This is a genomic window from Bacillus sp. TH22, assembly GCF_016651015.1.
In the GTDB taxonomy this organism is placed as follows: Bacteria; Bacillota; Bacilli; order Bacillales; family Bacillaceae_G; genus Bacillus_A; species Bacillus_A mycoides.
This window is the reverse complement of sequence record NZ_JAEKER010000001.1, coordinates 4,738,780-4,854,122: the sequence shown is the minus strand read 5'-3', so window position 1 is coordinate 4,854,122 and position 115,343 is coordinate 4,738,780. Positions and strand designations below refer to the sequence as shown.

Genomic DNA, 115,343 nt, shown 5'->3' with positions numbered 1-115,343 from the left:
CTACATCACCATTTAAAAGAGCAATAAGTGACTGATCATGACCTTTTAATGTAACAGGTTTCACATCCTTTAGCGGATCGATTCCCTCTTTTAACAATACAGCCGCAGGCCATACATAACCCGCTGATGATGTTACATCTTGATAGCCAATTTTTTTACCTTTTAAATCTTTTACACTATTAATATTAGAATCTTTCTTAACAACAAACTCTGATTTATAAACATCTACTAAATCCTTTGTGGGAGCTCCAGTTTCATCATCTACCCCAAAACGTTGCGCCTGTAAAATTACGTTTGCAGCCTTTTTCTCATGCGCTAACACATACGCTGTTGGAGGTAAAAAGCCTACATCTACTTGCTTAGATGCCATCGCTTCTACAATTGTATTGTAATTCGTTGAAATACTAACTTTTACCGGAATGTTTAATTTATCACTTAATAGCTTTTCCAATGGTTTTGCCTTCGCCTCTAACGTATCTGCATTTTGAGAAGGAACAAATTGAACATTTAGTGTCTTCGGTATATAACCTTTTTTCGTATCTTCATTTTTACTTGCACTTGATTCCTTCGTTCCACATCCACTTAATAATCCCGCTGCTAGTACAACTGTTGTGCTCATTGCAAAAACTTTTTTCAACATGTTAATGCCTCCATTTTTCGTTGTTATAAAATAACCTTCCATAAACATGAAGAAATATATCACATATTTTTACAAATAATTGCTTATTTACAGAATCTTTACACATTCTATACATTCACATTAAAATTCTTTTCATATATTTGATATGATTGATTGAAAGATAACTATAGAAAAGGTGAATGGCGTTGAATCAAAATCAAATTGTAACTTTAAATATTTTATTAACAAGCGATGTACATGGTACTGTGTATCCAATTCACTACCAAGATAACTCCAAAGCAGAAATTGGTTTAGCTAAAATTTCTACTCTCATAAAAAAAGAACGTTCTCAAAATGCAAACATTCTTCTGATTGATAACGGGGACTTCATTCAAGGAACACCATTTACTTATCATTACGCTACATACGAAAAAGATATGGAAAACCCAATGTCCTTATTAGCCAACTACTTAGAGTATGACATTGCAATTATCGGAAATCATGAATTTAATTATGGAATGGATATATTAAATAATGCTGTGGCTACTGCAAATTCCCCTTATCTATCAGCAAACATTTTAGATAAAAACAGAAAAGAACCTTATTTCGGGAAACCATATATAATAAAACATATTGAATCAAATATAAAAATTGCTATTTTAGGGGTGACAACGCATTACATCCCCCATTGGGAACAAGCACATCATATTAAAGATTTACAATTTGAAGATGCATTTGAAACAACAAAAAAATGGGTTTCTTACATCCGTAAACATGAAAAACCAGATTTACTAGTCGTAGCCTATCACGGGGGATTTGAACGTGATTTACAAACCGGAGTACCGACTGAAGTTTTAACAGGTGAAAACCAAGGATATGCAATGTGCCATGAAATTGAAGGCATAGATATTTTACTAACAGGCCACCAACACCGAGAAATCGCTCACACCGTGATTAATGGTGTAACAATTTTACAGACCGGATGCAATGGACACTCAGTTGGAAAAGTAACAGTAACATTCGAAAAAGCAGAACAAAAATGGGTGAAAAAAGAGAGTTATTCAGAGTTATTGCCCGTACAAGGAATTGCGGCAGACCAAGATGTTCTTTCCTTGGTTGCCAATTATGAAGAGAAAACACAAAATTGGCTTGATAAACCTATTGGAATAATTTATGGGGATATGCAAATTTCCGATGCTATGCAAACACGTTTGCAAGCCCATCCTTTTATTGAATTCATAAATAAAATACAGATGGATATAGCTAATGTTTCAATTTCTTGTACAAGTTTGTTTCATAATACATCTCCAGGTTTCCCGAAACATGTAACAATGCGTGACATCGTTTCTAATTATATTTATCCAAATACATTAAAAGTAATTAGAATAACCGGAGCGGATATAAAAGATGCTCTCGAACTCTCTGCTTCTTATTTCACATTAAAAGCAGATGGAACCATCATCGTAAACCCTACCTATATAGAACCAAAACCACAACACTATAATTACGATATGTGGGAAGGGATTTCGTATGTATTAAACATTTCAAAACCAATTGGAGAGAGAGTAGAGTCTTTGCAGTATAAAGGCGCTCCTCTTAATATGAATGAAGAATATGACGTTGTTATGAATAATTATCGTGCAAGCGGTGGCGGGAACTTCTTTATGTTTCAAAATAAGCTAGTAGTAAAAGACATACCAACAGATATGTCTGAACTTATCGCTAACTATATATTGAAGCATAAAAGGATAGAAGCAACGAAAAATGAAAACTGGAAAGTTATTAAATAACAATTTTAACAAATAAAAAAAGATGGGCTATGCCCATCTTTTAATTTAATTTTGCATTATCCTGCTTTTTTAAAGCTTTTAATTTCGCCGGTGTAACGTCCGTGCCTTCTTCGTTAACGACTTTAATTCCTTTTAATTCGTTTAACATATTTTGACGAAATCCTTTTAAATATTGTTCACGAAGCGATTGGCGCTCACGTTGTTCTTCTTCAGTTAAGCCTTCAGCTTTTGCTTTTTTCGCTAAGAAGTTAATGCGTTCAATGAGTTCTTGACTTGGCATCTCGAATCCCCCTTCTACTCAAAACTGATTATTATCATACAATAGTTATTCCTCTTTATCAAGCAATTGCTTTGTATATTCTACATACCTTCGATGTACAGTTGCTTTTGAAACATCATGACCAAAACCACGAAGTGTTGCTGCAATTTCTTCAAAAGTTAATTCATTCCGGCGCAAACGTACAATTTCCTCAATTGGCACTTCTTTTTTCTCACGTCCTACGCTTAAATGACGATTTTTCAAATTATTTTCTGGACGAAATCCTTTCTCCACTGCTCTTTGCATGCCACGTTTAATTTTTAAATTGTGGATCTTTCTTTGATACTCTTCAACGATCCCAATTATATTTAGCACCATCGAATCAGAATCTGAAAGCTGTAATTCACCACTATGCGTGTGCGTATAAACTTTTATCCCCTCTTTATGTAAACAATGCATTAATGCAATCTTTGCATTTCCTCTACCAAGACGCGTTTCATCTTGTATAAGTAGTACATCAACTTGTTCATCTCGAATTGTATCTAGCACTTCTAATATGCCATTACGTTCAATTGTATAACCGCTAGCCTGCTCCTCAATTACCTTTGTAACATCCATTTGATAGCGCTCAGCTAAATGCAATAATTCATCTTTTTGACGCAATAATGATGTTTCCTGTTCTTCTTTTGTTGTGCTCACACGTGCATAAATAATTGCATTCATTTTGAACCCTTCTTTCTCACTATATTTTCCTTATAGTGTATCATAAATTTGCCTTTCGTTCGAACTTATGTTTGTAGAATGTTTTTTCGCATGTTATACTTAATAATAAGAAAAATGAAAGAAAACGAGGTGTTAGAAAACATGGAAAAGTTAACGAAACGCCAGCAAGACATTCTCGACTTTATTAAGCTAAAAGTACAAGAAAAAGGATATCCACCTTCCGTACGTGAAATCGGTCAAGCAGTTGGCCTTGCTTCTAGTTCTACAGTGCACGGACATTTATCACGACTAGAAGAAAAGGGATATATTCGACGCGATCCAACAAAACCACGCGCAATTGAAATTTTAGGTGACAACCGAACGGAAACACAATCTGTTATTCAAGTTCCAATCGTCGGAAAAGTTACTGCCGGTTTACCGATTACAGCAGTCGAAAGTGTAGAAGATCACTTCCCACTTCCAGCTAGTATCGTTGCTGGAGCAGATCAAGTGTTTATGTTACGCATTTCTGGAGATAGCATGATTGAAGCCGGTATCTTTGATGGTGATTTAGTTGTTGTTCGCCAACAACAGTCTGCATACAACGGTGAAATTGTAGTTGCTTTAACAGAAGATAACGAAGCAACTGTTAAACGTTTCTATAAAGAAAAAGATCATTTCCGTCTACAACCGGAAAACTCTTCACTAGAACCTATTATTTTAAAACAAGTGTCAGTTATTGGAAAAGTAATTGGCGTATATCGTGATTTACATTAAAAATAATAAAAAGAAGATAATTCCCTTATTTATATAGGTAATTATCTTCTTTTTATATTTTGATAGATTTCCGTTCATTCAAAAGAATGCGTTTCATTAATTATTAACGCGTTTCAATAGTAACATCTCCAGCAGCGGTTTTACCGCTAATCTTTTTACTACCATTACCAATCGTTATATTTTTATTGTCTTCATTAAAAATTGTCACGTCTCCAGCAGCAGTTTGCCCAGTTATAACTGCATCTTGTGGCTTTTCCAATAAAGTAATATCTACATCTCCAGCAGTTGAACTTACCTCTAAATCATATTTAGAATCATGATCAATAATATCTATATCCCCACTAGCTGTTTTTGCTGTTACTTTCCCTATTACTTTTTTAAAATTCACCTCACCAGCTTTTGTAGACCCCTCCACACTCTTTGCTGTTACATGTTTCAAATCCACTTCTCCGGCGAGTGTTTCAACACTTACGCGGTCACTTTTCACATTACTTATTTCTATTTGTCCAGCGGATGAATTTACTTTTATATCTTGATAAGAACGTTCAGGTACTAATATAGTCAATGTAGGCGTTTGAAATCCGAAATTGTAAAATGAAAAATCAAATGAAACACCTTTTTCTATTTCCCCTATGATTTTTAATGTATCACCATCTTCAGCAATACGAATCTCCTGTTTACTTACGTCTCCTTTTTGCTTTACATAAAAAGAGGAATCAGGAGATTTTTGGACAACAATATCTCCAGCATCTAACTTAACTTCTACATTTTTTAGCGTTTCATTTTTAATTACGTCCTCTTTATCTCCTTTTTCTGCAGTTTGTACTGCTTTTTCATATGTTTGTGAAATCCCTATTACTCCAATAATGATACAAGCGATAGCTACTAATAATATCTTTTTCATCATCTACTCCCCTTTTATCATTTTGAAGTTCCAGACTACATAGCGTACACATAATCTTTTAAACCACTTCGTACTACAATAAGCTACAATACATAACAACAAACCTACTCCGACAAACGTTATACTAACGAAAAGATCCAACCATATAAAAGTGCCCATAAATACTTTTACAATAACGAAAAATGGTGTCACTACACTAGCAATCCCACCGACCCAAAAAGAAAATATAAAACCGATAATTGCAATTAATGGGCCTAACACAATAATGAAATTAAACAAACTAAGTCCAACCGCTGCCATGACAGCTCTTGTTATATTAGAAGTCGATGGATCCTTTTTCATCTCATCAAAGCGATACAGAGCAAGCAAGTCTTTCGCAATTACTTTCGGAGAGCCAAGTCCCTTTATTATTTCTGATTCAGTTTTCCCCTCTTCCATCCCAAACTGAAAGTGCTCTTCATAATCAAATAAAATATCTTGTCGCTCTTCTTCTGGTAACTTTCTAAGATGACTTGATAATTCTTTAAGAAACCGTTCTTTACTCATCCCATTCCACCCCTTCAATAATTTCTTGAACACCTTTAGCAAAATCACGCCACTCTGCTACTAATAAAGTAAGTTGCATCTCTCCTTGCTCTGTTAGTTGATAATATTTACGGGGCGGTCCTTCCGTGGATTCTTTTAAATACGTTTGAAAATATCCCTCTTTCGTTAAACGACGTAATAACGGATATACAGAACCTTCCGATATTAAAAATTTATTAGAGATTTGCTGAACAAGTTCATATCCATAACAATCCTTACGTTTTACAAGTGCCAATACACACAGTTCTAACACACCTTTTTTAAACTGAACGTTCAAGGACAATCCCCCTTTCTCATTTTAGTACTGTTCAATACACGGTACCTGTTTTATCCATAATATACCACTCGGTATTATTTATTGCAAGGTACTGAATTATATTTATTCCCTAAATTTACAAAACACAAATATAAAAGCCCGAATAAGATCTGTTGTAACTGACCATTATCCGGGCTATCATTCAACTCTAATTACAATAATACAAGATTTCATTCAATCTTTCTCCTCTATGAACCTACTTCCATTTGTGACCCTAATAAATTTCGAAATACACCTTTTCTCTCTTTGGCCAATTGATTAAATTCACCTTTTTGAACAATTTCACCTTTTCCTAAAACAATAACTTGATCTGCATTCCGAATCGTAGATAACCGATGCGCAATAACAACAATAGTCATCGTTCCTTTCAACTTTTCTATTGCTGATTGGATCTTTACTTCATTTTCAGTATCTAGTGCACTCGTAGCTTCATCTAATACTAAAATGGATGGTTGTCTTAAAATAGCTCGAGCTAGTACAAGTCGTTGACGTTCACCACCTGAAAGTCTCACTCCACGATCTCCAATGAGAGTATCAAGCCCTTTTGGAAGCATTCGTACAAATTCAGCTGCCGCCGCAAAATCTAATGCAGTCCAAATTTGTTCTTCACTCGCATTCGGATCAATCATCAATAAGTTTTCTCTTATGCTTGCATTAAATAAAAAAGGATCTTGTGGCACATAACTAATAGCCCGTCTCAATGACAATAAATTTTCACTTGTAAGAGGAGTTCCATCTATTAATACTTGACCTTTCTCTGGCTGAATCAATCCCATTAAAACATCGATTAATGTACTCTTCCCAGCTCCCGAATGTCCCACAATAGCCGTCATACTATTGATCGGTATTTTCACATTAATATTTTGAAGTGCATACAAATGCTCCTTCTTATTATACCGAAAATAAATATCCTTACATTCAATACCCTGTTCTATACAAATCGGCTTTATATGTTTTTGCTGATGTATATCCTGCATTTCAACTGCTTCATTACACTCTTCTTGTAATTCCCATAAAGATTTAAAAGCAGGAATACTTGCAGCAAGCTGTTCTAAATTAGACTGAATTGTCATAAATCGTGGCCATAGTCTTGAAAAGATGAGTATGATTAATAGTAATTGGGCCGGTTGAGCTTTAAATATACTTACTGATAATAATATAAAAAATGCAATTAAAATAGCCATTGAAACTTTATAAAACAATTGAGAGTTCGATCTTATTCTCATATACTCCATTTGTTCGTTACTCATCTTTCCTGTTATAGATTGTAACCAATCTAAACGTGATGCTTCCAAAGTATTACTCTTTATATCTTTAATTCCATTAAAATGATCTGTTATACCAGAAAGATAGCCTTGTGCTAATATTGAGGTCTTACCGCCTAGTATTCGTGCTTTTTTTATAAAAACACGAGAAGCTACCAAGAATAATAAGCCGAAGACCAAAACAAATATAGTTATTTGGGGTGATAATAAAAACGCAATCCCCACCTGTATAAATGTAAACAAAATAGCAGCAAACAATTGTAAAATTAAATTAACCCCATAACTTACGCGAGCTAATTCTGTAGTTAATATATTTATTAGATTTGTTTTCCTTTTCTCTAAAAAAAAACTCCACTTCGCTTTTAGAATCATACTATATGTTTCAATTCTTAATTCTCGTACAAAAGCTTGTTGCGTTCTCGCATCCCTTAGCGTTATGTTTCTTTGTAGTAGATTTTGACCTAACACTATTAGTATATATATACCTAAAATAGAAATTAGACTTGTTATTTTAGGGAAATCCTGTAAAAACCTATAGACAGGTGCAATAAAAGCAGTCTCCTCACCTACATTGATTATTCCAGTCATACTTATCATAGGAATTAATAAAATAATACCTATCCCTTCAAGTAAACTTATTACAACCATACCAAACAAATTCACATACAGAATTTTCCCTGCAGAAGAATATAATTTCTCCATAAAATATATAATATGATTCATCGATGTTCCCCCTATAACAAAGCAAGCTCCTTTGTTTTCCTCCAAAGACATAGAAACGGACGTAAAGGAAAATATAAAAAATGAAGAGATCTAGGTAAAGGTAATGTTTTTGCATCAATTGGATAAGGATAGAGTTGGCTCATAATAAATAAAATTTTTTGCTGATTAGACATCAGTGAAAATAAATGCCTACTATGATAAGCAAGTACTTCTTCAGGAACAGGATCGGTATGCAAGTTTATCATTTGCTTGAAATAAAACAGCGCTTCTTGAGCTAACTGCTTTGAATGTTTTTTAGTTACTAATTCCATCATTCTTTCATCTAGTTGTACACCTAGCAATTGAGATGCCAAAATTAACGCTTGTCCTCCTAAATGAAGCATTTGATATTTTCTCATTAATTTATGAATCTCACTCCAATTAAGATCTTGATCGACAATTTTTTTTATATCTACTAACCAGCGTAATCTGGACCAACCATGCCTAGCACCATGAGATACAAGAAATAAAAATAAATCTTCCTTCCCTAACATATATACAGGATTACTCGTAAGGGTACTTTTTCTCTTTCGCTTCCAAAGCTCTTCAAACCCAGGTTCCTTACCAGGTCCGGGATTTAACCTCCAATGAATCTCAAGCTTAATCTGCTTTGTTGGATGAAAAAATGTTATATGATGATGCCTCCATTTCCAATCATTTAATATCGTTTGAATATAATCATCTTTTACATATCCTTGCTCTAAAAGTAGTTTTTCTACTTTTTCTAAATTTTGAATAGGAATGAGAACGTCCAAATCACAAGATGTTCGTAAAGAAATATCTCCATATAAATCCTGAGATAGTACAGGCCCTTTTAGAAAAATCATACGAATCTCGTTTTCATTACATAGTTTATTTATTCGTTCCATTTCAGCACTTAAATACAGCATTTGAAATGTATTTTTTTTATATTTTCTATTCAAGGATTGTACAATATGTGAAGGAATTCGTTCCTCATCTACCTGTTTAAGTTTTTGATAAATCACCGGATAAACACGATGGTGCACGGCTTGCTCAAGAAAAACCTCCCAATCAATATCTGTGAACCATTCACTACTATAAGTTTGCAGTGTTTCGTCATCTTGTAACTTCAAAATTGTAAAAAGAAGTTTCAATTCCTTAGACATGAACTCTACATTAAGACCAAAATCTTTCTCCATTTTATTCTCCTTTAATAGTGTCCTCACTTAACCTCTTTGCAAATGATCCAACGACAGTAAATTTCTCCATTCCTTCTGATCCAGTAACATAAAAAGAACCGCTCCGTAACCATGCGTGCGCAATTAATTCACCATGACTATCCTTAGAAGTTCCTAAATAAAGAGTACTCTCAATGTGACGTTTTTCGAGCATTTTCATCCCAGCTATAGCTTTAACAAGGCATTGACTTTCCCAAAAAGTATAACGACTCATAATAGAAATTGCTTCGGACACCTTTTTTAGCGTATCTCCGTGCGGTTGAATATGAGTACTTGACGTTTCACACATGTAATCTCCTAAAGAAGATGCAACTTTGGAAAATGTAATATTTTTTAGTACACGTGCCCATCCTAAAAAAATAAAAGCCTCTAAAAATAAGAGCTTTGTTTTCATGTTCAGTGATAAAAACATCCTTAACCTTTTCACAATATTTATTAATCCCTTCCTAACAGTTCTTTTGAAATTACGAATCTATCTATTAGGCTGATCTTTTATTTGAATTAACCCTTCTTGAAACAAACACTCTAAAAAGGAAAGAACTTGCTCTTCACAATCTTTTCGTTCAATATCATAGTTAGATACTAGCATAGTAACAAGCTGATTAATTATTATTGGCTTTTCAATAAGCTCCCATATTTCTCCGCCTATTTCACCTAAGTTATAGTAATTTCCTTTCTGGACATTTAACATAACTTTTTCTCCATCCATATCGCTTACTATATTACCCTTACTTTGGACAACGTTATGTTCTAATGATATTTTCCTCGAGTGGACAACCATCAACCATACTCCCTTTCTGTATAGTATTTAAAATAACTTCCACAAGCTCATGCGCTGTAAATCTTGAAGCCGGGCGGCTTACTTGAAACATTTCCATTCCACTTGCAATATTAGATGAAGTTTCAAAATGCCATTCCATCAATCCTAATTTAGAAATCAAAGAACTCCTAAAGGTATGTCGGTATAATTTATACAAGCGTGCGAGCCCTTCTATACGGGTCATCTCGATATCTTCTCCCTGCGTTTTTACTAATTCAATAACACCAGCAAGAGGTAATGGATCAGGAAAGAATTGAGAATTCACAGGAACAGCATACTTCGTTTCCCTTTCAAATAAAGGGCTAAATTGCGCTACTTCCATTCCTAACTCATTTATGCTCTCTTGCCATAATTTTTGTTGTGCGTAAGAAGGATGAACTATTGCAGTATTTTTATTCAAAAGAGACACAGCAACTACATCATCACTTAAAAGCTTATATCCTTTATTCAAAAAAGCCGAGGCTAACGTTGATTTTCCAGCTCCTGAATCACCAATTAATGCATATGCTTTCCCATCTATGGCAATTACACTCCCATGCAATGGGAGTATTTTACGTTGCATTAAAAGCGCCCCCATACAAGTTCCCAAAATATATAGTCGAATTTTATCTTCTTCTGCATTTGCCATAGGTGAAAAGGTGATTTTCTCACCTGATTGTATAGCGAATATTGCAGTTTGAGGAACATGAAACATAACTATATCATCCTCCACTACTATTGTTTTTTGCTTTTCTGCGCTATATTCTCCCCACTGTTCTGACAAATCAGTTATTTCAACTTGAACATCCGCCATCTCTTTTTTTTCATTCAGCTGAGACAATTCAGGTAATGGGATTTCACTTACTATTTTTAACCCGAAGGCTTGATATAACACATTCCCCATAGAATCAAACATCCTATCCCCCCACATTGTCAATTTTTTGAAAGCTCTTATATAATAAAGCTATATAAGAGCTTTATTTTTCCAATGACTTAACTGTACTTCACTGGATCATCTGGGTCAGGTTGAACAGCATCTGGATATTTATGCCCAGGCCCTGCCATAGTCATATTAATATTAAGTACTTCTAATACAGGTTGTTTCCATTCCTTTTTCATACGTATCACCTCCTTTCACATTGCTTTTTTTATAAATCGATAGAAGATTAAGCTACGCATTAAAATTCTAAAATCTAAATCAAATGCATATTCTGGTCGAGGTTCTTTACAAATTTTTGAGATAGCTTTCTTAATTACCTCGACATTTAGAAATTCAGAAATTACTGGATCTACACTAAGTTCTTCAACTTCCTCAATAAATTCATTCCAAAAAGGAGCCATACGGTAAACACCATCTGCACCTTGAATACCTCGAACCCGTTGATTCAATCGTACTTTATCAGGAAGGAAATTCTTTGTGGCTCTCCGGATCAGAGCTCGATCCAAACCATTTTGAACATACTGTTCTTCTGGAACTGACAAACAAAATTGAATCAATCGTAAGTCATTTGTGGGATCACGATCCCATAAAGCATAACGTAATGATAATTTCGTTTCATACGTTCCATTTATGCTCCAATAATATGGTTTTTCAAACTGTTCTCTTTTCATGTCATATGCATTAGAGATAGAGGTGCCTGTTATGTCGATGTCTTGTTCTCTGAGTCTGTCAAAAACATTCATTTCCCTTGCAAATTCCGGATTAATTATTGTGGAATTTGCATCTTGTTTCCCTGAAAAAAGTAACTGATGCAAAAATGGAAATGCCTTTCGTCTTACCACTTCAAAAACACGTGATTTTTTCACTCCTATATTTCTACTATATAAATGTAGTTCACGATAAAAACGAATCCAATGTAGCTTTTTCAATAACATTGCCTGGTAATCTAAAATAGGTCCCCACGATACTGTCCAATTACCTCTTTGACCACTAAGAAGTACTCCTATTCCATTCTGAGATGCTTTTTCATAAACTCCACTCAACCAAAAAGTATTCTCAAAAAATTTATATGGCATCTCCATTGTTTCCAGCCAATCATCAATTTCCGATAGTGGGCTTCTCTCCGGCAATTCTAAATAATAATCCTGTATATTCCCTACATGCTCGACAGTCGATTGAATAAATGGTCTTTCGTCAGCTATTCTACCTTTGTGTGTCCAATCTTCAAATCCTTCTACTGGAACATAACTGTACGTATGTAATTTTTTATTTTCAGCACGTAAATCCTTAGCAGCAAAACTAACGACAGAACCTGAGTCTAGCCCTCCGCTCAAATGAGCTCCTACTTGGTGATGTGTTCGTAAACGTGCCTTCACTGCACTTTGATACACCTCTCGAAACGCCTCTTCATACTCTTCATTTGATTTTAAATTAAGCATTTCCCCTACAGTTGGTGTATAGTATCGCGAAAACTTCACTTCGCCTTCCTTTACCAAAATAGTGTGTGATGGAGGCACTTGTTCTATATATTTGTAAACTGTTAACTGTGGATCTACCGATTCGAAATTTACAGGTATAGCTAGAAATTCAGCAATCCACTGCTTATTCAATTTCTTCTCAACATATGGTAGAGAAAATAACGGATTTATAATAGTACAAAAAGCAAACTTTTCCTCACCACGATAAAAATAAAGGGTTCGGCTTCCCGAAAAATCTCTGGCTCCAAAAAGGGTTTGTTTTTTCTCATCCCAAATCATAAAGGCAAAATCGCCTACCAAATATTTCGGAGCCGCTTCCCCCCATTTCTGATAAGAGAGTAAAATCAACTCACTATCTGTCATGTTTTTTCTATCTGCATAATCCACTTGTAATTTTTCAAATAACTCATTACGATTATCAATAATAGCATCTGCTGTAATTGCCAGTTGCTTTTCATAATTATAAAAGGGTAATTGTTCACCAACTGACTCTGGTGTAATCCATTGTGCATGACATCCTAGAAAAGCATTTTCTTTGTGCCATATTTGAATATCATCGGCAGGATATTTGTATAAACGACTCATTACTTCTCTTCCGTGCTCAATTGATACAGGCTCATTAGTAAAGTGAATAATGCCAGCTATAGCGCTCATTTCTTCCTCCTAATATATGAAAAGTTACTACAAATACTATTTACATATTAAATTCGTTAAACATACCTCTTTATCATTCTTTTTAACGAACGAAATTATTTGTTTTATTACTTTCTCAATTACATGCTTAAATTTACTTTCAGACCAAGATATAGATATTAAAAGCCTATAATTATCCCTTTTTTATGTCAATTGAAACTGAATGTCCCCAAACAATTACCTTAAAAATTCATTATAAAGAACAAATAGTGGTACGTATACAAATCTAATTCCACTTTTACTTACTTTTAATTCTTCCATTCTACAGCTTTTAAAATGCCTTGAATTACCCTTTGTTGATCTTCAGCTAACATATTAGATCCTGAAGGCAAACAAATCCCACTTTGAAATAGGTACTGCGACACATCTTCATTTTTGCTATGCGGATAATACTTCTTCTCTTTAAAGAGCGACTGCATATGAAGTGGCTTCCACGTAGGACGCGCTTCAATATTCTCTTCTGCTAAAGTTCTCAACAATTTCCCAATAGAGATCCCGGATTCCTTTTCATCAATTGTCAATGTAGTAAGCCAACGATTAGAGCGAGTATTTTCTAATTCAGGCATAAAATAAAATCCTGGCATGTGAGATAGTGCTTCATAATACCGTTTATATATAAATCTTCTAGCTCTCACCCTATCTTCTAACACTTCTAATTGTCCTCTACCAATACCAGCTAAAATATTACTCATTCGATAATTATATCCTATCTCACTATGCTCATAATGTGGAGCTGGATCCTTTGCTTGTGTCGCTAAAAACCTCGCTCTTTCTAATGCTTCTACATCATTAGAAACTAGCATTCCACCACCTGAAGTTGTAATGATTTTATTTCCGTTAAATGAATAAACCCCAAACCTCCCAAATGTACCGCTTGCTTTTCCTTTATATGTAGATCCAAGAGATTCTGCTGCATCCTCAACTATAGGAACATTATATTGATTACAAAGTGAAAGAATTTCATCTAGTTTAGCACTCTGACCATATAAATGAACAAGAATGATAGCCTTTGGTAATTTCCCCACTTTATTAGCTTCATACAATGCATGTGCCAATGCATTCGGTGACATATTCCATGTTTCCGGTTCTGAGTCAATAAATACTGGTTCAGCTCCCAAATAAACAATCGGATTCGCACTCGCTACAAAAGTAAAACTTGAACAAAACACTGTATCTCCCTTTTGGACATCTAATAATCGCAAAGCTAAATGAATAGCAGCCGTACCTGAACTAACTGCAGCCCCACCTTTCACTCCTACAAAAGATGCAAGTTCTCTTTCAAATCCATCAACATTTGGGCCAAGAGGGGCAATCCAGTTTGTATCAAATGCATTTTGAATATATTTTTGTTCATTCCTACTCATGTGCGGAGAGGAAAGGTAAATTCGCTTTTTATGCTGAACTGTGTGCATGTAAACACATCCTTTATACATATTTAAATACTATGTATCTAAAAACATATGCTTTAATACAGATATATCAGATAATCTCCTTAAATTATCAATTGTATAATGTGCTTTATAAGCTTGCTCAACTATAAGATTATGGTGAATTCCACCTTCTCTATTAATATGGATCGTTAACCATTTCAATTTCTTGGCTGTTATAAAATCCTTACTTAAATTATCTCCTATATAGACACATTGCTGATGAGGCACCTGTAGTTCCTTACTTATTTTTTCATAAGGAATTTGGCTCGGCTTCCAATATTCTTTTCCCAGCTCATCAGTGAGAATTATCGAATGAAATCTCTCTTTTAACTTTAATGCATTAATTTTCTTTTCTTGGGCAACTAAATATCCGTCTGAAATAAGTCCTATTTTAACGGTATTAACTAAATTATTTAGTACCCAATCCGCTTCATCCAACAATTGAATATCTGGTTTATGAAACCTATACTGTTCTATCAAATTACTAATCAATTTTTCATCGTAAGGAATGTTTAACTTTTCTAGTGTTTCATTAAACACGAACCTTCTTTCCCCCGAATCGAATAATTGAATTGCAATATTATAAAATCCGGTTTTCTTATACTTCTCTTTAATCCAATCATCCACTGCTTTAAAACCACTTACAACATAATCTTTCTCTTTATATAAAGTATCATCCATATCAAAAACAATTGCTTTAATCATCATCTTAAATACTCTCCATAAAAACCGCTTCATCATATCTAAGCATTGTTAAATTTTCTCTCCAATTAAAGTCCTTATCTATAAAGACTTCCCCCTGACACATTTTAATTGTCCAAAGTGGAAAATTCGCTCCTGCTTCTATTGATAGTGGTATTCCTCCTCCAAAACGAGGGTTTATTTCAATAAACGTAATTTGTCCATCCTCCTTTTTAAAACATTGTAAAGTAATACACCCAATAGGATTAGGAAGAGCTTTTATTACAGTTTCTGCTGCTTGGATGATATCAAAATCCTTCTTGGTCATACCTTTACTTACCTCACCTGCTCGTGTCTCTATACGCAATCTAGGAACGATTGTTTTTATATTCCCACAGAAATCTACCATGACATCTATAGTGTATTCTTCTCCTGAAACGTACTCTTGTATCATAGCGTTAGGTATATAATCCTTAAAAAATTCCAATTCCTTTTCATTCATTATTTTTGTTACACCTTTACTAGAACTGCCATCATAAGGTTTAATTAATAGTGGAAATTGATATTCTTTTCTTCCAATCTCTTCATCACTATATACTCTAGGTGTTGGTATATTATTAGATGCAAAAAAGTTATATGTGTATTTTTTGTTATTAGCAATCTTATTTAATTCCATACTAGAAACTAATACTTTTACACCAATACCTTCGAAAACCTTCGAATTATTAGCCATAAGGGTTAATTCTGTATCAATTAACGGAATTATTAGATTTATCATTTCAGATTTACATATTTTTAATAATTCATTTATATATCCCTCTTCATTTACACGCGGAACAATAAAATGCTTATCGCTAAAGTAAATGGTGGGAGCAGTTTCTTTTAAGTCTGCAGTAAAGATTTTTCCTTTGATTCCTTCTTGTTTAAGTACTTCCTTAAATTTTTTAATTAAGGTGACCCTCCTACCAGAGCTAGTAAACAAAATATTCATTTTATTCCCCCCATGCTCGATTCCCCCTTAAAAACTGGCATAGTCACATGCTTATTATTTGTTATCCCTTCCGACTTTAAAACCTTACTAAAAGTTAGATATAAAATTTTCAAATCTAAAAGAAAATTTTGATTCTCAACATACCATACATCTAATTTAAATTTCTCATCCCATGAGATACTATTTCTTCCATTAACTTGAGCCCATCCAGTGATTCCAGGTCTTACATTATGCCTTTTAGCTTGCTCTTTCGAATATAAAGGCATATATTCTATTAATAATGGGCGGGGGCCCACCAAACTTAATTGACCTTTTAGTACATTTATTAATTGTGGTAATTCGTCTAAACTATATTTTCTAAGAAATTTTCCAACTTTAGTTAATCTAGCGTGATCTTGTAACAGCTCCCCATTACTATCTCGCTCATTGGTCATCGTACGAAATTTATAAAGATAAAAAGGTTTTCCATGTAACCCTGGACGTTGTTGTCTAAATAAAATGGGTGATCCTATCTGAGTTTTAACTATAATTGCTACTAAAAGAATAACGAAAAAAAGCAAATTAATAATAATAAAGAAATAAAGATATCAAACAGTCTCTTCATTACCAATCATTCCCCCATCTTAAATTATTACAAATGCTTTTCCAAAGTTAAATAATCTACAAAGTATTCATTACGGATTGAAATCAAGTATTCTTAAGTTGTAATTAAAGAATTGTATTCAATTTCTCTTTACTTATCACCTGCAAACATTTTCTATAGTACACAGCTTTAAAACTTAATAAGTAGAAGAAAGCAATACACATAGGTGCAAAATATATTTTTCCAAATGCTTATCCAAGAGACTATTACACACTGTAAAAATCTCAAAAAATATATTCACAAACACAGTTTTATAAACAACGCTTAGTAGTATATTAAAAAATCCATTTATTATTTAAAAATTCTCCTACACACTATTTTTTAGTATGCAGTTAACGTAATAATAAAAAGCTATTATATTTATAAAAAACATAATAGCTTTTCTCTATTCTATAGTAGTAACTAAAAGTCAATAAACCTATTATCTATTAGGAATTAGACTATTTCGAATAATTACATTGGACAAAATCCTTCCATGTACCATTATATAATACTTTATGGACATATTTATTAAGAGCCACTCTACTTCATTTCTCATAATTTTTTGAAACTATTCAAATTTAATTATCACCATGCATTAATTTGGATCTATTACACCATTAACTATATTCCCTTGCAGAAATTCCCTCCCTGTAATTGTAATTTTCGCATTATTCAACACGTTGTTTTGAATTACTACTAGGGGTGTAATACTCGTTGTTCTATTATCTATCCCAACTTGCATCAAATTTGTGGAATTTATAATATTATTTTGAATTATCACTTGCTTACCAGTAAACGCTGCATCCAAAACAATAATAGCTCTCTGAAGAGTATCATTTGTAATTTTTATAGTATTTCCCCTTAACACTATTTCATCAGATACATTTTGAATATTCAAGACCGTACCATTTGGTTTTTCTATATGACAATCCATCATCTTGAATGCTTTGAGGTTATTCACTGTAAATAACGTGTTATTTCTATCTATACTAAAGAACTTGCAATCTTTTAATTCTAAAGTGCTTCCTGTACTTGTTATCCCCAAAAAGGTTACGTCCTTAAAAAAGCAATTTGTATATGTCCCTGCAACTAAGGTTGGGTTTTTAACATTATTAAATATAATATTTTCAAATATCCATCCTGATTTAACTGTTCCTACTGGTACATAATTTAAATACAAAACGTCTTGTCCTTCAAATATACAATTTGAGATAGTTTGCGGCTCATTTTTCATCTCTAATGTCCACTGATACAATGATGACAAGGAATTTAGTTTATCTGCATCGTTTATAAAGCGACAGGAATCAACTTTAACCGCATATGGAAAGGGGGTATCAATAATCATTTTACTATTAGAAAAAATATTATCTAATATATTAATAGGTCGATTTACATATACACCTTGAACATTTACTTGCGCTCCGTATACATAATTATTGGAAAAAATAACATCTCCTAACAAAGAGACCTTGGTTAATCGGATATTATTCCCTGTTACGATTACCCTATCTGCACCACCATTAATAGATAGCCCAACATAAGCATTTGAAATGGTATTCATAATAGAATTATTCGATATATAGATAAATTTCCCATTTACAACAATAATATTATAATTTTTATTATCATGAAAATTATTTCTTTCAATGTATATATATTGATTTAAATCATATCCATCTTCAATATCTAGTCCACTTTGTGGATTGGTACCTGCGATGTGATGAATATCATTATCTCGAATATATACATTCTTTGCCCCACATACACTAATCCCTTGTCTACGGCAATCATGTAAATTACATTTTTCTATATAAGTATATTGTGAAAAAGAAGGCACCCGAACATTTATTAAACAATTTGCAGGAGCAGGAACATTCCCTTGATGCAAAACAATTTTAGCATAACTTGCTCCATTAGGGACTTCTACTTCATCAAAGAATTGTACATTGGTTTTTGAAGATAAAAATATATTATTTAAAGTGTAAAAAATGACATCATAATAATCGCATTTTATTTCAGAACCCAATGCTCCAAATCCATTTCCATATAATCCAAAGTAACCATACTTTAAAATAGCCACTTGGGTCATATCAATTTGCAAATTGGAACGTATCTTTGTTGTACTACTTACTAATGAACCATCTGTTGTATTAATTGCTCCCTGTTCAAATGAACTTGCTAATGCTGTAGGAAAAGGTGAAATCTGCCCAAAAGTACTGTTCAGTGTAATGGCATCTCCTGTACAATCTAAAATATCTAGATTATCTAAAGATACAAACCGTGTATTGTTCCCCCCATCAGCAGGTGGAGTAAAACTCCCCAATTCAATGCCGTACCCTGCCTCATGTGTTCCCCCACTAGAATAATCATGTGTATATCTATCTCCTTGGATAATACCATTTGTTATCCTAGAATATACTTGATTTCTACGAAAACTTATAATTGCATATCCAGTCAAATTATTTGTTTCCATTTTTAATGTTGAACCGTTTAGATTCAAAGTTAAATGACTTGGTGGTTCGATGGGTGTTTGTTTATCAATCAAATATATTCCTCTAGGTAACACAACTTCCGTATAACCTTGTTGAGCCGCCCAAACTAAAGCATTATTAATACCTTTGGAAGTATTGATAGCATCAGTCCCATCATTCTTAACATCCCATCTATCTAATTCTAATACATATATACTTGTAGAATTTGTAGCTTCAAATGATTTTGGAATCCATTTTAATTGCGTACTATCATAAGTTAAAATGTCATTATGAAAAGGAGGCTTGGACACCAAATCTAAATCATTCAAATTCCCAAGATTATCCCTTCTTCTCCACATCAATTCACACCTCTTTTTTGCTTTTCTACATCTTATGTTTCATAAGGTAAATTGATTGGATATAAGAGAAGTAACATCACTTTTTATTGTTTTTAGAGATCCACTATTTAGAAAGTCTTTTCACAATTCCTTTCTCCTTCCTAAATAGATCTATTCTTACTAGCTGTTTTTATTTCAATACCCTTTTATTTATACTATTTAAACTTACAATTTTATTAAAAAGACACTATGCTCTTTATACATAACTCCCCTACTATTATTTTCAGAACAACCTAAAATCTCTTCCGTAAATAAAGCATTCTTTACTGTGATATGGAAAAAATAAAATAATAATTTATGGATAATTATCATTCGAAACTTTCCGAGTTAATATTTTCGACTTTATTTTTTTTATTAATATTCGGGTTAAATTAAGGAAATATCTATACTCTTCCGCCTCTTTAAATACCATCCAAAAGATCAAATTCGGAATAATCAGGCACAAAATACTACGTATTACCATGTCCATAAATATATTTATGTGAAAAATATAACCAATAAAATCCGTTGCTATAACAGAAAATAATACAAGCACTACAAACAAAGTATATCTAATAAAATATACTTTTACAGATTTTTTAAAAATCATTTTAAATATAATATAAGGATCATACCAAAAGTAAGTACATAATCTACTAATAACAGTCCCTAAAAGCACTCCTGCTATTCCTATTTGTTTCGCGAGAATTATAGAAACTACAATATTTATAATTGCCGCTATGATAGGTCTATACTTCCCTTTTTTAAATAAACCTGTGGTTTCTCTAAAAATTGTAGTTGTATTTTGCATTCCTGAAGTGAAAAAATTAAGTAATATGAAAAATAATACATACTTATTAAACACATATTCCTCACCTAACCAGAGTGTTATAAATGGATTTATCAAATTCCAAAGGCAAACTGTAAAAAATCCATATATCCAAAAATTAAAAAAGTTAATTACACGAAAAATAAAATATTTTTTTCTACATTTTCTTTCACATTCAAATTTCCAACACTAGCAGTGATAGAATAAAACAAATAGCCTAATAAGGTATTTAATGTATTTAAGATCAACAAATAATTTGAATACACACCAACCCAAATAATTCCAATGAATTTCGATATAATTATATTATCTGTTGCATTAATTACTACACCACTAATTTTATATAGTAACAAAGAATACAAATTCTCAAAAAACTCTCGTCTGTCTGCCTTAGATAATTTCGCATTATTTTTTTCTTTTAAAAATGGATATAATTTATTTGCCTTATTTGCAATATATACATTCTCAATTACTTTCAATGTTAATTGAACTATCAGTACTACAATGTAATCACTAATAATTATTAATAAAACAATTTGTAATGCGTTAGATATAATTATGAACAAAGTGTGTATTTTAGAAATGATATAGTTACTTTGATCAGCAATAATAATAGATTGCTTATATACAAAATAATATGATGACACCGAACTTATTAAAAATAAAAGATAGATAATGTTAATGTCTTTAATCATAGTATCTGCATTCACTAAATAATCAAGAAATGGTAATAGAGATAACCCTAATAATAAAACTACTACTCCTATTAATCTGTATGCTTTTTGATATAAATTCATTAATGCCTGTATTTTATAGATATCCTTCTCAGCTAATGGCCTATATAAACTATAAATTATAGCTGTATCAAAGCCTAAATTAGCTAGGGAAAACATCAATAGTATACTTGTAAAAAGCCCATCCACACCTAAATATTCTATACCGAGTGTATAAATAAAAACAGTTCGAACAACAAATCCCATGCCAATACTAATTATTTGTCCAGACAAACCGAATAAAATATTTTTTAAGGAATTTTGTATTCTCATCGTAATACCTTCTATATTTTAGTTGTTTTGCGTACCCACTCTACTAAATTTGGCACTAATCTTCCTCTTTAAAATAGGGAAAAACTTTGTTATCCTGTATTTTAATAACGCTTTTCTTCGTTGCGCCTTGAAATCATAATCTAGAAACCAATTTAGTAAATTTTCATCTGTAATACAATCACAATTTTGTTTCATTCGCACTTGGATTAAATTCCAATACATTTCAATGAATGTATTAGTAAAAAACTTCACCTCACTATTTAAAGAAGTTTTAACGTACTGATAAAGATTACTTGGAATATTAAAACCATATTCACGAGGATCTCTCCCTTCAGCAATAATTCCCATAATTGTTCTTAAACATTTTTCACATTTACAACAATTTTCTTCATTTTTAAAACATACCCTGATATTAACAGGTTCTTTACTAGCTGAATAATGGTCCACAACAACTTTAATCTTTTCTTGCCTAGTAAGTTCGTATCCATCATGAAATACTGTTCCAGATGCATATTTTATTTCATTATCCACAGTTGGATCAGATGCACAAGTAACTTGATATAATGGAGAATTAGAGCTTGCAATGTATATACATTTTATCTTAAGTTTAAAAGCTATTGGAATAGCTGCAGATATTATTGCTAGACCATGATGCAATCCATGCCACCATGTATCGTTTAACTTTTCTCTAAAATCATGGTCAATGTTCCCTGCAATTATAAAGGTCCCATAGTTGGATTGTATAAAAATATTTTCTAGTCCATTATCCTTTACAAAATTTATGGCATTTTCTTTATCTGCCTCCCATACTTTACTACCCTCTATTTCATTTTCATGCCATCCATATTCAGTAACTAGCAAGGGGTTTTTATCTTTTATTCTTATAAATGTAGTAAGTGCATCTAATCCCCCACTAAATAAAGATGCCGCTTCAAATTCCGGAATGTAAACATTATCAATAATTTCTCCTACATCCACGGATCCTTTAAATTTCACACCAGGAAACATGTTTTGATATGCATTTTTTATATTATTTAAACAAATATAAAAAGATTTATCTAGTTCATTTATTACTATTGTTGAATTAGTAATCCATACAAGAGGAACTACATTTGCAACAAACGGAATAGCCAAAATACTTAAAGGGATATCAGATACATCATAGTTATATTCAAGAAACATATGATTACTTGTCTTAAAATACTTTTGTAAATCCCCCTTAATACTAAAAGAATAATCAACTCTATTATTTCTTACGACAATTTTATCGAGAATTATACTATTCATTTGAGCCTCCTAATAAATCGCCATTTTTATCAAAGTACATTTATTAATTAGAGAACTGTTTTAACCATTGATTTACTACATCAAAATTCACTTGAACATCCGTGATAAACTCTGAATTTATCATTTTTTCAAGATTATTTAAATCTTCCCTATCAATCAGATTTAAATTATACGTTTCGCCCATCCCCTTAGCTCTTTCATCTATGGAGATAATTATTGCACGTTTTTTATGACGCATAGCAAATATGCCGCCATGTAAACGTGTTCCAATATAATCGACGGCTGTATTTAGGATTTTTTCATACGCCTCTATAGTAGGAGGTATAATTTTTATGTCCTGTATACCCTCTAAAGTTTTTAAATATTCAAAATCATCAGCGTCTTGTATCCAAAAATAGACATTTTCATAACTTTTGTTAAGTGTATCTATCAATAATTGATCTTTTTCACGATTTTTAGAATGATGGGTTAGTGTAAAAACAACCGATTCCGATTTTCCACTTGGAATTCCCCTACAAAAATCATGCGTAAAAGACCACAAAGTTGCACAACCAGTATTTAGAGCTTTAAAGCCCATTTCTTCTAAAATTTTTTTGTTCTTTCATCTCTAACGCTGTGTATATATTCATGTGATAAAACTTTTCTATATAACATTTTTGTATAGGGATTTATTTTATTCCCTTTTCCTGCACCAACTCCAACCAGAATACTCCCCTTTAAAGGACCATAATTAAATATATTAATATTCCACTGCGGAAAGTGCGTAAACATATCCATTGCTAGCAAATTCGAACCACCTACAAACTTATATTTCGCATCACTATAAATCTTTACCCTATTTGATTTTCTCGCTACTTGGTACCAATGAAAAGGTGAAACATGAGTAGGTAATGTTAAAACATATGCATTTTTAGTTATATCAGAAAGATGATGCTTTACACATTTCATTATTATATCGTCACCCTTGTTAAGAGAACCTACCGATGTATCTAATACTAAAACATTCTCCATAAAAATAATTCCCCCAAGTATCTTTTATAAATAGTAAAAGATTTTTTAGTTTTATAACTTAATCTATTCTAATTCAATTAACCTATATATCTTTTCCACTTCTATTTCATTACCATAATTTTTTTGGCTTACATTATTAACAATTTCACTTCTGAATTCAACATCATCAATCATTTTTTTTATTCCTTCGACAATTCCCTTTATACCCATTGGACAAATATATCCATCTACCCCGTTCTCCAGCTGACTTTTGGCAGTTGAAAAATTAGTTATTAATACTGGTTTCTTAAGAATTTGCGCTTCCCGAACTGTTACTGCCTTCCCTTCGTATCTAGAAGGTTGTACATAAATATCACATGCTTTTATGTACGGGTACGGATTAATCTTCTTACCTAGTAAAACAAATTCATCTTGAAGTCCTAATTTATCTATCAACAATTTAAGTTCCGCTTCTTGAGGCCCATATCCAACTATGTACCACTCGATATCATACCCTTGATCTAATAGTTTTCTAAGCGCATATATAGCGTCATCAATTCCCTTAGCATGAGAAAGTCTAGCAACAGTAACTAACTTGATTCGCTCTCTATTTATTGGTATTTCCTGAGTAATATCTCCTTCATTAGATTGTTCGCGAACAAATTCAGAATCTATTATATTTTCTATCACTTGCACCTTTTTATTAATATAAGGCAGACTATTCAGGAATGTATCTCTACAACTTTCGGAAACCGCCACAATATCATCCATTTTCCTCCACATTTTACATTCCATTTCTTTGTTAAGTTGTATGTTCGAATAATCAGTATGAATCCACCCAATTTTTCTTTTCGCTCGAACTTTATCCCCTATAAAATAATGCGGCCATAAAAAACTTATCGCAACATCGTACTCTTCTCGCAACTTTGGAAGAAATGGAAGAGATATTCTCCATCCATATTGAATGACGAAGTATCCAGGTTCTTTACTATTTACATATCGCCCATGCATAACGCCCATAATTCTCCCTATTATCCTAGTAATCCCAATTGAGTAATGCCCTTCTTGTAATATCTGCTTAATTGATTTTCTAAAAGTAGTATATTGTTGCAATTCCTCTAATAAATTCGGCTCTTTAGGTAGTAAAGAGAAAAATCCACCTTCATGTTTAAATAACATTAAATCTATATCATACTTACTGTAATCAATTGTATTTAATAAACCAATCAAACTTCTTTCTACTCCACCAATTTCCATATCAAAAGATGTAATTAATATTCTTTTCTTTTTCATTATAGGATACCTCACAAAATCTATTATTGATTTCTCTTCCTCATTTTATATTTGTATTTTGCTGTTACGCTCAACAAATCTCCTTATACATCAGACATATAAAATGAAAATAAATTAGATTATCCTATTTCTTCCTTGCGCACAATTCCATATAACGATAGCCACTCGTAAATGTTATCGTTAATATCAAAGCCTAATTTCGATATATTGTTAATTATGAATTCCCTGTCAGGTCTTTCTTTTAACAAGGCTTTATAAATTTCTTTACACCATATTTCAATTTCTTCATCTAAGTCAACAAATGACATTATCCCTAACCCCATATCAGTATTATTAGGTAGCGTATCTGCTACAACACATGGTACACCTGCAGATTGCGCTTCTAAAGTTACAATACCAAACCCCTCAAACAAAGAAGGAAAAATAAAAACATCAAAACTCTTCATGAGTCGTGGAATATCCTTCCTAACCCCCAAAAATCTAATATTTTCAAAAATCCCTAATTGCTTTGCTTTTAATTCAATAGAAATCCTTAACGGGCCATCTCCTACTAAAATAGCAACAAAATTTGAATCTCGTTTTAAAATTTGCTTTAAAACTTTTAGGATAAAAATATGATTCTTTGACTCTGAAAAACTTCCTATATGTCCTATTAATTTTGTTGCATTCGGTATATTAAGTTCCCTTCTTACGCTGACACTACTCCCAGCGTCTATATCAGTAAATTGATTAATATCTATACCGTTTTTAATTAGTTCTATCCTCTCACTATGAAGCATCCTTTCGCCAAATAAAAAACGTGCTGCTTCAACGCTGCACGCACAATAATTAGTTCCAGCATATTTAATAATAGATTGCAAAACCTTTAGGATAACTCTTGCTTTTATTCCAGAGTCTTGTGGCCAATTATTACTATGCGAATGACAAATCCTCTTTTTTATACCAGCTATTTTTGCCGCTACAGCAACGAAACCACCTTGATAATCCGTATGTGCATGTACAACTTCATATTGATTATCCGACATAATTTTCACAAGTTCTTTAACATAGGAAAAAGGTCCTATTTGTCCTAAACTAGGTACCTTATATATTCTCCCACCTAACGCCATTATTTCATCTTCATAATCATTTTTCTCATTTCGATGAGATACAAAATCAAACTGAAGCTGCCTCTTATCTATTTTCCTATATATATTCATTAGTAACGTTTCAGCTCCCCCGCGATTCAGAGCGCTGACAATGTGTAAAACCTTCTTTTTATTTTTAGGTCTAAGCTTAGAATCTATCCCCATTTAACAATCCTCTCCCAGCATCTTGCACTTTATTATCAAAGTAGGTTGCTCTTATAGATAATTCCCAGAGTAATTACATGTTCATATACAAAATAAATAAAATAGCACACTAGAACTGCATAATAAATCAACTTTTGATCTTTATCTGTAAATGACTTCACAACCCAAGAGATTAATATTAACTGATACAATCCAAAATATATGGAGAATCTAGCAAATATCCAATTTTGTGTTGAAATAATCATAAAAATAAGACCTAATATAGACATATTTACAATATAATCACTTTCAGGGAATAACGCCCTCATTTTATCTTTCCCAAGGTAAGCCAGTATAATTGGCACTATACTCACAGCAACCCTAAGTATATTGGCACCACCTTCATGAAATTCCTTATATTGACCATATTGAGTATTTCCAATTGCCGAAAATAAAACTTCCGAAAACTGATTAAAACCTATAACTACACATACTGCTAAAAAAAGAAGCAAATATGTCGTTCCTGACCAGGCTTTTTTTCTTACAAAAAAGTAGATTGGCATAAGAACTAATGCACTTGCATGAAATGTTGATGCGCATAATACAATTGCCATATATTTTTTCCATTTTCCTTCAAAAATATATTTTGTGGCAGCAAAAATAATTGCAGCGGCTAAATATTGTCTAATCCCATTCATTGATGTTAAATACATACCCGACGTAATATAAACATATAAACTCAATTCAATTAGTCTTGAATATTTATATAGTGTTGCTACAATCAGTACATTTGTTATCAATGCTGTAGTAAAAACCATTACTTGAGGATCATCCGCATATTTTTTCAAAACCATTTGAAAAATATTAAAGCCCATGTCTTTGTTAGTTTGAACATACTCCCAATTAAACTCCGTTATTTTATATGCATGCATATAAAAATAAGTATCCCCAATATTATTCCGAAGTCCCGCTACCAATACAAGTGATAGAGCCGCCATTAAAACCAATAATCTATTTGGCTTTATCAATGTAAAATTATTAGTTACAGGTATAGCAAAATACCTTGCAAAAAATGCGAGTATGAATACGATAAAAAGATTCATCCAAAGTATAGTCATTATTATGTCCTCTCATTTACTTACTAAGTAAATCCCTATATATTTACTTCCATTCTTGTTTTCATTGTAATGTAACTATAAAGAATAACTCCAAATGGCAATGCGCAAATCGTAAGACCTTTGCATGGCGACTCTTGCATAAATCTTTTATTTTTCGCTATAAAACTACTAGATACATAATGTACAGCTTGCCTATACTTGAATACTCGATTAGTAAATGGTAATTTCATAAGTTCCTTACGATAAAAAGCAAAACCTCTTGGATTTTTACGATATTGATTTAGCATATTCATTGATGAACCGTCAGGCATGTATTCAACATAGCAAAGAGGTTCGTTCATCAGTAACATCTCATACTGCTGATCTAACATATAATATTTATATGCTAATCCAACATATTTTTCATTTTTAAAAATTGGGTATGGATATTTCTTAGTCAATTCTGTGCGATAGACCAATTTTTTATCACCTGTGACACCATGTTTATTGTAAAGATTAAACAACGTGGAATATTTAAGGTTTTCTGGTAACTCCGAGCCAATTATTTGTCCATCTATATACAAATCTAGTCCGATTATCCCACTAACTTCATCACTTCCATAGCTATTCCAAAAAGAAATAATTTTCTCTACGGCATCATCTGGCATATAATCATCAGAATCAATACAAACATTTAACTCCGTTTCAATTAACCCATATGCTGTATTATGAGCACCATGCATCCCTTGATTTGGTTGCCAATGATACCTTATTTTTATATGTCCCTCGAAAATCCAATTATTCACCAACTCTTTCGTGTGATCACTAGATCCATCATCTATAATGAGCCATACAAAGTTCTTGCATGTTTGACGTTTTAAACTCTCATAACAATTTTGAAGACAATATGCTCTATTATAAGTAGGGGTGAAAATTGTTAAATTTTCCAAATTACTCACCTCGAAAGTACGGAATAATAGTCTTGAGTTAATTCTGCCGTATGTTTTATATCGTAGCCTTTCTCCCAAAATACTTGAGCTGGTATTTCCCTCGGAAAATTACTAATTTCTATATTTTTCATTTTTTCTATCCAAGCCATTTTATCTGCTAGAGGAACATGTTCAACTAGATTCATTCCCAAATCCACTTCTTTCGTAATAGCATCCGATATGATACAAGGTAAACCAACCCCTTGCGCCTCTACAAGTGTGACTGGTAATCCCTCATGAATAGACGGAAAAACAAATACATCAAATGCTTGAAGTATCCTTTCTATATCACTTCGTACCCCCAGAAACCTTATGTGATTCTCCATGTTCAAATCTTTTACCTTTTTTTCCATTTCCAAACGAAGCGGCCCTTCTCCAGCTAATAAAAGTATTGAATTTGGCCGAAATTGAGTTAACTGAGCAAATAAATCTATAAGATAGGTATGATTTTTTTGATAAGCGAATCTTCCGACATGACCTATAACAAACGCTTCCTGTTCAATTTGTAATTCCTTTCTTACTTGTTTTCTTATTTCAGGACGGAACAAAAATCTATCACAATCAATTCCATTTTTTAAGATTTTGGCTGTATCAGCTTTATCTGCAAATAACCATCTCGCAGCTGCATTTGAGCATGCTAACAAATGCGTTGCACATGTACCTATAGATTTTCCTGCATACCATTTATAGATTTTTGCAGTAGCACCACCTTCACTACTAGTATTGTGACTATGCGCAATCCTAACTGGTACCCTTGCTTTTTTAGCTGAACGAAGTACTAATCCACTCATTTTATCCATATGTGAATGAACGATTTTATATTGTGGATGAGAGCTAAAGAAGGTATTTAATGCCTTTATATAGCCTCTATGACCAACATCCGTAACATATGGAATTCTATGAACTTTTCCACCTAACTTTACTATTTCTTCATCAAACACTCCTTCTTTACATGTTAAAAAATCAAATTGAACTTTGGAACGATCTATATTGCGATATAAATTCATAATTAAAGTTTCTGCTCCGCCTCTATTCATATTTACGACTACATGTAATACTCTTAATGGAGTACCCAATTTAAATCCTCCATTTCACCCATAAATGTTGTATAGATTTCTTGTTTCTCCTTTAACACTTCATTTACTGAATATTGATTTTTAATACTAGTACATCCATACTGCCCCATCTGAGCTAATACTTTAGGGTTTATAGAAATACCCTTTATCCTGTCAGCCATTGCTTTTATATCATTACGATCTACAATCCAACCATTTTTATTATTAATAATCAATTCCCTATGTCCCCGGTTATCAGTAGCTACAACCGGAAGTCCACAAGCCATGGCTTCCATAATATTAACTGGCAAACCTTCCCTGTAACTAGATGCAACTGCAAGATCAGACATCTGTAGTAAGGAAGCTATATCATTTCTGTAACCGAGAAAATGAACCATGTTAGTCACTCCTAGTTGAGTAGCTATTTTTTTACACTCTTCCATTAACGGTCCTTCGCCAGCAAGCAAAAGCTTCGCATGTGGCATTTCATTTTTCAATTGTGCTAATACATGGATTAAAAAGTTTTGATTTTTATTCTTATTAAATTCAGCAGCATAAAACATTAAAAAATCTTGTGATTTATAGCCACATTGTAGCTTTAATTCTCGTTTCTCAATTTCAGTTACAGGAGTAAACCGTTGTACATCTATTCCTACACCGTGAACTAGCTTAATATCTCTCACTGGAAAGCGATGTTTAACTGCTAAATCATAATCTTCTTGGTTAATTGTTATTAGACAATCCGTATGAGAAGCTAGAATTCTTTCAATTGGATAATAAAGCAACCAATTCATATACGGTGATCCTTTACAAAAGTGAAATCCATGTGCTGTATATACGACTTTCGTTCCTTGCCGCCTGGCTTTCTGAGCAGCTAACCGAGCAATTACTCCTCCCATAGGCGTATGACAATGAATGATATGATATTTATTTTGATCAATAATTGATTTTAGTTTTTTATATGCGTGGAGGTTTTGTATACTAAGAGGTGATCTTTGAATAGGAATATTATATTTTCGAGTTACGTACGGAAGATGTATATTCCCATTCGCTGCAACATGTACTTCCCATCCTTGTTCTGAAAACCATTTCAAATACGGTAAATGAAAAGCCTTAAAATGATAATCTACAGTTGCACAAAACAGAACTTTTTTAGACACCATCCCACGCACCCGTCTTATATAAATTTTTTCTATTAACCTGATACAGGTATTAACAGTTTTAAAGTTTTACGCTGATTTACTAACTTTAACAATCGTTTTCTTAATTCTACTTCGTTTAAATCTGTATAACTTGAAATAAACTCTTCAATTTCTTCTATACGAACATTCATTTCTTGTCCTACGTAAATCCTCGGATAAATTTGCTTTTCATTCATTTCATCTTCTTTTAGTAATTCTTCAAAAAGTTTCTCCCCTGGGCGTATACCAGTAAATTCTATTCCTATTTCATCCACAGAATTTCCTGATAATCGAATAAGATTTTTGGCAAGGTCGACTATTTTCACTGGTTCTCCCATGTCCAATACAAAAATCTCTCCACCTTTAGCTAAAGCACCAGCTTGCACTACGAGTCTTGATGCTTCCGGGATTGTCATAAAATACCGAACCATATCAGGATGAGTAACTGTAACTGGTCCACCATTTTGAATTTGCTTCTTAAATAAAGGTATAACACTCCCTCTACTTCCTAAGACATTCCCAAAGCGTACAGTAACAAACTTTGTATGACTTATTTTATCTTTATGTTGAATTACCATCTCAGCTAATTTCTTTGTTGCTCCCATAACACTCGTCGGATTCACAGCTTTATCAGAGGAAATCATAACAAACGTTCCTACTCCATGTGCTCTCGCTGCCTCTGATACATTCATAGTTCCAATCAAATTATTTTTAACAGCCTCTTCAGGATTATTCTCCATTAGTGGTACATGTTTATGTGCAGCTGCATGATATACAACATTTGGAAGATGTTTATTCATTATTAAATTCATCTTTTTTTCATCTTGTATATCTGCGATTTCAGGAATAAACGTGCCTTTCATATCTCCATATTTTCTGTTTAATTCCATTTCTATAGAATAAATACTGTTCTCCCCATGCCCTAGTAAAATCAACCTTTTCGGCCTAAATTTTGCAATTTGTCTACAAATTTCCGAACCAATTGAACCTCCTGCACCAGTAACTAAAATAACTTTGTTAGTTATATAATCTGAAATAACATCCACATCAAGTTCTACAAGATCGCGCCCTAATAAATCTTCTACTTGAACATCTCTGAATTCGTTCACCGATACTTTACCCGTTACTAAGTCTTCTAACATCGGAAGAATTTGAGTTTTCACTTCTGTTTTTAAACATCTTTTCAAAATAACATTTTGCTCTCTTTTGTTTAATGAAGGAATTGCTAAAATTATTATTTCAATATTCATTTTTTTAACAACGTACTCAATTTGATTCTTACCACCAATTACTGGAATACCCCAAATATCAAGGTTATGTTTTTTTACATTATCATCAATAAATGCGACTGGCATTAATTCGGCAGCACTATTCTTTAACAGCTGCCTTGCAACCATTGTCCCAACGAGATCCCGCACCAACAATTAACGTTCTTTTTTTATCACCCTTTTTTACATAATAAATATCTCTGTACATTCTCCATATAAAACGTGAACCACCAATTAATAAAATATGAATCATCCAAGTTACAACTAACAGCCGAAAATACATTTTTTGCATGATTAGTTGCTGCACAACTGCTGTAGCAATTATAGAAAATGTAACAACTTTGCATATAATGAGTAATTCTCCTATACTTGCATATTCCCAATCTTTATTATACAACTTATATATTAAAGCAAATAAATGATGACTGACTAATAGAGTGATAGAGCTAATAATTGATGATAAAGTGATAACACTAAAGCTAGCATTTACAAAGAAATAACTAAAGAAAATAGCACTTAACACAATCATTGAATCCATTAAAAGCAATAACGATATCCTCCGTCGATACGTCATGTAACTTCCTCCTTTAATCAATTCCATACTTAACTCTTTCAAATTTAAAGTTGCTAACTATATTCTCTTTATTAAAAACACATAGTTAGAAACTTTAATAAAATAGGGGCATCTAACCCTCCCTCACATTACACTCTTGATGACTCGCATCTAAGGTTGTTTTCACAACCCACAGCATAATCGAGTGCCTCCGTTGATAGCGGTAAGGAGACATCACCACATCGTAGCTCTTTAAAAAAATTCTTTATAAAGAACATCTTAATATAAGGATATTTTTTTAAAAAAGTACATTTATGTTATTTATACTTTTCCATTCAAAATCGCACCTAATATCCTACTTTTCGTAAAACTTAACGCCCTTTTCGTTTCAAGCGCATCTTCATTCACAGTATGATTGTAACGTATCACCAATAATACACCTTCACACTTATCAGCCAATACACTTGTATCTGTTACTTCTAGTACAGGAGAAGAATCAAATAATATAATATCATATCGTTCCATTGCATTTTGAACTAACATATCCATTGCACTCGAACTAAGTACTTCGGATGGATTGAATGGTACCGGTCCGCTAGTTAATACATCCAGACTTTCCATCTCTGTTTTTTTCACGGCGCCCTCTAAAGTTGTTTTTCCGTTCAATATATCAATTAATCCAACTGTATTTTCTACTCCAAACATTTCATGAATCGTTGGTGTTCGTAAATTTGCATCTATTACCAATACTTTTTCACCTTTTTGTGCTATTGAGACTGCTAAATTAACTGTAATCGTTGATTTTCCTTCACCATACCTCGGAGAAGTAATAACTATAGTTCTGCTTTTATGAATAGATGAAGATAATTGAAGGTTTGTTCGAAGCGAACGATACTGCTCCGAAATTTTCGATCTTGGAGCGGTATGTACAATTATACTTTCTCCTTTAACTTTATTTGTTTTTCGTCTATTTTTGTAAGCCACTCCGTTCCCTCCCCCAATAATACCGTATTTTTTTTACTGAATTTGTCTTTCACATTTTTTCTATTCATTTTAGATATTCCGCCCAAAACAGGGACATCTAACAATTGTTCAATTCGCCGTTCCGATTTGATTCTCTCATCAAGTGAATCCAATAAAAAAATGAATCCAATACTGAGCACCATACCTATAGAGAATGCAATTAGTATCGTCTTAAAGTGATTTATATTTATAGGCATAGAATGTTTTTGAACTGGGTCTTCTGGTAATATACTCACATTATTAAAATTCAGTATATTCGCTACTTCTTTCTTATAAACAGCGGCTGTAGTATTTGCAATTTTATGAGCAAGCATAGGATCTATATCCACTACATTTATTCTCATAATCTGGGACCCTTGCACACTTTCTGTACTTATTTGTCCACTTAATGCACCTGCAGATCTGTTAATATTCAATTCAGCAGCCACTTTTTCTAATATTACAGGCTCATTTACCATCGCTTTCAATGTATTCATCGTTTCAGCATTAGCTTGAACAATAACCCTTGCTGAAGAGGCATATAATGGTGTTTTTACATATATAGTATACATCGCTCCTGCTACTGTTGTGAGAGTTGTAAATAATAGAATGATCCAAATTCTTTTCCGTATAATAGTAAATAGATTTTTCAAATTTATTTCCTTATCCATAACTTCCCTCCTCATTTAAAACCAATGAGCTTCAACTTGAAATTGACATCGAAAACTTAAGAAAAAAACAATATTTTCATTCTTTTTAATATACAAACATTTCTAGTTAATGCCATTTTAGTTCTTTATACAGAACGAGTCAACACAAATTATTTTCACTAAATTACTTCCTGATGACACTAAAAAAATTGCGACAATATTCGTGTTTTTTCACTGTAGATAAATGACGAAAAAACCCTAATACCGTAGTATTAGGGTTTTTTTCTCTCTTAGTATAGAGACATATATTGATCGCGTTCCCATTGGTGAACTTGCGTGCGGAAAATATCCCACTCAATTTCTTTTGCTTCAATGAAGTGCTCAAGTAAATGATCACCTAATGCGCCACATACGATTTCATTAGATTGTAAAATAACTAACGCTTGCGCTAATGTTGCTGGCAAGTCAACGATACCTGCTTCTTCGCGCTCTTCTTTTGTCATTACATAGATGTTACGATCTACTGCAGCTGGCGGAGTTAATTTGTTTTTAATTCCGTCAAGACCTGCTGCTAATAATGTAGCCATTACTAAATATGGGTTTGCAGCTGGGTCAACACTACGTACTTCTACGCGTGTACTAATACCACGAGATGCAGGGATACGCACTAATGGACTACGATTTTGTGCAGACCATGCTACGTAACATGGAGCTTCATATCCAGGTACTAAACGCTTGTAAGAGTTTACAGTTGGGTTTGCTACCGCTGTAAATGCTGGTGCATGTTTTAAAATACCTGCGATGAAGTGACGAGCATCATCACTTAATTGTAAATCACCGTTTTGGTCGAAGAATACGTTCTCACCATTTTTAAATAGTGATAAGTTACAGTGCATACCTGAACCGTTCACACCGTATAATGGTTTCGGCATAAATGTTGCGTGTAAACCATGTTTACGAGCAATCGTTCTTACAACAAGCTTGAATGTTTGAATGTCATCACATGAGCGAATTGCATTTGCATATTTAAAGTCAATTTCATGTTGACCTGGCGCAACCTCATGGTGAGATGCTTCAATTTCAAAGCCCATTTCTTCAAGTTCAAGAACGATATCACGACGACAGTTTTCCCCTAGATCCATCGGCGCAAGGTCGAAGTATCCACCGTTATCGTTTAACTCTAATGTTGGATTTCCTTTTTCATCAACTTTAAATAGGAAGAATTCTGGCTCTGGTCCAAGATTGAAATCTGAGAATCCTAATGCTTCCATTTCTTTTAACACACGCTTTAAGTTGTTACGTGGGTCGCCATCAAATGGAGTACCATCAGCATTGTAAATATCACAGATTAAACGAGCTACTTTACCTTTTTCAGCTGTCCAAGGGAAAATTACCCAAGTATCTAAATCCGGATATAAATACATATCAGATTCTTCAATACGTACGAAACCTTCAATAGAAGATCCATCAAACATCATTTTGTTATCAAGAGCTTTTGTTAATTGGCTCACTGGAATTTCTACGTTTTTAATTACCCCTAAAAGGTCCGTAAATTGCAGACGGATATACTTTACATTCTCTTCTTTCGCCAAACGGAAAATATCTTCTTTTGTGTACCTAGCCATTATAAATTCCTCCTTAGTCCCTCTAAACACCTTCAGAATCAGTTATCTTTAGTGAAAAAACCTTGAAATGTCACCTTGTCGCAATGAAGTCCGATTAAATCTACCTGTATGTTGCAGTTCATCTCGAAGAATTTTGCGAAGCTCGGATTTTGAAATTTCTTTCGTTTCTTCTTTTACTTTCACTGCTTCTGTTTGATTTTCTTTCATTTGCAATACTTGTTTAATTCCGGCCATATTTAAGCCTTGATCTAACAAATCTTTAATTTCCAACAATTTATCTACATCGTTAAATGAAAATAATCTACGATTCCCTTTTGTACGGGTTGGAAAAATAAGATTATGCTCTTCATAGTAGCGAATTTGACGTGCAGATAATTGTGTTAAATCCATTACAATACCAATTGGAAACAGCGGAGCAGAACGTCTATCTTCTTTCATTGTTTCAGTTCCTCCTTCGCCTTAACTGTTTCTCATTTTATACCATGTTATGTTTAGTGTCAATAGATGTTAGCTTTTCTTACATGATTTTTTTGTGAATTTTTTCATTTTTTTCTAATGGCACAAATCATTACTTTCACACGAAAAAAGCTGCCGAAATCGACAGCTTTCCTTTAAGAAATTGTTAATAATTTTTTTTCAATTAACGCATCAATCGCAGAACAAATCGCAATCTTTACATGCGAATAAGTTAACCCACCTTGCACGTAAGCAACATAAGGCGGACGAATCGGACCATCAGCCGACAGCTCAATACTTGCACCTTGAATAAACGTCCCCGCAGCCATAATTACATCATCTTCATAACCCGGCATATAGTTTGCATATGGAGTGAAATGAGAATTAATTGGAGATGCATATTGAATCGCTTGACAGAACGCAATCATACGATCTTTATCATCAAATTGAACAGACTGAATTAAATCTGTTCTTGGTGCATTCCAAGCTGGTGATGTATTCATCCCTAACTTTTCTAAAAATGCAGCTGTAAAAATCGCACCTTTTAGCGCTTGTCCCGCTACATGCGGCGCTAAGAAGAAACCTTGATACATTTCTTGCAAACTGTATAAAGATGCCCCTGCTTCCGCACCGATTCCTGGAGATGTTAGACGATATGCACACGCTTCAACATACTGCTCTTTACCAACAATGTAACCACCAGTTTTAACAATTCCACCGCCAGGATTCTTAATAAGAGAGCCTGCCATTAAGTCCGCACCAACATGACATGGCTCTTCTTCTTCAATAAATTCGCCATAGCAGTTATCTACAAATACAACAACATCAGGTTTAATCTCTTTCACAAACGCAATCATCTCTTTAATTTGTGAAACAGTAAACGACGGACGAGTAGCATATCCTTTTGAACGCTGAATACCAATCATCTTCGTATTACTATGGATCGCAGCTGCAACAGCTTCAAAGTCCACAAATCCCTCTTCAGTTAACGGAACTGCGTTATAACCAATATTATATTCTTTAAATGAGCCTACACCTTTTCCGCGTACACCAACGATTTCTTCTAACGTATCATATGGTTTTCCTGTTATGTATAGCAGTTCATCTCCTGGACGTAAAATACCGAATAGAGCTGTCGAAATTGCGTGAGTACCTGAAATAATTTGCGGACGAACAAGACCCGCTTCTGCCCCAAATACATCAGCATACACTTTTTCTAACGTGTCACGACCAATATCATCATAACCATAACCTGTCGTCGGAATAAAATGCGAATCGCTAATTTTGTGTTTACGAAAACTTTCTAATACACGAAATTGGTTACTCTCAATCACTTCATCCACATGTTTATGTACTTCTATAATTTGACTTTCTACTTCTTTTACGATTGGAGCAATTTTTTCTCCATTTTTCAAACGATCAAACATTATTTTCTCCTTCTTCCACTAAAAATCTCTTTAATTGCCCCTTAAGCGATGAATGAGCAAATATATACCCTGTACAATCATATACAAATTTATCTTCTAGAAACTCCATTTTAGTTAATATTGTTCCTGTCTTTAAAAGCGTTAATAACCTACCTTCACTCGGAGGGATTTCCACTTGATAATCATCCATTTCTTCCTTCATCTTCGTTTCTAGCGCTTCTTTTATACGCAATAAATCACTTTCTTCAAAAGCACTAGTCATTAAGAAATCACTTTTCGGAAATGGAATGAAGTTTTGATGCAATTTATCTTTTTTATTATATAACGTAATAATAGGAATACGATTAATTTCAAGGTCCGACAATAATTGTTTTACTGTCTGCTCATGCCCTACATAATTAGGATCTGCAGAATCAACAACATGTAAAATAACATCCGCTTCCCCAGCTTCTTCTAACGTAGATCGAAAAGCAGCAATTAGTGACGTAGGTAAATCTTGTATAAAACCAACCGTATCAGTCAAAAGCACTGTATAACCAGAAGGTAACGGCATCTTTCTTGTCGTCGGATCTAGCGTTGCAAACAATAAGTTTTCTTCAAAGGTATCAGCTTCCGTTAATCTATTAAACAACGTAGATTTTCCTGCATTTGTATACCCAATTAACGCAACTTGAAACACTTTATTATCTTTTCTTCTCTCACGATATCTCTTTCGATGCTCCACAACAACCGCAAGTTGTCTCTTTATTTCATCAATACGAGATCGAATATGACGACGATCTGTCTCAAGCTTCGTCTCTCCTGGTCCCCTTGTACCAATTCCACCACCAAGACGTGATAAAGCAAGACCTTGTCCCATAAGGCGAGGCATTGTATATTGCAATTGAGCTAATTCTACTTGAAGCTTACCCTCTCTCGATTTCGCACGTTGCGCAAAAATATCTAGTATTAACTGCGTTCGGTCAATCACTCTCGCATCTAATACTGAAGATAAATTCCGAATTTGACTTGGTGTTAACTCATTATTAAAAACAATAACAGCTGGTTCTAATTCTTCCGTCAACGCTGCAAGCTCTTCTAGTTTACCTTTTCCTATATAAGTCGCCGGATGAAACTTCGGGCGCTTTTGCGTCGTTGATACTAACACTTCCGCTCGCGCAGTTTTCGCTAGCGATGCAAGCTCTTTCATGGAATGCATAAATTTTTCATCATCATCTTGTGGCAATTGACAGCCAACTAATATGATTTTTTCTTTTTCTTCCATCAAATATGTTCACTCATCCTTTTCGAAATTTAAACCTTCTAATATAATAGCAGAGGAAGCACATTTCATCTAGTTAGCGGGGGAGAAAATTCATGGCATGGGAGATTTTTAGCATCATAGGCACAATCGCTTTCGCACTAAGCGGAGCCATTGTTGCAATGGAAGAGGATTATGATATTTTCGGGGTATATATTTTAGGAATGGCAACCGCATTTGGGGGAGGTGCCCTTCGTAATTTATTAATCGGTTATCCAATCGTCGCGTTTTGGCAACAAGACATGTTATTCCAAATCGCACTATTATCAATGACGATCATTTTTCTTTTTCCTAATAAATTAATTAAGCATTGGAAAAAGTGGGAAAACATCACAGATGCCATCGGCTTATCAGCGTTCGCCGTACAAGGAGCTCTATACGCCCAAAAATTAAATTTACCAATTAGCGCTACAATTGTAGCTGCTGTTTTAACTGGCATTGGCGGCGGTATTATTCGTGATCTTTTAGCACGTAGAAAACCTCTCGTCCTTCGAGCTGATGTATATGCGTTTTGGACGATTTTAGCCGGCTTTTTGATTGGCGCTAAAGTCATCGTTAGCGATTGGGCTCTATACACCTTATTCATTTTAATTGTTTGCTTCCGCATGGTTTCTATTCATTACAAATGGCATTTACCGCATAGACGCATCGATACAAAGGAGCGCTCAATGCATAAATAGCAATCTAACCTCTTTACATATCGTAAAGAGGTTTTTCTTTTCTAACGAGTTTTTCTTTACATAATGTTTATACTAATTTTTAAAGCGAGGTGAATGCAAATGACAAACCATGTTAATAAAGGAGCTCAAAAAAGCTCAGTAAACCAATTTGGACATGATCCAAATTCAGCGCACGAAAAGAGCGCTAAAATGGAACGTCTTCATAAAACTCACCAAGAAAAAGCAAAAAAAGAGTAAACGAACTTATGCATAAAAACAGACGCACAGTCTACGTACTGTGCGTCTCCTCTTCAAGCATTAAATCCATACTTGATATCCCAATTAAATCATATTTATCATACGTATCCCCTTGTAACAATCGCATAGCTTGTGTACGAATCGATTTTTCAACAATATTCCGTACGTATCGCCCATTACTAAACGATGTAATTTGCGACGAATACTTTACCGCATGTAAATGATCTCGAAATTTCCACTCCGCTTCTTTAGATAACTGATATTCACGCTCCTCATACATTCTCTTTCCAATTTCCAACAGCTGATTTACCGAGTAATCCGCAAATTCAATAATAAATGGAAAACGAGATTGTAACCCTGGATTTAATGAAAGAAAATGATTCATCTCTCTTGAATATCCAGCTAAAATTAATACAAAACCGTGCTGCTTATCTTCCATATGCTTCACAAGTGTATCAATAGCTTCCTTCCCAAAATCCTTCTCTCCCCCCCGCGCTAAAGAATACGCCTCATCAATAAACAAAATACCTCCCATGGCCTTTTTTATTAAATCTCTCGTCTTTTGCGCTGTATGACCGATATACTCCCCCACAAGATCAGCACGTTCTGCTTCAACTAAATGCCCCTTCGATAAAATATTCATCTCAAACAACAATTTCCCTATCATTCTAGCAACGGTTGTCTTCCCAGTACCGGGATTCCCCCTAAATAACATGTGAAGCACTTGCTTCTCAGATTTCAACCCCATCTCTTGTCTTTTTTTATTTACATAAATCCAAGCATAAATTTCTTTTATTATCTTTTTTATTTCATCCATCCCAACAAGCTTTCCCATCTCTTCTTCAATTCTCTGCAACATCTCATGTTTAGTAGTGGTTTCACTTGAAATTACCGTTTTATTTTCTGATGCCGGTAACGAAATTTTCTTTCGATGGTTTAATACAATATTAATTTGATTGTTATTTTTCTTACGCATCGATTGTTCCATACAATCACCTCATTTTATCCACTCACCAAATATTATTATTCCAGTCCCTCTTGCAAATGCCTATTTTCAGAAAAGTTTGCTATAATATAAGAAATAATCAAGGTGGTGGGACTATGGAAACAACGGAATTCCATGATACAATACAAGCCTTTTCTATTTTTTTATTGAATAAAGGCCGAAAGTCTTCAACCATTAAACGTTATGTTTATGACATTGAAGATTTTGGACATTGGTTAGAAAAAAACAAAAAGCTCCCTTCCAGTAATATATGGGCAACACTTTGTACAAAAGACTATGAAGATTACTTTTCAGACTTAAAAAAGAATCGACACTACTCTGAGAAAACAATGCATCGTGTATTTATTGTATTAAATAGAATGCATCATTTTCTTAACATTCCAAATCCATTGAATGATATGGAAATTACTATTCAACCAAACCGTGCATTGCGTAATGAAGATTTCATTTCATCCGATGAAGAAAAAAGATTAAAGCATATAGTCACTTCATTAGAAGGACTTTCAGAAAAACAACGTCCCGTTCGTCCATTATTAATGGATCGTAATATCGCCATTTTAAGTATATTAATCGACTACGGACTATCCTTACAAGAGCTTACAGCATTAACTATGCATCACGTTCATTTTGAAACTAATACACTTTCTATTCCAGCAACCGCAGGAGTAGAAAGAACAATCACATTAGCAATCGAAGACAAAAAACAACTGTACACATATTATAAAAGTATTCCAGAACCAGTTCGTCCTAAATACCATAGTAATGACCCGTTGTTTGTTGCATTCGATTTTAACCGCGGAACATACAGATGGGTATACGAAAACGATGCACCAAAAGCACTAACAGAAATCGCTATCCAAAAAATGATCCGACTTGAAGTAGCAAGAGCGAATTTACGTAAAGGCATTTCTGGACAACATTTCCGGAACACATTTATTTTACGCCTAATAAAAAAACAAACCCCAGAGCCAGAAATCATAAAATTAGTTGGCTTCAAATCAAAAATTTCACTAAAGCGATATTATCAATATGCTGAAAATAAAAAAAACGCCCTATAATAAGGCGTTTTTTTATTTTTTTCTCGAAAGAATCCATTTCACTATGACCATTTAACTACTCTCTGCATCTACTATGATGAGTTGCGTTCACATTCTTATTAGAAAGGAGAGATTTAATGTCTCGCTTTAACGACAATCAAAATAAATACTCCAATCCATGCTTTCCAACTAGCGCTGGACGAATTCCAACTACCCCAACGATTCCAATTACTAAAGCGCAAATTAGAACATTCCGTGCAATCATTAACGATTTAATAAAAATAATCCCTAAACTTTTCGCCAATCCATCTCCCAAAAACATTGAGAATCTAATAGATACATTGCACCTACTAAGCAAATTCATCTGTTCACTAGACACTACTTCCGCTCTGAAAGCACAAGGATTAGCCATCATTAAAAACTTAATAACTATATTAAAAAATCCAACCTTCGTAGCAAGTGCTGTATTTGTTGAACTTCAAATTTTAATTAATTATTTACTTTACATTACAAAGTTATTCCGAATTGATCCTTGTACACTCCAAGAACTCCTTAAATTAATTGCAGAGTTACAAACTACTCTAGTTAATTCAGCTTCGTTCGGCAGAGGACCTACTGGACCTACTGGACCTACTGGACCTACTGGACCTCAAGGTAACACGGGCGTGACTGGTGCGACCGGACCTAGAGGTAACACGGGCGTGACTGGTGCGACCGGACCTAGAGGTAACACGGGCGTGACTGGTGCGACCGGACCTAGAGGTAACACGGGCGTGACTGGTGCGACCGGACCTAGAGGTAACACGGGTGCTACTGGACCTCAAGGCGTTCAAGGTAACACGGGTGCTACCGGTGCTACTGGTTCCACTGGACCTCAAGGTATTCAAGGTAACACGGGTGCTACTGGACCTCAAGGTGCTCAAGGTAACACGGGTGCTACTGGCCCTCAAGGTGCGCAAGGTAACACAGGTGCTACTGGACCTCAAGGCGTTCAAGGTAACACGGGTGCTACTGGTTCCACTGGCCCTCAAGGTGCTCAAGGTAACACAGGTGCGACTGGACCTCAAGGCGTTCAAGGTAACACAGGTGCTACGGGTGCTACTGGTTCCACTGGACCTCAAGGTATTCAAGGTAACACGGGTGCTACTGGACCTCAAGGTGCGCAAGGTAACACAGGTGCTACTGGACCTCAAGGTATTCAAGGTAACACGGGTGCTACTGGACCTCAAGGTGCTCAAGGTAACACGGGTGCTACTGGACCTCAAGGTGCGCAAGGTAACACAGGTGCTACTGGACCTCAAGGCGTTCAAGGTAACACGGGTGCTACTGGTTCCACTGGCCCTCAAGGTGCTCAAGGTAACACAGGTGCTACGGGTGCTACTGGTTCCACTGGACCTCAAGGTATTCAAGGTAACACGGGTGCTACTGGACCTCAAGGTGCGCAAGGTAACACAGGTGCTACTGGACCTCAAGGCGTTCAAGGTAATACAGGTGCCACCGGTGCTACTGGTTCCACTGGACCTCAAGGTGCGCAAGGTAACACAGGTGCTACTGGATCTCAAGGCGCTCAAGGTAACACAGGTGCCACTGGACCTCAAGGCGTTCAAGGTAATACAGGTGCCACTGGACCTCAAGGTGCGCAAGGTAACACGGGTGCTACTGGATCTCAAGGCGCTCAAGGTAACACAGGTGCTACTGGTTCCACTGGACCTCAAGGCGCTCAAGGTAACACGGGTGCTACTGGACCTCAAGGTATTCAAGGTAATACAGGTGCCACTGGACCTCAAGGTATTCAAGGTAACACAGGTGCTACTGGTTCCACTGGACCTCAAGGTATTCAAGGTAATACAGGTGCCACTGGACCTCAAGGTATTCAAGGTAACACGGGTGCTACCGGACCTCAAGGTGCTCAAGGTAATACGGGTGCTACTGGACCTCAAGGCGCTCAAGGTAACACAGGTGCTACTGGTTCCACTGGACCTCAAGGCGTTCAAGGTAACACAGGTGCTACTGGTTCCACTGGTTCCACTGGACCTCAAGGTGCGCAAGGTAACACAGGTGCTACTGGACCTCAAGGCATTCAAGGTAACACAGGTGCTACTGGACCTCAAGGCGCTCAAGGTAACACGGGTGCTACCGGACCTCAAGGCGCTCAAGGTAACACAGGTGCTACTGGTGCCACTGGACCTCAAGGCGTTCAAGGTAACACAGGTGCTACCGGTGCTACTGGTTCCACTGGACCTCAAGGTGCGCAAGGTAACACAGGTGCTACTGGACCTCAAGGCATTCAAGGTAACACAGGTGCTACTGGACCTCAAGGCGCTCAAGGTAACACGGGCGCTACCGGACCTCAAGGCGCTCAAGGTAACACAGGTGCTACCGGACCTCAAGGCGCTCAAGGTAACACAGGTGCTACCGGACCTCAAGGCGCTCAAGGTAACACGGGTGCTACCGGACCTCAAGGCGCTCAAGGTAACACGGGTGCTACCGGACCTCAAGGTGCGCAAGGTAACACGGGTGCCACTGGTATAGGAGTTACCGGACCTACTGGACCTTCTGGTGGGCCTCCTGGACCTACTGGACCTCAAGGTAACACGGGTGCTACCGGACCTCAAGGTGCGCAAGGTAACACGGGTGCCACTGGACCTCAAGGTGCGCAAGGTAACACGGGTGCCACTGGACCTCAAGGTGTTCAAGGTAACACGGGTGCCACTGGACCTCAAGGTGTTCAAGGTAACACGGGTGCCACTGGACCTCAAGGTGCGCAAGGTAACACGGGTGCTACCGGACCTCAAGGCGCTCAAGGTAACACGGGTGCTACCGGACCTCAAGGCGCTCAAGGTAACACAGGTGCTACCGGATCTCAAGGCGCTCAAGGTAACACGGGTGCTACCGGACCTCAAGGTGCTCAAGGTAACACGGGTGCTACCGGACCTCAAGGTGCTCAAGGTAACACAGGTGCGACTGGTATAGGAGTTACCGGACCTACCGGACCTTCTGGTGGGCCTCCTGGACCTACTGGACCTCAAGGTAACACGGGTGCTACCGGACCTACTGGACCTAGCTTCCCAGTAGCAACAATCGTTGTAACAAACAACATCCAACAAACAGTAATCCAATTTAATAACTTTATTTTTAGTACTGCAATTAACGTAAACAATATTATCTTTAACGGCACAAATACAGTTACTGTTATTAACGCTGGTATTTATGTAATTAGCGTATCTATTTCTACAACTGCGCCAGGATGCGCTCCACTTGGAGTAGGAATTTCAATTAATGGAGCAGTCGCTACTGACAACTTCTCTTCAAATCTAATAGGCGACTCACTTTCATTTACTACAATCGAAACATTAGCTGCCGGAGCAAACATTTCTGTCCAATCTACTCTTAACGAGATTACGATCCCTGCAACAGGAAACACTAACATTCGTCTTACTGTATTTAGAATCGCTTAAATTTCACTATTTATTGTTTATGACAAATAAAAAAAAGAGCGAGAAACTGAACTGCACCCCAATTATTAGACACAGTCTAACAATTGGAGGTGCAGTTTTTCTATGGCTAAATTTACAGCTGATGAAAAAATACAAATCGTTCTACGTTATTTGAACGGAAATGAAAGTTATCGAGAAATGGGTAGAGCGATCGGTATAAGTGGCACAATCATTTTGAATTGGGTAAACCAATATAAGCAGAATGGTGTGGAAGCTTTTCTAAAACGATGTACAAATTACACACAACAATTTAAACTAGACGTACTAAACTTTATGATTGAAAACGGTATGTCCTTATTTGAGACGGCAGCTATCTTTAACATTCCTGCCCCTTCAACGATTTCTGTTTGGAAAAAACAACTCGAAACACAAGGAATTGATGCCCTTCAATCTAAAAAAAAGGGGCGTCCATCCATGAAAAAAGAGTCAAATAAACAAGTAAAACAAGCTTTAGCTGAAGGGTCAGTTGAAGCACTTGAAGCACGTATTAAACAGCTTGAAATGGAAAATGAGTACTTAAAAAAGTTGAATGCCTTAGTTCAAAACAAGGAAAAGTCACTAAACAAGACAAAGCGCAAGTAGTCTATGAATTAAGGCATAAATATTCGGTGAAGGCACTCGTGGAGTTAGCTACTATTCCACGAAGCACGTATTATGATTTAGTAAAGAAAATGAATCGCCCAGATGTAGATGCCGATTTGAAAGCTGAGATTAAAGTGATTTATGAGGAGAATGAAGGTCGTTATGGCTACCGTCGCATTCGTGATGAGTTAGCGAATCGTGGTCAGAAAGTGAATCACAAAAAGGTGCAACGTATTATGAAAGAGCTTGGATTAAAGTGTGTTGTGCGTATGAAGAAATATAAATCCTATAAAGGGAAAGTCGGTAAAATTGCACCCAATATTTTAGAGCGTAATTTTTATGCAGATGCACCGAATCAAAAATGGGTAACAGACATCACAGAGTTTAAATTATTTGGAGAAAAACTGTATGTATCACCTGTATTAGACTTGTATAATGGTGAGATTATTACCTATACAATTGGTTCTAGACCGGCGTATTCACTTGTTTCAGAGATGTTAGAGAAAGCATTAGAACGTTTACCTGAAAACCACCAGCTACTGATGCATTCGGATCAAGGATGGCATTATCAAATGAGACAGTACGTCCGTACACTTGAATCAAGAGCTATCGTACAGAGTATGTCTCGAAAAGGAAACTGTTACGACAACGCAGTAATAGAGAATTTCTTTGGGATTATGAAGTCGGAGTTCCTCTATATAAAAGAATTTGAATGCATAGAGCATTTTAAAATAGAATTAGAAAAATATATAGATTATTATAATAAGAAACGGATTAAGGCAAAATTAAAAATGAGCCCGGTACAATACCGGACTCATTTGGATCAAGTAGCCTAATGAAATAACCGTGTCTAACTTTTAGGGGTCACTTCAAACTCGCTCTTTTTTTGTTATGTACAATAATTCATTACTACTCTAATTCAATTGAAACATTTTTTTGTGGTACAAATGTAGAAATTGCATGTTTATAAATAAGCTGTTGCTTACCTTCTGTTTCCAGCAGGACTGTAAAATTATCAAATCCTTTAATTAATCCACGAAGCTGGAAACCATTTAATAAGTACAGCGTAACGAACGTATTCTCTTTACGGAGTTGATTTAAAAACTGATCTTGAATATTGATTGATTGCTTCATGTCGAATCCTCCTCTTTTTCTCTACTTACTATTATTCGACTTTAGTTGTAGCTTTCCTTCTATGTATCGTAAAATTTCTGACGTTTTTTCACCATCAGTAACATCGAACCACGTGACATCCATCTTATTACGGAACCACGTTAATTGACGTTTTGCATAACGGCGTGAATTCGTCTTTAATTGTGATACCGCTTCTTCTAAAGATACACGATTCTCAAAATAATCATATATCTCTTTATAACCAATCGCTTGAATAGATTGACAATCTCGCACTCCTCTTTCATGTAAACCTTTTACTTCTTCTAATAAACCTTGTTCAATCATTAGGTTAACACGTAAGTTAATGCGATCGTATAGCATTTCTCGATCCATTGTCAAGCCAATTAATGAAACATCGTACAGTAACTCATTTTCTTGTTTTTCGAGCTGGTTACTCATTTTTTCACCCGTCGTGTGAAAAATTTCTAACGCCCGAATAACACGCCTTACATTATTGGCATGAATACGCTCCGCACTTTCTGGATCTACTTCTTGCAACTTTTTATGTACATATTCCACACCGTGTTCTAATGCTAACTTTTCCATCTGTTCTCGGTATGTAGCGTCCCCAGCCTCATCTGTAAACTGGTAATCGAATAGAACAGATTGTATATAGAGACCGGTTCCACCAACAATAATTGGTAATTTCCCGCGCTCTGTAATTTCTCGAATGCACTTACGGACACTTTCTTGAAATTCCGCCACAGAAAATGAATCTTCCGGATCTTTTATATCAATCATATAATGTGGAATTCCGTCCATCTCATCTGTCGTCACCTTTGCAGTCCCGATATCCATCGTACGATAAATTTGCATGGAATCACCACTAATAACCTCACCATTCAACGCTTTTGCAAGATCGATACTTAATTTCGTCTTTCCGACAGCAGTTGGCCCAATGATGACAGCAACTTTTTCACGTTGCACTTCTCCCATATCATTCAACTCTCTTTATGTAATATACTCCATCTATTGATTATACCCAATCTTACCAATTTTAACGGCATGATTGCAAGTTCTTTGAATCCAGTACATGAAATTACACAAAAAAAGAGCATAGCTTGTCCAATTCTGCATATACATGATAAAAAATAGCTCGGAGAGGGTGCAATGACTATGAAACAAGCGACTATCGATTTTCCATTATTAATAAAAGACCTTATTTTAGCTACTGCTACAAAAGAACAAAATTGTTCACAAGAAGAATTATACTTCGCACTAAATTGTTTACTACGTTCCTTTCATTCTACTCTTCAAGAAACAACATTACATCCAGAAAATAAAAATACAGAGTATATGCAAACTCAATTTTGCACCGCGTATAAAATTATTACAGGTAAAACAATTTACCCTTTTCAATAATTCTTATATAAAAAAAGCGGCCGCTTAGACATTTTCAAGCAGCCGTTTTTTATTTTAATAAATTATTTTATAACTTTCACTTTAACGGATTTACGACCCCAACTATCAGCAGTGCTATCTGAACCAACTAAAACATCAATACGGTTTCCTTTAATCGCGCCACCAGTATCTCCAGCAATTGCTTCTCCATATCCTTCCACCCACACTTTTGATCCGAGAGGAATTACTTTCGGATCAACAGCAATAACTTTCATATTTGGATTCGCTGTTAAATCATGCCCCATCGCAGTTAACACACGACCACCATATGTGCCATTTTCACTCGGGTGAGCTGTGTAAGCTGTCGCTTCTACTGTTATTTCACGACCAGCAGGTTCACTTGTTTCAGTAGATTTCGCCACTGGCTTAGTTGCCGGCTTCGCTTGCGCTACTGGTTTACTTGATGCTCCACTTTTAACTGCTTCCTTTCCGTTAACTGCCGTATCATTTTTAGCCGGCGCTTTCACCTTAACTGATGTATCATTTTTAACCGCCGTTTTCACCTTAGTTGGCGCTTCATCTTGAGCTGGAACTTCTTTTCTTTCAATAACAGGTGCTGTACCTGTTAAAAATGGTATGTGAACATACGCCGCTTTCCCGCCATATTCGAATTGTAACCATTCGTTTTGTACTTGATTTGTCGTTTCAATCAAGTCATCTTTTTTAAGCGTGCCAAGAATCTCTGAATCAGTATTCGCTCCAGCACGAATGTTTAATACGTTTGCTGTTACATAATAAGAACTTTTCGTAAACTCAGCACTTACAAAAGCTTCTTTACCATCTAATTTAATTTTGGACCATCCGTTTTCTGTATTTATAACATCTAATTTATTTCCACTTAACATTTTACCTACAAGTTTTGATTCTACAGTTGGGTTTTCTCTAACGTTTAATACATCTGTTGTTACAATCGTTTCCGCTTTAGCAGAACCTGCAAAAATCCCAAGACCAAAAACTGCTGCTGTTGCTATACCTAATAATTTTTTCATGAATAGCCTCCATTTGCTTTGTTTTCGTGTTCTCATTATAGCAACAGTTTTTGGTAGAATTTCGAAAATCACACAATTACAAAGCATTCGTAATAAACGATTAATGATTTGTAACATAAATTTCCATATTAAAGAATTGTATTTCTACCAAAATTAGCAATAGTTTTCATATATTTCTCACAAATCAGTATAAGAATTTTTTCCAGAAAAAATTACAGTATTACTTTTTTGTTACAAAAAAATCACTTTTCATTACATCTTTTACCAAAATCCATCATAATCCAATTATTAAATTACTTTTTGTAACGAAAAAGGAACAACTCCTATTAGCTGTCCCTTTTTATCTTTTATTTAACTTTCTTCTTCCAAACACCTATCATAATAGCTGAAACAATCGTCCCAATTAATATAGAGAAAATGTATAGCAACGGTTTATTCACTAATGCGATAACAAACAATCCACCATGCGGTGCCGGCAATGTAATTTGGAATAACATAGATAAGGCACCCGCGATACTTGAACCAACAACACAGCTTACTATTACTCGAACCGGATCGGCAGCTGCAAATGGAATCGCACCTTCTGTAATAAACGATGCTCCCATAATATAATTTGTTAAACCAGATTTACGTTCTGCTTCTGTAAATTTTGTTTTAAAGAATGTGGTTGCGAATGCAATCGCAAGTGGCGGTACCATACCACCAGCCATAACTGCTGAGTGCACTCCAAAATTCTGTGCTTCTATTGCAGCAATACCAAATGTAAATGCCGCTTTATTAATTGGACCACCCATATCAATTGCCATCATACCGCCCAAAATAAGACCTAATAATATAGCATTCGTACCGTTCAAACCATTTAACCATCCTGTTAACATTTCATTTAATGCTACTACAGGCGGATTTACTACTTTTTGCATAACAACTCCTGTAATCAACAATCCAAAGACTGGATATAACAAAACAGGTTTAATTCCTTCTAACTGTACTGGTAATCCTGAAAATAATCTTTTCAATCCTAAAACAACATATCCAGCTAAGAAACCAGCAATTAATCCACCTAAAAATCCCGCATTCGCTTGTGCTGCTAAAAACCCACCGACAACGCCAGGCATAAAACCAGGTCGATCAGCAATAGAACTTGCAATAAATCCAGCTAAAATAGGTACAAGGAATAAAAAGGCTCCTTTTTCTCCACCGCCAATATTCATTAATATTTCAGCAATAGGACCTTCCGCCTTAATTCCACCGAACATAAATGCTAATGCAATTAAAATTCCGCCACCAACAACGAACGGAAGCATATTACTTACACCGCTCATTAAATGCTTATAAATTCCTAGCCCTTTTTCTTTCTCTACATTTTCTGCCTTCCCATTCTCTTTGACACCTTTAAAGATTGGTGCATCTTGTTTTACAGCTCTATTAAGAAGGACTTCAGTTTTTCTAATACCATCAGCTACTGGCACTTGAATGACATACTTCCCAGCGAAACGGTTCATTTCTACCTGTTTATCTGCCGCAACGATAATCGCTGTTGCGCGTTCAATATCCTCTTTCGTTAAACCGTTCTTTACACCTGTTGATCCATTCGTTTCAACTTTAATCGCTATTCCTAACTCTGCTGCTTTTGCTTTCAAACTATCCGCAGCCATATATGTGTGAGCGATACCAGTCGGACAAGCTGTAACAGCTAATACGTATGGCTCATTCCCTTCCGGCTTTGCTACTTCAACTTCTTCGTCTTCTTTTTCATTCTCTTTTTCATCAAATAAACGGAGAAGCTCATCCTCATCCTTTGCTTCTAATAATTGCTTGCGGAACCCTTCATCCATCAATAACGTAGAGAGACGAGATAACGTTTCTAAATGAGTATTATTCGCCCCTTCACTCGCAGCAATCATAAAAAACAGATGTGTAGGCTGTCCATCAAGCGACTCATAGTTGATACCGCTTACACTTCTACCGAAACAAATCGATGGTTGTTTAACGGCATTCGTCTTCGCATGAGGTATAGCAATACCTTCACCAATTCCAGTTGTACTTTGTGACTCCCGCTTTAAAATAGCTTCTTTAAATTCAGTTTTACTATTTAAACGATTTGCCCCGTTTAATTTTTCAACTAATTCATCTATGACAGCTTCTTTATTTGAAGCTGTCAAATTCATAATGACTGTATCCCTTTTTAATAGTTCTGTAATTTTCATATGTTGCTTCCCCCTATCGCTTAGCTACAATTACTTGCGACAATAATTCTTCTACCTTTTCCTTTGTACATAAATCCGCCGAGAATGCTGTTGCACTTCCTGTTGCAACGCCATATTGAAATGCCTTTTCAATATCTTTTGTCTGTTCATATTTACCTACAAATCCTGCAACAAGAGAATCTCCGGCCCCAACCGAATTAATTACAACACCTTTTGGAACAGTTGCTTCATATATACCTTGTGCCGTAAATAATAAAGCCCCATCTCCAGCCATTGATACGATAACATGCTCTACACCTTGTTCAACTAATTTTCTTCCAAACGGTAAAACATCTTCTACTGTTGAAATCTCTACTCCAAATAACTCACCAAGTTCATGATGATTAGGCTTTATTAAAAATGGTTTATTTTTAATTACATGCTGCAGCGCACTTCCACTTGCATCGACTACTACGCGAATACCTTTCTCAGCTCCGAGCGCTGCGATTGATTCATAAAAAGTAGTTGAGATAGACGCCGGTACACTTCCAGCTAGTACAACACAATCTCCCTGCCTCATACTTTCGATTTGTTTCATTAATTGTTCAAATTGTTCATTTGTCACATTAGGACCTTGCCCATTTAATTCTGTCTCTTCTTGCCCTTTTATTTTCACATTAATTCGTGAATCACCGTCTACTTGGACGAAGTTTGTTGTTACACCTTCCGCCTGTAATACATCTTTAATAAATCGACCGGTAAATCCACCAGTAAATCCAAGCGCTACATTTTCAACACCTAAACGATGAAGAACACGAGAAACGTTAATGCCTTTCCCTCCAGGAAATTTCATATCTTTCTCTGCTCGATTTACCGCGCCTAAATCGAAAGAATTAACTTGTACTACATAATCAATAGATGGGTTTAAAGTAACTGTATAGATCATTGTTTATCAGCCTCAATTACATTGGTTTGTCTTTTATATTTTTCTAAATCAATTTCTAAATGGTTTGTAATAATATTCGCTTCTTCAACATTGGCAATTTTCGCAAATGCAACTTCTGAGAACTTACTTTCATCAATTAAGAAATATCCTTCGTTCGCAAATGTTAATGCCATTTGTTTTAAAAGTGCCTCTTCTGGATCTGGAGTTGTAAAACCAAGCTGTTCATGTACACCATTTGCTCCTAAGAAACATTTATCAAAACGGTACTTTTGCATACTTTCCTGTGCCATAGCACCAATTAAAGCTTTCGTCCTACTCTTCATCATCCCGCCCAGTAAATACGCACGAATATTATTTTCAACTAAAGCTTCAATATGCATAAGTCCATTCGTAACGACTGTAACATCTTTATTTATTAAAAATGGGATCATTTCAAATGTTGTACTTCCTGCATCTAAATAAACGCAATCCCCTTGTTCAACAATACTAGCCGCATACTTGGCAATTTGTTGTTTTATTTGAATGTTTTTGGATGATTTTTCAATCATCGTTGGCTCCTGTCCTTTTCCTGTTAAAACAGAGGCACCACCATGAACTCTTTTTAATAACCTTTGTTTTTCTAATTGTGCTAAATCACGACGAATTGTCGATTCAGAGCTTTCTGTTCTTTCAACTAATTGCTGCAATTTAACAACTTTTTGTTCTTTTACAAGTTGCAATATCATTTGATGACGTTCAGGAGTTAACATTTTCTTCACCTCTTCTTTGATTACAGTATAATGAAAACGATCACAAAAATCAACCATAAACATTCACAAATAACCAAAACCAATCACAAACAGTTATAGACAACAAAAAAAGAAACCCATTTGATTGTTATATCAAATGGGTTTCTTTTTTCGATTCACTTATAAAGAAGCTTTATATATACTTAAAACATCGTCTTTATTTAATTTTTTAAAGTTACCGAATTCACCATAAGCCATCGCTTTATCCGCCATTAAGTCAATTTCACTTTCTCTAATAGCGTAATCAGCTAATGTTACTGGAGCTTCAATTGAAGTCCAAAATTGACGTAACGCCTCAATTCCCTCTAATGCAACCTCTTTATCTGTCTTCCCATCTGTTTCTACATCGAATACACGAATAGCGAACTGTTTAAAGCGACTCACATTTTCATCTATAACATGCTTCATCCAATTTGGGAATAGAATCGCGAGTCCGCCCCCATGCGGTATGTCATGAACAGCAGAAACTGCATGCTCAATATTATGAGTTGCCCAATCTCCTTTTACTCCCATCGCTAAAATGCCGTTTAACGCCATAGTACCGCAATATAAAATTGTTTCCCTATGCTCATAATTTTCTAGATCACTTAAAAGCTTAGGAGCTGTTTCAATTACTGTTCTTAAAACAGATTCACAATAACGATCTTGTAATTCTGTATTCATGCCGTGATGGAAATATTGCTCTAATACGTGCGACATAATATCGACCATACCATAAATCGTTTGATCTCTCGGCACAGACGAAGTATGTAGTGGATCTAAAATTGAAAACTGAGGGAATGTAACTGGACTGCCCCAGCCGTACTTTTCATTCGTTTCCCAGTTTGTAATTACAGATCCTGCATTCATTTCAGAACCTGTTGCCGCAAGAGTGAGTACAGTACCGAACGGTAACGCCTCGCTAGCAAATGATTTTTTCGTTACAATATCCCATACATCTCCATCATATGTACTACCAGCAGCAATCGCCTTCGTACAGTCGATTACACTTCCTCCGCCAACCGCTAAAATAAATTCGACTCCATTGTCTTTACAAATTTGAATCCCTTTCTTTACTGTTGATAAACGAGGATTCGGTTCAACTCCTGTCAACTCAAATACTTCCGCATTTATATCCTTTAAAATAGAAATCACATTATCATAAATACCATTTCTTTTAATGCTGCCTCCCCCGTACACGAGAAGAACTTTTTTACCGAACTGTGGAATTTCCGTTTTTAACTGCTCTAACTGTCCTTTACCAAAAATAAGTTTTGTCGGATTACGAAATACAAAATTTTGCATATATCTTTACCATCCCTTCTATATAAAAAGCAACTATACTTTTGTATACCACAATTTTTTCATTTCACAAAAATATTTGCCTAATAAAAAAATCCCGACCTACAGGCTGAGATTTTTTTATTGATAATAAGGTGAGATCATTAAGTAAACAATAACACCAGATAAACTTACATATAACCAAATCGGCATCGTCCAACGTACAATTTTACGGTGACGTGTTAATTGATTCGTAAAACCAAACACAAGTGCAAACAATGCAAGCGGTACAATAATTGCTGCAAGGATAATATGTGTAATTAAAATGATGAAATACACATATTTAATGAATCCTTCTCCGCCAAAATGTGTTGTCGGCGCCAAGTAATGATACGATAAATATGAAACACAAAATAGTAAAGTCGTTGTAAATGCTGCAAGAATAAATCCACGATGCATTTTTACATTCTTTTTAATAATAGAGAATAATGCTGCTAATAAAAATACAAACGTAAAACTATTAAAGATTGCATTTAACATTGGTAAAATTGTTACATCAAAATGTACTTCTCCTTCATAGCCAACAGGTCCAAAGAACAAAAATAAAATAATCGCATTTACAAGTACAGAAAGCGTTATCACAATAGGAGCATAGCTTTTCTGATTAGTTGATTGATCCACCAAAATGATCACTCCTCTTCCTTCAAATATGTATACGTAACCTCACTATTTTAACATATTATTCACAGTGTAAATGTGACAATAGTTTGACACAGTAAGACAAAGCAAAGAAAAAAATCCTTCTTAATAAAACTTCTTAAGAAGGATTTTATCGCTTTATTATTTAAATAGCAATGTAATTAGTTTTTGTTAAAAAACGTATTGCTATATGCTTGATAAATTTCAGACACTTGATATCCCATTAAAGAAATTGCTGTTAATGAAAAGAAACCAATCATAAGAAATCGAAACCACATATAAATCTCCTCCTTGTATTTAGCTTAAAAAGCAGTCGCTATATTACAAGTTGAGTGGCACTCTTCATCGTCACTTTCCTTTTTCTTTACAATTGCTGTTATAAATCGAATCATAAAGAAAATTACAAAAGGAAATTGTTCATAATTTACCTTGGCATAGTTTGGCAACGGCTCGCGCTGCACATCGAACGGAGATGAGAAGGAATAGAACATACCTTGCTCTTCCATATATACAATTACAATTTTCATACAAAACATTATTCCTAGAAATGAAACAATATCTTGCCATTCTGTCGTATATAAAAAGTTATACAGCTCTAATACGTACTCTTCCATCTTCATCCCCCCTTCCTTTTTTACCATTTTGCTCGCCTTCATATAAAAAGTCAAGAAAAAGTTTATATTCACTATGACAATAGTAATTACTTGTTTCTATGATTATATATGATTCTTTTATAGCAATGATTGGGTGTAACTCTCTTCTAAAACAAGAAATTAGAATCGAACAGATTCCTCATTCTTACTTTTAGGATTCAACAATGTACTATTTTTATTTCTATTAAAAATAAAATAAGAAATTATTATAAGAACAGTAACAAGCATCGTTAAAAGCGCTTGTGAACGTAAAGATTCAATTGCGAGCATGGCAACTAAAACTGCTATAATCGCAGCAATTGTAACATATGTTACATATGGAAAAAGCCACATTTTCACTTTCAAATTTTGTTGTTCCGCTTTCCCCATTTTTTTACGTATCTTGAAATGTGAAACTGCTATAACGAGATAAACGAGTAACGCAATCCCGCCAGATGCATTCACTAAAAATAAAAATACTTTATCTGGAGATATGTAACTAAAAACAACTCCAATGTAAGCAAAGAAAGTTCCAAATAAAACCGCCCGAACTGGAACACCACTACTATTCAATTTCAAAAATGCCTTTGGCGCATCTCCTCTTTCTGCCATTGAAAAAAGCATTCTTGAGTTCGTATATAAACCCGAATTTAAACAAGAAAGTACAGCTGTTAAAACGATAAAATTCATAATTTGCGCTGCCGCTGGTATCCCTATATGTTCCAGTACCGCCACAAATGGGCTTTTTAGTATGTTCGCCGAATTCCACGGAAGGAGTGTAACAACTACAGCGATCGATCCAATGAAAAATACGAGAATACGCCAAATTACACTATTTGTTGCTGTTTTGACTGCCTTTACAGGTTCGGCAGACTCTCCAGCGGCCACTGCAACAATCTCAGATCCCATAAATGAAAATATAACGACGGTGATTCCAAGTAACACCGAACTTATACCATTTGGCATAAATCCTCCTTGACCTACCAAATTCGAAGTGCCAGGTGCTTCCGTTCCTGGTACAAATCCTAAAATAACAGCTAGTCCAAGACAAAGGAACAAAACAATACTTATTACTTTAATAAATGAAAACCAATATTCAAATTCTCCAAATGATTTCACCGAGAAAACATTCGTCAACGTTAATAAAATCGTTAATATTAAGCTTAATAACCAGAGTGGGATTTCTGGAATCCAGTATTGAATAATACCAGCACCTGCTGTAGCTTCTATTGCAATAACAATTACCCAGAAAAACCAATATAGCCACCCAATTGTATAACCCGCCCATGGACCAATTGCCTCTCTTGCATATGTTGCAAATGAACCACTTGTCGGATTAATAGCTGCCATTTCTCCTAGCATTCTCATAACGAAAATAACTAGAAGTCCTGCTAATGCATATGAAACGATAGAACCTGGACCTGCTGAATGCACAACCGCACCACTTCCAACAAACAAACCAGCTCCTATTACGCCACCAATGGAAATCATTGTAATGTGGCGTATTTTGAGGTCTTTCTTAAGATTTTTATCCAACTCTTGTACATCCCCTTCCAAACTTAATTTTGAAATTTACGTAAGAGTATTATTTGAAAAATCTTATCCTATACTTTAAAACATATCAAAATATTCTGAATTTAACAATCGTAATTCGACCTCCTTCAAAAATTATTTCATTAGGTTTAATAATTTCCCATACACAATTGTTGAGAAAATTATAGTCACCTTACAAAAGAATGAATTTTCAGATATCATCAAATAAACAAGATTATACATCTAGACAACTTTTTGTATAGGAGTGTTGATATGTTAAACAAGTTTAAATTCATTTGTTGTACTTTAGTAATTTTCTTACTGCTACCGCTAGCTCCCTTTCAAGCACAAGCAGCAAACAATTTAGGGTCAAAATTACTCGTTGGATATTGGCATAACTTTGATAACGGTACTGGCATTATTAAATTAAAAGATGTTTCACCAAAATGGGATGTAATAAATGTATCTTTCGGTGAAACTGGTGGTGATCGTTCCACTGTTGAATTTTCCCCTGTGTATGGTACAGATGCAGAATTCAAATCTGATATTTCCTATTTAAAAAGTAAAGGAAAAAAAGTAGTTCTTTCAATAGGTGGACAAAATGGGGTCGTTTTACTTCCAGACAATGCTGCTAAACAACGTTTTATTAATTCCATACAATCTCTAATCGATAAATACGGTTTTGATGGAATAGATATTGACCTTGAATCAGGTATTTACTTAAACGGTAATGACACTAATTTTAAAAACCCAACAACTCCTCAAATCGTGAATCTTATCTCAGCAATTCGAACGATTTCAGACCATTACGGTCCAGATTTCCTATTAAGCATGGCTCCTGAAACAGCTTATGTTCAAGGCGGCTATAGCGCATATGGAAGCATCTGGGGTGCATATTTACCGATTATTTACGGAGTGAAAGACAAACTAACATACATTCACGTTCAACACTACAACGCTGGTAGCGGGATTGGAATGGACGGTAATAACTACAATCAAGGTACTGCAGACTACGAAGTCGCTATGGCAGATATGCTCTTACATGGTTTTCCTGTAGGTGGTAATGCAAATAACATTTTCCCGCCTCTTCGTTCGGATCAAGTCATGATTGGACTTCCTGCAGCACCAGCGGCCGCTCCAAGTGGCGGATATATTTCTCCAACTGAAATGAAAAAAGCTTTAGATTATATCATTAAAGGAATTCCTTTCGGAGGAAAGTATAAACTTTCAAATCAGAGTGGCTATCCTGCATTCCGTGGCCTAATGTCTTGGTCTATTAATTGGGATGCAAAAAACAACTTTGAATTCTCTAATAACTATAGAACATATTTTGATAGTCTTTCCTTGCAAAAATAATAAAAAACAACACTAGGTTTTATATGACCTATTGTTGTTTTTTATTTATGTAAATTACTTTTTCACTTCTACATGATGAAGAAATTCTTTTCCATCTCTTGAATAACTATTCACAAGACTTAAAAGCAACTTCCCACCAACCAACATCGCACGTTCATCAAAATCGAATTGAGGATGATGGTGTGGATATGTTGCCCCTATTTCTTCATTACCGGCACCTGTGAAGAAAAATGCTCCTGGAACATGTTCTAAGTAGTATGCAAAATCTTCTCCGCCCATAATAGGTGGTACTTCCATGACCCTTTCTTTGCCAAGATCGTGTTCCGCAACCGTCATAAAATGACGTGTTTCAGCTACATGATTTATTAATATTGGATATCCTCGTTTATATTGAATATTAACTTCAGCATGAAGGGACTGACAAATCCCCTCAACAACTCGTCTAAATTCCTTCTCCATATATTCTCTCACTTCAGGATCTAACGTTCGAATGGTTCCTGTAAACGTAGCAGTATCCGCAATAATATTATCGGCTTGCCCGGCATGGAATGTACCAACTGTTAAAACTGCTGATTGAAGTGGATCGACTTTTCTACTCACTAAAAGTTGCAACTGATTAATAACTTGTGTTGCAACGATAATAGCATCTACAGTATGATGTGGCATACCGCCGTGACCGCCTCGCCCTTGAATCTTCACTTCAAAAGTATCAGCTGCCGCCATCATTGCTCCAGCTTTCGTTCCAACAATTCCTAAAGGCATCTGAGAAGATAAATGTGTACCAAAAATAACATCTACTCCTTCTAAACAACCATCCTCAATCATGGCAATTGCTCCGCCAGGCTCTTTCTCTTCTGCATGTTGATGAATAAGGACTATTTTTCCTGAAAGTTGGTCTCTGTTATCACTTAATATTTTTGCAACTCCTAAAAGTGTTGCTGTATGTCCATCATGGCCACAAGCGTGCATTACACCAGGAACCTTTGATTTATATGAAACTTTCTTTTCATCTTGAATAGGTAGTGCATCAAAATCAGCACGTAGCGCCATCGTCTTCCCAGGTATTCCACCTTCAATTACGCCGATTACCCCTCTTCCCCCGACATCTGTTTTCACATCAATATGAAAACTTTTTAAAATTTCAGCTATTTTTTTCGGTGTTTCTATTTCTTGAAACGATAGCTCTGGGTATTGATGAAAATCTCTTCGCCACGAAACCATTTGATTATATAAACTTTCCAATTCTTTATGCCATGTTTCTATCATAGAAATTCCCCTTTCTTTTTAACAGTTTAAATAAAAAATACATAATATTATGTATTTAATCAATAAAAAAAGAGAACTTTCTTTAAAAGTACTCTTAATTCTTCAAAATATTAAACGTTCTACTTCAGTCACTACTTTTCTTCAATACAAACAGTGAAAGTTCCGGTACACTCAAAAATCTAACAGGCATTCGGGTTGTCCCAATACCACGATTTACGTATAAATGTAACAGCTTACTCTTCCCTTCTAATTCATACATACCTTCAACATGACTCTCAGCTAGTTTTGTAGTAATTAAAGGACCTACAAAAGGAATTTGAACTTGTCCTCCGTGACTATGTCCTGACATTTGAAAATCGACTGGATAACGAGATACTTTATCTACAACATCCGGCTCATGTATTAATAGCATATTGAAATCTTGTTGTCTTAAGTTTTTTAAAGTCGAGTCTATTTGTGGCTTCCCTAATAAAAAATCATCCAAACCTGATATTGTAATATACTTGCCGTTTTCCGCTTTAATTTTCTGCACTTCATTTACTAACACAGAAAAACCAGCTTCCTCCATATACTTTTTGTAAAATAAACTACCGCCCCCACCTCTATCATGATTCCCAAACACAGCATATTTTCCTAGGGGAGCTTTAATTTTCTGCAAAATAACCTTTGCTTCTTCTCTTTCCGCACTATAGGATCCAAACTTATCTATTAAATCTCCTGTAAAAACTACTATATCTGGATGTAATTCATTCATCTTCTCCACCAAATTTTCTAGTTGTTTCAATGTAAAATCTGGTCCTAAATGTAAATCTGAGAACTGCAATATTTTTTTATTATTAAACTCTTTAGGAATTGTAGGAGCTTCTATTTCATTCCACGTAACTGTTACTAGTCTTCTTTCTATTTCAGTCGCATAGAAATACAAACTTACTGGTATCATTAATATACTTATGAAACTAATAATAAATATCTTTACGATTGATTTTTTTCGTTCTTTTTTTACATGATGCGTATTCATGTTTTCACCTCTAAAATCACTTTAAATCCTTATTGTTACATTAATGTGACAACATGAACAATGTTCGTTATATCCAATTTCAGCCCCACTCACTTTGACAAATTTATACAGAAATCATATCATATTTTTATCATACATAGATTCTTTAAAATGTTTCTTCTATTCATTCCATCATTCTATTAAGGAGAGGTTATTCATGTCTGTATTTACACCAGAAGAAATTACGGAACTTGCTGCTAATTCTGGAAGAAAAAAAGCTCATTTATCATTGCTCCCTATGCTAATTCTCGGTTTTTTTGGTGGTGCTTTCATAGCATTAGGATATTTACTTGATATCCATGTTATCGGAACAATGCCAAAATCTTTGGGATCATTTACTAGCTTTTTAGGTGCTGCCGTATTCCCTATCGGTCTTATACTCGTTATCCTTGCAGGCGGTGAATTAGTAACTGGCAACATGATGACCGTTTCAATGGCATGGCTTCACAAAAAAATCGACTTATTTCACTTCATACGAAATTTAGTTATTGTTACGTTTAGCAACTTCATAGGTGCTATATTCGTCGCTTATTTTTTTGGTCATATCGTCGGCTTAACGGAGGGAGCTTTTTTAGCAAAAACAGTTACTATTGCACAAGCTAAACTACAAGATACACCACTGCAAGCCTTCATTTCTGCAATCGGGTGTAATTGGCTCGTTTGTTTAGCTGTTTGGCTCAGTATGGGAAGTAAAGAATTTATCGGAAAGATTGTCGGTATTTGGTTCCCTGTTATGACTTTTGTTGCGATTGGATTTCAACACGTTGTAGCCAATATGTTTGTCATCCCAGCTGCAATTTTTTCTGGTCATTTAACTTGGGTTGAATATTTTCCAAACTTCATTTTTGTTTTCTTCGGAAACTTAGTAGGGGGTATGTTATTTGTAGCATTACCTTATTTCATATCTTATAATAAGAAACTACCTTCCAATAAAGAGCAAACTGCATTAAAGAAAAAATCTGTATCCGCTTAAATTGAATGTCTATAAATTGGTCCTAAAAAATATTACAAATTTCATTTTTTTTGCGAATATATGTACGTACACTTGTTCTCGAATGTTTTATACGTTATAATAACAACTTAAATAGCATTATTTACATATGAGGTGAAAAACATGAATAAGACAGAATTAATTAAAAACGTAGCACAAAACGCTGAGATTTCTCAAAAAGAAGCTACTGTAGTTTTACAAACTGTAGTAGAATCAATCACTAACTCTTTAGCTGCTGGCGAAAAAGTACAACTTATCGGATTCGGTACATTCGAAGTTCGTGAAAGAGCTGCTCGTACAGGTCGTAACCCACAAACGGGTGAAGAAATGCAAATCGCAGCTTCTAAAGTACCTGCTTTTAAAGCTGGTAAAGAACTAAAAGAAGCTGTAAAATAATGAAAAATAGCCTTCTCATTTATGAGAAGGCTATTTTTTTCATGACATAATTAATAAAAATCTGACCATTATGTTGCTTATTTTGTTCCTTTATGCAAATAAAACCTTTGCTTTCAAAGAAAGGTTTTGCTGTAATACTCGCCTCTGTATATATATCCCTATGCTGCAAGTTCACTGCTTCTTTTTCTAACTTCTGTAGTATGTATGATGCTATCCTTTTTCCTTGATAATCTTTATGCGTAAATAAGCGATCTACGTAATGATCATCATTATAATCCCCAAATCCCACTATCACACCTTTATAATCAGCAACGTAACAAATATTCTTTTCTAAAGACTGTAGCCATCTCTCTCTATCTAGTCGCTCTGGGGCCCACGCCTGTAGCTGTAACTCGTTATAATCTTTTGCATTCACCGTATGAACCGTTTCATAGAATAATTGTAATACTTGCTCTAAATCCTCTTTCTGGAATGTTCTAATTTTAATATCTTTAAACATATGTAAAACTCCTTATCAAACTAACTCTTTTATTTCGGTTATTCGGATAATTATTTCGTGTTTATTTTCGAAACAGTTTCTTCCACTATATATGATTCTACTTCTGCTCTTTCTATATTATATCGACTTTTCCTTCTAAACGAACAATAAACAATACTTATACAAAGTATTGTTTATTGTAAAAAAGCATATTAAATTCGCTTTATAGCTGAAAATGTTTAAGATTTCAATTTAACTCTTTGTAATCTTAATGCATTTAATACGACTGATACAGAGCTAAATGCCATTGCTGCACCTGCAACCCAAGGTGCTAAGAAACCGAGCGCCGCAATTGGAATTCCTAGGCCGTTATAAGCTAACGCCCAGAATAGATTTTGCTTAATATTTCTAATCGTCATTTTACTCATAAAAATTGCATCAGCAATACTATTTAAATCACCACGGATTAACGTAATATCTGCCGCTTCCATCGCTACATCCGTTCCGGTTCCAATTGCCATACCGATATCCGCCGTAGCCAGTGCAGGAGCATCATTTATTCCATCTCCAACCATTGCTACTTTCTTACCTTGCGCTTGCAGTTTTTTCACTTCTTCTGCTTTTCCTTCTGGTAATACTTCTGCAATTACGTGATCAATACCAACTTGCTTAGCGATTGCCTGAGCAGTTTGTGTATTATCTCCTGTAATCATAACAACGTCTAGACCCATTTTCTTAAGTCTTGCGATAGCTGCTTTTGAAGTATCTTTTACAGTATCTGCAACAGCAACAATTCCAGCATATTCCTTATCTATCGCAATAAGCATTGCTGTTTTTCCTTCTCGTTCTAGCTCTTCCATCGATTTAGAAACTTCTTCAATATCAATATCGAATTTCTTCATTAATCGACGTGTACCAATTAATAATTGTTTCCCTTCTACGACTGATTCGATACCGAATCCTGGAATCGCTTCAAACGTTTCTGAACTTGGGATATCAATTTTCTTTTCTTTAATTCCTTCTACAATCGCTTCTGCAAGTGGATGTTCAGAATTTTTTTCTGCCGCACCTACTAAACGTAGTATTTCTTCTTCATGGAATCCATCTGCTACAATTACATCTGTTAAAACAGGCTTCCCGTTTGTCACAGTACCTGTTTTATCTAGAATAACTGTATCTAATCGGTGCGTTGCTTCTAAATGCTCCCCGCCTTTAAATAAAATACCATACTCAGCTGACCTTCCTGATCCCGCCATAATAGATGTAGGTGTCGCAAGACCTAATGCACACGGACAAGCGATAACAAGTACTGCTATCATTTTCTCAAGTGCTCCGCCAAAATCACCCGGTGTAACAAATAGCATCCACACTGCAAATGTGATAATAGCAATTACAACTACAACTGGTACGAAAATACCAGAAATTTGATCAGCTACCCTTTGAATAGGCGCTTTCGATCCTTGAGCTTCTTCTACTACTTTAATAATTTGAGCTAATGCAGTATCTCTTCCTACCTTAGTTGCTTTAACTTTTAAAAATCCATTTTTATTCATTGTAGAGCCAATTACTACATCCCCAATTGTTTTATCAACAGGAATACTCTCGCCTGTTAACATCGATTCATCTATCGCTGATTTTCCTTCTACAATTTCTCCATCTACTGGGATTTTTTCACCAGGTTTAACATAGACAACATCACCAGCTACCACTTCTTCGATTAAAATTTTCATCTCTGTTCCATCTCGCACAACTGTGGCAGTTTTCGCTTGTAGTCCCATCAACTTTTTAATAGCTTCTGATGAACGCCCTTTTGCTCTCGCCTCAAATAATTTACCTAAAATAATTAAAGTAATAAGTACCGCACTCGTTTCAAAATATAAATCTATCATATGTTCTGAAGAACCAATCGACCTAATACTTAAATACACACTATAGAAATAAGCTGCGGACGTTCCAAGTGCCACAAGAACATCCATGTTTGCACTTTTATTACGTAACGCTTTATAAGCCCCAACATAAAACTGGCCTCCAATTATAAACTGTACTGGAGTTGCAAGAGCTAGCTGCACCCAAGGGTTCATAAGCATATCAGGTAAATAAATAAATGATGTAAATGAGAAATGACTTACCATTGCCCACAGTAACGGGAATGATAAAATAAACGAAATGATAAATTTCTTCTTTTGTCGTTCAATTTCTTGTAAGCGATGATCAGTTGATCCATCTTGCTCATCTGATTTCACTTCCAATTTATATCCTAATTTCGTGATTGCACTCTTCATTTCATTTACATTAATTTCATCAGGATTAAAATCTACTGTAGCTGATTCCAAAGCGAAATTTACTGTCGCTCCGTTCACACCTTCTAACTTATTTAAACGCTTTTCTACTCTATTCGCACATGCTGCGCATGTCATCCCTGAAACAGTAAACTCAGCTTTATCACTTACAATTCCATATCCTAGCGACTCAACTTTTCCCTTAAATTGTTGTGGATTTGTTTTATGGGGATCATACATTATTTTTGTTTTTTCAAGTGCAAAATTTACATTTGCATCATGAACACCTTCTACTTTTTTCAGGCCTTTTTCAATTCTATTTGCACAGGCTGCACATGTCATGCCTGATATTTGGAGATTGGCCTCTTTTTGTTCATTCATGTCTCTCACCTCTATATACCCTTATAAGGTATAATTTTTAGCAAAATAAATCGTACTCCATATAAAGTACGATTTATTTCTATATTAAAAATTATTATTGAATTTCATAGCCTTGATCTTCAATTACAGCAACGATATCTTTTAACGTTACAACTGATGAGTCGATAGTAACTTCAACAGTTCCTTCTGCTAATTGAACTTTTACTTGTTCAACGCCGTTTAGTTCTTTCACATTACTTTCAATAGAATTTACACAATGCCCACAAGACATACCCTCAACTTTTAATGTTAACTGTTCCATTTAAAATCCTCCTCTTGTTTATTCATTGTTTATTAATCACAACTACATCTTACCATACCCCCTAAGGTAATCAATGGTTTTGTATCATGATTTTTATTTTTTTCTAAAATCTTTATTTTTTTGCTCCAATTATGAATTTATATATCTTCTCCTATATAAACAAAAGCCAAGCTAGTCAAATACTAGCTTGGCTTTTATGCTTTTGAAAAACGTTCAAATACTGTCATTAATTCTTCAATTGCTTCGTCACCATTACCATTTTTAATAGCTCCTGAAACACAATGACTCGTATGATTTTTTAAGACACCCATTCCTACTTTTTTCATCGCTGCATTAATCGCAGAAATTTGAACTAAAATATCCACGCAATAACGATCATTTTCAATCATATTTTGAATACCACGGACTTGGCCTTCAATTCTCTTTAATCTATTTATAATTTGTTCTTTTTCTTTTTCTGATCTATGTGTTACTGATTCATGGTCCTTATGATCCATATTATCACCTTCTTAAAGTTTCTCTTCATCCAATAAAACAATTGCTTTTATGAGTATACCAATTATATCATCAAATATCTATGTAGGATACCCCATATGAGTATATTTTCGCTTTATGATTATTCTTAACACATCATTAGCTTCTCAGTCTCAATTAATATGATACCCTTTCTTTTTTTCAAAAAAACAATAATAAGCGGGGATTGTCCATCCCCGCTTATTATTCATCCACAAATGTAAAAGTCTCAATTTTCACACGTGTAAATTGAGACTTTTTCTTCCTATATATAATTATTGCTGATCACATACTTTTGTATCATTCACTACTGAAGTTCCTTCAACGGTTACCGTATGAAAACAGTCATTTACACGAACTGTCACAACATTATCTTGCCGATCAATGATATGGTATTCATTAAAATTTTTATTCAGAGCACTGCGAATTTGTTCTCCTTCATAAATTGGAATGCCATGTGATAAAACCCAAATAAACCCAGCGATAGCAAGAATAGTTTTCATACGTTCTACCTCCTTGAGAATATAGTGAACTTTTAATCCATGCTTTTTCAGCTCTACTAATCATGAATGGAATGAATCAAGCCTTTTTGGAAATAAGTTCATTTCGTCTATTTTATGTTTATGCTAATTGTGACCGAATTGTGACAACTTTTTGTCTATTTAGACGAAAAGTTGAAACAAAACTTTCAAAAAGGACAATTCTACTTATAAAAAAAGGGTATGGAATGTTTCATCCATAACCTTTTTTCAGCCCTATTCTACAACTCATCCACCGTACTTTATGTGATTTTTGTAGAGTTATTTTATTTTTATTCATCGACATCAAAACAAAATCTTGAAAAAACTTCCCACACAAGTTCATTTCTACTACTTACCCCAGTCTTTTCAAAAATGGATTTTAAATGATCTTGTACCGTGTATATAGATATACAAAGTTCATGGGCTAATTCCTTTGTCGACATACCTGTAAGAATTTTACGTATTACTTGCTTCTCACGTGTTGTAAAACTATACACTTCCGTAATAAGCGGAAAGATTTCTTCCGGTCTTGCTCTTTCGAATAGAACAACATAACCACCCTGAAAACTACTTGTACGTTCTAACTTACTGGCCCGAATGATTAAAAAATGTCCATAGGCTAAAGGTATACAAACTTTTTCTTCTCTATTCATACAACCTACATTATATTCGTTAGCCTTTACTTTCGAACAAACCGCACGTATTGGCCTTGGTATTTCTTTTATATTTAACTGTTCATACTTTCTAAGATTTGAGAGCCAATCGCTGCCATCTTGATTCCAATATAATAAATTAAAATCCTCACTTAATATAATCGTGCCTGTCCCTATTACCTTCTCTTCTGAAAAAGGTTTAGGAAATGCCTTTTTTAAAGCCTCTCCAGCAATCGGGACTACCGTTGCCAAATACTTACAATCATCTATATGAAAAGCGGGACTTGTACTCCCTCGAAATAAACTAAGATGCCCAAAACAGTTCCCCTTACTCATACAAACGCCCCTTAATTCATCTCCAAAACTTGCTGGTTTTAAAATATTTCGGTATCTAGAGCTTTTCTTTTGTTCACCATTTGTCACCATACTAAGAGAAGCAACATGAGGATAGTGTTCTGATAAATATTTAAATTTATTAAAATCATCTTCTAGAAATTCATTCATAAACAATTGTGGATGAATCTTTTCAACACTTTCATCCGTAAATGCCCCAGTAGATAAAAAAGAAATTGGGTCTATAGCTGTAAAACAAGCGGCGTCAAAATCAATGACTTTACGTATTAAGTGGAGAAATGACTCTTGAAATGTCCTTATAGAACTTATACGATTCGCTTCCATTGTAATTTCTTTCGTTATTTTTTCATACATCCTCTTCCCCCCAGATTTACGGGATTGTTTCCCTTCATAATTTCATTCCATAATAAACCTATAACACACATACTTAGGAGGTTAAAAATGAATTGGAATGATACTACCGTAAATTCATATGAACAAAGAATTCCATGTAAAATCCCAGGCTACTACAACCTATATGAAATGATGAATCATTTCTTGTTTACTACACTCCCTAAAGAAAATATGAATCCAAATTTACTGGTTATAGGTGCTGGTGGTGGACAAGAAATTCTCTCAATAGGCAAACAAAATAGCAACTTATCTTTTACAGGTGTCGATCCATCTGAAAGCATGCTACAGCTAGCTAAAAAAAGAATTGAAAGCGAAGGCATACAAAATCAAATTCACTTTGTACATGGAACTGTCCATTCATTATTAACCAATCCATTATTTGACGCTGCTACTTGTATGCTTGTTCTTCATTTCATCCCAACTATTAAGGAGAAAAAAGAGCTTCTTAATGAAATTAGTAGTCGCTTAAAACCTGGTGCTCCATTCTTTCTCTCTACAATAAATGGTGTACCCCATACAAGTATGTTTTCTGCACAATTGAATGCTTGGCGCAACCACATGATGCAAAATCAAATTCCATTAGAAGATTGGAACCGATTTGAAAATTCTTTTGAAACAGAAATATTTCCTATTTCCGAAACGAATCTACTAGCTGTCATGGAGGAATGTGGATTTACTCAAATCAATCGCTTTTTCACAAGCTTTTTAATTGATGGATACGTAGCAATAAAACAATAATGAAAAAAGGTAAGCAATTGCTTACCTTTTTTCATATACGTCTTCTACACTTGACTAATAAATCTCAATCCTTTACTTAAAGAAGTCGGCACAACAGATGCATGATTCTCCCCTTCAGCTTCATAAAACATAAATCTAAACTGATCGTGTTTTACTTGGAGAAGGCGCTCTGACAATTCGTTTGCCCCTACAACCATATGCTCTCGTTCCAATGACCCAACTGTAAGGAATACTCCCGTTTCAACTTTAGCATTGTTTAATTCATTTATAAGATTCTTTTCTTTTTCAAGCACCGATTGGTTATTCCACCAAATAGATGGACTACTTATAAAATAATTTTGAAAGGCATTTACGTTTGTGAATAGTATATGTAAAGCAAATAGACCACCTAAAGAATGTCCAAATAACGTTTGCTTTCCTTTATCAATCTCAAATTTTTTTTCAATTTGTGGTTTCAATTCTTCTTCAATAAAAGTAAAGAAATTATGTGCTCCCCCTGTTTTAGGCCACGGTTTACCGTCCGGTTTTAACGGGGCATCTTTTGAAATTACGACAGGTGTAAGATCATAACATCTTTCTTCTCCTGAAAATGCGCCTTCAATTGGATAACCAATACCTACTATAATTGCTGGTGACACACCTGTTTTTTCTGCTCTTACCGATTGTATTTTAATAGCTTCATGGAACGTTTGGAAAAAGGCGTTCCCATCTAATACATATATAATAGGATAACCAGAATCCGGTGCTGGCTGCTTCGGTTTTGAAATATGAATTTGATACTCACGATTCTCTAATGTCGAATACATTTTCCACTGTTCGGTATTAAATGTAATAACCTGCTGTTTTTCGATAGTAGTATTCATCTTATATCCCCCCTTCTTAACTCGTTACATATATTTCTACTTTCTCTTCTTGAGATACAACGCTATCGTAACCGAAACAAACAGGAGACCCATTATACGGATCAATCATGACACGTGCATCAATATGAAATACTTCTTTTAACACTTCATTTGTAATTATTTCTTCTGGGCTACCAGTTGTAACGATTTCCCCTTCCTTCATTGCAATAATTTCATCTGAAAACCTTGCTGCATGGTTAATGTCATGTAATACCATAACGACCGTACAATTATGTTCTTTATTTAACTTCTCCACAATTTGTAATACATCTAATTGATGAGACATATCAAGATATGTAGTTGGCTCATCTAATAGCAACACTTCTGTCTCTTGTGCTAAAGCCATCGCTAGCCATACCTTCTGTCGTTGACCACCTGATAAATTTGCAATTTGTCTCGTTCGAAATTCAGAAGTTTTCGTTATTTCTAATGCCCAATCAATCATTTCTTTATCTTTTGAAGTTAACTTATTTACGTTATTTCGATGTGGATAGCGTCCATAAGAAATTAACTCTTCTACTTTAAGCTCTCCTGGTGCAATTGGAGTTTGCGGAAGTAAAGCTAACTGCTTCGCAATTTCTTTCGTTGGAATTGTATTTAAATCCTGTCCTTGCAAATATACTTTACCGCTCTTTTGCTTTAAAATTCTTCCCATTGTTTTTAACAATGTCGATTTCCCGCACCCGTTTGGTCCTATAATTGTCGTTACTTTTCCTTCTTGTATTTCCACATTTAAATCGCGAAACACTGTAAGCTTTTCATAACTCGTTTCTAAATTTTTTGCACTTAAAATACTCACTTTTATTCCTCCTCTTACGCTTTCGCCTTATAAAGTAAATATAAGAAATACGGTACACCGACAATAGAAATAACGATCCCAACAGGTAACTCTACAGGGGTGAAAACTGTTTTTGCAATAAAGTCTGAAGCTATTACAAGGAACATTCCGATTACTCCACACGTAGGAATTATATATTTATGCTGAATACCGACGAGCCTTTTCGCTATATGCGGTGCCATTAATCCGATGAAACCAATACTTCCTGAAACAGCAACACATGCACTCACAAGTCCGATACTACTTAATAGTAAAATGGATTTCTCTCGTTCTACTGCAACACCTAAACTTGTAATACTCGTTTCTTCCAATTGAAATAAATCTAATAAATAAGCTTTCTTTTGTATAAGTGGAATTAAAATGATAAGCCACGGTAACATAGCAACAATATACTTCCAGTTTGCACTATATATGCTTCCAGACACCCAAACTGCAGCCATCTCGAAATCAGTTGACTTCATTTTGAGCGATAAATACATAGAAAACGCTCCAAATCCAGATCCAATTGCAATCCCTGTTAATAAAAGACGTTGCGAGTCTAACTTACCGTTTTTCCAAGAAAACAGATAAATTATTATAGCGGCTCCTAGCCCACCGACTAAACCAAACATCGGCATCATCATAATAGAAACCCAGTCTGTGCTCTTTAATTGCCCTTGAAAGAAGAACATGAAAATTACGATGGCTGTACCTGCTCCGGCATTCACTCCTAAAATACCTGGGTCCGCCAATCCATTTCTCGTAATCCCTTGAATTACAGCACCCGCAACACCGAGGCCTAATCCTACTAATCCAGCAATTACAATGCGCGGAAGGCGAAACTCAAAAATAACTAAATCATGGTCTGGTACTGGATCTATTCTAAAGAGTGTTTTAAATACATCTGTAATCGTAATATCAAACGTACCATTCGTTAAACTAATATAAATAGCACATAATATTAAAAATATACTAATCCCCATTGTCATTCCAAAACGTTGACTTGAACTTTTAAGCATGTCTCTCTCCTCCTCTTGTACGGATTAAATAAAGGAAGAAAGGAATTCCAATTAAGGAAGTAACGACTCCAATTGGTGTTTCAAATGGATAGTTTACAAATCTACTTAAAATGTCACATAATGCTAAGAAAACTCCACCAATAACGCCTGCGCAAGGCAAAATCCACTTATAATCTACCCCAATTATAAAGCGCGTAATGTGTGGAATAATTAAACCTACAAAACCAACTTTCCCCACTAAAGCAACTGCTGTTCCTGTTAAAAAAATAACTGATAAAATTGCCATCGCTTTAACTAGTTTTGTACGCTGACCTAGATTAATAGAAACTTCTTCTCCTAAAGAAAGAATGGTAATAGATTTTGATATTAATAGTGCTAAAATTATACCAATTATCCCAAATGGTATCGTGATTTTAATGATATTAGGGTCCACTTGATCTAACTTTGCATTAAACCAAAAACTAACATTTTGAGAAATTTGGAAATATGAAGCCATCGCAGCCGATACACTACTTAAAAATGTTCCAATAACTGTCCCTATAATTGCTAATCTAACAGGGGATAAGCCATTTTGAAGGAGTGAGCCAAAACCAAACACTATACCGGCTCCTAGTGCAGAGCCAATCATTGAACATAAAACCATACCAATCGATGACATTCCCGGAAGAAAAATCATACAAAGTGTAATAACAAAGGCTGCACCATCCGTCACACCCATAATAGAAGGGGATGCAAGATAGTTTCTTGTCATCCCCTGCATAAGTGCTCCTGATATGGCTAGAAATGCTCCGACTAAAAGAGCTGCAACTACCCTTGGTAAACGTGAAGTAATAATAATATTATGATTTACATCGCTTGAATCAAAATGAAATAAAGCATTCCACACTGTTTCAGCATCAATGTTTTTCGCCCCATATAAAACAGAAAGTATAACTGTAAATAAAATCAATATGGGTGCTATACATAAAATGGTTACTGGTACCGCATTCGTTTTCTGCATATCATTCAACGCACCTTACTTATTGTATTATTTAGATAAATTTTTCACTGCTTCTTTTAAGAATGCTGTTTTACTCCAAGCTGTGCCACCTTGGGCCATTGGATCTACAACGTTTACAAATACTTTCTTTTCTTTCGCAGCATTCATACTTTGCCAAATTGGATTGCTTTCAATTTCTTCTAGCACTTTCGGGTTTTTATTTTCACTTGCCTCATATTGTAAGAAAACATAATCTGGGTTAAGTTCAGCAAGTTTTTCAAATGAAATTTTCTCTTGTGCTTTTACAGTTTTAAGTTGTTCTGGAGCAGTTAGTCCAAGATCTTTATAAATTACAGGGTTGAAGTATACTCCTTCTGGATATAGGAATAATTCATTTGCTCTTAGTCTAATTACAAGTACTTTTTTGTCTTTTAACTTATCTCCTAATTTTGCTTTTGCTTTTTCAGCGTCCGCATTGTAATCTTTAATAATTTTTTCTGCTTTATCTTTTTTACCAGTTAATTCTCCCATTAACTTTAAGTTATCTTCCCAATCTGTTGAAACGTGTGATACCGGGAACGTCGGAGCTACTTTCGTAAACTTTTCAGCTGTTTCTGCTGGGAATTTCGTACTAGATGTAATAACATCCGGTTTTAATTGAAGTAATGTTTCAAAATTAGGTTGCATTTTTTCACCCACAGATTTTGCACCCTCTAATTCTTTTTCAAGATACTTTGGTAATTTACCACCTACAGTAATTGCACCGACTGGTTTAATTCCAAGTACTGCTGCATCTTCCATTGACTCTAAACTAGCTGTCGCAATTTTATCTACTTTTGCTGGTACTGTGTATTCTTTACCTAAATATGTAATTTTTCGTTTTTCATCTTTTTTTGTTTCCGTAGCTTTTGTCTGTTGCTTTTGTTCCCCTGAAGTTTTATCCGTACTATTACATGCTGCTAAACCTACACTTAAAACTGTAACCATCCCTAATGTAAATAACTTCTTGTTCATCTTTATATATCTCCTCTCAAAACTTGTAAATAGATTATTTTTATATGAAAACTTAACTACATGAAACTTGTCCCAAACATATATTTCATTAGATTAATAATTTTATCCGGAACTCATTCTCATTCACTTCCCCTAAACTATAATTCTTTTACACTTCATCCATCGATAACCTTTTTCAATGATAATGATTATCGTTACTAAGTATATATTTAATATGCAATTATTTCAAGAATGATTTGAAAAATTTTAACAAACTGAATTAAAAAGAAGTATCCGCCTATTATTAGCGAGATACTTCTTTTTTTAGAAATTTATATGTAATTCAACTGGACAATGGTCTGATCCCATTATTTCACTGTTAATTTTCGCCTCTGTTATTTTGTCTTTCATTCTTTCCGAGACAACAAAATAATCTAAACGCCATCCAATATTTTTTGCTCTCGCTCCCATACGATACGACCACCACGAATATGCTCCTTCCTGATCAGGATAAAGGTAGCGATACGTATCAACAAATCCTTCTTCTAAAGTACGTGTAAACTTCTCCCTCTCCTCATCAGAGAATCCAGGGTTTTTACGGTTACTTTTTGGATTTTTTAAATCTATTTCTTTATGTGCGACGTTTAAATCTCCGCAAAAAACAACTGATTTCTTTTCATTTAATCGTTTAATATAGGCCCTGAAATCATCTTCCCATTTCATTCTGTAATCTAAGCGTTCTAATCCACGTTTGGAGTTTGGTGTATATAACGTTATCATATAAAAATCTTCAAATTCTAACGTAATAACTCGTCCTTCTTGATCATGCTCTTCAATCCCTAAACCATATGTAACAGAAATCGGTTCTTTTTTCGTGAAAATAGCCGTTCCTGAGTAGCCTTTTTTCACAGCATAATTCCAATATGTATAATATCCCTCGGGATTTAAATGAATTTTTCCACTTTGTAATTTAATTTCCTGTAAACAAAATATATCTGCATTAGATTCTTCTAGATATTCTAGAAATCCACCTTTTGCAATAACTGCTCGCAAACCATTTACATTCCATGAAATCAACTTCATCTATGTTCCTCCTCTTGATGTGCATTTTCAATTTTCATGCTAACACAAAATAGATACCCTATCATAGTTTCATCTTTGTAATCTTGCTCTTACATTCGTAAATACGTACATACGTACTTTATTCAGGTTATACTAATGCCAGAGGTGATGTTCTGTGCATAATGAAGAGTTCACAGTAACAAATGAGTATTGGCAAGCAATTATTCATAATGACTCCACATATGATGACAAATTCTTTTACGCTGTAAAATCAACCGGTATTTTTTGCCGACCATCATGTAAATCGAGAATACCGAATAAAAACAATGTACGTATTTTTCTTAAGGCAGAGCAAGCATTACATGAAAATTTTCGTCCGTGTAAACGTTGTAAACCAAACGGGCTAACTTTACCTAATGAAGAATGGGTAGAGCAAATTAAAGAATATATCCAAAAACATTATTGTGACGTGCTAACCCTCGACTTACTCGCAGAAATATGCCATGGTAGCCCTTATCATCTACAACGCACTTTCAAAAAAATTGTAGGGATTAGTCCAATAGAATATATACAGCAATTCAGAATTAAAAAAGCGGCAGAATACCTTTCACATACAAATCAATCCATTATGGAAATTAGTACTGATGTCGGGATAGAAAATCCGGAGTATTTCGCGACTTTATTTAAAAAGAAAACCGGATTTACTCCTACTGAATATCGAAAAAAGAACGAAATGAAAGAGGGATACAATAATGAATTCCTATAAAAATAAATCTATATATTGGGCGCTAATTACACATAAAAATTGGTGCTTGCATATTGCTGCAACTGAAAATGGACTATGTTTCATTGGATCTCAAGACGAAAACTTTGAAGAACTAAATTTGTGGGCTAGAAAAAAACTGCCACAGCATATATTGACTCACAATCCAGATTACCTGCTAACATATACGAAAGAAGTTATCGAGTATTTAGAAAACAAGCGAGAAACTTTTACATTCCCTATTGATGCTTACGGAACTGAATTTCAATTATCTGTTTGGAATACGGTACGTGAAATTCCTTATGGAAAAACATATTCTTATTCAGAAATTGCAGAAAGAATTCAAAAACCTACAGCTGTACGTGCCGTTGCTTCTGCTATTGCTGCCAACCCACTTCTTATTACAATTCCTTGCCATCGCGTTATAGGAAAAGATGGAAAACTAACTGGTTTTAGAGGCGGATTAGAAATGAAGAAAGAATTGCTTACATTAGAAAAGTTACCGGTGGAATTCATATGACAGCAGAATATAATAGCGCATTGACTTTAGTCGTTCCAAAAGAATTTAGTTTTCAAGAAAACTTACGCTATCTATCGCGTTCTAAAAATGAATGTATGTTTCATATTGAAAATAATAAAATCTATAAAGTCATTCCTGTTCAAAACATAAATCCATTAGTTGAAATTGGTTTGAATGCCGATAGTAATATTCAAATACGTTTTTTAGGAGAATCATATGTCTCTGAAAAATGGGCACACGATGCCGTATCTAACTATGTAAAAGAGTGGTTTGATTTAACTACTGATTTAGCTCCCTTCTATAAATTAGCTAAACACGACCCACTCCTTCAAAAACCCATTAAAGAATTTTACGGTCTTCGTACTTTGCGAATTCCGGATTTATTTGAAGCACTATGCTGGGGGATTCTAGGTCAACAAATCAACCTCACATATGCCTATACTCTAAAAAGAAGATTAGTCGAAAATTTTGGCGATTATGTAGATTGGAACGGTAGAAAACATTGGATATTCCCATCACCTGAAGTAATAGCAAATTTAGATGTAGAAGATCTCGCAACATTAAAAATGACTACAAGAAAGTGCGAATACTTAATTGACGTCGCGCAGCTCATTACAGAAGGTAAATTATCAAAAGAATCTCTATTACAAATACAAGATGTGAAGCAAGCTGAAAAACAATTAACTAGCATTCGTGGTATAGGGCCATGGACAGCTCACTATGTTTTGATGCGTTGTTTACGATTCCCTTCAGCTTTTCCAATTGATGATGTTGGTTTGCATAATGCAATTAAATTTATAACAGGTTCCGAAAAGAAACCGACTAAAAATGAAATAAAAGAATTTGCATCAAATTGGACAAATTGGGAGTCTTACGCGACTTTTTATTTGTGGCGGGTGCTATATTAAAATTTCCTAATAAAAAATAGATAGGGAAACCTATCTATTTTTTCACATGTAAAAACTTCACACATACTGGCTCTGGAACATTTACGTCCGTCTGTACAAGCGTTAGCTCCCCTGTCATTTCATCCCTAGCAAATAAAGTCAAAGCATTAGATCTTTCATTCGCTGCAATTAAAAATTTTTCATCCGGATCTAAAGAAAAATCACGTGGCCAATCCCCTTCTGTCGATACTGTTTCAATAAAAGCGAGCTCTCCATTGTGCTCATTCACTCGGAAAACCGCGATACTATTATGTCCCCTATTTGCTGCGTAAACAAACTTGCCATCAGAAGAAATGTGAATTGCACTTCCGTAACTATCTTTTCTAAAATCTTCAGGTAATGTAGAAATGTATTGTTTTTCTTTAAAACTGCCACTCTTTGCATCATATTGAAGTACAATAATCTCTGAACTTAATTCTGTCATAACATATGCATACTGCGCACTTGGATGAAATATAAGATGCCTTGGACCACTACCATGTTTTACAGATAACCGTGTAACTTCTATTAGTTCTCCATCACTTTCTTTATATGTAATCACCTTGTCTATTCCTAAATCAACTGCTACTACATATTTTTCATCAGGAGTAAAATCTATATAATGAGCATGTGCCTTTTCTTGCCTTTCCTTATTTGGTCCTGACCCTTTATGTTCTACAATTACCGTAGCAGCATTTAAACTTCCATTATCCTTTTTCACTAAATAGGACTCTACTGTTCCTTTATGATAATTAGCTGCTACTACTATACTATTCTCCCGATTCACACTTACATAGCACGGCGATGCCCCTTCTAAAACTTGCATGCTAATCGAATTTAAATTACCGGATTTATTATGAATAGAAAAACTAGCCATTCCACCTAACCCATTATCTTTCGCAACAGAATAAAGGTACTCGTTGTTATGACTAATCGTTACATATGTCGGACTTCCTATATGAGCTGCTAATTCAATCCCTTTAAGTTCTCCGATGTTCGTATCAAGTATAAATTTATAAATCCCCTTACTCTCTGCTTTTGTATATGTCCCTATATAACCATGAAACTGATTTTCACTCATAACATTTCCCCCTTTTACAAACGTCTTGTAACAAGTTTCACTTTGCATTTTTTACTATAGAAAAGAACCAAGTAGCACTTCATTACTACTTGGTTCTCTTTTTAAGCTTGTTCTTCAAATCGTCTTGCAATTTCTACAATTACTTGAACAGCTTTTTCCATAGTATTTACCGAAACATACTCAAATTTACCGTGATAGTTTTCACCACCAGTGAAAATATTTGGCGTTGGTAATCCCATATATGATAATTGCGATCCATCTGTTCCACCGCGAATTGGATGAATATTCGGTTCAATATTTAAACTTTTCATTGCCTCATACGCAATATCAACAATTTCTCTCACCGGTTCAATTTTTTCAAGCATATTATAATACTGATCATTCATCTCTAAAACGATTGCATCTTCGCCGTACTTCTCTTGCATGTTTTTCACAATATCTTTAATGTTATTTTTACGCGCTTCAAAATGATTACGATCAAAATCTCGAATAATATAGTAAGCTTTACTTTGCTCGACGTCACCATTTAAAGAAAGTAAATGATAAAAACCTTCATATCCCTCTGTATATTCTGGCGCCTCTTCTACTGGCAACTGTCTATCGAATTCCATAGCAAGTTTACTTGCGTTACGCATTTTGTTTTTCGCTGTTCCAGGATGTGTATTTGTCCCTCTAAAAGTTAATTTAGCGCTTGCAGCGTTAAAACTCTCATATTCTAAACCACCTAATGGACCTCCGTCCATCGTATAAGCAAACGATGCACCAAACGCTTCTACATCAAAATGAGCTGGCCCACGACCAATCTCTTCATCTGGTGTGAATGCTACTCTTATTTTTCCATGCTTAATTTGCGGATTATGTATTAAATAATTCATTGCGACCATGATTTCTGTAAGACCAGCTTTATCATCTGCTCCAAGAAGTGTTGTACCATCAGTTGTAATAATTGTATGTCCTTTATATGATGGTAATTCCGGGAACTGTTCAGGTGTTAACACAACATTTAATTCTTCATTTAACGTAATCGCATTACCATCAAAATTTTCATGAATTTGTGGTTTTACGTTTTCCCCTGTAAAATCTGTTGCTGTGTCTAAATGAGCTAAAAAGCCGATTACAGGAACATCCTTATCTGTATTAGCAAGCAGTGTTGCCATTACATAACCATTATCATCCATCGTCACTTCTGATAACCCAATCTCTTTTAACTCTTTCACTAATAACTTACCAAACTCAATTTGCCCTGGTGTTGTAGGCACTGTATGACTTTCTTCATTTGATTGTGTATCAATCTTCACATATCTCGTAAATCTTTCAATAAGTTCTTGTTTCAAATTCGTTCACTCCTTTTATAGTTCTCTCTCTATTATAATCCTTAAAACGAAATATTTTAACTTTTTTGACTGTGAAAATATATATCCATTTACATTTTTAATAAATCATAAAAAGACATAATATTTGTACATTGAAATTCAAACATGTAATATACATCATTATATATTGGGAGGTTTAAAGATGAGGCTAACTCTCTTTCGCTATTTTCTTTTTTTCCTAGGATTAATTTTTTTTGGACTTGGAAATGCTCTCGCAGTCAAAGTTAAATTCCTCGGTTTACACCCTTGGGAAGTTTTAAATATGGCTCTCTACCAACGATTTGGATGGACAATTGGTACTTGGAGTGTCATATGTGGATTATGTCTCGTTCTTATCTCTTTACTAGTAGATCGAAAATATATAAACGTGGGCACATTTTTAAATGCACTACTTATCGGTCCTATTATGGACTTTTTCTTACAATCAAAAATCCTTCCAAACGCTAGTGATTATTTATGGATAAACTTACTCATTTTATTTTCTGGTATTGCAATTACAGGAATTGGGGGCGGCATGTACGTTGCGGCTGGCATTGGTGCTGGACCCCGCGATGGATTCATGCTTACCATTTCTGACAAAACTGGGTTATCTATTAGCCGTGCTCGAATCATTGTAGAATGCTTTGTACTAGTCATTGGATACATGCTAGGAGGTCCTGTTTTTATCGTAACTTTTCTATACACTTTTATTCAAAGTCCAATATTCCAGCATTCATTTAAGGTATTTCAAGCACTCTTACATATTTTACATAACAAAAACAAAGAGCAAATTAATGAAAATATATAAAACATAACTTAATACCAATTACTCTTTTCATTAACTTTCTTACAAATAATTCACCCTATTTACGATTCCCACCGCAAATAGGGTGTTTCTTTTTCATCCAATAATATATATTTAATTAAACATCAAAAGCATATACTACTCATTCACAATAAAAGTATATACATCATTATAAATACAACCATTTACTCTAATAACATACTTACCTGGTTTATTGAACTGAACTGTATAATTACTTAATTGTACCGCTTCTTTATCTCCTGAAAGAATATCAATACTTCTACCACTCAATAAATAAGATTCACTTTGATTCATCGCTATATTAATAGCATTGAACTTCTCCTCTTTCGCTTGTGGTGTTTCTGCAGTACTTACACTTGGTTCTAAAAATAGTAGTCCACTTAATCCAATTGAACCCGCTAGAGCTACTCCTGCAAATTTTTTCATTTTTTTCATCACAATGACCCCCTTATAAATTTAGTGTAAAGGCGATTTCCCCCCCCTTACACCACAAAGCCTATATGTAACGAAATGAAAAGTAAACACGTACAACAAGACAAAATTCTACATCTTTTTCTCCTATTGAATATAAATCCGAGCGTTTGGAGTTTTGTCACATTTAAAGTTGTTTCCCTAAACCAATTTCTCAATAAACTATTCAAAAACTGAATAATTACTTATTGATTTAACATTCTAAAAATAGTTGATAAAGATGCTTTCTCTTCAAAAAAAGAGTGTGTTTCAAAAGTAACTTTTAAAACACACTCCATATACTCCATTTCATGCTTCTCTCCATAATCTCTCTACATTTATTAATTGCTCGTCTTTAAATTCTAGCTTATATACGTCTGGTTTTGATGTATTCATTAAAAATTCAAGCCCATATTGGTTATCAAAATAGTTCATCATCAATGTCATTACAAGCCCATGTGTACCAACTACAATTTTATGTCCTTGAAAATCCATTAATATTTCTTTTAATATTTTCACTACTCTTCTCTGACAATCCACATACGATTCTCCTCCAGTTAGTGTGAAATCTGGATTAGAGAACATCTTCTTTACGAGTGGATACAATTCCTTATCTGATATAATCTTATCCTCACTTAAAAACCTACACTCTTTGAGATTTTCATATACTACTATTTCTTTTTCATGGTAATTAGCTGACTCTTCTATCGTTAACATAGCCCTCTTATACGGACTTGAAATGAAAGTATCAATTCCCTCTGTTTCTAATATCTCAGTTATTCTTTGAGCATCTAAAATTCCCTTCTCAGTTAATCCACGTGTTCTTTCATTTCCTTCTAATTTTGGCGATTCACCATGCCTAACCATATAGATATATGTATTCATAATTCCTCCTTGAAAATATTTATAAGTTAATTACTTACTTTAATCTTTTCCGTATCAAAACTTGAACACAATCAAAATATTAATTTATTCTTCTTTTATGAACTTTGCTGAGCAGTTCGTCTAACCCACTCCGAAACTAAACTCTCAAATAATTCAGGTTGTTCAATTTGCAAATTATGTCCCGCCATATCTAATACCGCTAATGTTGCTCTTGGATAATCTTCAATGATTCCTACAATATCTTGATAACCTACCGATATATCTTGTCTTCCAGCTAAAAAAAGAACGGGTTTCTCATATTTTTTATGCTGGAAGTCCAAAGTAAGAGAGTAATTATTTTGTAATCTTTCAATAAACCCATCATTAGCAATATCTAGCCCAGGCTTAATTTCTTCTTTGAAACGCTTATATGTATACTCATTCGCAACCACTGCTAATTCACAAAATTCTTCCCTTTCGGTTGAAGTAAGCGCGTTTAAAAATTCTTCATCTCTTACAATTACCTGTTTATCTGGAAGAAGCCTTTTTTCTCGTTGCGCTACAACAACAGGACATACTAACAATAATCCATTAACTCTATCAAACATCTTTGAAAGTATCCCGCTAGCTAAATATCCCCCGTAAGACTCTCCTACTAGTAAAAAATCTTTAGTTGGGATGATTTTCTCAATAAATGCAGTTAACAGTTCTAATATACAATCTGAACTATTTATCCAATCTGGGGCATTCGATTTTCCCATTCCAGGTAAATCAATATAAATTCGTTGATATCCTTTATACTTCTGAAACACTGTTTCCATACATTTCTTCATTAATCTATGGTCAGGAGAACACCCATGTATGATAAGTACTGGCTTTCCTTCTCCAATGATTTCATAGTATACTTCTGCATCCCTAATCCTGCATATCATAAAAAAAACTCCCTATTTTTATATTCACCTTTAAAAACAACCCTCTCAAACTCAAAAGAATACACGTTCTCATTTTATATCTTTTCAGAAGTTAATTTCAAATCTTAATTTTCAGATTACAAATATAAAAAAGCTTCCCTATGAGTGTATCTCCTCCAAGGAAACTTTTTTATATTTTCTTTTACTCTATCAAAATTCGAAACTTCTCTAGCCTCATTCTTCTATTTGCATCAATACAATTCTCCAACCATCTGGGTCCTCTATAGTAATCCCCTTTTCTTTCCAATATGGATTTTCTGGATCTACTTCATCGTATCCCATTGCGTGCAGCCTTTTACTCACTTTTTCTATTTCATTACATTCTTTAATATAAAATACAAGTAAATTATCTTTTGTTGGAGCTGGACATGGGCTCCCATCTATATATCTTGTAAATTCTAAATGATATTCTTCATCTGGTAGTCCAAACATGACGCCATCGTAACCTTCATGACCGTAAAATTCACCTATACGCTTTAAACCTAATCCTTTTTCATAGAATGCTATAACCTCTTCAAACTTATCTGTTGGACGTGCTATTCGAAACTTCACCCAATTTTTCATGCTTTTCCTCCCATACTAAAAACGTAATGAATGACTATATTTTATTGTATATACTTAAAACATTTTTGAAATCCCTCATTAGTATGAAAATAGATACATACAAAGGTGTTACTTACTAGCCTATAGCAATCAAAAACTCACCTAGAAAGAAAACCCCATCATTTTATATGCAAATTTGCATCTCCACTTGCAAAGCACTAAAAAACCTTTAAAATATACTGGATGACTAAATATACAATTCCCATCTAAAATCTTGATATACTAAAAATCATTAAATGCAGTGTTTTTTCATTTTCAAGAATTATTGCACTCTTGTTTTTTTCCTTATAAGCATGCTTTTTATAAGGAAATCTGATACAATCCTTAAGTAATATTATTATGTATAGATATTACGAATATAGTACATACTTAAAGAAGGTGATTTTTTTGAAATTAAATAAAAATTTACAGCTATGTATATTAATCACAACATTAATATGCTATTCAATCTATTTTATGTTTTTCTTTCTGTTCCCTACTAATTTTTCAAATTTCAATGTACGCTTCGCTTCACTCATCGTTGAAGTCATTACATTTATATCGCTAATTTACTCTATATACTCTAAAAAAGTTAGTTCAAATCCTTTTTGGATATGTATTACAATTGCAATTGGTAGTTTTTTATTAGGAAAAGTAGTATATACGTATCAAGATACCTTTTTCGAACTTCCAATACACCATTTTACTATTTCTGATGTATTTTACATGTTTTTTCTATTCTTCTGCCTTATCGCTTTTTGCTATAAGATCTTAAAAGAATGCAATAAATGGGAAAAAGCTTTCTTTATTTGTGATATATGTATAGTACTTACTTCCATATTCACATTAGAATGGTATTTATTTAATCAGCCAAATTTAAATATATTCTCACTTTCACTCGGAGATATTTTCCTTTCATTTCTATATCCAATTGCAGATCTATTATTTCTTCTACTAGGTGTTAGTCTCTTTTTCCGCCCAACAATTTTTAAGTCCAAGCGGAAAATTTATATCTTTATTTTTGTATTAATTAGTTCTGCAACTTTTAACTATATTTATTTTTACTTAAATACCCATTTATCAACTGACACTATAACATTTTTACGTCTTTTATATAGAATACCTCTATTGCTTATCGCAATAGCTGGGTCTATTTCAGAAGATGATAATAGCCATAAAAATTATTTCATTGTAAACCCTATACTAGGAAAGAAAGTTTTAGTCGTATTTCCCTATCTTGCTGTTGCAATACTAATCGGGTTTACATTAAAAGAACAAACATCATCTTCAACTCTCATTACAGGGAATTGTATCGCTTTTGTTTTCGTACTTATTCGCCATTCTATTGTGCGTATGCAAAACGACACCCTAACAAAACGTTTACAAGTATTTAATGCTCAACTAGAAGAAAAAGTTACTTTAAGAACTTCTGATTTAGTCCATAAATCAGAGGCCCTATCTCAGAAACAACAAAAATTCAAATCATTATATGAATATCATCCTGATCCCATTTTTACGATTGATTTAAATGGAATATTCTTAAATGTAAATAAAGCAGGAAGCATACTACTTGGAGCACCAACGAACGAGTTACTTGGTGAGACATGTTTTTCTATTATTTTAGATGCAGATAAACATAAACTGATATCTGCATTAGAAAAAGTTAAACAACAAGAATCCGCATCCTTACAACTTAGTTCTCAATATAAAGATGGCTTTACTTATTTTTTATACGTTACCATCGTTCCTATTATGATAGATGGACAAATTTCAGGAAGCTATATTATGGTAAAGGATATTACCGCACTAAAAAAACAACAAGAAGAAATAAAATATTTAGCATTCCACGATACTGTAACGAAAATTGGGAACCGATCCTTTTTCCATAGGAAGTTAAGAAAATTTATAAAAAATGCTCAAACAACACAAAGTGAGTTTGCATTATTATATTTAGATTTAGATCGCTTTAAAGTAATTAACGATACACTTGGACATTCGTCAGGTGATTACATATTAGAAGAAGTAGCAAAGCGATTCCAATCATGTCTTCCATCACATACTCATCTGTCAAGAATCGGTGGTGATGAGTTTACAATTTTAATCGAAAACTATACTGACGAAGATTCCTTATTCGAGTTATGTAATCAATTATTTGAAAGCATGGAAAAGCCGTTTGTCATACATGAGCATAAATTAACTTTATCACTTAGTATCGGGATCGCTATATATCCATCTGGTGGAATCGATACCGCTACACTCTTAAAAAACGCTAATGTTGCAATGTATGATGCAAAGGCAAAAGAGCTTAACTCTGTCTCTATTTATGACGATGTAATCGCTAAAAAAATCGAAAGACGATTACGATTAGAAAAAGATTTACCAAACGCAATACAAAATGAAGAATTGTTCCTTTTGTATCAACCTCAAGTTGATAGTGAATCTAATAAAATTATCGGTGCAGAAGCTTTAATCAGGTGGAATCATCCTGAATTAGGTGTTATTTCTCCATACGAGTTTATTCCGATTGCAGAAGAAACACTACAAATTATTCCAATAGGAAAATGGACATTACAGCAGGCTTGTGAGCAAATGAAACGTTGGCACGCACTCGGATATTCGCATTTAAAAATAGGGGTAAATTTATCTGCTAAAGAATTTGAACAAGAAGGCTTTGTAAAATCTATTTCTTCTACTTTAGCAACTACAGGCTTACCAGCAAGTTCCCTTGATCTAGAATTAACAGAACGAATTGCAATGATGGATGAGAGAGAAACATTGATAAAACTGCGTACACTAAAAAGTTTAGGGATTCACATTTCAATCGACGACTTTGGTACAGGCTATTCTTCCCTAGCCTACTTACCTTTATATCCCATCGATACGTTAAAAATCCCGAGAGAATTTCTTACAATGTCTGAAACGTGTGAAGATGGAATGGAAATCATTAAAACGATCATCACATTAGCACATACATTAGGAATGTCTGTCATTGCTGAAGGCGTAGAAACGAAAGAACACGTAAATTTCCTTCAAAAAAATAAATGTCAGTTTATTCAAGGTTACTATTACAGTAAACCTATTTATACCAATGCATTTACTAAGCTGTTAGAAAACGGTATTCGTCCATAGTAAATCAAAATGCCTATAACTCTATACGGATTGTAATCGTTATAGGTAATAATAAATTTGAACAACTATAGTAAAAAGGAAAGAAAATAATTTCTTTCCTTTTTTTATTATTTAACTACTTCATTTATTAAATCTATTAATTGATGAATTCCCTCCTCATTTGTTTTCTTAAATCCATTCATGTTTTGAATATATCTCTCCTTATTTACATACAACTTATTTACCGCATCTGTAAATGTACTGGTGCTTATTCTATCTTGAAGTAATACTTCCGCATACCCTTGCCTAGAAAAATAGTCAGCATTTAAAACTTGATCCCCTCTACTGGAACCATTAGTTAACGGAATAAGCAACATCGGTTTCTTCAAAAATAACAATTCAGAAATAGCAGTAGAACCAGCCCTGGAAACTACAACACTTGCCATATTCAGTATATGTGGCAACTCTTCTCCTATATATTCAAATTGCATATAACCTTCCATTCCGATAGAAGGATCCATCTTCCCTTTACCACACATATGAACAATATTAAAACTTAATAATAATGTATCTAAACTTTTCCTTACCATATCATTTATCCACTTAGCACCTTGACTCCCACCCATTATTAACAATACTGGCTTATCTTGCTGAAATTCACAATACCTTCTTCCTCGTAATACGTTACCTCTCTCAATTTCTTCCCTTACAATTGGTCCTACATAAACCTTCTTCTCGTTACTTACATTATCCCCTGTATGAGGAAATGTTGTGCATAGTTTTGTAGCAAAAGGTAATGCTATTTTATTTGCAAGTCCTAACGTGCTATCTGGTTCACGTATTACGATAGGGACACTATTTAACCATGCCCCTACAACTACAGGAACTGAAACAAATCCTCCTGCAGAAAAGATAACGTCAGGCTTTATTTTCTTAATTAATTTATAACTTTGTAAGCTGCCTTTTATAATTTTAAAAGGATCTTTAAAGTTCTCCCAATCCCAATATCTCCGGAGCTTCCCCGTTGAAATACTATTGTACTTAACATTTTGAACTAATAATTTTTCAATTCCATTTTGAGATCCAATATACTCAACTCCCCATCCTTTTTCTATAAATTTAGGAATCAATACCATATTAATCATTACGTGTCCGGCTGTACCGCCCCCAGTAAAGAGAATCGTTTTATTCATAGCTTATATCCCACCTTTATCATTAAAAGTCTAGCTTTATAGTAATCTTTCAAATGTACATTAACTTACTATGATTTATATAAATCTTTAACTCCAGACCTATGTCTTGCAAAAGATCTTTGATGAGTTCATAAAAATCATTTCCATACTCACTACATTCATACTGAGTAAAGACTTGGATTACAGGACTAGTTCCTGTATATATTGTTTTGGGGTTTCGATTAACCTTTTCCACATATGCTCGACATGTATTTATCGCCTCATAGATGCGCAAAACATGTTCTTCTTCATCTTTCCAATCCAGCGTATCAACAATCGAAAGCGATAGCATATTTTGATTATTTATAGTCTCATAACAATTCATATATTTCTTACATCCTTTTATATTTTTCATTAAATGCAGATGTCACTACACTTCGCATACTCAAGTACATCTTTTAATGATTGCTGAAATGGGATTTCTGGAACCCAACCTAACTTTTTTATATCCTCTAATACTAAACTTTCATTTGAGCCGCTCTCACTATCCTCTGTTTCTTTTATAGTAAAATTCAACTGTATTAATCCTTTATATTGTTCCAATACATCTAATAAAGAGCGTTTTACCCCTGATCCAATATTATATTGTTTTCCATTTATACCATCACGTAATAACACATGATACGCTTTAACTGCATCACGTACATCTAGAAAGTCTCTACTATCTTTCAAACTGTTTACTTCAATAATCGCTTTACTTCTACCCGATTCTATATCTATCATTTTTTTTGCGAGAATTGAACAAACACCATTCGATACTCCTGGACCAATTAAATTTGAGGGCTTTGCAATGATAATATTTGAATCCATTAATCCGCCCCAAGCCTCCGCAATAATGACTTGCATAGTTTTACTTAAACTATATGGATTTGAAACTTTTATGTTTTTCATACTATCTGCTTGCAATGCAGATCCTATAACTAATGTTTTACAATGCGAGGCTTCCTGCTTAATGGCTTCTAATAAATATAAAGTCCCTATTACGTTAATCTCTATATATTCAAGAGAAGCTGTCCAAGACTCATTAACTGAGTTTCTTCCTGCTAAATGCAATACATAGTCTGGTTTTATTTGTTTAATTACCTTCATTACTTCACTCTTATTTGTTAAATTACAAGTAATACCATTTTCGATTTTTTCTCTATGTGATCGATTTTGAAACATAGGAATCACATGAAATCCTTGTTCTAAAAAATATTGGCAAGCATGGCGTCCTGTGAATCCATTTGCACCAGTTATTAAAAGGCTCGCATTTCTTTTCATAGTAAAAACCCTCCTTTTTCTAACATTTGTTTCACCTCATGTTTTGTAAGTAAGTCTTGTCGAGAACTAAAACTCTTCACATCCACAAGCGGATAACTAGCATAATATTCTTGAAGTCCTTCTATAGGAATAGTCGGTAGTACCACAAAATAATTTTGATCAAAACTAATACTTGTTTTACTCTCTACCTCAGATAAAAGCATTTCACTTAATTTTTCACCAGGTCTTATCCCTACCTCTTTTATCTTCACGTTTTCTTTTTTTGAATCTTCAATTAATATTCTTGCTAAATCCGTTATTTTACATGCTGGCATTTTCATAACAAAGATTTCTCCTCCTCTTCCTTCAGATGCTGCTTTAAATAACAATCCAACAGCATCTTCAATGGTTAAGAAAAATCTAGTCATATTTGCATCGGTAATCCCTACTTTTGAAGATTGCATAATTTGCTTTTTAAAAAGCGGTACCACACTTCCACTCGTTCCTAAAACATTTCCGCCACGAACACAAATGAATTTTGTTTTCTTCGTTTGCACATTCGCATGAACCATTAATTTTTCACCAATTGCTTTTGTCATCCCATACGTATTTGATGGATCGGCCGCTTTATCAGTTGAAACATATATAACTTTCTCAACTTGATTCTGGATAGATGCTTCAATTACATTTTGCGTACCATGTATATTTGTTTTTATAGCTTCATAAGGATAATATTCACATACTGGAACATGCTTTAAAGCTGCAAGATGAAATACATAATGTACACCTTGGCAAGCATATACTAGCTGCTCTTTATCACGAATATCTCCAATAATAAATTTCAATCTCTCTTCATTTATAAACTGTTGCTGCATTTCAAACTGAACCGTTTCATTCCTTGAAAAAACTCTAATTTCTTTCGTTGATTTTTCTAATAGTTGTTTTATAAGTTCATGTCCCCACGAACCTGTACCACCAGTAATTAAAATTATTTTATTAAGCATTCCTTTTCCTCCTACCATACATTTCAATTCAAATTGTATTTATTAAGGTTATTGAATTATTTTCAATTGATTCAAATCATAATCGTCGTTTGTTACATTTAATTGACAAAATAAAAAAACAGAAACTATTTTTTAATAGTTTCTGTTTTTCATTTCACTTCTTAGCAATTAGATTTTCTTTATACTGTTTGAATGATAACTATATTACTGGTTTAAAAAACACCGCTCATTTATTTCTTATGCTCGTAATAAAATAAAGTGAAACTTTAATTAGTGGGGATTTTGTCCATCCCCCACTGACTATTAGTTGAATCAATCGGGCTTTTACGAGCAGCCCCACCCTCACCTAACTTCTTTGCTTTAGCCGACTTTTGAGATGGGAGTCTTACTGCTCGTTAATAGCGGGATAAATGGAATGATTCATAACCAATACCACATTTAAACTCATAGAAAAGGGAGGTAATGGAATGTACCAAAGCAATTCAAACAATACGTCTAAAGAATTCTCAAAAGCACTCCCTCTCTCCCTATTCGACGTAAAAAACGAGTTACAACAAAAAAACGATCTCATCTCTTCTGTTACCATATATAAATTAACGAAAGAAGAGCAACTTATCATCGATAAAATTAAAGCTCAGACAAAAGAACTAAATAAAAATAACGTCACAAGAACACGTGCATACTACCAATTTTACATTCAATATCCAGAAATACATTGGGCACTACTTGGGCATATCGTATCACGTAACGGTGGCTGGAATATGACAGATTTAAAGGGAGATTTATATACGAGGCTTTTATCCGAGAAAGATCAAATTACATTTTTCTCTTTTTTAGAAAGAGGAAATTGGCTCATTTTCCAAGATGTATATCCTCAATTTTTACTATATGAGCAAAGTGTAAAAAAATCAAAAAAGCTATTTCACCTTCTCACTCATTTAAATGTTTCTACATTTATGGAAACAATGTGGAACGATTTTTGGAAAACAGGTAACAAAAAAACATTAGCGATCGCAACTATTATTAATGAACAAAACTACTTAGAAAAAAGAGTTATTCAAAATGCACACTTTAAAAAGACTGTATTAAATAGTATTGGATTTAAACTCTTTGATTTTTTTCAGTTTAATCATATCCTTTTCCCATTTTACGAAAATGATAAAAAGCAAAAAGTATTACTATTTGGTGATACAATGAAACATTTCACTTCTTTGCATGAACGAATTTCACTTGGAAAACGGTTGTATTCATTGTTATTTCGGGATACACATATTTTATCTCAAATAATAAACTGGGTCCATCACCATCCACATACAGGCTCAAGAAAAGATTACTGGCCTCATTTATTTTCTAGTGTAAATGAATCTTTTTCGCGTGAGTTTTATAAACGCCGAATAAAGAAATGCCAGTTACGTAGTGACGCGTATCGTATATACAGCCCTGCACTCATCTATGCATGGCGGGATATGAAACATGAAGAAGTTGAAAATGAAGATTGGTTTAACGATTGGCAAGTTGTAAATTATTTAGTTGATAAGGAGGAAAATATAAATGGACAAATTACAGAAGACTACTGCAAAACACTCGAAAAAATTGAACTCGCAATTCTCGCAAAGAAAAATGTCCTCCTTCGAGAAGAAGAATGATTTTTTAGCATTATTAGTTACAGTCTTACTTTCTTCTATTATTGGAACTTGCTTAGATGCTTTCTTTGTGCATACACAAATATATTCCTTTCCAGTTAGACCTTTCTCATCTATATTTTCAGTTAACATAGGCTTTACGTTGTTTGTGCTACCAATTTTAACAATCATTTTCATACAAATTTCAAAAACATTATCTGCAGTTTCTAGAACTCTATTTATTATTTTAATAGGGCTTTGTGCTAGTATTTTTGAACAAGTTGCTGAGAGGTTAGGTTTATTTGTACATAACGTGAATTGGCATCATGCTTATTCTTTATTTGGATATATCATTTTCTTTTCTCTTATTTGGAAATTATATACTTGGATGCAAAAATAAAGAGACCGTTATAATAACGGTCTCTCCTTAAGCATAATCTTCAGTTACTGCTACTGAACGACTTTGAAGGCTTTTTGATCGCAAACGATATGCAACTACTTTCTTCTTATATTGCTTTACTACATCAACGTGTTCCTCGTAGCTATATATAGAAAATCTAATCTCTCTTTTTCCTTTCTTCGTCTCCATGACTATCGGTGTACCATTCCCTTGCGGCGGAAAATAATGTTTATCTAAAAATAAAGCCTCGTTAAATTCATGAATAACTTGAAGTTTCATTTCTCCTTCTATACTTTCCCCATCTACCGTTACAGTAGTATTTTCCTCATCAAGTTTTTGGTGTAACTCAAATCTACTAATAATTGATTCTACAACAGAAGTTGGCATACTAGAAACTAGTACTTTAAGAGCACCAAAAATAAATAATGTAACTATAAACCATGTTGTCATTTTAATCATCTCCATTACGCTCTAAAATGAGTAGTGTTATACTCCTTATTACGATTCATTAATTTTCAAAATAAAAATTTCACTCCATAAGGTACTAATATACTAATAAGTATCCCTGTTACAATCATCGTTACCGAACCGATAGTTGCCTCTTTCTCTCCTTCTTTCACTAGACGGCTCACACCAATAATATGTGATGCGCAGCCCATCCCCACTCCTTTTCCAATCGTACTTGTTATACGGAAAAACTTAAGTACTGTCGGTCCGATAATAGCACCTGTTATTCCTGCAACAACTACAAAACTAGAAGTCATAGATGGAATGCCACCAATTTGATCCGCTAATGAAATGGCAATAGGCATTGTCGCTAATTGTGGTAAAGTTGTTAATATAAGTTCCTTATCTATATTTAAAATTCCACCAATCACTATATTCATACTCGTTAAAGCCACTATACCTATCACTACGCCGATTAGTATCGCTAAAAAGTTTTTCATAAGTATCTTTCGCTCTTTAAATAGAGGTATGGCTAACGCTACAATTGCAGGACTCAAAAAACCTGAAAGAATGTCTCCCCCATTTTCCTTATACTCATGATGAGAAATACCAAATATCAAAAATAAGCAAATCATAATTGCTGTAACTGTTAATACCGGTAACGTAAATGGAAACGTAAATTTTTTATATAACTTTGTCGCCAATAAATAAATTACTACAGTAATAATAATTAAGACCATTTGAATCGTGCACCTTGTCGATTTTATTTTTTTGATGTTACTAATAATTGACTTACATACCCTGAAACAATCAATGTTACTACCGTACTTGCAATTACTAAAAGGAATATAACACTCCCCTTACTTAAAAGAAAAGATCCATATTCCATTAATCCTGTTGTCGAAGGAATTAGAAATAACGGTAAAAATACTATTAACTTTTCTGCCCCTACCTCAAACCACTTTAATGGAAAAATACGAGTAGAAAGGAGTAGAAACAATATTAACATCCCTATTAAACTTCCTGGCATCGACAGATGGAATACTCCTTGAATCCACGTACCAGCTAAGCTAAACACATATAGCACGCCTACTTGAAGTAAAAGCGTCACGTACTTCATTTCTTTCCCTCATTTCCATATTACGCTTCGCTATTATGAAATCTCATTTAATGTTTCCGCAAACCTTGTAACTCCAAGCTGAATTTGTTCTACATTCGCTCTGCCAAAAGTAAATCGGATATATTCACTTTTCGAACCTAGGACGCTTCCTGGGACAAATGCTACACCATTTTGTATAGATTCACCTAGTAAATGATATTCATCAAACGTTCCTTGCACTTTGCACCATAAATGTATTCCGCCCTCAGGAACAAAAAATTCAATCTGATCCCCTAATATTTCTTCAAGCTTTCTAATTAACTCATCTCTTCTTTGTTTCAGTTGTCCACGAAGCAACGTAATATGCGTATGAAAATCCTCAGATTCTAAAAATTGGTTCGCTACCCACTGTGTAAATACACTATGACCGAAATCAACTTGCTGCTTCGCATCTGCCAATCTCTCAATTACGCGCGTGGGGCCAATTACCCAACCAATACGTAATCCTGATGCAACAATTTTTGATAATGAGCTCACATAAAGAACATTCCCATTTTGATCCATCGATTTCAATGTTGGATTCACTTCTCCATTAAAAGAAGTCAAACTATACGGATCATCTTCTACAATCGGTATACCAAATTCAGAAGATAGTTCTAAAACCTTTTTACGTCTTGCCAATGAAAGTACCGTTCCAGTTGGATTTTGATAATCCGGATTTAAAAACACCATACGAATGCGATGCTTTTTGTGCAAATCGATTAAGTCATCTGGATTCATACCATGCTGATCAACTGGTAAACGGAATATTTTTAAACCTGCTGATTTAAACATCGGAAGTGAATAACAATAGGAGGGATCCTCAATTGCAATCGCATCTCCAGGCTTTAACAAACATTGAACGATAAGATTAAGTGCTTGCTGAGCTCCAGATGTAATAAGAATAGAGCTTGAATCTGCTTCTATTTGTTTATATTGCTCGACATGTGCCGCAATGGTTTTTCGCAACATTTCATTTCCAAGCGGATGGTCATAACCGAGATTTCCCATAAATGTTTTCTCCGACAAAATTGTTCGAAATCTATCACTCGGAATTAATTCTGGTGACAATTCACCACTCGCTAAATTGATTAAATCATCTTTTTGTGTTTCCGTTCGAATTTGTTGAACAAGTGGCACATTAGGCAAGAACGATCCATCCTCAACGTACCTACCCCAGTTCGGTATTCGTTTATGTGACACACCCCATATGTCTGTATTCACCCGGGTGCCGCTTCCTTTTTGCCGGTCTACTACCCCAAGTGATTTTAATTCCTCATAAGCAGCTACTACTGTACTCCGGTTCACTTGTAACTTCTGTGCTAACATACGCTCAGAAGGTAATTTTCTATCAGAAGGGAATTCACCGGTAGAAATGCCTCTTTCAATGTAATCAGCAATTTGTTTATAAACTGGTATCTTATCTTCACGATTCGGTTGCCATTCCATTTAGTTCCCTCCTCTCCAAGCTGGTGTCCTGAACTCATTAATAACAGTATTCACTGCAAAAATGGTATTAATCAAGCGCATGATTTAAAAATGCCTCTACCGTCACATTAAAGCTAGTAGGCTGTTCTAAATAAGGCAAGTGTCCACTATTTTCCAACTCAATGAAAGTCACGTTTCTCAGGTGTTTTTCAAATTCTCTCACATACTTTTCCGGAACAAAATAATCATTCTCTCCTCGTATTATTAATGCAGGACATGCAATGTTAGAGAGGTATGGTCTTTGATCGTAATCAACTAATTCAGCGAATAGCCTTTGAATATGCATTGGATTAATAGTTTGTAGGGATTGATGAAACCCTCGGACAATTGCATCATCATCTTCTACTCCCATTGCTCTCAATAACGTATTCGCCCAAGTTTTCCCGTTATCATTTACGCTAAGTAAGTCATATATTTTAAGTCGTTCTTGACGATCTTCTGGTTCCAAATAAGGAAATGCATTTACAACAATTAAGCTAGAAACAAAACGTGGATATTGAATAGCAAAATCGATACCCACTCTAGCTCCTTTTGAAAGACCACAAATTGTTACTGATTTTAGCTTTAAATGATTACATAACTCATATAAAATATTTGAATATTCTTTAAAACTAATTTCCATCCCTTCGGATTTCCCATGCCCAGGTAAATCGAGTGAGATTACGGTCCATGTCTTCTTGAAGTATTTTCTTTGATATAACCAATTATTCGAATTTCCTCCAAGACCGTGTAAAAACAATATGACAGGACCCGATCCTTCTATATTGTAAAAAATCTTTCGATTCTTATATTCAAAATACATATTCATCACCTTCAGATGTAGCATCACATATTTTTATCATTGAATGAATATATCCAAAACGGTTCTCTTTCTAACCACTCAACTGTGCCTGAAATACCGTCTTCATACTCCCTTTCCAGCTCATCCACTTTAGTTGTAAATTGTGATGCATGTGCTCGTAATGCTTCCAATTTTTTCGAAACATATTTTTTCACTTCATTTTTAAAATCTGGAGGTCCTATTTCGTCTTCATGATTTTTCGAAAAAGCTACAGCATAAAAGGCTGGTCGTTTACTTTCCGAAATATTAGCTAAGGCCTCTACTACTGCTTCCCCTGTTGCATCGTGATCCGGATGAACTGCATACCCAGGATAGAAAGAAATAACTACAGAAGGATCCAATTCTTCAATACAGTTTTGAATCAAGCTTCTTAATTTTCCAGGCTCTTCAAATTCAAGAGTTTTATCACGATATCCCATCATACGTAAATTTTCAATCCCTAAAATATTTGTAGCTCGCTTTAACTCTTTCTCTCTAATTGCATATAAAGATTCACGAGTTGCAAAAGGTGGATTCCCCATCGCTCTCCCCATTTCACCAAGTGTTAAGCAAACATAAGTAAGAGGGACTTTCTGCTCAGTATAAGCCAAAATTGTGCCAGCCACGCAATACGACTCATCATCTGGATGCGGGAAAACAACTAAAACGTGGCGCTCATTTTTCATCAATATATTAACTCCTTTATCATATACACACTCTATAAAATAACGACCGCATACCAAGTAACTCCTACAAGAAGCACTAAAAGAAGAATGACATAGATAGCGGATAAGTTTTTCACATTCCTCTTTGTAGACTTACCGTAATTCTCTTCTACATTTCGTGCGACTAGTACGGTCCCAAATAGTGATACAACTACAATAATAACAACTAGTGAAATCGCAAAACTCATTGTCTTCCACCTCTCTAAGGCCAGTCTATTTTAAAGCATGAATAAAATACTACCTTTCTTCTCTTATCATAATAGAAGTTTGTAAAAAACGGACCAACCACTTTTGTGTTTTTTTGCTCATCCACTTTAAAAATAAAAAGCAACTGCTCACTTAGGACCAGTTGCTTTTTTACAAGGCTACTTATATTCATTTTCAATTAAAATTAATTCGATTTAAAAGTTTGGTCTTTTCATAATGAAACATTGATTGAGATAGCTCGAAAATTGTTCCATTTACAAGATAAACTGTATTTTCAATAAGCAGCGCTGGATCACCTTCATTTAGTTCTAAAAGCTTTGCATTTTCTTTATTTATTTTTTCACAACTAATAACTTTATCGGCAAAGCCAATATTTAATCGTAAATCCTCAATGAAATAACTGTATACAGAACTTAATGCTATTTCTTCATTCAAATAAGGAATGATATCTTTTTTGAAATAACTTACTTCAATAGAGAATGGTTTACCGTCTACAATTCTTAAACGCTTCAAAAAATATAGTCTAGTTCCAATCTCACATTGCATCCGTTCTACTATCTCTTCATTTGCCTCTATTACTTCAATCTCTAGCACTTTCGTTTCAATATTTTGTGAAACGAGATTTTTCGTTAATCCACGTAAACTTCCTAAATTAATGTAATCTGTTACAGAAGTTTCACGTAAAAACATACCACTACCTTGCACTTGAAAAATATAACCTCTATTCACAAGTTGACTAATTACTTTACGTATCGTATTACGGCTTACTTCAAATCGATTCATCAACGCTTCTTCTGTAGGTAATTTTTTCGTTTCATTAAAAAGCCCATCTCGAATGTTTTGCTCTAACACATCTGCAATTTGTTTATACTTTGCACTCATACACTTTCTCCTAAAATACTCTTTTATCTGTTATAACTCTTCTCCTCTCGTTTCGATCACATGTTTATACCAATGAAACGAAAGTTTCTTCTTACGTTTTAAGTTATCATTATGATCGACAAAAATAAAGCCATATTGCTTTTTATATCCATTTAACCAACTTAACAAATCAATAACTGACCATGCATAATAACCTTTTAAATTAATTCCCTCTTGAATTGCACACTTCATTACTTTTAAATGCTCTTCAATAAATTTAATTCTCGGAACATCTACAATTTCTCCGTCAATGATTGAATCTTCATCACCAAGTCCATTTTCCGTTACATACATTTTTATGTCACCGTAGCGTGCTTTCAACATATGCAATCCATCTAAGAAACCTTCGGGAGATATTTCCCATCCCCATTTTGTATATGTTTTATCATCCATTTTAACTGTTCGATAAAAACCATCAAAAGAAGGACTACCTGGAGCAAGTGTTGAGCTTTCTCGAGAATGTTCCTCATTCTTTATATCCATATCGTATCTTTCCACTCGTATCGGTTGATAATAATTCAAGCCAATAAAATCATTTTTTTCGGCATTTTGTTTAATAATTTCTAATTCTTCAACCGTCCAATTAGGAGTCCATCCTTTTTCCTTTAATTGTTGTAAAACATAAGATGGATACTCACCTTTTAAAACTGGATCATAGTACCAATACGTTTCATATTCATTCGCATGATTTGCTGCTAGTATATTTTCTTTTTGATCATCCACACTATAAGCAGGTAAGAAAACATGCGTGATACCAATCTCTCCATATTGTTTCAACTGCTTGTACACTGCAACTGTTTTTGCATGTGCATAAAATACATAATGAGTCGCTTGAAAATACTTTGGAACATCATTTTGTATTCCAGGTGGATGTGCACCTTTTAAGTACCCTAATCCACAAAACATCACTGTTTCATTAAAAGTAATCCAATGTTTCACTCTATCACCAAATGCCTTAAAGCAAATCTCTGCGTACTTTACGAAAGCTTCTGCTGTTCGTTTATTCGTCCATCCACCGTCTTTTTCTAAAGTTAATGGTAGATCCCAATGATATAAAGTTACAAACGGTACAATCCCGTATTTTAAACATTCATCAATTAGGTTGTTATAAAATGCTATTCCTTTTTCATTTACCCCTCCATCTCCAGTCGGCAAAATTCTCGCCCAAGAAATAGAAAAACGATACGATTCTAATCCCATCTCAGCCATTAAGCGAACATCTTCCTTATATCGATGATAATGATCAACAGCTACATCACCATTTGTCCCATTGTATGTTTTGCCAGGAATTTTTGAAAACTCATCCCAATTCGTAACACCTTTTCCATCTTCATTCCATGCACCTTCTACTTGATAAGAAGCTGAAGCAGCCCCGAATAAAAAATCATGTGGAAACTTCATAGTCTATACCTCCGTTTCATTAGCATAAATCAAATTCATTATTACATATAAAATTTATAGGTACAAATTTATTATATAATAAGTTTCTGTTTTTCACTATAATTAAACATATCATTCACACTATTTATAAAAAAAGAACCTATAAAGGTCCTTTTTCAAATTGTGCAACGCAGCACTATGTTGAGTATCTTAAAGTTTATACTAATGATAGGTTTTAACAGACTTATTCTCCAATAATGAATTGTGAAATGAGCATTTCTAAATTTTCGGCTTTCTTTTTCATTTCATTAGATTTCTTCGTTATTTCTTGAATCAATGTGGCTTGTGCTTGAATTGATTGTACCGTTCGATTCGTTTCTTGTGCGACTTGTGTTGCAGTTTCAGAAACTATTGATAAAGAAGCATTCACTTCTTCTGTCCCAGCAGACATTTCTTCTGTAGCAGCAGACACTTCTTGAATTTGGGACGTTATTCTATTAATATCTTGCATAATAGATGAAAATGCGAGTTCTGCCTTATGTGCTGCTTCCTTACCACCGCTAGCCTGTTGTTGACCTTTTTTCATTACATGAACTGTATCCTGTGTATCTTGATGTATAAAACGTATTAAATTATTTATATCATTTACAGATGTTTTAGATTTCTCAGCCAGACCTCTTACTTCAGCTGCAACTACTGCAAATCCTTTTCCATTTTCTCCAGCGCGTGCTGCCTCAATTGCAGCATTTAAGGCGAGTAAATTCGTTTGTTCCGCAATATTAGTAATAACATCTAGCGCTTCTTCAATTTGTTGTGTCCGCGTAACAAGTCTATCAATGACCTTAGAAGTTTCTTCGACAACTTCATTCACACTATTCATTTGATGAATAGATTGTTTTATAACTTCACTACCAGAATTTGCTTGGTCTATTGTTGCAACAGCAACTTCAGCAACCATCGCTGAAGATTCAGCTACTGTTTGAACTCCAGTTGCAATTTCTTCCATCGAAGTTGAACTTTCTTGAATACTAGTCACTTGTCCCTCTATTTCTTTATTTATTTCAGAAGTAGTTCGAACAACCTCGTTTGATATATGTGCTGCCGTTTTCGTCTCTTGCAGCATATTTTCAGTTGAAGTAATCACTTCTTTCGCTGTAACCTTCACCTGACCGACTAATTGTTGCAAGTTATCTAACATACTATTAAAGGATTGTACAATAAGGCCTAATTCGTTCTCGGATTTATAAGAAGTTCGTATTGTTAAATCTCCAGCAGATACTCGTTCCATATCTTTTTGTAATAATACGATTGGTTTTTTTATAGCATTTTTTGTTAAATAACCAATAAAAATGATTATTATGATTCCTACAAATGAAATAATTACAAATGTTATTATTGTATTTTTTACACTATTAACATTCTCTTTTTGTAGTTGTTCAGCAGCGGTATTATTATATAAAATAAGTTCACGAATAGACTGAATTGTTTTTTCCATATTAGGGTCAATTTCTTTTAAATAATAGCTATACGCTTCTTCATTATTAGTCAGTCCCAATTCCTGTGCTTTCTCCATTTGTATTCTTAAATCTTTGAACTGACTTTGAAACGCATTATATAAGTCCTTTTCTTTATGAGAACTAATTCTAGTTTCAAATTGTTTTAATAACTCATCAGTTTCTTTCCTAGTCTTATCCATTTCGATTATTAGTTCTTTCATTCTTTTTTCATCTTTCGATATCATAATCTCCATAAAATTCATATTCACATGGTAAAAATTTGATTCTACAATTCCTATCCATTCAACTGGTAATAGCCTTTCGTCATACATACTAGAAGATGCTTTTTCACCTTTTTGAAGCCCTAAAAAACCCAGTGAAGATAACATGATACACGCCAAACTTGATATAATGACTAACACATTTAATTTCGTTCCAATTTTACTATTTTTAATAAAAGACAATAAATTCACCTCATCTATATATTATGTTTATACGTTTTATATTACAACAACAATCGGCATTTATCGACATTTTTTTGTATCAATCTTATAATTATATTAACTATATAAATCTATTCAAAGAACTTTGATTCTTATAATATCAAATATTAAAAAGTCTTATGGGAATTCCACAAGACTTTTAATAGAGTTACATTGTTTCTATGCAATTATGGTGAAAATTAAAGTGACTTATTAGTTCTTATAACTTCTTGATAGAGAATCGGTGACCACTTATCACTAACATAATCTTGAATAACCCAACCAACTCTTTTTGGATCCTCTTGTTTAATATATGCCGCAATTTCGGGATTTATATAAGAGGCATAATAATATGGACTATTCCATGCTGTACCACCAGAAGACAAGCTTGTAAAATTAATATATAGATGATTACAATCTTCACTGTTGTTAATCGTTTCATTTATCGTATCTTTAATAGATTTTACTTTCTCATCATAACTCACTTTATATTTATCTTGTACTGTTACATTTACATTTTGATTTGCAGTTGTCGTAAACGTCTCATTATCTGGCCAATAAAAATTATTATATCCTCCAGATTCATTACTACCACTGTATCTTTTTAGTAGCACAATTTTTCCTCGAGCATCTCCTAGTTTTATATTCCCTTCTGTTTTTAAAAAGATAGGATCAAGAAAATAATTTTTTTCAAACGTACTACTAAATGAATCTTCTGCCCCTTTCATATCCTCATACTCTTTTTTTAAAGACATAATAATCGTTTCACTTGGATTATCTTTTAAAAATTGTTTCGCTTCATTTATAAATTCATGCAATGTTACATAAAGATATAATGGCCCATGATGAAGAACTATCTTATTATCATCTGTTAAACGCCCTCTAATATCAAAAATTCGTGCTCCATGATCCATTTGGTAACGAAAATCATATTCTTGCGTCATTCCCCATACTTGCTTTATCGGATTTTGCAACTTGAACGTTCCACTATCATGTGTTCCTGGAATTGAAATTCGTGCTAACGGTACGTTATCGGGTATAGGTTGCATCCATTTTGACCAGTTTTCAAGCCCATTATCAGCGCTAGCAGCAACTGCTTGCTTATCATTGAAAGCAAATACAAATGTGCTAAGTATAGTACTACATATGAATAATTTCAAAATAAACTTCTTATTGCTCATTTTTATCCCTCTCTTTTTCTGTTTTATATCAAACTTATTGAATATAATATAAGCTACTTAATAAATAATGTTTCATAAATATGGAATATTGCATAGAAGTAAAATTTAAAAACATCCACATATTCTCATCTCAATGCATTAAAAAAATTTAATATCCCTTTTCACTAGATAAATTATAGTAAGCAACAACTCGAACTTCAATGGGCTTTCATATGCAATATTTCATATTTGGGTCCTACATGATATAAATAAAAAACTTATAATGATTATTTGTTCTATACGTGCTAATATACTTATATTAAAATATGAATACATATCTTATATACTCTGAACTACATTACTCAACAGTTAAAACTTAATTTTTTATTGGGAGGATTTACAATGAAATTATTAAAAATAAAACATATAATTCCTTTATCTGCAGTAGCACTTACATTCGTATGTAATCAAAGTACAGCTGAAGCTTCCACCATACATACAGTAAAAAAGAATGATACACTTTGGGGCATCAGTAAGCAATATGGCGTTTCCATACAAGCCATTAAACAAGCGAATAATAAAGGAAACGATCAAGCTTTTATTGGAGAACAGTTACATATTCCAGGATCTATGAAATCAAATGAGGTTACAGTTCATCAAAACGAAAAAACTACGAACACTTCTGGACAAATTATTTACCAAGTACAACCGGGAGATTCATTAGAAACGATAGCAAAGCGCTACAACGTAACCGTTCAATCTATAAAACAAATTAACAACATAGTCGGTAACAAGCTTTATACAGGACAACATTTGAAAATTAATTCCAGTATTTCCAAAAAGGAAAAAAACTTAATGGCACGCTTAGTTACCGCTGAAGCAGGTGGCGAATCATATAAAGGAAAAGTAGCTGTAGCAAAAGTTATCCTGAATCGAGTAAATGCAAAAGGATTTCCAAATACAATAACAGGTGTTATTTATGAACCTATTAAATACGGATATGCATTTACCCCTGTTACAGATGGAAGAATTAATCAGCCTGCAAGCGCTGAAGCAAAAATGGCTGTAGAAGAGGCTATCTCCACAAATGGAATACATTCTGATTGGCTTTATTTCTACAACCCAAAAACATCAACAGACAAATGGATTACGACACGTCAAACAGTAGCTGTAATCGGTAACCATGCCTTCGCTAAATAAAACTATAATTCCCTTCTGATTTATGCACTTAACAACTTTTTCAAATGATTAACAGACCTTTTTACTGAAAAGGTCTGTTCTTTTTATATGTAGGCTTTTATGAATCATATGACAAAGTGATTATTTAAAACTATATCTCCTTTCAAATAAAAACATTTGTATTTCATCCACCACTCAGAGAAATTGAAAAAGTATAAAGTCCAAAAACTTTCTCTTTATTCATGAAAGCTATTTCTTAACTTCATAAAAGTGTTATACACTAGGAAAATAGTAAACAAACTATTCGTTAGCAGGTGAAAAAAAATGTATGATATTACAATTATCGGTGCTGGGGTGAGTAGCATTTTTATGGCTTATACATTAGCCAAAAGCAACAAAAAGGTTTTAATTCTTGATAAAGGTAAACCGTTAGAACATCGAAATTGTCCTTTAGACCAAGGGAAAACATGTAACTGTAATTCATGTGATAAGTATTTCGGTTTTGGTGGTTTAGGAAAATCAGAAGGGAAATTTAATTATACAAACGGATTTGGAGGCGAACTCGAGCAAAAAGTAGGTAAAGAAGGATTTATGCAACTCATGGCGGAAGTAGATGAAATTCTATGTCAGTTTGGTGGAAGTTCAGTTTCAAAATATTCTACAGAAAATCCAACTCTCACTAAGAAGGCTGAGACATGTGGTTTACAAATGCTAACAACAGAAGTAAGGCATCTGGGTACTACACTTTCAAGTAATATTTTTCAGCAGCTCTATGAATTTTTACTTACCAAAATAGATATCCAATTTCATATAGATGTACAAAATATCGTTAAGCAGAAAGACCATTTTAAAATATATACAAATCAAAAAACTGTCCATTCTAAGAAATTAGTATTTGCAACCGGTCGTTCCGGGGCGGATTGGTTAAAAGAAATGTGCACTTCTCAAAATATTTCTCAGGAGCAAACTCGTGTAGATTTAGGTATTAGGGTAGAGATGAAAGAACATCAATTACGTTCTATATTAAAAGATACATTTGAGACGAAACTTTCTTATGAGCATGAACTTTTCACAGCTACTACTTACTGTATGAATCCAAAAGGACGCATTATTCGAAAGTACGAAGACGGCTTGATTATGCCTGACGGTCAAAATTTCCGAGAGCAAGAAACTGGCACTTCTAACTTAAATTTCACTTTATTTATCCCGCGCTATTTTCCAACTCTCAAAGAAGCAAATGTATACGCAAGTTCAATTATTAAAAACATTAACCAAGGACGAGATCGGATTGTTATACAACGTTTAGAGGACTTAATAAAGAAACAACCTACAGCGGAGAACACCATGAAACATAATCGTATACAGCCTACACTACACGGAGATTATGGAGACTTGAATAAAGAAATTCCTCCACTATATATTGAAGGACTCAAAAAATTTTTATTACGTTTAGAACAATTTATCCAAGAACCTATCGATCAAGATACTTTATTATATGGAATTGATGGCAAGTTCTACGCTCCTACAATAAAAATCAATAACCATTTTGAAACAAGTATGAATGGGCTATTTTTAATTGGAGATTGTTCAGGCGTCACTCATTCATTATCTCAAGCAGCTGCAAGTGGCCTGTATGTTGGAAAATACTTGTCTGACATTTAATTGCTATAATTTAGATACCAATCAAACATTTTGAGTTTCACCAGTACTTTACTTATGTAGTAATAGCAGGAATGAAATCCTTCCCGTGCTACTGATTAACCCACAAAGAATCGGGATTTTACATGATACATATTTAATATAACCATGTATGTAAAACTATTGACATTCAATTCTAACAAATTGAATGTCAATAGTTTTACAAGTCTCTATTCATTTTCACTTTTATTTGTTTGATATTTTGTAACATCGCCGTAGTGTTTAATATGTTAGGATGTCTATAAGTATTTTTTACTACAACTATGACTTTTTCTGCTCCGTTTCTAAAAAAATTAGATTTATGTTACTTCGCTTTAAAATTCTCCATTATATGTATATGAATACTTCAAATTATTACCTTTAGAAAAAGATAATCTAAATAGTTCACCACACTCTGATAGTTATAAAAATATAATATATAACATTAGTTAAATAAATTCTATAAAGAAGGTGTAAAAATGAAGAATAATATAAATTTACAACTGCAAAATATAAGCTTTATTATAATAATTGCTTTAGCAGTATGGTTAAAAACATATCTTATTACGCGATTCAGTTTTGATTTAAAAATTGAGTCTTCTACACAAGAACTTATTTTGTTTATTAGCCCTCTCGCTGCATCGTTAGCATTTGTTGGATTAGCATTATTTGCAACCGGTGAAAAGAGAAATTATATAGCGCTATGTATTAATCTCTTATTAACAATCGTACTTGTTGGGAATGTAATGTTCTATGATTTTTATAATGATTTCGTTACGTTACCAGTACTTGGACAAACATCAAACTTCGGCCAATTAGGCGGCAGTATTATAGAAATATTGAACTACAAAATTATACTCGCATTCGTAGACATTATTTTCTTCTTTATTTTATTAAAAAAGAAAGCAATAGTCTTTAAAACAGAACGTGTAACTCATTCTGCACGCTTATTATATTTTCTTTTAACAATTGGTGTATTTTTTGCAAATCTACAGCTTGCAGAAAAAGAACGACCTGAATTATTAACGAGATCCTTCGACCGCGTAATGCTTGTGAAAAATTTAGGACTATACACTCATCAAGTATATGATTTAACACTACAAGTAAAAGCTGGATCCCAAAAGGCACTTGCAGATAGTAGTAAATTACAAGAAACTGAAAACTACGTAAAATCAAACCAAAGTGAACCAAATCCTAATATGTTTGGTGCAGCGAAAGGAAAAAACGTAATTGTCGTTACTCTTGAATCCTTGCAAACCTTTTTAATAGGTGCATCCGTCAATGGTCAAGAAGTTACACCGTTCTTGAATGAATTCATAAATGAAAGCTATTACTTTGATAACTTTTTCCACCAAACTGGTCAAGGAAAAACATCAGATTCTGAATTTCTAATAGATACATCGTTGTATCCATTAAATCGAGGAGCTGTATTTTTCACGCACGGTAACAACGATTATACTGCGACTCCAGAAATTTTACGTCAGCAAGGCTATTTCACTTCTGTATTCCATGCGAATAACGCAACATTTTGGAATCGTAATATTATGTACTCTGCTCTTGGTTATGATCGTTACTATAATGAACTTGATTACAAAATCACGCCAGAAACAAATTTAAATTGGGGATTAAAAGATATCGAATACTTTGATCAATCAGTAGATATATTAAAAACTGTTGATCAACCATTTTACGCTCGTTTCCTTACTTTAACAAACCATTATCCATTTACGTATGATGAAGATACAAAATTCATTGAACCATACAACTCTGGTAATGGCGTATTTGATCGTTACATCGTAACAGCACGTTACTTAGACGAATCAATTAAAAAATTTATTGAGCGTTTAAAAGCCGAGGGAATGTATGATGATTCTATTATTGTGTTATACGGTGATCATTACGGCATTTCTGAAAAACATAATCGCGCAATGGCACAGTTTTTAGAAAAAGATCAAATAACAGAATTTGATACTTTAAATTTACAACGCACACCTATATATATTCATATCCCTGGCCAAACAGAAGGTCAAACTATCTCAAAGCCTACGGGACAAATCGATATGAAACCTACTATTCTAAATTTATTAGGGATTGATACTACTAACGATATCCGTTTTGGCCATGATATGTTTTCAGATGAATATACCGGTTTTGTTGTTTTACGTGATGGTAGCTTTATTACAGACATGTATGCATATACAAATCATACTTTTTATAATCGAGAAACAGGTGAGGTTGTAGATTTACCAAAAAAAGAAGCTCAAGAAATGATTAACCGTGCACAAAATGAATTACGAATGTCTGACAAAATTATTGAAGGCGATTTATTACGTTTCTCAGAAAGTAATAAAATTAAAACTGGAGAAGTAAAAACTAAAATTAAAGAAACTGAAAAGTAATCTATATAAAGAAAGGGAGCAACTCATTACGGTTGCTCCCTTTTCCCTCTTATAACACATGATGCAATTTTATATAAAAAACCTGATATATTTTACTTTTATTCTACGCTTGTTTCTAAAGGTAAATCTGTATAGGAATTATCCTCACCTATATTCAAGATTACTTCACATTGACGTAATCTCAATTCAAAGAGCGTTATAGGATCATGATAAACTTCAGGGTTTGATTTCATTTTATGCAGTTTATCTTGTTTTTCTTTTATTTCTAAATGAGTGTTTTTTACAGCTTGTTCCAACGAGCCAAATGGATTTCTAAAGAACATATTAATATCCCGCTCTTGTGTGTTTTCAAATAGCTCAAACTGCAAGAAAAATTTCTTCATAATAGAAGCCGTTACATCGGTATAATCTTCATTTTCTAAATACTGTTTGTATTTGTTATATAGCATAGCTTTATTTTTAGGAAGAACTCCAAATAATTTACCGGCACTTTTCAGTAAAAATTGTGCTGGCGTAAATCGGCGTAAAATATTTACTTCTTCCATTTGTATTCTAGTTGTCATTCTATCAGTATCTCTGCGCCAGTCATCAATTACTTTAAAGTCACATTCTAACTGTATTCGGTTTTCTCCAAATAAAGAATTAAGTCCTTCACTGGTTTCTGCTAAGTACAATTGACTTTGAAGGAGCTCGTTATTAGAAGTCGCAATCCAATTTTGCATAGAGCGAGCAAGATTAGGTAATACAGTTTGTTCTAGATATTGTTGCACCCTTTCATTCATCGCTGTATTTAGTTCAATATCAATGTGCCCAAAATCACTTTCTTCACTAATTAAATCGGAACAACTCTGCAATAGTTTCGGAATATGTTCTGTAAGATCATTAGTAATTTCGTTTTTCATTGTACGATATGCTTCTGTAATTAAATGAATTTTTTCCTTCTCAAAAGCAGTAAGGTTATTAATACAAGCATTTAGTTTAACTAACATATCTTCATTCCAATTAATAGAATCCACTAGATTATTTTCCCTCTCGACACGTTTATCCAAAAGATATGTAATTGTTTTTCGAATGAAAAACAATAGCTTTTCAGTACGTTCTACATCGATATTTTTATGGTTAAAGTTAAAATGAATAAACTCAGTTAAATCGTTTAGTTGTTTACTATTTGTATATAACGAAGAATAAGGGAAAACTCTTGCATTAGGGAAATATGTATTTATTCTCACTTGCGTATCTTGTATAACTCTTTTTGCTTCTGCTTCATTGTAAATGTTATCGATTTTATTTAATAAGAAATGAACTTGTAGATTTGGTGTATGTTCTTGGATACTTAATAGAATGTCACGTTCTTTGTCAGTAAAAGGTGAATCCGTATTCAATACGAATAATAATTCATCTACAGAGTTTAAATATTCAAATACCTCATCTCTCGCGTCATTGTTCCTATTAAAGCTAGGTGTAACAACGAATGTAAGTTTATTTTTACTTAAAAACCTGCATGGTAATTTAAATTCAACACACGCTCTATCTCTATATGTTTGACGATGCACTGCCATCATGTTATGGAAATCAGAGAAATTCTCAGTTGTTGTAATTTCCGAATCTGTTATAGCGTTAATTTCTGTATAAGCGTCATTTTTAAAAACAACTACATTTGAGATTGAGTTTTCTAATATATTTTCTCCTAAAATAGAGTTAATAAATGAAGCTTTTCCGTTCCCTGAAGTTCCAGTTACTAATAGGCGATTTGTTCTTAAATCTGCAAGCTCACCAACTAACCAGCTAAATCGGTTACCCATTTCTAAATCATGTTCTTGTGCCCAGTGTGTAATAGATTCAAAAAGATGTAAACTATACTCTAAGCCATTCACATGATTAATAGAATATGACAGTAGGTCTTCTGCATCTTTTATATCCGCTGAATCTATTTTAGAAGGAAAAATCTCATCCCATGCCAATACTGCTGCAGATGGAAATACAGCATGAGAGGGATTAACTACCTTTAACCAATTTGTTAACAGGTTTGGAATGATATCGTGTAATTGTCTAAGCATATATTGACCTTGAATTAATTCAAAGTATGTTTCTTCGTAAAGAGAAGAAATTTCGTCCCATATATCGGACGAATGTATTTCGATATGTATGAAAAATTCATTTATTGTGTTGAGCCATAATAAGTAATTTTGTTCATCTTTATAGCTGTGCCAAAGTGATGAAACAATTTGCGTAAATTGTACTTGATCTACATTATTTAATGTAACTAATACTTTATAAAAATAGTCTGGTGAAATATTTTTAGTAAATCCTTTATCGATATATTCTTTTAGAACCTCAAACCACGGATAAGATTCTGTTCGAATTAACTCGTTCACAGCAAGCTCTACTGCACTATCAAAATCTTGCTGTTCTTCATAAAAGGAACGGGCAATTGTTGTGACGTTTGGATAATCGGGATTTAAAGAAACCGCTTCTTTTATAACAGCGAAAGCTGAATCAAAATTATTTTGCTCGATGTAAAGAGACAGTAATTGCAGTACAATTTCAGTCATAAGTATTTTATTATCAGTAGTAATGGAAGTATACACGTTTTCAGCAACTGATAATTGGTTAAGTTCGAAGTAAGCATCCGCAATATTTTTTTGTGCCCATGGCGCTAATTCATTACTAACTTTCTCCCATTTAAAAATAGCTGCTTCAAAATCTTGATGGTGATAATAAAATTCACCTTGTGCAAAACGAATATAAGATCCATCAGAAATCTCATTTTTTTCTTCGTTTACATAAGCTTCTCCAAGTACTTGAAGAGGTGGATGTGTTTCATTCTCCATTAGGAATGTTTCATAATACATCTTTTTTATTAATTGTTTTTCTAATCTCATCTTTTCCCCCACTATATCTCAAAATACATTTTTTGAGATATGTCAATACTTTTTTGTATGTATGCTTTTTATCTTAACAAAGAATTCCTTTTGAAAAATTTCATTTTCCTTTCATTTTTCAAGTAAGATTGAATTTTTATGAGAAAAGTTTCAGTTTTTTTGCAATTCCCTTTCAGTTGTGAAACAACATTAAATGTTCCTAATAGCTTAATACGACTATAATACCCTACATCAAATTATTAGGAACACCGAATATAAAGTACATTATAAAAACAATCTATACTGAATATATATCCATAGTTTACTTCGCTGATAAATAAAATAACCCACCAAATAATGGTTGTTAGATGAACCAAGATACTACATCACAATAACTTAAAAACAGTACTATTAGTTAGCAGCTATCAATACAATATCTTTCTCAAATTGTTTTTCTTTAAAATATTTCAGTATTTATGTAATTAAATTCCATTAACCTATATAAATAACTAGTCCAAAAAAATATATATGCATATCATGTTATAGTAAAGAATTTAGGAAATCCTAAAAAGGAGGCATTTTCATGTTTGAAGATAAATCTAAAATAAATTACCCATATGAATTTACAGAAACTACAACAGTTCCTCTAGAGAACCCCATTGATAAAAAATTCAAGAACGGCACAGATACACATAATTTCCCAATTAAGAAACACTACAAAGAACAGGTGCTATATACTGAAAAAATTAATAATAAAAATAAAAATAAATAATTGTATAGATCCTTATAACAATTAACCAAATAAAAATCAATATTTGGCCATGCATAGTTACGTTTTTAACAATGTGTAAATCTTCATTATACAATTCACGCACCTTTTAAAAAGTGCTGATATACAGCGCTTTTTTATACATAGATAAATTAAAGCTGTCTTATCCTAGAAATAAACTACCTTACAACCTTAAGTATGATTGCTCAAATTTGAATAAACTGTAAAATCACTCCACCCTATTCTCGTTTAACAATTAATTTTACATATTAAAAGGGAGCAACATTAATATGTTGCTCCCCTCTTACATCTAATTTTATTATCCCTACATAACCCTCTTAAACATCTTCTCCAACTCATACGTAGAATGATGCACAAGAATCGGTCTTCCGTGCGGGCATGTATATGGATTTGTTGTTGTACGCAGCTCTTCGAGTAAAGCAAATATTTGATCGTTCGTTAAATACTGATTTGCTTTAATCGACGCTTTACAGCTCATCATGATGGCAGCTTCTTCTCGTAGTTTTTTAATATCAACTTTTTTTAGTTTAACAACTTGCTCCATCATTTCGTCGATAATTTCTGTTTCCTGTCCTTTCGGGAACCACGTTGGATGCGAGCGGACGATAAAGGATTGATGGCCGAATTGCTCTAAAAATAGACCAACTTTTTTCAGTTCTTCTAGCTGCTCTTCAACACGTAAAAATTCAGTAAGAGATAAATCAATACGGTACGGTACAAGTAGTTCTTGTACTTCTTGCGTTACTCTTCCTACTTTATCACGGAAATATTCATAGTTGATACGTTCCTGCGCTGCATGCTGATCAATCATATATAATCCATTATCATTTTGAGCGAAAATATATGTTCCATGCATTTGTCCAATTGGATAAAGCGGTGGTAAGTCATTACCGTTCATTTCAATCTCTTTTATTTCTCCGACTTCTTCTTCCAATTCCTCTAATTCAAAGTCGTCATCGTTACTGTTCCACGATTTCTCTTCTCGGATCGGTTCTTCGATTATCGGTTTAGAGGGTGGCTGCCAGCTTTGCTCTTCTCTTACTAGTGACTGTGGTGGTTGCCATTCTTGCTTCGGCGGTTGCCACAGTTGTGCTGGTTGTTTTACAGTCGTTGTTTCTTCTTGTTTCTCATCCATTCCTGTTGGTAAAACGATGTTAGGCATAGATGATTCTCTCGGTTTTGTATGCTCAAACTTGAACTGTTCTTGCACACTTTCATCTTTTTCTTTTTTCTTCGTTGTTACACCAGCATCTGGAATGAGTTGTATTTTTTTGAATGCAGCTTGCAATGTTTCTTCGATAAGCTTTAGCAATTCTTGTTCTTTACTAAAACGTACTTCTAATTTTGCTGGATGTACGTTGACATCAACAAGCATTGGATCCATTTCAATTGATAAGAAGCCGATTGGGTATCGTCCGATTGGCAATAACGTATGATATCCTTGCTGAATGGCTTTCATTAATACGAAATTTCGAACGTAACGGCCATTTACAATCGTTGACATATAGTTACGCGACGCTCTCGTTACTTCTGGTAATGTTACATATCCTTTAATTGTAAAGTCTAGAGATTCAGCTTCAATCGGAATAAGCTTCTTCGCAACTTGAATGCTGTAAATCGATGCAAGTACTTGTCTTACATCACCGTTTCCTGATGTATGAAGCAATTTCTTTTCATTATGAAACAGTTTTAACGATACTTCTGGATGAGACATTGCAATACGATACACGATATCTGTAATGTTCCCAAGCTCTGTATGAATAGTTTTCATATATTTAAGACGCGCTGGTGTATTAAAGAATAAGTTTTGTACTGTAATATCTGTTCCTTTTCGGCTTGCCGTTTTCTCTTGTTTTATAATGTCTCCACCTTTAATACTAAGGTGTGTACCAGGCGCATCACCTGTGCTCGTAATTAATTCTAATTCACTCACTGAGGCAATACTCGGCAGGGCCTCTCCGCGGAAACCGAGCGTTCTTATACGAAATAAATCATTTTCATCTTTAATTTTACTCGTTGCGTGTCGTTCAAATGCAACGATACAATCTTCTTCAGCAATACCATCTCCATTATCGATGATGCGAATCTTCGATAATCCAGCTTCTTCTAAGTGGATTTCAATAGATGTACTATTCGCATCGATGGAATTTTCCACGAGTTCTTTTACAACTGAGGCAGGGCGCTCTACTACTTCCCCTGCCGCAATTAAGTTAGAGAGTTGATCATCGAGTTTGCGAATTTTCCCCATCTACTTACTCATCCTTTCTTTAACTTTTTCTGTAAACGATACAGCTCATTCATCGCTTCTAAAGGCGTCATATCGAGTAAATCAATCTTTTTAATTTGTGCAAGTACTGCCGTTTCTTTTGGATTTAGCACAGGCTTGTCTTGATTTTTCGAAGACTGTTCTCCTCCAAAGAAAGATAGTTGTGAATCTTCTTCAGTCTCTTCTTTCTTTTCTTGTATTTCTGCCGGTTCTTCTTTTACAACAACTGGTTTTGGAGCGACTTCTGGTACTTTCACTTCTACTCGTTTCGGAATAACAATTTCTTCCTGTCCTTCTAGTTGTGCTAACACTTCTTTCGCGCGAGCGATTAAGCTCTCTGGAAGCTCGGCAAGTTGAGCAACGTGAATTCCGTAACTTTTATCAGCCGCTCCATCTTGAATTTTATGAAGGAAAACTACTTTTCCATTCTCTTCAATTGCTGAAACATGTACATTCTTTAGTTGGTCTAAACTTTCTTCTAACACTGTTAATTCATGATAATGTGTAGAGAATAATGTTTTCGCACCAATTTGGTCATGAATATGTTCAATGATTGCTTGCGCAAGTGCCATACCATCATACGTAGATGTACCGCGTCCAATTTCATCGAATAAAATTAAACTTCTCTCTGATGCATTTGCAATTGCATTTTTCGCTTCTAACATTTCAACCATAAATGTACTTTGACCTGAGATTAAATCATCCGCTGCACCAATTCTCGTAAAGATTTGATCGAAGACAGGTAATACTGCTTCTGTCGCTGGTACAAAACAACCAATTTGTGACATAACAGTAACAAGTGCTAATTGTCTCATATACGTACTTTTACCAGACATGTTCGGTCCTGTAATTAAAAAGACATCCATCTTCTCCGGCATAATACAATCATTCGGTACATACAATTTCCCGTTCAATACTTTTTCAACGACAGGATGACGACCATCTTTAATAAAGATTTCGCGCTTATTTGTTAAAACAGGTTTTACAAACTGCTCTTCTTCACTAACTGTGGCAAAGCTTTGCAGTACGTCTAGTTCACTAATTACTTTCGCTAAATGCTGTAATTTCGGAATGAATACTTTTACTTCTTCGCGAAGTGCTGTAAATAAATCGTATTCTAATTGTACAATTTTCTCTTCTGCTTCTAAGATTAATGTTTCTTTTTCTTTTAGCTCATCTGTTATGAAACGCTCTGCATTTGCAAGTGTTTGTTTACGCTCATAGCGCCCTTCTGGAAGTGCTGCAAGATTAGCCTTCGTCACTTCAATATAGTAGCCGAAAATACGGTTGTACCCAATTTTTAATGATTTAACCCCTGTAATATCACGCTCTCGTTTTTCAAGCTCAGCAATCCACGTTTTTCCGTTTTTACTAACGTAACGATATTGATCAAGCTTATCATTATAGCCATCTTTAATAATATCTCCATCTTTAATAGAAAGCGGTGGGTTTTCTTGAATACTTCTTCCTAGTAATTCAGTTAAGCTCTCACATGGATCTGCACCTTGAATTAACCTTGCTGCATAAGCATTATCTAACAGACTAATCGCTTCTAAAATAGCTGGTACTTGCAGTAAAGAACGTCTTAATTGTAATAAGTCCCGTGCATTTACATTACCAAATGCAACTTTCCCTGCTAAACGCTCTAAATCATATACTTCTTTTAACTTTTCTTTTAAATCTTCACGTAAGAAGTAATCATTTACAAACGTTTCAACCATTTCTAAACGCTCTTCAACTTTTTCTTTCTGGATAAGTGGACGTTCCATCCACTGTTTTAACATACGCCCACCCATAGCCGTTTTTGTTTTGTCTAATAGCCATAATAATGAGCCTGTCTTTTCCTTCGTGCGAAGAGTCTCTGTTAACTCTAAATTGCGTTTTGAA

General features: G+C 34.2%; 102 protein-coding genes and 4 pseudogenes (2 of these 106 only partly in view). 23 read left to right on the top strand and 83 right to left on the bottom strand.

The features are described 5' to 3' along the window. Positions 1 to 640 carry the 5' portion of a phosphate/phosphite/phosphonate ABC transporter substrate-binding protein gene (locus tag JFU18_RS24770; RefSeq protein WP_201034219.1) on the bottom strand. 299 nt of this gene lie to the left of the window's left edge, so only the first 640 of its 939 coding nucleotides appear in the window; its start codon is at positions 638 to 640; its stop codon lies off the left edge, out of view. Between the two features lie 185 nt (positions 641 to 825). Here JFU18_RS24770 and JFU18_RS24765 point away from each other — a divergent pair, with 185 nt between their 5' ends. Then, on the top strand, positions 826 to 2,409 hold the full coding sequence (locus JFU18_RS24765; protein ID WP_201034220.1) for a bifunctional metallophosphatase/5'-nucleotidase: 1,584 nt from the start codon (positions 826 to 828) through the stop codon (positions 2,407 to 2,409). A 40-nt stretch (positions 2,410 to 2,449) separates the two neighbouring features. Here the strand turns inward: JFU18_RS24765 and JFU18_RS24760 are convergent, their stop codons facing one another. Together JFU18_RS24760 and JFU18_RS24755 are read right to left on the bottom strand one after the other, a co-directional pair. Continuing rightward, complete coding sequence (locus JFU18_RS24760) at positions 2,450 to 2,689, bottom strand: DUF896 domain-containing protein (protein ID WP_002014431.1); 240 nt, start codon at positions 2,687 to 2,689, stop codon at positions 2,450 to 2,452. A 45-nt stretch (positions 2,690 to 2,734) separates the two neighbouring features. Further along, entirely contained in the window at positions 2,735 to 3,391 is a 657-nt protein-coding gene (locus tag JFU18_RS24755; protein ID WP_201031613.1) for a YneB family resolvase-like protein, read from the bottom strand. Positions 3,392 to 3,532: 141 nt separating this feature from the next. Here JFU18_RS24755 and lexA point away from each other — a divergent pair, with 141 nt between their 5' ends. Next, positions 3,533 to 4,147, top strand: coding sequence for a transcriptional repressor LexA (gene lexA / locus JFU18_RS24750; protein ID WP_002137782.1), 615 nt, complete (start codon positions 3,533 to 3,535; stop codon positions 4,145 to 4,147). Positions 4,148 to 4,250: 103 nt separating this feature from the next. On the opposite strand, the gene JFU18_RS24745 is transcribed toward lexA, so the two are convergent. From JFU18_RS24745 to hflX, 31 genes and pseudogenes are all read right to left on the bottom strand, one after another. Continuing rightward, positions 4,251 to 5,054, bottom strand: a complete 804-nt coding sequence (locus JFU18_RS24745; RefSeq protein ID WP_201034221.1) for a DUF4097 family beta strand repeat-containing protein — start codon at positions 5,052 to 5,054, stop codon at positions 4,251 to 4,253. Beyond that, positions 5,055 to 5,597, bottom strand: a complete 543-nt coding sequence (locus JFU18_RS24740) for a DUF1700 domain-containing protein (protein ID WP_201031614.1) — start codon at positions 5,595 to 5,597, stop codon at positions 5,055 to 5,057. After that, the gene (locus tag JFU18_RS24735) at positions 5,590 to 5,913 is read right to left on the bottom strand and encodes a PadR family transcriptional regulator (protein WP_201031615.1); all 324 of its coding nucleotides are present in this window, start codon (positions 5,911 to 5,913) and stop codon (positions 5,590 to 5,592) included. The genes JFU18_RS24740 and JFU18_RS24735 overlap by 8 nt, the downstream gene beginning before the upstream one ends. A gap of 227 nt (positions 5,914 to 6,140) precedes the next feature. Beyond that, complete coding sequence (locus JFU18_RS24730; protein WP_201034222.1) at positions 6,141 to 7,940, bottom strand: ABC transporter ATP-binding protein; 1,800 nt, start codon at positions 7,938 to 7,940, stop codon at positions 6,141 to 6,143. Positions 7,941 to 7,951: 11 nt separating this feature from the next. Beyond that, complete coding sequence (locus JFU18_RS24725) at positions 7,952 to 9,139, bottom strand: nucleotidyltransferase domain-containing protein (RefSeq protein ID WP_201031617.1); 1,188 nt, start codon at positions 9,137 to 9,139, stop codon at positions 7,952 to 7,954. 1 nt (position 9,140) lies between these two features. Further along, positions 9,141 to 9,614, bottom strand: coding sequence for a lasso peptide biosynthesis B2 protein (locus JFU18_RS24720; protein WP_201032263.1), 474 nt, complete (start codon positions 9,612 to 9,614; stop codon positions 9,141 to 9,143). Positions 9,615 to 9,650: 36 nt separating this feature from the next. After that, a complete protein-coding gene (locus JFU18_RS24715; RefSeq protein ID WP_002128586.1) occupies positions 9,651 to 9,959 on the bottom strand; it encodes a lasso peptide biosynthesis PqqD family chaperone in 309 nt (102 codons plus the stop codon). Next, entirely contained in the window at positions 9,922 to 10,893 is a 972-nt protein-coding gene (locus tag JFU18_RS24710) for an aldolase (protein WP_201031618.1), read from the bottom strand. Before JFU18_RS24710 ends, JFU18_RS24715 begins: the two co-directional genes overlap by 38 nt. 77 nt (positions 10,894 to 10,970) lie before the next feature. Then, positions 10,971 to 11,096 (bottom strand): paeninodin family lasso peptide, encoded by a 126-nt coding sequence (locus JFU18_RS24705; RefSeq protein ID WP_000712621.1) that lies wholly within the window; start codon positions 11,094 to 11,096, stop codon positions 10,971 to 10,973. Positions 11,097 to 11,111: 15 nt separating this feature from the next. Further along, the gene (locus tag JFU18_RS24700) at positions 11,112 to 13,049 is read right to left on the bottom strand and encodes a lasso peptide isopeptide bond-forming cyclase (RefSeq protein WP_201031619.1); all 1,938 of its coding nucleotides are present in this window, start codon (positions 13,047 to 13,049) and stop codon (positions 11,112 to 11,114) included. A 287-nt stretch (positions 13,050 to 13,336) separates the two neighbouring features. Next, the gene (locus JFU18_RS24695; protein WP_201034223.1) at positions 13,337 to 14,500 is read right to left on the bottom strand and encodes an aminotransferase class I/II-fold pyridoxal phosphate-dependent enzyme; all 1,164 of its coding nucleotides are present in this window, start codon (positions 14,498 to 14,500) and stop codon (positions 13,337 to 13,339) included. Between the two features lie 30 nt (positions 14,501 to 14,530). Beyond that, positions 14,531 to 15,226, bottom strand: coding sequence for an HAD family hydrolase (locus JFU18_RS24690; RefSeq protein ID WP_002165242.1), 696 nt, complete (start codon positions 15,224 to 15,226; stop codon positions 14,531 to 14,533). A 1-nt stretch (position 15,227) separates the two neighbouring features. Then, positions 15,228 to 16,190: an ATP-grasp domain-containing protein gene (locus tag JFU18_RS24685; RefSeq protein ID WP_002014454.1), complete on the bottom strand. Its 963-nt coding sequence runs from the start codon at positions 16,188 to 16,190 to the stop codon at positions 15,228 to 15,230. A gap of 6 nt (positions 16,191 to 16,196) precedes the next feature. After that, positions 16,197 to 16,794 (bottom strand): annotated as a pseudogene (locus JFU18_RS24680) (sugar transferase); the annotation flags it as partial. Positions 16,795 to 17,410: 616 nt separating this feature from the next. Beyond that, a complete protein-coding gene (locus JFU18_RS24675; RefSeq protein ID WP_201034614.1) occupies positions 17,411 to 19,645 on the bottom strand; it encodes a right-handed parallel beta-helix repeat-containing protein in 2,235 nt (744 codons plus the stop codon). A gap of 334 nt (positions 19,646 to 19,979) precedes the next feature. Beyond that, a pseudogene (locus JFU18_RS24670) lies at positions 19,980 to 21,538 on the bottom strand (lipopolysaccharide biosynthesis protein). A gap of 18 nt (positions 21,539 to 21,556) precedes the next feature. After that, positions 21,557 to 22,825: a peptidase gene (locus JFU18_RS24665; protein WP_137058050.1), complete on the bottom strand. Its 1,269-nt coding sequence runs from the start codon at positions 22,823 to 22,825 to the stop codon at positions 21,557 to 21,559. Between the two features lie 43 nt (positions 22,826 to 22,868). Next, positions 22,869 to 23,836, bottom strand: a pseudogene (locus JFU18_RS24660) (polysaccharide pyruvyl transferase family protein). 63 nt (positions 23,837 to 23,899) lie between these two features. After that, a complete protein-coding gene (locus tag JFU18_RS24655; RefSeq protein WP_002014461.1) occupies positions 23,900 to 25,108 on the bottom strand; it encodes a glycosyltransferase in 1,209 nt (402 codons plus the stop codon). A 119-nt stretch (positions 25,109 to 25,227) separates the two neighbouring features. After that, complete coding sequence (locus JFU18_RS24650; protein WP_002128602.1) at positions 25,228 to 26,400, bottom strand: glycosyltransferase family 1 protein; 1,173 nt, start codon at positions 26,398 to 26,400, stop codon at positions 25,228 to 25,230. A 35-nt stretch (positions 26,401 to 26,435) separates the two neighbouring features. Further along, positions 26,436 to 27,497 (bottom strand): EpsG family protein, encoded by a 1,062-nt coding sequence (locus JFU18_RS24645; protein WP_201034224.1) that lies wholly within the window; start codon positions 27,495 to 27,497, stop codon positions 26,436 to 26,438. 35 nt (positions 27,498 to 27,532) lie between these two features. Beyond that, positions 27,533 to 28,426 (bottom strand): glycosyltransferase family 2 protein, encoded by an 894-nt coding sequence (locus JFU18_RS24640; protein ID WP_201031628.1) that lies wholly within the window; start codon positions 28,424 to 28,426, stop codon positions 27,533 to 27,535. Positions 28,427 to 28,431: 5 nt separating this feature from the next. Continuing rightward, on the bottom strand, positions 28,432 to 29,541 hold the full coding sequence (locus tag JFU18_RS24635) for a glycosyltransferase family 1 protein (RefSeq protein ID WP_201034225.1): 1,110 nt from the start codon (positions 29,539 to 29,541) through the stop codon (positions 28,432 to 28,434). Beyond that, the gene (locus JFU18_RS24630) at positions 29,526 to 30,683 is read right to left on the bottom strand and encodes a glycosyltransferase family 4 protein (RefSeq protein WP_201034226.1); all 1,158 of its coding nucleotides are present in this window, start codon (positions 30,681 to 30,683) and stop codon (positions 29,526 to 29,528) included. The genes JFU18_RS24635 and JFU18_RS24630 overlap by 16 nt, the downstream gene beginning before the upstream one ends. Positions 30,684 to 30,715: 32 nt before the next feature. Next, positions 30,716 to 32,543, bottom strand: a pseudogene (locus JFU18_RS24625) (polysaccharide biosynthesis protein). 300 nt (positions 32,544 to 32,843) lie between these two features. Then, on the bottom strand, positions 32,844 to 33,506 hold the full coding sequence (locus tag JFU18_RS24620) for a CpsD/CapB family tyrosine-protein kinase (RefSeq protein ID WP_137058042.1): 663 nt from the start codon (positions 33,504 to 33,506) through the stop codon (positions 32,844 to 32,846). Beyond that, positions 33,455 to 34,195, bottom strand: a complete 741-nt coding sequence (locus JFU18_RS24615) for a YveK family protein (RefSeq protein ID WP_201034227.1) — start codon at positions 34,193 to 34,195, stop codon at positions 33,455 to 33,457. Before JFU18_RS24615 ends, JFU18_RS24620 begins: the two co-directional genes overlap by 52 nt. Positions 34,196 to 34,464: 269 nt before the next feature. Beyond that, positions 34,465 to 35,799, bottom strand: a complete 1,335-nt coding sequence (glnA, locus tag JFU18_RS24610; protein WP_201031632.1) for a type I glutamate--ammonia ligase — start codon at positions 35,797 to 35,799, stop codon at positions 34,465 to 34,467. A 48-nt stretch (positions 35,800 to 35,847) separates the two neighbouring features. Then, positions 35,848 to 36,237: a transcriptional repressor GlnR gene (gene glnR, locus JFU18_RS24605; protein ID WP_002014475.1), complete on the bottom strand. Its 390-nt coding sequence runs from the start codon at positions 36,235 to 36,237 to the stop codon at positions 35,848 to 35,850. A gap of 173 nt (positions 36,238 to 36,410) precedes the next feature. After that, positions 36,411 to 37,682: a methionine gamma-lyase family protein gene (locus JFU18_RS24600; protein WP_002190425.1), complete on the bottom strand. Its 1,272-nt coding sequence runs from the start codon at positions 37,680 to 37,682 to the stop codon at positions 36,411 to 36,413. Then, positions 37,675 to 38,946 (bottom strand): GTPase HflX, encoded by a 1,272-nt coding sequence (hflX, locus tag JFU18_RS24595; RefSeq protein WP_201034615.1) that lies wholly within the window; start codon positions 38,944 to 38,946, stop codon positions 37,675 to 37,677. The genes JFU18_RS24600 and hflX overlap by 8 nt, the downstream gene beginning before the upstream one ends. Before the next feature lie 92 nt (positions 38,947 to 39,038). On the opposite strand from hflX, the gene JFU18_RS24590 reads away from it, so the two are divergent. Both JFU18_RS24590 and JFU18_RS24585 read left to right on the top strand, forming a co-directional pair. Further along, positions 39,039 to 39,662, top strand: coding sequence for a trimeric intracellular cation channel family protein (locus JFU18_RS24590; RefSeq protein WP_002014478.1), 624 nt, complete (start codon positions 39,039 to 39,041; stop codon positions 39,660 to 39,662). A 99-nt stretch (positions 39,663 to 39,761) separates the two neighbouring features. Continuing rightward, positions 39,762 to 39,899: a hypothetical protein gene (locus JFU18_RS24585; protein ID WP_002087943.1), complete on the top strand. Its 138-nt coding sequence runs from the start codon at positions 39,762 to 39,764 to the stop codon at positions 39,897 to 39,899. Positions 39,900 to 39,930: 31 nt separating this feature from the next. Here JFU18_RS24585 and spoVK read toward each other — a convergent pair whose 3' ends face one another. Next, on the bottom strand, positions 39,931 to 40,887 hold the full coding sequence (gene spoVK / locus JFU18_RS24580; RefSeq protein WP_201034229.1) for a stage V sporulation protein K: 957 nt from the start codon (positions 40,885 to 40,887) through the stop codon (positions 39,931 to 39,933). A gap of 113 nt (positions 40,888 to 41,000) precedes the next feature. Here spoVK and JFU18_RS24575 point away from each other — a divergent pair, with 113 nt between their 5' ends. From JFU18_RS24575 to JFU18_RS24565, 3 genes are all read left to right on the top strand, one after another. After that, positions 41,001 to 41,963: a tyrosine-type recombinase/integrase gene (locus tag JFU18_RS24575; RefSeq protein ID WP_002128613.1), complete on the top strand. Its 963-nt coding sequence runs from the start codon at positions 41,001 to 41,003 to the stop codon at positions 41,961 to 41,963. A gap of 116 nt (positions 41,964 to 42,079) precedes the next feature. Beyond that, the gene (locus JFU18_RS24570) at positions 42,080 to 45,400 is read left to right on the top strand and encodes a Gly-Xaa-Xaa repeat protein (protein WP_201050360.1); all 3,321 of its coding nucleotides are present in this window, start codon (positions 42,080 to 42,082) and stop codon (positions 45,398 to 45,400) included. 102 nt (positions 45,401 to 45,502) lie between these two features. Next, positions 45,503 to 46,857, top strand: a protein-coding gene (locus tag JFU18_RS24565; RefSeq protein WP_157404958.1) for an IS3 family transposase whose coding sequence is annotated in 2 segments (ribosomal slippage) — positions 45,503 to 45,956 and positions 45,956 to 46,857 — 1,356 coding nt in all. Because the reading frame shifts where the segments join, the coding sequence is not laid out codon by codon here. Between the two features lie 73 nt (positions 46,858 to 46,930). On the opposite strand, the gene hfq is transcribed toward JFU18_RS24565, so the two are convergent. Together hfq and miaA are read right to left on the bottom strand one after the other, a co-directional pair. Next, complete coding sequence (gene hfq, locus JFU18_RS24560) at positions 46,931 to 47,155, bottom strand: RNA chaperone Hfq (RefSeq protein ID WP_000813896.1); 225 nt, start codon at positions 47,153 to 47,155, stop codon at positions 46,931 to 46,933. Between the two features lie 21 nt (positions 47,156 to 47,176). Further along, entirely contained in the window at positions 47,177 to 48,130 is a 954-nt protein-coding gene (miaA, locus tag JFU18_RS24555) for a tRNA (adenosine(37)-N6)-dimethylallyltransferase MiaA (protein WP_201031634.1), read from the bottom strand. A 180-nt stretch (positions 48,131 to 48,310) separates the two neighbouring features. Here miaA and JFU18_RS24550 point away from each other — a divergent pair, with 180 nt between their 5' ends. Further along, entirely contained in the window at positions 48,311 to 48,556 is a 246-nt protein-coding gene (locus JFU18_RS24550; RefSeq protein WP_002014695.1) for a hypothetical protein, read from the top strand. 62 nt (positions 48,557 to 48,618) lie between these two features. On the opposite strand, the gene entD is transcribed toward JFU18_RS24550, so the two are convergent. From entD to gabP, 8 genes are all read right to left on the bottom strand, one after another. Next, complete coding sequence (entD, locus tag JFU18_RS24545; RefSeq protein ID WP_201031635.1) at positions 48,619 to 49,584, bottom strand: cell wall-binding protein EntD; 966 nt, start codon at positions 49,582 to 49,584, stop codon at positions 48,619 to 48,621. Between the two features lie 347 nt (positions 49,585 to 49,931). Next, positions 49,932 to 51,791 carry a PTS fructose transporter subunit IIABC gene (locus JFU18_RS24540; RefSeq protein ID WP_201031636.1) on the bottom strand — a complete coding sequence of 620 codons (1,860 nt, stop codon included), beginning with the start codon at positions 51,789 to 51,791 and terminating at the stop codon, positions 49,932 to 49,934. 13 nt (positions 51,792 to 51,804) lie between these two features. Next, the gene (pfkB, locus tag JFU18_RS24535; RefSeq protein ID WP_033709381.1) at positions 51,805 to 52,716 is read right to left on the bottom strand and encodes a 1-phosphofructokinase; all 912 of its coding nucleotides are present in this window, start codon (positions 52,714 to 52,716) and stop codon (positions 51,805 to 51,807) included. Further along, on the bottom strand, positions 52,713 to 53,465 hold the full coding sequence (locus tag JFU18_RS24530) for a DeoR/GlpR family DNA-binding transcription regulator (protein WP_002128628.1): 753 nt from the start codon (positions 53,463 to 53,465) through the stop codon (positions 52,713 to 52,715). Before JFU18_RS24530 ends, pfkB begins: the two co-directional genes overlap by 4 nt. A 159-nt stretch (positions 53,466 to 53,624) precedes the next feature. Further along, entirely contained in the window at positions 53,625 to 54,788 is a 1,164-nt protein-coding gene (locus JFU18_RS24525) for an iron-containing alcohol dehydrogenase (RefSeq protein ID WP_201034231.1), read from the bottom strand. A gap of 117 nt (positions 54,789 to 54,905) precedes the next feature. Further along, positions 54,906 to 55,448 carry a DUF420 domain-containing protein gene (locus JFU18_RS24520; protein WP_201050358.1) on the bottom strand — a complete coding sequence of 181 codons (543 nt, stop codon included), beginning with the start codon at positions 55,446 to 55,448 and terminating at the stop codon, positions 54,906 to 54,908. 317 nt (positions 55,449 to 55,765) lie between these two features. Next, positions 55,766 to 56,104: a hypothetical protein gene (locus tag JFU18_RS24515; protein ID WP_172796640.1), complete on the bottom strand. Its 339-nt coding sequence runs from the start codon at positions 56,102 to 56,104 to the stop codon at positions 55,766 to 55,768. A 132-nt stretch (positions 56,105 to 56,236) separates the two neighbouring features. Then, positions 56,237 to 57,631 (bottom strand): GABA permease, encoded by a 1,395-nt coding sequence (gabP, locus tag JFU18_RS24510; RefSeq protein ID WP_000360102.1) that lies wholly within the window; start codon positions 57,629 to 57,631, stop codon positions 56,237 to 56,239. Between the two features lie 270 nt (positions 57,632 to 57,901). On the opposite strand from gabP, the gene JFU18_RS24505 reads away from it, so the two are divergent. After that, the gene (locus tag JFU18_RS24505; RefSeq protein ID WP_002087965.1) at positions 57,902 to 58,984 is read left to right on the top strand and encodes a chitinase; all 1,083 of its coding nucleotides are present in this window, start codon (positions 57,902 to 57,904) and stop codon (positions 58,982 to 58,984) included. 54 nt (positions 58,985 to 59,038) lie between these two features. Here the strand turns inward: JFU18_RS24505 and JFU18_RS24500 are convergent, their stop codons facing one another. Both JFU18_RS24500 and JFU18_RS24495 read right to left on the bottom strand, forming a co-directional pair. Beyond that, positions 59,039 to 60,250: a M20 metallopeptidase family protein gene (locus JFU18_RS24500; protein ID WP_149190845.1), complete on the bottom strand. Its 1,212-nt coding sequence runs from the start codon at positions 60,248 to 60,250 to the stop codon at positions 59,039 to 59,041. A 124-nt stretch (positions 60,251 to 60,374) separates the two neighbouring features. Then, positions 60,375 to 61,268: a metallophosphoesterase gene (locus JFU18_RS24495; RefSeq protein WP_201031638.1), complete on the bottom strand. Its 894-nt coding sequence runs from the start codon at positions 61,266 to 61,268 to the stop codon at positions 60,375 to 60,377. A 196-nt stretch (positions 61,269 to 61,464) separates the two neighbouring features. On the opposite strand from JFU18_RS24495, the gene JFU18_RS24490 reads away from it, so the two are divergent. Both JFU18_RS24490 and JFU18_RS24485 read left to right on the top strand, forming a co-directional pair. Then, positions 61,465 to 62,280, top strand: coding sequence for a formate/nitrite transporter family protein (locus JFU18_RS24490; protein WP_061688522.1), 816 nt, complete (start codon positions 61,465 to 61,467; stop codon positions 62,278 to 62,280). Between the two features lie 141 nt (positions 62,281 to 62,421). After that, on the top strand, positions 62,422 to 62,694 hold the full coding sequence (locus JFU18_RS24485) for an HU family DNA-binding protein (RefSeq protein WP_002033657.1): 273 nt from the start codon (positions 62,422 to 62,424) through the stop codon (positions 62,692 to 62,694). A gap of 19 nt (positions 62,695 to 62,713) precedes the next feature. Here the strand turns inward: JFU18_RS24485 and JFU18_RS24480 are convergent, their stop codons facing one another. The 6 genes from JFU18_RS24480 to JFU18_RS24455 form a co-directional block, all read right to left on the bottom strand. Next, entirely contained in the window at positions 62,714 to 63,193 is a 480-nt protein-coding gene (locus tag JFU18_RS24480; RefSeq protein ID WP_002033656.1) for a GNAT family N-acetyltransferase, read from the bottom strand. A 218-nt stretch (positions 63,194 to 63,411) separates the two neighbouring features. Continuing rightward, a complete protein-coding gene (locus JFU18_RS24475; protein ID WP_201031639.1) occupies positions 63,412 to 65,832 on the bottom strand; it encodes a heavy metal translocating P-type ATPase in 2,421 nt (806 codons plus the stop codon). A gap of 94 nt (positions 65,833 to 65,926) precedes the next feature. Next, the gene (gene copZ, locus JFU18_RS24470) at positions 65,927 to 66,133 is read right to left on the bottom strand and encodes a copper chaperone CopZ (RefSeq protein WP_002033654.1); all 207 of its coding nucleotides are present in this window, start codon (positions 66,131 to 66,133) and stop codon (positions 65,927 to 65,929) included. Positions 66,134 to 66,327: 194 nt separating this feature from the next. Further along, positions 66,328 to 66,630: a metal-sensing transcriptional repressor gene (locus tag JFU18_RS24465; RefSeq protein WP_002014668.1), complete on the bottom strand. Its 303-nt coding sequence runs from the start codon at positions 66,628 to 66,630 to the stop codon at positions 66,328 to 66,330. Positions 66,631 to 66,921: 291 nt separating this feature from the next. Beyond that, entirely contained in the window at positions 66,922 to 67,149 is a 228-nt protein-coding gene (locus tag JFU18_RS24460) for a hypothetical protein (RefSeq protein ID WP_002014667.1), read from the bottom strand. A gap of 308 nt (positions 67,150 to 67,457) precedes the next feature. Next, the gene (locus tag JFU18_RS24455; RefSeq protein WP_201031640.1) at positions 67,458 to 68,528 is read right to left on the bottom strand and encodes a helix-turn-helix transcriptional regulator; all 1,071 of its coding nucleotides are present in this window, start codon (positions 68,526 to 68,528) and stop codon (positions 67,458 to 67,460) included. Between the two features lie 87 nt (positions 68,529 to 68,615). Between JFU18_RS24455 and JFU18_RS24450 the strand changes: the two genes are divergently transcribed. Continuing rightward, a complete protein-coding gene (locus JFU18_RS24450; protein ID WP_201034232.1) occupies positions 68,616 to 69,305 on the top strand; it encodes a class I SAM-dependent methyltransferase in 690 nt (229 codons plus the stop codon). Between the two features lie 44 nt (positions 69,306 to 69,349). On the opposite strand, the gene JFU18_RS24445 is transcribed toward JFU18_RS24450, so the two are convergent. The 6 genes from JFU18_RS24445 to JFU18_RS24420 all read right to left on the bottom strand — a co-directional run bounded on the left by JFU18_RS24445 (position 69,350) and on the right by JFU18_RS24420 (position 75,098). Continuing rightward, positions 69,350 to 70,168: an alpha/beta hydrolase gene (locus JFU18_RS24445; protein ID WP_201034233.1), complete on the bottom strand. Its 819-nt coding sequence runs from the start codon at positions 70,166 to 70,168 to the stop codon at positions 69,350 to 69,352. 16 nt (positions 70,169 to 70,184) lie between these two features. Next, positions 70,185 to 71,006, bottom strand: a complete 822-nt coding sequence (locus tag JFU18_RS24440; RefSeq protein ID WP_002014663.1) for an ABC transporter ATP-binding protein — start codon at positions 71,004 to 71,006, stop codon at positions 70,185 to 70,187. A gap of 14 nt (positions 71,007 to 71,020) precedes the next feature. Further along, positions 71,021 to 72,043, bottom strand: coding sequence for a FecCD family ABC transporter permease (locus JFU18_RS24435; protein ID WP_002128652.1), 1,023 nt, complete (start codon positions 72,041 to 72,043; stop codon positions 71,021 to 71,023). After that, positions 72,036 to 73,043 (bottom strand): FecCD family ABC transporter permease, encoded by a 1,008-nt coding sequence (locus JFU18_RS24430; protein WP_002014660.1) that lies wholly within the window; start codon positions 73,041 to 73,043, stop codon positions 72,036 to 72,038. Before JFU18_RS24430 ends, JFU18_RS24435 begins: the two co-directional genes overlap by 8 nt. Positions 73,044 to 73,070: 27 nt before the next feature. Beyond that, entirely contained in the window at positions 73,071 to 74,036 is a 966-nt protein-coding gene (locus tag JFU18_RS24425) for an iron-hydroxamate ABC transporter substrate-binding protein (protein ID WP_002014659.1), read from the bottom strand. A gap of 303 nt (positions 74,037 to 74,339) precedes the next feature. Beyond that, positions 74,340 to 75,098 carry an exodeoxyribonuclease III gene (locus JFU18_RS24420; RefSeq protein ID WP_201034234.1) on the bottom strand — a complete coding sequence of 253 codons (759 nt, stop codon included), beginning with the start codon at positions 75,096 to 75,098 and terminating at the stop codon, positions 74,340 to 74,342. 154 nt (positions 75,099 to 75,252) lie between these two features. Between JFU18_RS24420 and JFU18_RS24415 the strand changes: the two genes are divergently transcribed. Genes JFU18_RS24415 through JFU18_RS24405 form a run of 3 tightly spaced genes read left to right on the top strand, consistent with a single transcriptional unit; the run spans position 75,253 to position 77,268 of the window. Beyond that, on the top strand, positions 75,253 to 75,843 hold the full coding sequence (locus JFU18_RS24415) for a bifunctional transcriptional activator/DNA repair enzyme AdaA (protein WP_061688529.1): 591 nt from the start codon (positions 75,253 to 75,255) through the stop codon (positions 75,841 to 75,843). Continuing rightward, positions 75,830 to 76,360 (top strand): methylated-DNA--[protein]-cysteine S-methyltransferase, encoded by a 531-nt coding sequence (locus tag JFU18_RS24410; RefSeq protein WP_002185104.1) that lies wholly within the window; start codon positions 75,830 to 75,832, stop codon positions 76,358 to 76,360. Before JFU18_RS24415 ends, JFU18_RS24410 begins: the two co-directional genes overlap by 14 nt. Beyond that, on the top strand, positions 76,357 to 77,268 hold the full coding sequence (locus JFU18_RS24405; RefSeq protein WP_061688531.1) for a DNA-3-methyladenine glycosylase family protein: 912 nt from the start codon (positions 76,357 to 76,359) through the stop codon (positions 77,266 to 77,268). The genes JFU18_RS24410 and JFU18_RS24405 overlap by 4 nt, the downstream gene beginning before the upstream one ends. A gap of 34 nt (positions 77,269 to 77,302) precedes the next feature. Here the strand turns inward: JFU18_RS24405 and JFU18_RS24400 are convergent, their stop codons facing one another. Next, entirely contained in the window at positions 77,303 to 78,367 is a 1,065-nt protein-coding gene (locus tag JFU18_RS24400) for a lactonase family protein (protein ID WP_201034235.1), read from the bottom strand. Between the two features lie 101 nt (positions 78,368 to 78,468). Continuing rightward, positions 78,469 to 79,701, bottom strand: a complete 1,233-nt coding sequence (pepT, locus tag JFU18_RS24395) for a peptidase T (protein ID WP_201034236.1) — start codon at positions 79,699 to 79,701, stop codon at positions 78,469 to 78,471. A gap of 181 nt (positions 79,702 to 79,882) precedes the next feature. Here pepT and JFU18_RS24390 point away from each other — a divergent pair, with 181 nt between their 5' ends. Continuing rightward, positions 79,883 to 80,527, top strand: coding sequence for a YczE/YyaS/YitT family protein (locus tag JFU18_RS24390; protein WP_002137875.1), 645 nt, complete (start codon positions 79,883 to 79,885; stop codon positions 80,525 to 80,527). 135 nt (positions 80,528 to 80,662) lie between these two features. Here JFU18_RS24390 and JFU18_RS24385 read toward each other — a convergent pair whose 3' ends face one another. From JFU18_RS24385 to JFU18_RS24370, 4 genes are all read right to left on the bottom strand, one after another. Then, positions 80,663 to 80,980: a hypothetical protein gene (locus JFU18_RS24385; RefSeq protein WP_201031647.1), complete on the bottom strand. Its 318-nt coding sequence runs from the start codon at positions 80,978 to 80,980 to the stop codon at positions 80,663 to 80,665. Between the two features lie 324 nt (positions 80,981 to 81,304). Further along, a complete protein-coding gene (locus JFU18_RS24380) occupies positions 81,305 to 81,880 on the bottom strand; it encodes a histidine phosphatase family protein (protein ID WP_201034237.1) in 576 nt (191 codons plus the stop codon). 95 nt (positions 81,881 to 81,975) lie between these two features. Beyond that, positions 81,976 to 82,791: an alpha/beta fold hydrolase gene (locus JFU18_RS24375; protein ID WP_201034238.1), complete on the bottom strand. Its 816-nt coding sequence runs from the start codon at positions 82,789 to 82,791 to the stop codon at positions 81,976 to 81,978. Between the two features lie 213 nt (positions 82,792 to 83,004). Next, entirely contained in the window at positions 83,005 to 83,394 is a 390-nt protein-coding gene (locus tag JFU18_RS24370; RefSeq protein ID WP_137059614.1) for a VOC family protein, read from the bottom strand. 426 nt (positions 83,395 to 83,820) lie between these two features. Here JFU18_RS24370 and JFU18_RS24365 point away from each other — a divergent pair, with 426 nt between their 5' ends. Then, positions 83,821 to 86,541 (top strand): putative bifunctional diguanylate cyclase/phosphodiesterase, encoded by a 2,721-nt coding sequence (locus JFU18_RS24365; protein ID WP_201050356.1) that lies wholly within the window; start codon positions 83,821 to 83,823, stop codon positions 86,539 to 86,541. Between the two features lie 107 nt (positions 86,542 to 86,648). On the opposite strand, the gene JFU18_RS24360 is transcribed toward JFU18_RS24365, so the two are convergent. Genes JFU18_RS24360 through JFU18_RS24345 form a run of 4 tightly spaced genes read right to left on the bottom strand, consistent with a single transcriptional unit; the run spans position 86,649 to position 89,998 of the window. Further along, on the bottom strand, positions 86,649 to 87,713 hold the full coding sequence (locus JFU18_RS24360; protein ID WP_201031651.1) for an undecaprenyldiphospho-muramoylpentapeptide beta-N-acetylglucosaminyltransferase: 1,065 nt from the start codon (positions 87,711 to 87,713) through the stop codon (positions 86,649 to 86,651). Between the two features lie 49 nt (positions 87,714 to 87,762). After that, positions 87,763 to 88,107 carry a DUF6572 domain-containing protein gene (locus tag JFU18_RS24355; protein ID WP_201031652.1) on the bottom strand — a complete coding sequence of 115 codons (345 nt, stop codon included), beginning with the start codon at positions 88,105 to 88,107 and terminating at the stop codon, positions 87,763 to 87,765. Then, complete coding sequence (locus JFU18_RS24350; protein ID WP_201034240.1) at positions 88,107 to 89,015, bottom strand: SDR family oxidoreductase; 909 nt, start codon at positions 89,013 to 89,015, stop codon at positions 88,107 to 88,109. The genes JFU18_RS24355 and JFU18_RS24350 overlap by 1 nt, the downstream gene beginning before the upstream one ends. Further along, on the bottom strand, positions 89,012 to 89,998 hold the full coding sequence (locus tag JFU18_RS24345; RefSeq protein ID WP_201034241.1) for a UDP-N-acetylglucosamine 4,6-dehydratase family protein: 987 nt from the start codon (positions 89,996 to 89,998) through the stop codon (positions 89,012 to 89,014). The genes JFU18_RS24350 and JFU18_RS24345 overlap by 4 nt, the downstream gene beginning before the upstream one ends. Before the next feature lie 467 nt (positions 89,999 to 90,465). Here JFU18_RS24345 and JFU18_RS24340 point away from each other — a divergent pair, with 467 nt between their 5' ends. Both JFU18_RS24340 and JFU18_RS24335 read left to right on the top strand, forming a co-directional pair. Beyond that, entirely contained in the window at positions 90,466 to 91,644 is a 1,179-nt protein-coding gene (locus tag JFU18_RS24340; protein ID WP_085312196.1) for a DUF2515 domain-containing protein, read from the top strand. Further along, entirely contained in the window at positions 91,619 to 92,020 is a 402-nt protein-coding gene (locus JFU18_RS24335) for a CBO0543 family protein (RefSeq protein ID WP_201034616.1), read from the top strand. Before JFU18_RS24340 ends, JFU18_RS24335 begins: the two co-directional genes overlap by 26 nt. Before the next feature lie 27 nt (positions 92,021 to 92,047). On the opposite strand, the gene JFU18_RS24330 is transcribed toward JFU18_RS24335, so the two are convergent. The 11 genes from JFU18_RS24330 to JFU18_RS24280 form a co-directional block, all read right to left on the bottom strand. Beyond that, positions 92,048 to 92,470 (bottom strand): YfmQ family protein, encoded by a 423-nt coding sequence (locus JFU18_RS24330; protein WP_002088014.1) that lies wholly within the window; start codon positions 92,468 to 92,470, stop codon positions 92,048 to 92,050. A 65-nt stretch (positions 92,471 to 92,535) separates the two neighbouring features. After that, positions 92,536 to 93,207, bottom strand: a complete 672-nt coding sequence (locus tag JFU18_RS24325) for an LrgB family protein (protein WP_016100781.1) — start codon at positions 93,205 to 93,207, stop codon at positions 92,536 to 92,538. A 23-nt stretch (positions 93,208 to 93,230) separates the two neighbouring features. Beyond that, the gene (locus JFU18_RS24320; protein WP_002190466.1) at positions 93,231 to 93,587 is read right to left on the bottom strand and encodes a CidA/LrgA family holin-like protein; all 357 of its coding nucleotides are present in this window, start codon (positions 93,585 to 93,587) and stop codon (positions 93,231 to 93,233) included. A gap of 33 nt (positions 93,588 to 93,620) precedes the next feature. After that, on the bottom strand, positions 93,621 to 95,054 hold the full coding sequence (pdxR, locus tag JFU18_RS24315) for a MocR-like pyridoxine biosynthesis transcription factor PdxR (protein ID WP_201031655.1): 1,434 nt from the start codon (positions 95,052 to 95,054) through the stop codon (positions 93,621 to 93,623). Between the two features lie 67 nt (positions 95,055 to 95,121). Next, complete coding sequence (locus tag JFU18_RS24310) at positions 95,122 to 95,919, bottom strand: alpha/beta fold hydrolase (protein WP_201034617.1); 798 nt, start codon at positions 95,917 to 95,919, stop codon at positions 95,122 to 95,124. Continuing rightward, entirely contained in the window at positions 95,919 to 96,599 is a 681-nt protein-coding gene (gene bshB2 / locus JFU18_RS24305; protein WP_201032267.1) for a bacillithiol biosynthesis deacetylase BshB2, read from the bottom strand. Before bshB2 ends, JFU18_RS24310 begins: the two co-directional genes overlap by 1 nt. Before the next feature lie 32 nt (positions 96,600 to 96,631). Beyond that, positions 96,632 to 96,826, bottom strand: coding sequence for a hypothetical protein (locus tag JFU18_RS24300; protein WP_002033711.1), 195 nt, complete (start codon positions 96,824 to 96,826; stop codon positions 96,632 to 96,634). Between the two features lie 193 nt (positions 96,827 to 97,019). Next, a complete protein-coding gene (locus JFU18_RS24295) occupies positions 97,020 to 97,727 on the bottom strand; it encodes a GntR family transcriptional regulator (RefSeq protein WP_002033710.1) in 708 nt (235 codons plus the stop codon). Positions 97,728 to 97,757: 30 nt separating this feature from the next. Next, positions 97,758 to 99,167, bottom strand: a complete 1,410-nt coding sequence (locus tag JFU18_RS24290) for a glycoside hydrolase family 1 protein (protein ID WP_201034242.1) — start codon at positions 99,165 to 99,167, stop codon at positions 97,758 to 97,760. Between the two features lie 223 nt (positions 99,168 to 99,390). Then, a complete protein-coding gene (locus tag JFU18_RS24285) occupies positions 99,391 to 101,106 on the bottom strand; it encodes a methyl-accepting chemotaxis protein (RefSeq protein WP_201031658.1) in 1,716 nt (571 codons plus the stop codon). Between the two features lie 218 nt (positions 101,107 to 101,324). After that, entirely contained in the window at positions 101,325 to 102,305 is a 981-nt protein-coding gene (locus tag JFU18_RS24280; protein WP_201034243.1) for a phosphatidylinositol-specific phospholipase C, read from the bottom strand. 381 nt (positions 102,306 to 102,686) lie between these two features. On the opposite strand from JFU18_RS24280, the gene JFU18_RS24275 reads away from it, so the two are divergent. The 3 genes from JFU18_RS24275 to JFU18_RS24265 all read left to right on the top strand — a co-directional run bounded on the left by JFU18_RS24275 (position 102,687) and on the right by JFU18_RS24265 (position 107,539). Beyond that, the gene (locus tag JFU18_RS24275) at positions 102,687 to 103,484 is read left to right on the top strand and encodes a LysM peptidoglycan-binding domain-containing protein (RefSeq protein WP_201034244.1); all 798 of its coding nucleotides are present in this window, start codon (positions 102,687 to 102,689) and stop codon (positions 103,482 to 103,484) included. A 303-nt stretch (positions 103,485 to 103,787) separates the two neighbouring features. Continuing rightward, positions 103,788 to 105,125, top strand: a complete 1,338-nt coding sequence (locus JFU18_RS24270; RefSeq protein WP_201031661.1) for an NAD(P)-binding protein — start codon at positions 103,788 to 103,790, stop codon at positions 105,123 to 105,125. A 494-nt stretch (positions 105,126 to 105,619) separates the two neighbouring features. Next, a complete protein-coding gene (locus tag JFU18_RS24265) occupies positions 105,620 to 107,539 on the top strand; it encodes an LTA synthase family protein (protein WP_201034245.1) in 1,920 nt (639 codons plus the stop codon). Between the two features lie 98 nt (positions 107,540 to 107,637). Here the strand turns inward: JFU18_RS24265 and JFU18_RS24260 are convergent, their stop codons facing one another. After that, positions 107,638 to 110,421 carry a dynamin family protein gene (locus JFU18_RS24260; RefSeq protein WP_201034246.1) on the bottom strand — a complete coding sequence of 928 codons (2,784 nt, stop codon included), beginning with the start codon at positions 110,419 to 110,421 and terminating at the stop codon, positions 107,638 to 107,640. Between the two features lie 562 nt (positions 110,422 to 110,983). Here JFU18_RS24260 and JFU18_RS24255 point away from each other — a divergent pair. Then, positions 110,984 to 111,172 carry a hypothetical protein gene (locus tag JFU18_RS24255; RefSeq protein ID WP_085312208.1) on the top strand — a complete coding sequence of 63 codons (189 nt, stop codon included), beginning with the start codon at positions 110,984 to 110,986 and terminating at the stop codon, positions 111,170 to 111,172. A gap of 322 nt (positions 111,173 to 111,494) precedes the next feature. Here JFU18_RS24255 and mutL read toward each other — a convergent pair whose 3' ends face one another. Together mutL and mutS are read right to left on the bottom strand one after the other, a co-directional pair. Next, positions 111,495 to 113,438: a DNA mismatch repair endonuclease MutL gene (mutL, locus tag JFU18_RS24250; protein WP_201034247.1), complete on the bottom strand. Its 1,944-nt coding sequence runs from the start codon at positions 113,436 to 113,438 to the stop codon at positions 111,495 to 111,497. Between the two features lie 8 nt (positions 113,439 to 113,446). Then, positions 113,447 to 115,343 carry the 3' portion of a DNA mismatch repair protein MutS gene (gene mutS, locus JFU18_RS24245; protein WP_201034248.1) on the bottom strand. It continues 776 nt past the right edge of the window, so only the last 1,897 of its 2,673 coding nucleotides appear in the window; its start codon lies off the right edge, out of view; its stop codon occupies positions 113,447 to 113,449.

Coding starts and splice junctions, on each gene's coding strand:
- JFU18_RS24760 (WP_002014431.1), bottom strand. CDS start 2,689: ATGCCAAGTCAAGAACTCATTGAACGCATTAACTTCTTAGCGAAAAAA.
- JFU18_RS24755 (WP_201031613.1), bottom strand. CDS start 3,391: ATGAATGCAATTATTTATGCACGTGTGAGCACAACAAAAGAAGAACAG.
- lexA (WP_002137782.1), top strand. CDS start 3,533: ATGGAAAAGTTAACGAAACGCCAGCAAGACATTCTCGACTTTATTAAG.
- JFU18_RS24745 (WP_201034221.1), bottom strand. CDS start 5,054: ATGATGAAAAAGATATTATTAGTAGCTATCGCTTGTATCATTATTGGA.
- JFU18_RS24740 (WP_201031614.1), bottom strand. CDS start 5,597: ATGAGTAAAGAACGGTTTCTTAAAGAATTATCAAGTCATCTTAGAAAG.
- JFU18_RS24730 (WP_201034222.1), bottom strand. CDS start 7,940: ATGAATCATATTATATATTTTATGGAGAAATTATATTCTTCTGCAGGG.
- JFU18_RS24725 (WP_201031617.1), bottom strand. CDS start 9,139: ATGGAGAAAGATTTTGGTCTTAATGTAGAGTTCATGTCTAAGGAATTG.
- JFU18_RS24715 (WP_002128586.1), bottom strand. CDS start 9,959: ATGGTTGTCCACTCGAGGAAAATATCATTAGAACATAACGTTGTCCAA.
- JFU18_RS24710 (WP_201031618.1), bottom strand. CDS start 10,893: ATGTTTGATTCTATGGGGAATGTGTTATATCAAGCCTTCGGGTTAAAA.
- JFU18_RS24705 (WP_000712621.1), bottom strand. CDS start 11,096: ATGAAAAAGGAATGGAAACAACCTGTATTAGAAGTACTTAATATTAAT.
- JFU18_RS24700 (WP_201031619.1), bottom strand. CDS start 13,049: ATGAGCGCTATAGCTGGCATTATTCACTTTACTAATGAGCCTGTATCA.
- JFU18_RS24695 (WP_201034223.1), bottom strand. CDS start 14,500: ATGCACACAGTTCAGCATAAAAAGCGAATTTACCTTTCCTCTCCGCAC.
- JFU18_RS24690 (WP_002165242.1), bottom strand. CDS start 15,226: ATGATGATTAAAGCAATTGTTTTTGATATGGATGATACTTTATATAAA.
- JFU18_RS24685 (WP_002014454.1), bottom strand. CDS start 16,190: ATGAATATTTTGTTTACTAGCTCTGGTAGGAGGGTCACCTTAATTAAA.
- JFU18_RS24675 (WP_201034614.1), bottom strand. CDS start 19,645: ATGTGGAGAAGAAGGGATAATCTTGGGAATTTGAATGATTTAGATTTG.
- JFU18_RS24665 (WP_137058050.1), bottom strand. CDS start 22,825: ATGAATAGTATAATTCTCGATAAAATTGTCGTAAGAAATAATAGAGTT.
- JFU18_RS24655 (WP_002014461.1), bottom strand. CDS start 25,108: ATGAAAAAGAAAAGAATATTAATTACATCTTTTGATATGGAAATTGGT.
- JFU18_RS24650 (WP_002128602.1), bottom strand. CDS start 26,400: ATGGGGATAGATTCTAAGCTTAGACCTAAAAATAAAAAGAAGGTTTTA.
- JFU18_RS24645 (WP_201034224.1), bottom strand. CDS start 27,497: ATGACTATACTTTGGATGAATCTTTTTATCGTATTCATACTCGCATTT.
- JFU18_RS24630 (WP_201034226.1), bottom strand. CDS start 30,683: ATGGTGTCTAAAAAAGTTCTGTTTTGTGCAACTGTAGATTATCATTTT.
- JFU18_RS24615 (WP_201034227.1), bottom strand. CDS start 34,195: ATGGATAAGGAAATAAATTTGAAAAATCTATTTACTATTATACGGAAA.
- glnA (WP_201031632.1), bottom strand. CDS start 35,799: ATGGCTAGGTACACAAAAGAAGATATTTTCCGTTTGGCGAAAGAAGAG.
- glnR (WP_002014475.1), bottom strand. CDS start 36,237: ATGAAAGAAGATAGACGTTCTGCTCCGCTGTTTCCAATTGGTATTGTA.
- JFU18_RS24600 (WP_002190425.1), bottom strand. CDS start 37,682: ATGTTTGATCGTTTGAAAAATGGAGAAAAAATTGCTCCAATCGTAAAA.
- hflX (WP_201034615.1), bottom strand. CDS start 38,946: ATGGAAGAAAAAGAAAAAATCATATTAGTTGGCTGTCAATTGCCACAA.
- JFU18_RS24590 (WP_002014478.1), top strand. CDS start 39,039: ATGGCATGGGAGATTTTTAGCATCATAGGCACAATCGCTTTCGCACTA.
- JFU18_RS24585 (WP_002087943.1), top strand. CDS start 39,762: ATGACAAACCATGTTAATAAAGGAGCTCAAAAAAGCTCAGTAAACCAA.
- spoVK (WP_201034229.1), bottom strand. CDS start 40,887: ATGGAACAATCGATGCGTAAGAAAAATAACAATCAAATTAATATTGTA.
- JFU18_RS24575 (WP_002128613.1), top strand. CDS start 41,001: ATGGAAACAACGGAATTCCATGATACAATACAAGCCTTTTCTATTTTT.
- JFU18_RS24570 (WP_201050360.1), top strand. CDS start 42,080: ATGTCTCGCTTTAACGACAATCAAAATAAATACTCCAATCCATGCTTT.
- hfq (WP_000813896.1), bottom strand. CDS start 47,155: ATGAAGCAATCAATCAATATTCAAGATCAGTTTTTAAATCAACTCCGT.
- miaA (WP_201031634.1), bottom strand. CDS start 48,130: ATGGGAGAAGTGCAACGTGAAAAAGTTGCTGTCATCATTGGGCCAACT.
- JFU18_RS24550 (WP_002014695.1), top strand. CDS start 48,311: ATGAAACAAGCGACTATCGATTTTCCATTATTAATAAAAGACCTTATT.
- entD (WP_201031635.1), bottom strand. CDS start 49,584: ATGAAAAAATTATTAGGTATAGCAACAGCAGCAGTTTTTGGTCTTGGG.
- JFU18_RS24540 (WP_201031636.1), bottom strand. CDS start 51,791: ATGAAAATTACAGAACTATTAAAAAGGGATACAGTCATTATGAATTTG.
- pfkB (WP_033709381.1), bottom strand. CDS start 52,716: ATGATCTATACAGTTACTTTAAACCCATCTATTGATTATGTAGTACAA.
- JFU18_RS24530 (WP_002128628.1), bottom strand. CDS start 53,465: ATGTTAACTCCTGAACGTCATCAAATGATATTGCAACTTGTAAAAGAA.
- JFU18_RS24525 (WP_201034231.1), bottom strand. CDS start 54,788: ATGCAAAATTTTGTATTTCGTAATCCGACAAAACTTATTTTTGGTAAA.
- JFU18_RS24515 (WP_172796640.1), bottom strand. CDS start 56,104: ATGGTAAAAAAGGAAGGGGGGATGAAGATGGAAGAGTACGTATTAGAG.
- JFU18_RS24505 (WP_002087965.1), top strand. CDS start 57,902: ATGTTAAACAAGTTTAAATTCATTTGTTGTACTTTAGTAATTTTCTTA.
- JFU18_RS24500 (WP_149190845.1), bottom strand. CDS start 60,250: ATGATAGAAACATGGCATAAAGAATTGGAAAGTTTATATAATCAAATG.
- JFU18_RS24495 (WP_201031638.1), bottom strand. CDS start 61,268: ATGAATACGCATCATGTAAAAAAAGAACGAAAAAAATCAATCGTAAAG.
- JFU18_RS24490 (WP_061688522.1), top strand. CDS start 61,465: ATGTCTGTATTTACACCAGAAGAAATTACGGAACTTGCTGCTAATTCT.
- JFU18_RS24485 (WP_002033657.1), top strand. CDS start 62,422: ATGAATAAGACAGAATTAATTAAAAACGTAGCACAAAACGCTGAGATT.
- JFU18_RS24480 (WP_002033656.1), bottom strand. CDS start 63,193: ATGTTTAAAGATATTAAAATTAGAACATTCCAGAAAGAGGATTTAGAG.
- JFU18_RS24475 (WP_201031639.1), bottom strand. CDS start 65,832: ATGAATGAACAAAAAGAGGCCAATCTCCAAATATCAGGCATGACATGT.
- copZ (WP_002033654.1), bottom strand. CDS start 66,133: ATGGAACAGTTAACATTAAAAGTTGAGGGTATGTCTTGTGGGCATTGT.
- JFU18_RS24465 (WP_002014668.1), bottom strand. CDS start 66,630: ATGGATCATAAGGACCATGAATCAGTAACACATAGATCAGAAAAAGAA.
- JFU18_RS24460 (WP_002014667.1), bottom strand. CDS start 67,149: ATGAAAACTATTCTTGCTATCGCTGGGTTTATTTGGGTTTTATCACAT.
- JFU18_RS24455 (WP_201031640.1), bottom strand. CDS start 68,528: ATGTATGAAAAAATAACGAAAGAAATTACAATGGAAGCGAATCGTATA.
- JFU18_RS24450 (WP_201034232.1), top strand. CDS start 68,616: ATGAATTGGAATGATACTACCGTAAATTCATATGAACAAAGAATTCCA.
- JFU18_RS24445 (WP_201034233.1), bottom strand. CDS start 70,168: ATGAATACTACTATCGAAAAACAGCAGGTTATTACATTTAATACCGAA.
- JFU18_RS24435 (WP_002128652.1), bottom strand. CDS start 72,043: ATGCTTAAAAGTTCAAGTCAACGTTTTGGAATGACAATGGGGATTAGT.
- JFU18_RS24430 (WP_002014660.1), bottom strand. CDS start 73,043: ATGCAGAAAACGAATGCGGTACCAGTAACCATTTTATGTATAGCACCC.
- JFU18_RS24425 (WP_002014659.1), bottom strand. CDS start 74,036: ATGAACAAGAAGTTATTTACATTAGGGATGGTTACAGTTTTAAGTGTA.
- JFU18_RS24420 (WP_201034234.1), bottom strand. CDS start 75,098: ATGAAGTTGATTTCATGGAATGTAAATGGTTTGCGAGCAGTTATTGCA.
- JFU18_RS24410 (WP_002185104.1), top strand. CDS start 75,830: ATGAATTCCTATAAAAATAAATCTATATATTGGGCGCTAATTACACAT.
- JFU18_RS24405 (WP_061688531.1), top strand. CDS start 76,357: ATGACAGCAGAATATAATAGCGCATTGACTTTAGTCGTTCCAAAAGAA.
- JFU18_RS24400 (WP_201034235.1), bottom strand. CDS start 78,367: ATGAGTGAAAATCAGTTTCATGGTTATATAGGGACATATACAAAAGCA.
- JFU18_RS24390 (WP_002137875.1), top strand. CDS start 79,883: ATGAGGCTAACTCTCTTTCGCTATTTTCTTTTTTTCCTAGGATTAATT.
- JFU18_RS24385 (WP_201031647.1), bottom strand. CDS start 80,980: ATGAAAAAAATGAAAAAATTTGCAGGAGTAGCTCTAGCGGGTTCAATT.
- JFU18_RS24380 (WP_201034237.1), bottom strand. CDS start 81,880: ATGAATACATATATCTATATGGTTAGGCATGGTGAATCGCCAAAATTA.
- JFU18_RS24375 (WP_201034238.1), bottom strand. CDS start 82,791: ATGATATGCAGGATTAGGGATGCAGAAGTATACTATGAAATCATTGGA.
- JFU18_RS24370 (WP_137059614.1), bottom strand. CDS start 83,394: ATGAAAAATTGGGTGAAGTTTCGAATAGCACGTCCAACAGATAAGTTT.
- JFU18_RS24360 (WP_201031651.1), bottom strand. CDS start 87,713: ATGAATAAAACGATTCTCTTTACTGGGGGCGGTACAGCCGGACACGTA.
- JFU18_RS24355 (WP_201031652.1), bottom strand. CDS start 88,107: ATGAAAAATATAAAAGGATGTAAGAAATATATGAATTGTTATGAGACT.
- JFU18_RS24350 (WP_201034240.1), bottom strand. CDS start 89,015: ATGAAAAGAAATGCGAGCCTTTTAATAACTGGTGCAAATGGATTCACA.
- JFU18_RS24345 (WP_201034241.1), bottom strand. CDS start 89,998: ATGCTTAATAAAATAATTTTAATTACTGGTGGTACAGGTTCGTGGGGA.
- JFU18_RS24340 (WP_085312196.1), top strand. CDS start 90,466: ATGTACCAAAGCAATTCAAACAATACGTCTAAAGAATTCTCAAAAGCA.
- JFU18_RS24335 (WP_201034616.1), top strand. CDS start 91,619: ATGTCCTCCTTCGAGAAGAAGAATGATTTTTTAGCATTATTAGTTACA.
- JFU18_RS24330 (WP_002088014.1), bottom strand. CDS start 92,470: ATGACAACATGGTTTATAGTTACATTATTTATTTTTGGTGCTCTTAAA.
- JFU18_RS24325 (WP_016100781.1), bottom strand. CDS start 93,207: ATGGTCTTAATTATTATTACTGTAGTAATTTATTTATTGGCGACAAAG.
- JFU18_RS24320 (WP_002190466.1), bottom strand. CDS start 93,587: ATGAAGTACGTGACGCTTTTACTTCAAGTAGGCGTGCTATATGTGTTT.
- pdxR (WP_201031655.1), bottom strand. CDS start 95,054: ATGGAATGGCAACCGAATCGTGAAGATAAGATACCAGTTTATAAACAA.
- JFU18_RS24310 (WP_201034617.1), bottom strand. CDS start 95,919: ATGCTACATCTGAAGGTGATGAATATGTATTTTGAATATAAGAATCGA.
- bshB2 (WP_201032267.1), bottom strand. CDS start 96,599: ATGAAAAATGAGCGCCACGTTTTAGTTGTTTTCCCGCATCCAGATGAT.
- JFU18_RS24300 (WP_002033711.1), bottom strand. CDS start 96,826: ATGAGTTTTGCGATTTCACTAGTTGTTATTATTGTAGTTGTATCACTA.
- JFU18_RS24295 (WP_002033710.1), bottom strand. CDS start 97,727: ATGAGTGCAAAGTATAAACAAATTGCAGATGTGTTAGAGCAAAACATT.
- JFU18_RS24290 (WP_201034242.1), bottom strand. CDS start 99,167: ATGAAGTTTCCACATGATTTTTTATTCGGGGCTGCTTCAGCTTCTTAT.
- JFU18_RS24280 (WP_201034243.1), bottom strand. CDS start 102,305: ATGAGCAATAAGAAGTTTATTTTGAAATTATTCATATGTAGTACTATA.
- JFU18_RS24275 (WP_201034244.1), top strand. CDS start 102,687: ATGAAATTATTAAAAATAAAACATATAATTCCTTTATCTGCAGTAGCA.
- JFU18_RS24270 (WP_201031661.1), top strand. CDS start 103,788: ATGTATGATATTACAATTATCGGTGCTGGGGTGAGTAGCATTTTTATG.
- JFU18_RS24265 (WP_201034245.1), top strand. CDS start 105,620: ATGAAGAATAATATAAATTTACAACTGCAAAATATAAGCTTTATTATA.
- JFU18_RS24260 (WP_201034246.1), bottom strand. CDS start 110,421: ATGAGATTAGAAAAACAATTAATAAAAAAGATGTATTATGAAACATTC.
- JFU18_RS24255 (WP_085312208.1), top strand. CDS start 110,984: ATGTTTGAAGATAAATCTAAAATAAATTACCCATATGAATTTACAGAA.
- mutL (WP_201034247.1), bottom strand. CDS start 113,438: ATGGGGAAAATTCGCAAACTCGATGATCAACTCTCTAACTTAATTGCG.